The 108,197-nt window shown below is 68.2% G+C and carries 94 protein-coding genes; 66 read left to right on the plus strand and 28 right to left on the minus strand.

The genetic code is table 11. The features are described from left to right. The first annotated feature begins 184 nt into the window (after positions 1–184). From OPU70_RS14020 to glmM, 5 genes are all read left to right on the plus strand, one after another. Positions 185–1,078 carry a hypothetical protein gene (locus OPU70_RS14020; protein WP_498558059.1) on the plus strand — a complete coding sequence of 298 codons (894 nt, stop codon included), beginning with the start codon at positions 185–187 and terminating at the stop codon, positions 1,076–1,078. Between the two features lie 77 nt (positions 1,079–1,155). Next, entirely contained in the window at positions 1,156–1,824 is a 669-nt protein-coding gene (locus OPU70_RS14025; RefSeq protein WP_498558060.1) for an endonuclease/exonuclease/phosphatase family protein, read from the plus strand. Positions 1,825–2,002: 178 nt separating this feature from the next. Next, positions 2,003–2,449 (plus strand): 50S ribosomal protein L13, encoded by a 447-nt coding sequence (gene rplM, locus OPU70_RS14030; RefSeq protein WP_042539156.1) that lies wholly within the window; start codon positions 2,003–2,005, stop codon positions 2,447–2,449. Between the two features lie 27 nt (positions 2,450–2,476). Further along, positions 2,477–2,962, plus strand: a complete 486-nt coding sequence (rpsI, locus tag OPU70_RS14035) for a 30S ribosomal protein S9 (protein WP_042539158.1) — start codon at positions 2,477–2,479, stop codon at positions 2,960–2,962. Positions 2,963–2,976: 14 nt separating this feature from the next. Beyond that, positions 2,977–4,335 (plus strand): phosphoglucosamine mutase, encoded by a 1,359-nt coding sequence (glmM, locus tag OPU70_RS14040; RefSeq protein ID WP_042539160.1) that lies wholly within the window; start codon positions 2,977–2,979, stop codon positions 4,333–4,335. Positions 4,336–4,369: 34 nt separating this feature from the next. On the opposite strand, the gene OPU70_RS14045 is transcribed toward glmM, so the two are convergent. Beyond that, a complete protein-coding gene (locus OPU70_RS14045; protein WP_498558061.1) occupies positions 4,370–5,314 on the minus strand; it encodes a Ppx/GppA phosphatase family protein in 945 nt (314 codons plus the stop codon). Between the two features lie 36 nt (positions 5,315–5,350). Here OPU70_RS14045 and coaA point away from each other — a divergent pair, with 36 nt between their 5' ends. From coaA to OPU70_RS14100, 11 genes are all read left to right on the plus strand, one after another. Further along, positions 5,351–6,295 (plus strand): type I pantothenate kinase, encoded by a 945-nt coding sequence (gene coaA, locus OPU70_RS14050; protein ID WP_042539164.1) that lies wholly within the window; start codon positions 5,351–5,353, stop codon positions 6,293–6,295. 57 nt (positions 6,296–6,352) lie between these two features. Beyond that, the gene (gene glmS / locus OPU70_RS14055; RefSeq protein WP_498558062.1) at positions 6,353–8,200 is read left to right on the plus strand and encodes a glutamine--fructose-6-phosphate transaminase (isomerizing); all 1,848 of its coding nucleotides are present in this window, start codon (positions 6,353–6,355) and stop codon (positions 8,198–8,200) included. A 67-nt stretch (positions 8,201–8,267) separates the two neighbouring features. Next, positions 8,268–8,627: a holo-ACP synthase gene (locus OPU70_RS14060; RefSeq protein WP_042539168.1), complete on the plus strand. Its 360-nt coding sequence runs from the start codon at positions 8,268–8,270 to the stop codon at positions 8,625–8,627. Beyond that, positions 8,624–9,730, plus strand: coding sequence for an alanine racemase (gene alr, locus OPU70_RS14065; RefSeq protein WP_042539170.1), 1,107 nt, complete (start codon positions 8,624–8,626; stop codon positions 9,728–9,730). Before OPU70_RS14060 ends, alr begins: the two co-directional genes overlap by 4 nt. Then, positions 9,727–10,224, plus strand: coding sequence for a tRNA (adenosine(37)-N6)-threonylcarbamoyltransferase complex ATPase subunit type 1 TsaE (tsaE, locus tag OPU70_RS14070; RefSeq protein WP_498558063.1), 498 nt, complete (start codon positions 9,727–9,729; stop codon positions 10,222–10,224). The genes alr and tsaE overlap by 4 nt, the downstream gene beginning before the upstream one ends. A 20-nt stretch (positions 10,225–10,244) precedes the next feature. Next, on the plus strand, positions 10,245–10,868 hold the full coding sequence (tsaB, locus tag OPU70_RS14075; protein ID WP_498558064.1) for a tRNA (adenosine(37)-N6)-threonylcarbamoyltransferase complex dimerization subunit type 1 TsaB: 624 nt from the start codon (positions 10,245–10,247) through the stop codon (positions 10,866–10,868). Next, on the plus strand, positions 10,865–11,371 hold the full coding sequence (gene rimI, locus OPU70_RS14080) for a ribosomal protein S18-alanine N-acetyltransferase (protein WP_042539176.1): 507 nt from the start codon (positions 10,865–10,867) through the stop codon (positions 11,369–11,371). The genes tsaB and rimI overlap by 4 nt, the downstream gene beginning before the upstream one ends. Continuing rightward, the gene (gene tsaD / locus OPU70_RS14085) at positions 11,368–12,438 is read left to right on the plus strand and encodes a tRNA (adenosine(37)-N6)-threonylcarbamoyltransferase complex transferase subunit TsaD (RefSeq protein ID WP_498558065.1); all 1,071 of its coding nucleotides are present in this window, start codon (positions 11,368–11,370) and stop codon (positions 12,436–12,438) included. Before rimI ends, tsaD begins: the two co-directional genes overlap by 4 nt. Continuing rightward, positions 12,438–12,944 (plus strand): hypothetical protein, encoded by a 507-nt coding sequence (locus OPU70_RS14090; protein ID WP_052492897.1) that lies wholly within the window; start codon positions 12,438–12,440, stop codon positions 12,942–12,944. The genes tsaD and OPU70_RS14090 overlap by 1 nt, the downstream gene beginning before the upstream one ends. A gap of 3 nt (positions 12,945–12,947) precedes the next feature. Continuing rightward, the gene (locus OPU70_RS14095) at positions 12,948–14,030 is read left to right on the plus strand and encodes a hypothetical protein (protein ID WP_498558066.1); all 1,083 of its coding nucleotides are present in this window, start codon (positions 12,948–12,950) and stop codon (positions 14,028–14,030) included. Beyond that, positions 14,014–15,222 carry a hypothetical protein gene (locus OPU70_RS14100; RefSeq protein ID WP_498558067.1) on the plus strand — a complete coding sequence of 403 codons (1,209 nt, stop codon included), beginning with the start codon at positions 14,014–14,016 and terminating at the stop codon, positions 15,220–15,222. Before OPU70_RS14095 ends, OPU70_RS14100 begins: the two co-directional genes overlap by 17 nt. Before the next feature lie 17 nt (positions 15,223–15,239). Here the strand turns inward: OPU70_RS14100 and OPU70_RS14105 are convergent, their stop codons facing one another. Next, positions 15,240–16,448 (minus strand): class I SAM-dependent methyltransferase, encoded by a 1,209-nt coding sequence (locus OPU70_RS14105; protein WP_079112373.1) that lies wholly within the window; start codon positions 16,446–16,448, stop codon positions 15,240–15,242. Positions 16,449–16,591: 143 nt separating this feature from the next. Here OPU70_RS14105 and groES point away from each other — a divergent pair, with 143 nt between their 5' ends. Continuing rightward, positions 16,592–16,888 carry a co-chaperone GroES gene (gene groES / locus OPU70_RS14110; RefSeq protein WP_039394204.1) on the plus strand — a complete coding sequence of 99 codons (297 nt, stop codon included), beginning with the start codon at positions 16,592–16,594 and terminating at the stop codon, positions 16,886–16,888. An 84-nt stretch (positions 16,889–16,972) separates the two neighbouring features. Here the strand turns inward: groES and OPU70_RS14115 are convergent, their stop codons facing one another. Beyond that, on the minus strand, positions 16,973–17,848 hold the full coding sequence (locus OPU70_RS14115) for a helix-turn-helix transcriptional regulator (RefSeq protein ID WP_498558068.1): 876 nt from the start codon (positions 17,846–17,848) through the stop codon (positions 16,973–16,975). 102 nt (positions 17,849–17,950) lie between these two features. On the opposite strand from OPU70_RS14115, the gene OPU70_RS14120 reads away from it, so the two are divergent. From OPU70_RS14120 to OPU70_RS14130, 3 genes are all read left to right on the plus strand, one after another. Beyond that, positions 17,951–19,366 carry an MFS transporter gene (locus tag OPU70_RS14120; protein ID WP_498558069.1) on the plus strand — a complete coding sequence of 472 codons (1,416 nt, stop codon included), beginning with the start codon at positions 17,951–17,953 and terminating at the stop codon, positions 19,364–19,366. 100 nt (positions 19,367–19,466) lie between these two features. Next, the gene (gene rarD, locus OPU70_RS14125) at positions 19,467–20,405 is read left to right on the plus strand and encodes an EamA family transporter RarD (RefSeq protein ID WP_056375809.1); all 939 of its coding nucleotides are present in this window, start codon (positions 19,467–19,469) and stop codon (positions 20,403–20,405) included. 143 nt (positions 20,406–20,548) lie between these two features. Continuing rightward, positions 20,549–21,823: an ABC transporter substrate-binding protein gene (locus OPU70_RS14130; protein WP_042539188.1), complete on the plus strand. Its 1,275-nt coding sequence runs from the start codon at positions 20,549–20,551 to the stop codon at positions 21,821–21,823. A gap of 190 nt (positions 21,824–22,013) precedes the next feature. On the opposite strand, the gene OPU70_RS14135 is transcribed toward OPU70_RS14130, so the two are convergent. From OPU70_RS14135 to OPU70_RS14150, 4 genes are read right to left on the minus strand one after another with little or no spacing between them, the layout of a single operon-like run. Then, entirely contained in the window at positions 22,014–22,781 is a 768-nt protein-coding gene (locus OPU70_RS14135) for an ABC transporter ATP-binding protein (protein ID WP_042539190.1), read from the minus strand. Next, entirely contained in the window at positions 22,778–23,743 is a 966-nt protein-coding gene (locus OPU70_RS14140) for an ABC transporter ATP-binding protein (protein WP_042539447.1), read from the minus strand. The genes OPU70_RS14135 and OPU70_RS14140 overlap by 4 nt, the downstream gene beginning before the upstream one ends. A gap of 46 nt (positions 23,744–23,789) precedes the next feature. After that, positions 23,790–24,767: a branched-chain amino acid ABC transporter permease gene (locus OPU70_RS14145; RefSeq protein WP_042539192.1), complete on the minus strand. Its 978-nt coding sequence runs from the start codon at positions 24,765–24,767 to the stop codon at positions 23,790–23,792. Between the two features lie 5 nt (positions 24,768–24,772). Then, entirely contained in the window at positions 24,773–26,089 is a 1,317-nt protein-coding gene (locus tag OPU70_RS14150; protein WP_042539449.1) for a branched-chain amino acid ABC transporter permease, read from the minus strand. Positions 26,090–26,388: 299 nt separating this feature from the next. Here OPU70_RS14150 and guaB point away from each other — a divergent pair, with 299 nt between their 5' ends. The 9 genes from guaB to OPU70_RS14195 all read left to right on the plus strand — a co-directional run bounded on the left by guaB (position 26,389) and on the right by OPU70_RS14195 (position 36,337). Further along, positions 26,389–27,891: an IMP dehydrogenase gene (guaB, locus tag OPU70_RS14155; RefSeq protein WP_056375811.1), complete on the plus strand. Its 1,503-nt coding sequence runs from the start codon at positions 26,389–26,391 to the stop codon at positions 27,889–27,891. 178 nt (positions 27,892–28,069) lie between these two features. Further along, positions 28,070–29,128: a response regulator gene (locus tag OPU70_RS14160; RefSeq protein WP_228385657.1), complete on the plus strand. Its 1,059-nt coding sequence runs from the start codon at positions 28,070–28,072 to the stop codon at positions 29,126–29,128. Next, positions 29,128–30,117, plus strand: a complete 990-nt coding sequence (locus OPU70_RS14165; protein ID WP_498558070.1) for an ATP-grasp domain-containing protein — start codon at positions 29,128–29,130, stop codon at positions 30,115–30,117. Before OPU70_RS14160 ends, OPU70_RS14165 begins: the two co-directional genes overlap by 1 nt. Next, on the plus strand, positions 30,114–30,827 hold the full coding sequence (locus tag OPU70_RS14170) for a PHP domain-containing protein (RefSeq protein ID WP_498558071.1): 714 nt from the start codon (positions 30,114–30,116) through the stop codon (positions 30,825–30,827). Before OPU70_RS14165 ends, OPU70_RS14170 begins: the two co-directional genes overlap by 4 nt. Beyond that, positions 30,812–32,314, plus strand: a complete 1,503-nt coding sequence (locus tag OPU70_RS14175) for a glycosyltransferase family 2 protein (protein ID WP_498558072.1) — start codon at positions 30,812–30,814, stop codon at positions 32,312–32,314. The genes OPU70_RS14170 and OPU70_RS14175 overlap by 16 nt, the downstream gene beginning before the upstream one ends. Then, positions 32,311–32,454, plus strand: a complete 144-nt coding sequence (locus OPU70_RS14180; protein WP_164481683.1) for a hypothetical protein — start codon at positions 32,311–32,313, stop codon at positions 32,452–32,454. The genes OPU70_RS14175 and OPU70_RS14180 overlap by 4 nt, the downstream gene beginning before the upstream one ends. Continuing rightward, positions 32,451–32,798 carry a response regulator gene (locus OPU70_RS14185; RefSeq protein WP_498558073.1) on the plus strand — a complete coding sequence of 116 codons (348 nt, stop codon included), beginning with the start codon at positions 32,451–32,453 and terminating at the stop codon, positions 32,796–32,798. Before OPU70_RS14180 ends, OPU70_RS14185 begins: the two co-directional genes overlap by 4 nt. After that, the gene (locus OPU70_RS14190) at positions 32,795–34,579 is read left to right on the plus strand and encodes a PAS domain-containing sensor histidine kinase (protein ID WP_498558074.1); all 1,785 of its coding nucleotides are present in this window, start codon (positions 32,795–32,797) and stop codon (positions 34,577–34,579) included. The genes OPU70_RS14185 and OPU70_RS14190 overlap by 4 nt, the downstream gene beginning before the upstream one ends. 69 nt (positions 34,580–34,648) lie before the next feature. Continuing rightward, entirely contained in the window at positions 34,649–36,337 is a 1,689-nt protein-coding gene (locus tag OPU70_RS14195; RefSeq protein ID WP_498558075.1) for an ABC-F family ATP-binding cassette domain-containing protein, read from the plus strand. A 1-nt stretch (position 36,338) separates the two neighbouring features. Here OPU70_RS14195 and OPU70_RS14200 read toward each other — a convergent pair whose 3' ends face one another. After that, the gene (locus OPU70_RS14200; RefSeq protein ID WP_079112378.1) at positions 36,339–37,418 is read right to left on the minus strand and encodes an FAD-dependent oxidoreductase; all 1,080 of its coding nucleotides are present in this window, start codon (positions 37,416–37,418) and stop codon (positions 36,339–36,341) included. A 76-nt stretch (positions 37,419–37,494) separates the two neighbouring features. On the opposite strand from OPU70_RS14200, the gene OPU70_RS14205 reads away from it, so the two are divergent. From OPU70_RS14205 to OPU70_RS14215, 3 genes are all read left to right on the plus strand, one after another. After that, on the plus strand, positions 37,495–38,610 hold the full coding sequence (locus tag OPU70_RS14205; RefSeq protein ID WP_042539210.1) for a GuaB3 family IMP dehydrogenase-related protein: 1,116 nt from the start codon (positions 37,495–37,497) through the stop codon (positions 38,608–38,610). A gap of 57 nt (positions 38,611–38,667) precedes the next feature. Then, the gene (locus OPU70_RS14210; RefSeq protein WP_042539212.1) at positions 38,668–39,426 is read left to right on the plus strand and encodes an SURF1 family protein; all 759 of its coding nucleotides are present in this window, start codon (positions 38,668–38,670) and stop codon (positions 39,424–39,426) included. Between the two features lie 236 nt (positions 39,427–39,662). Continuing rightward, positions 39,663–44,291, plus strand: coding sequence for an ExeM/NucH family extracellular endonuclease (locus OPU70_RS14215; RefSeq protein WP_498558076.1), 4,629 nt, complete (start codon positions 39,663–39,665; stop codon positions 44,289–44,291). A gap of 89 nt (positions 44,292–44,380) precedes the next feature. Here OPU70_RS14215 and OPU70_RS14220 read toward each other — a convergent pair whose 3' ends face one another. Further along, entirely contained in the window at positions 44,381–45,184 is an 804-nt protein-coding gene (locus OPU70_RS14220) for a DeoR/GlpR family DNA-binding transcription regulator (RefSeq protein ID WP_042539216.1), read from the minus strand. A gap of 249 nt (positions 45,185–45,433) precedes the next feature. Between OPU70_RS14220 and OPU70_RS14225 the strand changes: the two genes are divergently transcribed. The 11 genes from OPU70_RS14225 to OPU70_RS14275 all read left to right on the plus strand — a co-directional run bounded on the left by OPU70_RS14225 (position 45,434) and on the right by OPU70_RS14275 (position 56,643). After that, entirely contained in the window at positions 45,434–46,729 is a 1,296-nt protein-coding gene (locus OPU70_RS14225) for an ABC transporter substrate-binding protein (protein WP_309686536.1), read from the plus strand. Positions 46,730–46,812: 83 nt separating this feature from the next. After that, positions 46,813–47,736, plus strand: coding sequence for a carbohydrate ABC transporter permease (locus OPU70_RS14230; RefSeq protein WP_042539221.1), 924 nt, complete (start codon positions 46,813–46,815; stop codon positions 47,734–47,736). 2 nt (positions 47,737–47,738) lie between these two features. Beyond that, entirely contained in the window at positions 47,739–48,584 is an 846-nt protein-coding gene (locus tag OPU70_RS14235; RefSeq protein ID WP_042539223.1) for a carbohydrate ABC transporter permease, read from the plus strand. Between the two features lie 46 nt (positions 48,585–48,630). Then, positions 48,631–49,494 (plus strand): ketose-bisphosphate aldolase, encoded by an 864-nt coding sequence (locus OPU70_RS14240; RefSeq protein ID WP_042539225.1) that lies wholly within the window; start codon positions 48,631–48,633, stop codon positions 49,492–49,494. Positions 49,495–49,524: 30 nt separating this feature from the next. Then, positions 49,525–50,721, plus strand: a complete 1,197-nt coding sequence (locus OPU70_RS14245; protein ID WP_153302144.1) for an ADP-dependent glucokinase/phosphofructokinase — start codon at positions 49,525–49,527, stop codon at positions 50,719–50,721. Further along, positions 50,718–51,695 (plus strand): class I mannose-6-phosphate isomerase, encoded by a 978-nt coding sequence (locus tag OPU70_RS14250; protein WP_498558077.1) that lies wholly within the window; start codon positions 50,718–50,720, stop codon positions 51,693–51,695. The genes OPU70_RS14245 and OPU70_RS14250 overlap by 4 nt, the downstream gene beginning before the upstream one ends. Positions 51,696–51,736: 41 nt before the next feature. Continuing rightward, positions 51,737–52,207 carry a DUF3817 domain-containing protein gene (locus OPU70_RS14255; protein WP_042539231.1) on the plus strand — a complete coding sequence of 157 codons (471 nt, stop codon included), beginning with the start codon at positions 51,737–51,739 and terminating at the stop codon, positions 52,205–52,207. Continuing rightward, positions 52,204–53,790, plus strand: a complete 1,587-nt coding sequence (guaA, locus tag OPU70_RS14260) for a glutamine-hydrolyzing GMP synthase (protein WP_056375825.1) — start codon at positions 52,204–52,206, stop codon at positions 53,788–53,790. Before OPU70_RS14255 ends, guaA begins: the two co-directional genes overlap by 4 nt. An 81-nt stretch (positions 53,791–53,871) precedes the next feature. Continuing rightward, on the plus strand, positions 53,872–54,810 hold the full coding sequence (locus OPU70_RS14265) for an L-lactate dehydrogenase (protein ID WP_498558078.1): 939 nt from the start codon (positions 53,872–53,874) through the stop codon (positions 54,808–54,810). A gap of 113 nt (positions 54,811–54,923) precedes the next feature. Continuing rightward, positions 54,924–55,352, plus strand: coding sequence for a YciI family protein (locus OPU70_RS14270; protein WP_498558079.1), 429 nt, complete (start codon positions 54,924–54,926; stop codon positions 55,350–55,352). Between the two features lies 1 nt (position 55,353). Further along, a complete protein-coding gene (locus tag OPU70_RS14275) occupies positions 55,354–56,643 on the plus strand; it encodes an RNA polymerase sigma factor (protein WP_498558080.1) in 1,290 nt (429 codons plus the stop codon). Positions 56,644–56,721: 78 nt separating this feature from the next. Here OPU70_RS14275 and OPU70_RS14280 read toward each other — a convergent pair whose 3' ends face one another. Continuing rightward, on the minus strand, positions 56,722–56,994 hold the full coding sequence (locus tag OPU70_RS14280) for a GlsB/YeaQ/YmgE family stress response membrane protein (protein WP_042539239.1): 273 nt from the start codon (positions 56,992–56,994) through the stop codon (positions 56,722–56,724). 161 nt (positions 56,995–57,155) lie between these two features. Then, positions 57,156–58,082 (minus strand): Bax inhibitor-1/YccA family protein, encoded by a 927-nt coding sequence (locus tag OPU70_RS14285; protein ID WP_042539242.1) that lies wholly within the window; start codon positions 58,080–58,082, stop codon positions 57,156–57,158. An 87-nt stretch (positions 58,083–58,169) separates the two neighbouring features. On the opposite strand from OPU70_RS14285, the gene OPU70_RS14290 reads away from it, so the two are divergent. Then, positions 58,170–59,156 carry a glycerophosphodiester phosphodiesterase family protein gene (locus OPU70_RS14290; protein ID WP_079113916.1) on the plus strand — a complete coding sequence of 329 codons (987 nt, stop codon included), beginning with the start codon at positions 58,170–58,172 and terminating at the stop codon, positions 59,154–59,156. Positions 59,157–59,165: 9 nt separating this feature from the next. Here the strand turns inward: OPU70_RS14290 and OPU70_RS14295 are convergent, their stop codons facing one another. Both OPU70_RS14295 and OPU70_RS14300 read right to left on the minus strand, forming a co-directional pair. Beyond that, on the minus strand, positions 59,166–59,627 hold the full coding sequence (locus OPU70_RS14295; RefSeq protein ID WP_153302145.1) for a hemerythrin domain-containing protein: 462 nt from the start codon (positions 59,625–59,627) through the stop codon (positions 59,166–59,168). Positions 59,628–59,659: 32 nt separating this feature from the next. Next, complete coding sequence (locus OPU70_RS14300) at positions 59,660–60,055, minus strand: YccF domain-containing protein (RefSeq protein ID WP_042539456.1); 396 nt, start codon at positions 60,053–60,055, stop codon at positions 59,660–59,662. A gap of 98 nt (positions 60,056–60,153) precedes the next feature. Here OPU70_RS14300 and OPU70_RS14305 point away from each other — a divergent pair, with 98 nt between their 5' ends. The 6 genes from OPU70_RS14305 (at position 60,154) to ligD (ending at position 70,018) form a co-directional block, all read left to right on the plus strand. Beyond that, positions 60,154–61,164: an ABC transporter ATP-binding protein gene (locus OPU70_RS14305; RefSeq protein WP_498558081.1), complete on the plus strand. Its 1,011-nt coding sequence runs from the start codon at positions 60,154–60,156 to the stop codon at positions 61,162–61,164. Next, the gene (locus OPU70_RS14310; RefSeq protein ID WP_498558082.1) at positions 61,161–62,180 is read left to right on the plus strand and encodes an ABC transporter permease; all 1,020 of its coding nucleotides are present in this window, start codon (positions 61,161–61,163) and stop codon (positions 62,178–62,180) included. The genes OPU70_RS14305 and OPU70_RS14310 overlap by 4 nt, the downstream gene beginning before the upstream one ends. A gap of 127 nt (positions 62,181–62,307) precedes the next feature. Next, positions 62,308–65,163, plus strand: coding sequence for a lamin tail domain-containing protein (locus OPU70_RS14315; RefSeq protein WP_498558083.1), 2,856 nt, complete (start codon positions 62,308–62,310; stop codon positions 65,161–65,163). Positions 65,164–65,320: 157 nt separating this feature from the next. Beyond that, positions 65,321–67,774 carry an ATP-dependent helicase gene (locus OPU70_RS14320; protein ID WP_498558084.1) on the plus strand — a complete coding sequence of 818 codons (2,454 nt, stop codon included), beginning with the start codon at positions 65,321–65,323 and terminating at the stop codon, positions 67,772–67,774. A gap of 26 nt (positions 67,775–67,800) precedes the next feature. After that, the gene (locus OPU70_RS14325; protein WP_079112386.1) at positions 67,801–68,925 is read left to right on the plus strand and encodes an SseB family protein; all 1,125 of its coding nucleotides are present in this window, start codon (positions 67,801–67,803) and stop codon (positions 68,923–68,925) included. 40 nt (positions 68,926–68,965) lie between these two features. Next, entirely contained in the window at positions 68,966–70,018 is a 1,053-nt protein-coding gene (gene ligD / locus OPU70_RS14330) for a non-homologous end-joining DNA ligase (RefSeq protein WP_475435450.1), read from the plus strand. A gap of 3 nt (positions 70,019–70,021) precedes the next feature. Here the strand turns inward: ligD and OPU70_RS14335 are convergent, their stop codons facing one another. Both OPU70_RS14335 and OPU70_RS14340 read right to left on the minus strand, forming a co-directional pair. Beyond that, complete coding sequence (locus tag OPU70_RS14335) at positions 70,022–71,065, minus strand: ATP-dependent DNA ligase (RefSeq protein ID WP_498558085.1); 1,044 nt, start codon at positions 71,063–71,065, stop codon at positions 70,022–70,024. 52 nt (positions 71,066–71,117) lie between these two features. Beyond that, positions 71,118–72,569 carry a phytoene desaturase family protein gene (locus OPU70_RS14340; RefSeq protein ID WP_042539258.1) on the minus strand — a complete coding sequence of 484 codons (1,452 nt, stop codon included), beginning with the start codon at positions 72,567–72,569 and terminating at the stop codon, positions 71,118–71,120. A 41-nt stretch (positions 72,570–72,610) separates the two neighbouring features. On the opposite strand from OPU70_RS14340, the gene OPU70_RS14345 reads away from it, so the two are divergent. Then, positions 72,611–73,096, plus strand: a complete 486-nt coding sequence (locus OPU70_RS14345) for a hypothetical protein (protein WP_042539260.1) — start codon at positions 72,611–72,613, stop codon at positions 73,094–73,096. A 9-nt stretch (positions 73,097–73,105) separates the two neighbouring features. Here OPU70_RS14345 and OPU70_RS14350 read toward each other — a convergent pair whose 3' ends face one another. After that, entirely contained in the window at positions 73,106–74,050 is a 945-nt protein-coding gene (locus tag OPU70_RS14350; protein WP_042539262.1) for an SDR family oxidoreductase, read from the minus strand. A 123-nt stretch (positions 74,051–74,173) separates the two neighbouring features. Between OPU70_RS14350 and OPU70_RS14355 the strand changes: the two genes are divergently transcribed. Continuing rightward, positions 74,174–75,058, plus strand: coding sequence for a helix-turn-helix transcriptional regulator (locus OPU70_RS14355; RefSeq protein ID WP_079112391.1), 885 nt, complete (start codon positions 74,174–74,176; stop codon positions 75,056–75,058). Between the two features lie 27 nt (positions 75,059–75,085). Here OPU70_RS14355 and OPU70_RS14360 read toward each other — a convergent pair whose 3' ends face one another. Both OPU70_RS14360 and OPU70_RS14365 read right to left on the minus strand, forming a co-directional pair. Next, positions 75,086–76,321: an acyl-CoA dehydrogenase family protein gene (locus OPU70_RS14360; RefSeq protein WP_311879639.1), complete on the minus strand. Its 1,236-nt coding sequence runs from the start codon at positions 76,319–76,321 to the stop codon at positions 75,086–75,088. Positions 76,322–76,399: 78 nt separating this feature from the next. Continuing rightward, positions 76,400–77,062, minus strand: coding sequence for a TetR/AcrR family transcriptional regulator (locus tag OPU70_RS14365; protein ID WP_311879638.1), 663 nt, complete (start codon positions 77,060–77,062; stop codon positions 76,400–76,402). 147 nt (positions 77,063–77,209) lie between these two features. Here OPU70_RS14365 and OPU70_RS14370 point away from each other — a divergent pair, with 147 nt between their 5' ends. The 5 genes from OPU70_RS14370 (at position 77,210) to sucD (ending at position 82,515) form a co-directional block, all read left to right on the plus strand. Further along, entirely contained in the window at positions 77,210–77,632 is a 423-nt protein-coding gene (locus OPU70_RS14370; RefSeq protein ID WP_498558086.1) for a hypothetical protein, read from the plus strand. After that, positions 77,632–78,846 carry a S8 family peptidase gene (locus tag OPU70_RS14375; protein WP_311879637.1) on the plus strand — a complete coding sequence of 405 codons (1,215 nt, stop codon included), beginning with the start codon at positions 77,632–77,634 and terminating at the stop codon, positions 78,844–78,846. Before OPU70_RS14370 ends, OPU70_RS14375 begins: the two co-directional genes overlap by 1 nt. Continuing rightward, positions 78,839–80,278 (plus strand): hypothetical protein, encoded by a 1,440-nt coding sequence (locus OPU70_RS14380; protein ID WP_153302146.1) that lies wholly within the window; start codon positions 78,839–78,841, stop codon positions 80,276–80,278. The genes OPU70_RS14375 and OPU70_RS14380 overlap by 8 nt, the downstream gene beginning before the upstream one ends. Positions 80,279–80,418: 140 nt before the next feature. Further along, positions 80,419–81,585: an ADP-forming succinate--CoA ligase subunit beta gene (gene sucC / locus OPU70_RS14385; protein WP_042539275.1), complete on the plus strand. Its 1,167-nt coding sequence runs from the start codon at positions 80,419–80,421 to the stop codon at positions 81,583–81,585. Positions 81,586–81,612: 27 nt separating this feature from the next. Next, positions 81,613–82,515 (plus strand): succinate--CoA ligase subunit alpha, encoded by a 903-nt coding sequence (gene sucD / locus OPU70_RS14390; protein ID WP_042539277.1) that lies wholly within the window; start codon positions 81,613–81,615, stop codon positions 82,513–82,515. Positions 82,516–82,563: 48 nt separating this feature from the next. Here the strand turns inward: sucD and OPU70_RS14395 are convergent, their stop codons facing one another. Continuing rightward, positions 82,564–83,493: a homocysteine S-methyltransferase family protein gene (locus OPU70_RS14395; RefSeq protein WP_498558087.1), complete on the minus strand. Its 930-nt coding sequence runs from the start codon at positions 83,491–83,493 to the stop codon at positions 82,564–82,566. A gap of 120 nt (positions 83,494–83,613) precedes the next feature. Beyond that, a complete protein-coding gene (locus OPU70_RS14400) occupies positions 83,614–85,071 on the minus strand; it encodes an NCS2 family permease (protein WP_042539281.1) in 1,458 nt (485 codons plus the stop codon). Positions 85,072–85,162: 91 nt separating this feature from the next. On the opposite strand from OPU70_RS14400, the gene OPU70_RS14405 reads away from it, so the two are divergent. The 8 genes from OPU70_RS14405 to OPU70_RS14440 all read left to right on the plus strand — a co-directional run bounded on the left by OPU70_RS14405 (position 85,163) and on the right by OPU70_RS14440 (position 96,000). Next, a complete protein-coding gene (locus OPU70_RS14405; protein WP_498558088.1) occupies positions 85,163–86,548 on the plus strand; it encodes a cell division protein PerM in 1,386 nt (461 codons plus the stop codon). A gap of 44 nt (positions 86,549–86,592) precedes the next feature. After that, positions 86,593–87,180: a phosphoribosylglycinamide formyltransferase gene (gene purN, locus OPU70_RS14410; protein WP_079112399.1), complete on the plus strand. Its 588-nt coding sequence runs from the start codon at positions 86,593–86,595 to the stop codon at positions 87,178–87,180. Positions 87,181–87,220: 40 nt separating this feature from the next. Continuing rightward, entirely contained in the window at positions 87,221–88,828 is a 1,608-nt protein-coding gene (purH, locus tag OPU70_RS14415) for a bifunctional phosphoribosylaminoimidazolecarboxamide formyltransferase/IMP cyclohydrolase (RefSeq protein ID WP_079112400.1), read from the plus strand. Positions 88,829–88,982: 154 nt separating this feature from the next. After that, a complete protein-coding gene (locus OPU70_RS14420; protein ID WP_498558089.1) occupies positions 88,983–90,482 on the plus strand; it encodes a DNA-3-methyladenine glycosylase 2 family protein in 1,500 nt (499 codons plus the stop codon). Continuing rightward, entirely contained in the window at positions 90,479–90,976 is a 498-nt protein-coding gene (locus OPU70_RS14425; protein ID WP_455904407.1) for a methylated-DNA--[protein]-cysteine S-methyltransferase, read from the plus strand. The genes OPU70_RS14420 and OPU70_RS14425 overlap by 4 nt, the downstream gene beginning before the upstream one ends. A 366-nt stretch (positions 90,977–91,342) precedes the next feature. Beyond that, complete coding sequence (locus OPU70_RS14430) at positions 91,343–93,274, plus strand: ABC transporter ATP-binding protein (RefSeq protein ID WP_056375851.1); 1,932 nt, start codon at positions 91,343–91,345, stop codon at positions 93,272–93,274. Next, entirely contained in the window at positions 93,271–95,085 is a 1,815-nt protein-coding gene (locus OPU70_RS14435; RefSeq protein WP_079112402.1) for an ABC transporter ATP-binding protein, read from the plus strand. The genes OPU70_RS14430 and OPU70_RS14435 overlap by 4 nt, the downstream gene beginning before the upstream one ends. A gap of 111 nt (positions 95,086–95,196) precedes the next feature. Continuing rightward, positions 95,197–96,000, plus strand: a complete 804-nt coding sequence (locus tag OPU70_RS14440) for a hypothetical protein (RefSeq protein ID WP_498558090.1) — start codon at positions 95,197–95,199, stop codon at positions 95,998–96,000. A 51-nt stretch (positions 96,001–96,051) separates the two neighbouring features. Here the strand turns inward: OPU70_RS14440 and OPU70_RS14445 are convergent, their stop codons facing one another. The 7 genes from OPU70_RS14445 to OPU70_RS14475 all read right to left on the minus strand — a co-directional run bounded on the left by OPU70_RS14445 (position 96,052) and on the right by OPU70_RS14475 (position 104,741). Further along, a complete protein-coding gene (locus tag OPU70_RS14445) occupies positions 96,052–97,485 on the minus strand; it encodes a GH1 family beta-glucosidase (protein ID WP_498558091.1) in 1,434 nt (477 codons plus the stop codon). Beyond that, a complete protein-coding gene (yicI, locus tag OPU70_RS14450; RefSeq protein ID WP_498558092.1) occupies positions 97,482–99,716 on the minus strand; it encodes an alpha-xylosidase in 2,235 nt (744 codons plus the stop codon). Before yicI ends, OPU70_RS14445 begins: the two co-directional genes overlap by 4 nt. Next, on the minus strand, positions 99,716–100,603 hold the full coding sequence (locus OPU70_RS14455) for a carbohydrate ABC transporter permease (protein WP_079112406.1): 888 nt from the start codon (positions 100,601–100,603) through the stop codon (positions 99,716–99,718). Before OPU70_RS14455 ends, yicI begins: the two co-directional genes overlap by 1 nt. Further along, on the minus strand, positions 100,603–101,568 hold the full coding sequence (locus tag OPU70_RS14460) for a carbohydrate ABC transporter permease (RefSeq protein ID WP_153302285.1): 966 nt from the start codon (positions 101,566–101,568) through the stop codon (positions 100,603–100,605). Before OPU70_RS14460 ends, OPU70_RS14455 begins: the two co-directional genes overlap by 1 nt. A 58-nt stretch (positions 101,569–101,626) precedes the next feature. Continuing rightward, on the minus strand, positions 101,627–102,934 hold the full coding sequence (locus tag OPU70_RS14465) for an ABC transporter substrate-binding protein (protein ID WP_309686637.1): 1,308 nt from the start codon (positions 102,932–102,934) through the stop codon (positions 101,627–101,629). A 124-nt stretch (positions 102,935–103,058) separates the two neighbouring features. Beyond that, entirely contained in the window at positions 103,059–104,072 is a 1,014-nt protein-coding gene (locus tag OPU70_RS14470; RefSeq protein WP_498558093.1) for a LacI family DNA-binding transcriptional regulator, read from the minus strand. A 210-nt stretch (positions 104,073–104,282) separates the two neighbouring features. After that, complete coding sequence (locus tag OPU70_RS14475; RefSeq protein ID WP_309686644.1) at positions 104,283–104,741, minus strand: GNAT family N-acetyltransferase; 459 nt, start codon at positions 104,739–104,741, stop codon at positions 104,283–104,285. 180 nt (positions 104,742–104,921) lie between these two features. On the opposite strand from OPU70_RS14475, the gene OPU70_RS14480 reads away from it, so the two are divergent. Then, positions 104,922–107,141 (plus strand): NADP-dependent isocitrate dehydrogenase, encoded by a 2,220-nt coding sequence (locus OPU70_RS14480; RefSeq protein ID WP_042539464.1) that lies wholly within the window; start codon positions 104,922–104,924, stop codon positions 107,139–107,141. Positions 107,142–107,296: 155 nt separating this feature from the next. On the opposite strand, the gene OPU70_RS14485 is transcribed toward OPU70_RS14480, so the two are convergent. Then, a complete protein-coding gene (locus OPU70_RS14485) occupies positions 107,297–108,022 on the minus strand; it encodes a L,D-transpeptidase family protein (RefSeq protein WP_498558094.1) in 726 nt (241 codons plus the stop codon). Positions 108,023–108,197 lie beyond the last annotated feature (175 nt).

A 108,197-nucleotide genomic window follows, 5' to 3' on the forward strand; every position in this document is an offset into this window, starting at 1 on the left:
CCCCCCCCCCCCCCCCCCCCCCCCCCCCCCCCCCCCCCCCCCCCCCCCCGCGGCAGCACCGCCGCGGACGGCGGGTCCCCAGGCCGGGCGCGGCGGTGACGACTCCTGCAGGCCGGAGGGGTGTGACACTGCTGAACCGTATGCTGATCGTACGAAGGGCATCTTCACACTGCGGCGGGGGACTGTGACGGATCGGCTGGAGGATCAGGGCGGCGCATTCGCCGCTGCGCTCCGTGCGGCGATCTCCGACCGGGGAATCACCCTCGCGCGGCTGCGGAGCCAGCTGATCGACGACGGCAACCCGGTATCCATGGCGACCCTGAGCTACTGGCGCTCCGGTGATCGGCAGCCCGAAGGCCCGCAATCGCTGAGCGTCGTCGACGGCATAGAGGATCGCCTCGGTCTGCATCGAGGACACCTCGGGAGCCTGCTGATCCCGACCACTCGTCTGGGGCCGATCGCACCTCCGCGTCTGCCGTTCGACGAGGAGCGCGAGCAGCGCGAGACGGAGGAGACCTTGCGAGAGCTGCGTGCCGCGCCGCAGGACGCGCTGCGCGACCTCTCGACCCACATGACGGTGTTCGTCGGTGCCGACGGCGCGGTCGAGAAGACGATCATGCGCTCGCTCGTGCAGGCGACGAGAGGCACGCTCACCGAGGTGCCCCTCATCGACGTGGCGCCGATCGAGACCGATGTCATGTCGGCGATCTCCGACGTCGTCGGTGGGAGGATCGATCGGGAATACCTGCAGCGGGGCCGGCTCGTGTCTGGCGTGGTCATCGCGCTCGACGAGCCGATCACCACCGGCGGAACGACGCTGTTCGAGTTCACCGAGACCTTCCCGCCCGGATATCCGCCGCGGCAGTCGGCCTGGCATGCGACGTCGAGATCGGCTCGCGAGAGCCTCATCTGGGTGCGCTTCCATCCCGACGCCCTCCCCAGCTGGTGCGAGGAGTACATCGAGACCGAGGGGGAGTACATCTCGGTGATGCGCTCGACGAACGGGGGCTCGGTCCATCTCGCTCGGCACGGGTTCGGCCCAGGGATCCTGGGGCTCCGATGGGGATACGACGAGTGATGCCGAACGGGTGAACTCCACCGATCGAACGGCGATTTCCACCGGAATCCAAGACTGAGCCACTAGCGTGAGGTGCGATGAAGGTCCTCTCATACAACCTGCAGAAGCACCGCGCCGCAGGAGAACTGGCGGCGCTGGTCTCGGTGCACGATCCTGACATCCTGTGCCTCCAGGAGTGCGATGTCGCGGATCTGCCCGAGGCGATCGGCGACCTCACCATCGCCGACGCGACGCAGGGGAATCGGCTGGGACTCGCGATGTTCTATCGGGCCAGCGAGTTCCATCTTCAGGAGGTCAAGACGATCGAGCTGAAGAAGTCGCTGCACGACCGGATCGCGAAGCCCGCGCATGAGCGGGTTCTGGGTGCGCGGCTGAGAGACATCGACGCGGGGCGCGAGTTCATCGCCGCGTCGTTCCACGCGGCGCCGCTGACAGCGCTGAACTCCCTGCGTCGGCACCAGATCCGGGCGGCCCTCACCGAGCTGGCGACTCTCGGCGAAGAGCTGCCGCAGCTGATGGTCGGGGACTACAACTACCCGGTGTTCAAGGAGAACCTCGGTCAGACGATCCGCGAGCACGGGTACGCGCTGACGCTGAGCGACGACCACACCTACACCCGGTACCGCGTGTTCCGCGGACACTACGACTTCGCGACGTCCGTCGGCTTCGAGATCCAGCGGGTCACCACGCTTCCGCAGGGGATGAGCGACCATCGTCCGATCCTGGTGACGACCCGGTTCGACTGATCGCCGACCGGCTCGGTTTGGGAGAACGCCCGGAATGACGTAAGCTGTCACTTTGGTACTCGACTGCCGAGCACTAACGAACGTGAGCCCTCCACTGGCGTGTTCATCCCTGTAGGGAAGAACCACCCCGGAGTGGGATTCACGAACTTCTCCGTTCGAACAAGAAAGCAGCACTATCGTGACGCGCACTTACTCCCCGAAGGCCGGCGAGGTCCAGCGTGACTGGGTCGTCATCGACGCCACTGACGTCGTTCTCGGCCGCCTGGCCTCGCACGCCGCTACGCTCCTGCGTGGCAAGCACAAGCCCACCTTCGCCAACCACATCGACTCGGGTGACTTCGTCATCATCGTGAACGCCGACAAGGTCGCGCTCACCGGTCAGAAGCTCCAGAAGAAGCTGGCCTACCGCCACTCGGGTTACCCGGGCGGACTGAAGTCGGTCACCTACGCCGAGCTCCTCGAGAAGAACCCGATCCGCGCTGTCGAGAAGGCCATCCGTGGCATGCTCCCCAAGAACAGCCTGGGCCGTCAGCAGCTGTCGAAGCTCAAGGTGTACGTCGGTGCCGAGCACCCGCACGCCGCGCAGCAGCCGCAGACGTACACCCTCGACCAGGTCGCCCAGTAAGCGCCGTAAAGACTTAAGGACATACTCGTGGCTGACATCCAGGACACCACCGAAAACCCCCAGAACTTCTCGACCTCGACTCCCGAGACCGACGCAGTCGAGGCGGCCCCCCGCCCCGTGCTCAGCGTCCCGGGTGCCGCTGTCGGCCGTCGCAAGCAGGCCATCGCCCGCGTGCGTCTCGTCCCCGGCTCGGGAACGATCACGGTCAACGGCCGCACGCTCGAGGACTACTTCCCGAACAAGCTGCACCAGCAGCTGATCAACGACCCGTTCACGATCCTCAACCTCGCCGGCGGCTACGACGTCATCGCGCGCATCTCCGGTGGTGGCCCCTCGGGTCAGGCCGGCGCGCTGCGTCTCGGCATCGCCCGTTCGCTCAACGGCATCGACGAGGAGAACAACCGTCCGACGCTGAAGAAGGCCGGCTTCCTGTCGCGCGACGCTCGCGTCAAGGAGCGCAAGAAGGCTGGACTCAAGAAGGCCCGTAAGGCGCCTCAGTACTCGAAGCGTTAAGGTCAACCGCTCCGATGCCGATCTTTGGCACGGACGGTGTGCGAGGACTCGCCAATGGCATCCTCACCGCCGACCTCGCGCTCACCCTGGCCCAGGCAACTGCTGTCGTCCTGGGCCAGGGCCGTACTGCGGAGGCCCGCAAAGCCGAAGGCAAGCGACTCACCGCAGTGGTGGCCCGTGACCCCCGTGTCTCCGGTCACTTCCTCACGGCGGCGGTCGCCGCAGGACTCGCCTCCTCCGGCGTCGACGTGCTCGAGGCCGGTGTCATTCCGACTCCTGCGCTCGCGTTCCTCGTCGCCGACCGTGACGCCGATTTCGGTGTGATGATCTCCGCCTCGCACAACGCGGCACCCGACAACGGGATCAAGATCTTCGCCCGCGGCGGTGTGAAGCTGCCCGACGTCGTGGAGCAGCGCATCGAAGAGGCGATGGCGGGCGAGAAGCTGCGCCCCACCGGTGCGGGCGTGGGCAGGATCGATCGATTCTCCGACGCCGAAGACCGCTACGTCGTGCACCTGCTCGGCTCGCTGCCGAACCGGCTGAACGGCATCAAGGTCGTGCTCGACTGCGCCCACGGCGCCGCATCGGGGGTGTCTCCCGAGACCTTCCGCGATGCGGGTGCCGATGTCACCGTGATCGGTGCTGACCCCGACGGCTTGAACATCAACGACGGCGTCGGGTCGACCCACCTCGACCAGCTCGCCGAGGCCGTCGTGCGGCTCGGGGCCGACATCGGGATCGCCCACGACGGCGATGCCGATCGGTGCCTGGCTGTCGATGCGCAGGGCAACGTCATCGACGGCGACCAGATCATGGCCATCCTCGCGGTGTCGATGAAGCAGCGCGGTCACCTGACCGATGACACGCTCGTCGCCACGGTGATGAGCAACCTCGGCCTGCACGTCGCCATGCGCGAGCACGGCATCACCGTGCGCCAGACCGCGGTCGGCGACCGCTATGTCCTCGAGGACATGGACCGTGGCGGCTACGCCCTCGGAGGCGAGCAGTCGGGCCACGTCATCATGAGCGAGTTCGCCACGACGGGCGACGGCCTGCTCACGGGGCTGCACCTGGTTGCCGAGATGGCACGTCAGAACAAGACGATCGCCGAACTCGCGAGCGTGATGACCGTGTACCCGCAGGTGCTCGTCAACGTGCGCGATGTCGACAAGGACGCGCTCGAGTCCGACGCCGTCGTGCAGGCGGCAGTGCGCGAGGTCGCAGCCGAACTCGGCGAGACCGGTCGCGTGCTGCTCCGCAAGTCCGGAACCGAGGCCCTCGTCAGGGTCATGGTCGAGGCGGCGGATGCCGAATCCGCTCAGGCGTACGCCGACCGGCTGGTCGCCGTCGTGCGGGAGCGACTCTCCCTCTGAACCGTCGAGCGCGCCGCGCGGCACTGACCACAGGTCAGCCGCGCGGCGCGCTCCAGTTCAGCTGCTCGATGTATCGCAGCAGCACCCCCTCGCGCAGCGCCCACGGCGACACCTCGAGCTCGTCGACATCGAGCGCGGTCATCGCGGTGTGCAGCGATACCGCCGCGGCGACGATCTGGAACGTGCGATCCGCGGTGATGCCGGGGAGCTCCTGTCGCGCGGACGCGGGCAGACGGGCTAGCCGCGGGATCCACGATCCCAGCGACGCCCGCGGGAGCACCATGCGCTGGATTCCCGACCACCCCGGCACCGGGTAGCCCGCGAGTCTGGCGAGCGAGCGGATCGCCTTCGACGAGCCCACGACGTGATCGGGGCGAGGCAGCGCGGCGAACTGGGGGAGCACTTCGGCGAGCGTCGCGGTCGCGTGCTCCCGAAGACGCTCGACGTCGTCTTCACCCGGCGGATCATGCGGGAAGAACTGCACTGTCATCCGGCCGGCTCCGAGGGGGACGGATGCCGCGGCATCCGGCAGCTCATCCCCGCCCGCCGCGACCTCGAGCGATCCTCCGCCGATGTCGAGGAGCAGCAGCTGTCCTGCCGACCAGCCGAACCAGCGCCGCACGGCGAGGAAGGTGAGCTGGGCCTCGGTCTCTCCGTCGAGCACCTGCAACGGCTGGCCGAGGGCAGCCTCGATGCGGGCGATCACGTCGGCCCCGTTCCGGGCGTCGCGCACTGCGCTCGTCGCGGTGGCGAGCAGCTCGTCGACCCGCTCGGCCTCCGCGACCTCTCGCGCCCGAACCACAGCCGCCTCGAGTGCTCGTACGCCTTCTTCGGAGATCGCACCGTCGTCTGTGAGGTACTGCATCAGCCGCAGGACGGTGCGATCGCTGGTCGTCGCCAGAGGCCGACCCCCGGGGCGAACATCGGCGGCGAGCATGTGGACGGTGTTGGAACCGATGTCGAGGACTCCGAGGCGCACGGATAGAGACTACTCGTGCGCCGTTACGATGTATCCGTGACCACCGCCGACCCCACGCTGCCTCTGTCTCCGTATCGCGAGATCGGACGCGACGAATGGGCGCGATTGGCGGCGGGCCTCGATCAGCCGCTCACCGAGACCGAGGTCGTCGAGCTCCGCGGCATCGGAGACCGCCTGGACCTCGCCGAGGTGCGCGAGGTCTATCTGCCCTTGAGCCGGCTGCTCAGCCTCTACGCGACGGCCACGAAGCGCCTGGGGGCCGCGACGAGCTCGTTCCTGCAGGAGGATGATTCGACGACCCCGTTCGTGGTGGGAGTCGCAGGCTCCGTCGCGGTCGGCAAGTCGACCATCGCTCGTCTGCTGCGTGAGCTGATGAGTCGGTGGCCGGGCACCCCGCGCGTCGAGCTCGTCACGACGGATGGGTTCCTGCACTCGAACGCCGAGCTCGAGCGCCGAGGTCTGATGGACCGCAAGGGGTTCCCCGAGTCCTACGACCGGCGGGCGCTGCTCGAATTCCTCACCGAGGTGAAGAGCGGGGCCGCAGAGGTGCGGGCGCCGTTCTACTCGCACATGCGCTACGACATCGTCCCCGATGCGCACGTGGTCGTCCGGCGTCCTGACGTCGTGATCGTCGAGGGGTTGAACGTCCTGCAGCCGCCGCCGGCACCGAACGATGTGGCCGTCAGCGATCTCTTCGACTTCTCGATCTTCGTCGATGCCGACACCTCGCACATCGAGAAGTGGTACGTCGACCGTTTCCTCGCCCTGCGCCAGGGAGCCTTCTCGAATCCGTCGTCGTACTTCAACGTCTTCGCGCACCTCACCGACGAGGAGGCGATCACGACCGCGCTCGGCTACTGGAACGAGATCAACATGCCGAACCTGGTCGAGAACGTGATGCCGACCAAGCACCGAGCGCGTCTCGTGCTCAACAAGGGCGTCGATCACAGCGTCGAGAGCGTGCTTCTCCGCAAGCTCTGAGCAGGCACGAGGTTTCGTTCGGAACCTTCGCAAAAGTTCCGCCTTACTCTTGACCACATGTGTGGAATCGTCGGATACGTGGGCCCGCGCCCCAGCCAGGACATCCTGCTCGCAGGGCTCGCCCGTCTCGAGTACCGGGGCTATGACTCCGCAGGCGTCGCGGTCATCGACGGCGAGGGCTCGCTCGGCATGCGCAAGAAGGCGGGAAAGCTCGCGATGCTGCGCGACTCGCTGAAGGATGCGGCCCTCGCCGACGGCAACACGGGCATCGGGCACACCCGCTGGGCCACCCACGGCGGCCCCACCGACGAGAACGCGCACCCGCACCTCGCAGATGACGACAAGCTCGCCGTGATCCACAACGGCATCATCGAGAACTTCGCCTCGCTGCGTGACGAGCTGCTCGCCGACGGCGTGGCGTTCCGCAGCGAGACCGACACCGAGGTCGCAGCAGCGCTGCTCGGTCGTGAGTACCGCACCAACGGCGGCGACCTGCAGGGTGCGTTCCGCGCCGTGGTCAACCGCCTCGAGGGTGCGTTCACCCTGCTCGCGATGCACCAGGACCACCCCGGACTCGTCGTCGGCGCGCGACGCAACTCGCCGCTCGTGATCGGCCTCGGCGAGGGCGAGAACTTCCTCGGCTCCGACGTCGCCGCATTCATCGAGCACACGCGCAAGGCGCTCGCCATCGGGCAGGACCAGATCGTCTCGATCACGCCGGATGCCGTCACGGTCACCGACTTCGCCGGCACGCCGGTCGAGGCCGAGCCGTTCGACGTCTCCTGGGACGCCGCCGCCGCGGAGAAGGGCGGATGGTCCAGCTTCATGGCCAAGGAGGTCGCCGAGCAGCCCGAGGCGGTCGCCAACACGATCCGCGGTCGCATCAGAGGAGATCAGGTCGTCATCCCCGAGCTCGACGGCCTCGACGAGCTGTTCATCGGCATCAATCGCATCATCATCACCGCGTGCGGCACGGCCGCGTACTCGGCGCTCGTCGGCAAGTACGCGATCGAGCAGTGGGCGCGGATCCCCGTCGATGTCGAGCTGGCGCACGAGTTCCGCTACCGCGACCCGGTGATCGGCGATGACACGCTCGTCATCTCGATCAGCCAGTCCGGCGAGACCATGGACACGCTGATGGCCGTCAAGTACGCGAGAGAGCGCGGAGCGCGCACCCTGTCGATCTGCAACACCCAGGGTGCGACCATCCCGCGAGAGTCCGATGCCGTGGTCTACACGCATGCGGGCCCAGAGGTCGCGGTCGCGTCGACCAAGGCGTTCTCGGCGCAGATCACCGCTCTGCTGCTTCTCGGTCTGCACATGGGGCGCGTGCGCGGATCGGTGCAGGACGCATCCGTCGACGTCGCAGAGCTCACTGCCCTCCCCGAGAAGATCGCCAAGGTCCTCGAGAGCGAGCAGGAGCACGTCACGCAGCTCGCCGGCTGGATGGCCGACACCCGCTCCGTGCTGTTCCTCGGTCGACACGTCGGCTTCCCGATCGCGCTCGAGGGTGCGCTCAAGCTCAAGGAGATCTCGTACATCCATGCCGAGGGCTTCGCCGCCGGAGAGCTCAAGCACGGTCCGATCGCCCTGATCGAACCGGGGCAGCCGGTCTTCGTCCTGGTGCCGTCTCCGCGCCACTCGGCAGTGGTCCACTCCAAGGTCGTCTCGAACATCCAGGAGATCCGTGCTCGCGGAGCGCGCGTGATCGTGGTCGCTGAAGAAGGCGACGCGGCGGTCCTGCCGTTCGCCGACGAGGTCATCCGGATTCCGCTCGCCGGAGCGATGTTCGAGCCGCTGCTCGCTGTCGTCCCGCTGCAGATCTTCGCCATGGCCCTCGCCACGGCCAAGGGCCTCGACGTCGACCAGCCGCGCAACCTCGCCAAGTCCGTCACCGTCGAGTAGACCCCGTCTCGGGTGTCGGGGCGGGGCAGGAGCCGAACGAAGCGGATGCCGCGACTAGGCTGAACGGGTGATCATCGGGACCGGCATCGACCTCGTGGACATCCCGCGGTTCGAGCGCACGATGGAGCGCACGCCGCGGCTGCTGGAGCGGCTGTTCGCGCCGGGGGAGCGGGCACTGCGCCTTCCGTCCCTGGCAGCGAGGTATGCCGCCAAGGAGGCCCTGATCAAGACCCTGGGCGGCTCTGACGGGGTGCACTGGATCGAGATCGAGATCGCCTCCGAGGCATCGGGCCGCCCGCACTTCGTGCTGTCTGGATCCACCGCCGACGTCGTCGCCGAGCGCGGAATCACCCGACTGCATCTGACCCTCACCCATGACGCAGGACTCGCCGCCGCGTTCGTCGTCGCCGAAGGAGAGCCCCTGTGACCGTTCCGTTCCGCGAGGCACGCATCGAGCTCGATGCCATCAGCGACAACGTCCGCCACTTCCGCCGTCTCACCGGCGTGCAGGTCATCGCGGTCGTCAAGGCGAACGCCTACGGTCACGGCGCCGCGGCCGTAGCCGTCGCGGCCCTCGCCGGCGGCGCGACCCGTCTCGGTGTCGCCGAGATCCCCGAGGCTCTCGAGCTCCGCCGCCAGGGCATCACGGCCCCGATCGTCGCGTGGCTGCACGCTCCGGGCGAGCGGTTCGATCAGGCGGCAGCTCATGACGTCGAGGTGGGCATCTCGTCGTTCGACCAGCTCGAGGCTGCCGGTGCCGTCGCGTCGGTCGATCGTCCGGTCGGCGTGCACCTGAAGTTCGAGACGGGGCTCTCGCGCAACGGCATCGCACCGGCCGACTGGCGGCGCGTACTCGCCGAGGCCGCGCGTCTCGAGCGCATCGGACGGCTGCGCATCATCGGGCTCTTCAGTCACCTCTCGAACACCTCGCCTCAGGACGACCGCGAGGCCCTGGCGAAGTTCGAGGAGGCGGTCGCCGCGGCGGCCTCGTTCGGCATCCACCCCGAGATCCGGCACATCGCGGCGACCGCGGCCGCGATCGACCTGCCGGAGATGCGACTGGATGCGGTGCGCATCGGCATCGGCATCTATGGCCTCTCGCCCTTCGAGGACCGCTCGTCGGCCGAGCTGGGGCTTCGTCCTGCGATGACCCTGCGAGGCGCGATCGCCGCTGTGCGCCGCGTGCCCGCCGGCGCAGGGGTGTCGTACGGATACGACCACCGCGCCCCGCACGACACGACGTTGGTGCTCGTGCCGCTCGGCTACGCCGACGGGGTGCCGCGCCACGCCTCCGGACGCCTGCCGGTGTCGATCGGCGGTCGTCGGTTCACCAACGTCGGCCGGGTCGCCATGGACCAGTTCGTCGTCGACGTCGGCGATTCCCCGGTGTCGATCGGAGACGAGGTCGTGCTGTTCGGCGACCCGACCCTCGGGGTTCCCTCCGCAGCCGAGTGGGCCAACGCCGCGTCGACCATCGACTACGAGATCGTCACGCGCATCGGCCCGCGCGTGCCCCGGCGGTCGGCATGAGCGTCGACCCGGCCCTCCTCGGGCGCATCGAGATCGAGACATCGGATGCCATGGAGCAGCTCGGCTTCCGCATCGGCGAGCAGCTCGAAGCCGGAGATCTGCTGATCCTCACCGGTCCCCTCGGGGCCGGGAAGACGACGTTCACTCGTGGGCTCGCGGAAGGACTCGGAGTGCGGGGTCCGGTGCAGAGCCCCACGTTCGTGATCGCACGCACGCACCCCTCGCTCGTCGGACGGGCCCCCCTGGTGCATGTGGATGCCTACCGCCTCGGCTCGGGCGCCGAGCTCGACGACCTCGACCTCGACCTCGCACGATCGGTGGTCGTGGTCGAGTGGGGACGCGGTATGGCTGAGGACCTGGCCGAGACCTGGTGGGACATCGAGTTCGAGCGCCCGGTCGGCGGCGACGACGATCTCGACCCCTCCGAGCTCGACGCGGATGCCCCGCGGCACGTGACGATCGCGCGCGCAGGGCGCTCAGCGATCACCGGCTGAACGGCGACTACCCTGGAGAGGTGATCCTCGCCGTCGACACCTCCCTGGGCACCGCCGTCGCCCTCATCGACGACGACGGCACCCGTCTGTCCGACGCCTCGGCCGCCGACCCTCTCGGTCACGCGGAGGTCATCGGCGAGCTGCTCGTGCGAGCTCTCGGCGAGACCGGAAGCGGATCGATCGACCACGTGGTGGCGGGCATGGGCCCTGGCCCCTTCACCGGACTCCGCATCGGCATCGCGACCGCCCGCACGTTCGCGATGGGCCGCGGCATCCCGGTCGTTCCCGTGCCGAGCCACTTCGCCGCGGCGCTCACCGCGATCGATCGAGACGACGTGACCGGCCCGTTCGCCATCGTCACGGACGCCCGCCGGCGGGAGGTGGCCGTCACCGTGTTCGAGGGGACGGATGCCGACGGCATCCCGAACATGGTCGCCGACACGGTGCTGGTCGCGCGGGTCGATGCGGACGAGCACCTCGGTGGCATCCGTCGCATCGATGTCGAGACGCTGTCGGCTGTCGACCTCGCCCGCGTGGGCGCCCGAGCGGTGGCGGCGGGGCGCACGCTCGCGGGGGCCGAGCCGCTGTATCTGCGACAGCCCGATGTCACCGTGCCCGGAGCGCCGAAGAAGGTGGGGCGATGACTCTGCGTGCAGCGACGCCCGACGACCTCGACGCCATCATGGCGATAGAGCATCGCTCGTTCCCGACCGACGCGTGGAGCTCCCAGGCCATGGCGCTGGAGCTCGCCAGCCCGCACGGCCTGTATCTGGTCGACGAGCACGACGGCGTCATCATCGGCTACGGCGGAGTCCGCGCGCTGCACGGGTCGAGTGATGCCGACATCCAGACCATCGCCTTCGACGCCGAGCACCGTGGCGCCGGTCGCGGGCGCGCGCTGCTGCGCTCGCTTCTCGACGCCGCAGCCGAACGCGGAGCCCGAGAGGTCTTTCTCGAGGTGCGCGCCGACAATCCCGGCGCCGAGGGCCTCTACCTCTCCGAGGGGTTCGAGGAGATCGGCCGCCGCCCTCGCTATTACCAGCCCGATGACGTCGATGCGATCGTGATGCGCCTCGTGCTGCAGCATCCGCGTTCGGCGCATCGTGACGAGCCTGCCGAGGATGCCGCGAAGGAGGCCACCGCATGACCGAGCCGCTGGTGCTGGGCATCGAGACGAGCTGCGACGAGACGGGCATCGGCATCGTCCGCGGACGCACGCTGCTGTCGAACACGATCGCGTCCAGCATGGACGAGCACGCCCGCTACGGCGGCGTCGTGCCCGAGGTCGCCGCCCGAGCCCACCTCGAAGCCCTGCAGCCGTCGATCGACGCCGCGTTGGCGGAGGCCGGGGTGCGGCTCGACGACCTCGATGCGGTCGCCGTGACCAGCGGGCCGGGCCTCGCAGGGGCGCTCATGGTCGGCGTCGGCGCCGCGAAGGGCCTCGCCGTCTCGCTCGACAGGCCGCTGTATGCGGTCAATCACCTGGTGGGCCACATCGCCGCCGACATCCTCACCCCCGACTCCGAGCCTCTCGAGTACCCGACGATCGCGCTGCTCGTGTCGGGTGGGCACACGTCGCTGCTGCACGTGCGCGACCTCACGACCGACGTCGAGATGCTGGGCGAGACCATGGACGACGCTGCGGGGGAGGCGTTCGACAAGGTCGCCCGACTTCTGTCGCTGCCGTACCCGGGTGGCCCCGAGATCGACCGAGCGGCACTCGACGGAGACCCCGAAGCGATCCGGTTCCCTCGGGGTCTGTCTCGCGCATCCGACCTGGCGAAGCACCGCTACGACTTCTCGTTCTCCGGGCTCAAGACGGCCGTCGCACGCTGGGTCGAACGCTGCGAGGCCGACGGCGTGCCTGTGCCGGTGGCCGACGTCGCCGCGAGCTTCCGCGAGGCGGTCGTCGACGTGCTCGTGACGAAGGCGCTCGCCGCGTGCGCAGACCTCGGCGTGCCGCGCCTGCTTCTGGGCGGCGGGGTCATCGCCAACCGACGACTCCGCGAGGTCGCGCTCGCGAGGGCCGAGAAGGCGGGCGTGACCGTGCGCATCCCGCCGCTGTCGCTCTGCACCGACAACGGGGCGATGATCGCGGCTCTCGCTGCGGAGCTGATCTCGTCGGGCCGACGCCCGTCGACGCTCGCGTTCGGAGCCGACTCCACTCTTCCGGTCACCGAGATCCAGGTCGACGAGCGCGTCGCGGTGATGTGATGAGCGACGCGCCACGCACGCCCGATCCCGTGGGCGCAGAACCAGGGTCCGATGCCGTGCTGCCTCCGACCAGGATCGAGCGCCCCAGCGGCGAGGTCGAGCATCCGTCCGGTTCGGCGCGGATACCGGGGTCCCGCCGCGAGGGATACACGAAGCTGCCGACGGGACCGGTCGGAGTCGAACCGGTGGTCGTCAGCGGGCCCGTGGCAGACGACATCGGGCGCGGCACCGACTGGGCGCCGTCGACCGACGCGTCCGTCGTCGACGACACCCGCCTCGCGCCCTGGGCTCTGATGGCCGCCATCGTGGCCCTGGTCTCGTCCTTCTTCGTCGGCTGGGGCATACCGATAGCCATCGTCGCCGTGATCGCGTCGATCATGTCGCTGCGCCGACCGGTCGAGAGCCGCGCCATCGCACGCTGGGCGCTCGTGCTCGGTCTGTGCGCGACCGTCTACAGCCTCGGCTGGCTCGTCTGGGCCGGGATGCAGTTCGAGAGACTCGGATAGCGGATGCTCGACGCGGATGAATCCGTCGAGCTGAGGGCTCTCCAGGCGCGGGCCTACGGTCGAGCCGGTGCGCTGAATGAGGTCGAGGCCGCGCGGCTGCGCGAACTCGAGGCCGGCAAGCTCCGCCGGACGGAGCCGCCCGCACCGAGAGAACCGGAGCCGGCTGCGCCTGCACCCCCACACATCGAGCCCGCACACATCGAGCCCGCCGCGTCGACCGTCGTCGAGGGAGCCGGGACCGCGGTGTCTGAGGACCGCACCACCGGGGCGCCCCACGGCGACTCCGCCCTCGCCGCGCTGCGACGGCACTGGCGTCTTGCCGTCGCGATCACCGCAGCCTTCATCGTGGTGGGCCTCGTGCTCGGCTGGCTGATCTTCGCCGATCGTGGTCCTGCCCCGATGCAGCTCAGTGCGCAGCAGGAGGGGTGGCAGAGCGCGATCGTCGCGTCGGGCGACTTCGACCCGGGTTCCGTGCGAGCCGTCGCCGAGGAGGAGGGCGTCGTGATCTGGTTCGCGACGAAGAACGAGAGCGCGGACGTGTGCCTCGTGCTCGGCCACGAGGACGCGACGGCTCCCGCGTGCACGACGCGGGAGCAGGCGACGATCCAGGGTGTGAACGCGACGCTCGCTAAGCCCGTGAGCGAGGCCCAGACCTACGACATCCAGGCGCAGATGTTCCTCACGCAGGATGGCGAGCCCGCGGTCATCACCCGCAGCTACATCACGTCGTCGCAGTCGACGTCGATGTTCGCCAGCGAGGCGGAGGCGGAAGCCGCGACGACGCTCGCCGCGCAGACCGGATTGGATCGCCGCACGATCCTCGTCGTCGGCTATGACGACGAGGTGCCGATCTGGACCGGGATCGACACCTCCACCCAGCGATACTGTCTCGTCTATGACGGGTCCATGCCCGACCCTCCGATGGTGTGCGACGACAGCCTGATGCTCGCGGATGCGGACCGGACGCTCGTGCTCGACGTCGCAGACGACGGCGAGACGACCCGCTATGAGTACCAGTTCGGCTACGGTCAGCAGTACCTCACCGTGACGAGGGGCTGGGAGAGCGACGATGCTGCAGGAGAGTGAGTCTGCCGAGCTGCGCGCCCTGCAGGGCAAGGCCTATGGTCGCGACGGCGGCCTGACCGAGGTCGAAGCGGCCAGGCTGCGCGAACTCGAGTCCATGCGCGTCGAACCGGACGCGACGGTCCTCGCCGCAGCTGCGGCCGGCCCGGGCGCCGACGCGGTCGACGCCCCGCGTCGAGCAGAGGATGCTCCGCTCCCGCATGCCGAGCCGCCCGTCTCCGGCCCACCGAGCGGGAGCCCCGCCGATGAGGAAGCCGGCCGGCAGCAGCCTCGCGAGGCCGGCGGACTTCGCACAGCGATCCGACAGCACTGGAAGGCCGCTGTCGCCGCATCCGCCGCGATGCTCGTGATCGGTCTCGGCGTCGGATGGGCGGTCTTCGGGCACACCGGTGACGCCGTGGCGCTGACCTCCGAGCAGCAGCAGCGTCGCGCCGAGCTGCAGGCGGAGGGCGGGTTCGATCCCGGCAGCCTGCGCGCGATCGGACGGGACGAGGACGCCCTCGTCTGGTACGCCACCAAGGAAGACGGCGAGACGATCTGCATCACGCTCGACGCGGCAGGCAAGTCGGCGGATCAGTGTCAGCCGGCTGCGGATCTCGACAACGGGAACGGCATCGGCATCAGCGCGAGTGTCACCGCACCCGGCGAGGGCGAGGAGAGTCCGGAGGAGATCTGGGCATCCGCCGCGCGGGCGATGAACGGCGAGGTCGTCGGGATCATCCAGCGCTGGCGCTCGGACCAGAACTCCTGGCTGTCGCAGTTCCAAGGGGACGAGCGGGAACGGGCCGAGCAGCTGATCGAGGAGGGCTTCGAGGAGTACTCGTTCTCGGTCGTCGGCTACTTCCGCGATGCCCCTGTCTGGCGTGCACAGCGCCTCGAGAGCGACGACATCCAGGACTGTCTGATCATCGACGCCGTCGAGAGCGTCGAATGCCGCGTGTCGGGCGACCAGCAGTTCTCCGGCGACGGCATCGAGACCCGAGGGGTCACCGTCGACGAGACGGGGACCGTCGCCGCGGAGTGGAGCGTGCGCCTGGCCTACACGCCGAGCGGTACGCCATACCTCGTCGTCTCCGGCGACAGCGCAGCAGTAGCCGCCGAGCAGACGGTGGAGCCGGGGGAGACGCTCGAGCTCGGCGGCGAGAAGCAGGATCCGATCCAGGTCGAGATCCCGTCCGACGACTCCGAGGGCTAGGGCGGCCTCGCCTGGCGCTATTCGGCGGCAGGCACCCGATCGGCGAGGATCGCGCGGCGCTGATCGCCGATGCGGGTGAGGATCAGCGTCGCCGCCTGATCGCCCCGCAGCGTCAGCTTCTTGCGGAAGGCGGCGGGGTCGATGTCCATACCGCGCTTCTTGATCTCGAGAGACCCGACATCGTTCGCCTTGAGGACGGCGCTGATCGCCTTGGGATTGGCAGGCATCGTCTCACGCACCCGGAACGACTGCACGAACGGACTCGTGAGCGCCGTGTCGGAGGTGAGGTACGCGATGCGCTCATCGAGCATCCCCGCGTCGAGACTGCGCGCGACGTCGCCGATCAGGCGCGCACGGATCACCGCGCCGTCCGGCTCGTGGAGGAAGGCGCCGAGCTCACGCACGGGCTCATCCTCCGCATCTGCTCCTGCGGTGAGCTCGTGCGAGCGCTCGCCGCGGATCACGAGAGCGGACCGGCGGATGCCGTCGCGAGCGAGCGCTCTCGTCCACAGCACCAGCTCGACGACGCTGCCCTCTGCGCTCACCCACTGCGCCTCGGCGTCGACGGGGAGCGAGTCCCGGTCGTGGCCGGGCCCGAGCTTGATGCCGGTCGAGGTGCGGGAGGCCACGTCGAATGCCCAGTCGAGCGGGGGAGAGTAGTCATCGGACGACACCCGCCGCGTCTCGCTGTGACCCGCGGTGCGGCGGGCCGGGTCCATCCAGATCGCCTGAGTCTCGTCGCCGTCGGCGGGCACGTGGGCCTCGGCGGTGCCGTGCGTCACGACCGCGCTGTCTCCGAAGGGCGCCAGGTTGTAGGCGGCGATCGCTGCGGTCACCTCGTCGGCATCCACGGCGATCACGTCGAGTCCGGCGCCCGCGAACGCGAGGGCGTCTCCGCCGATGCCGCAGCCCAGATCGGCGACACGGGTGATGCCGACCCGCCGCAGCCGCTGCGCGTGCCGTGCGGCGACGTTCAGCCGGGTGGCCTGCTCGAGCCCGGCGCGGGTGAACAGCATCCGCGCCGCGAAGTCGCCGAACTTGCCCCTCGCCTTGGCGCGGAGACGTGCCTGCCCCACCACGGCGGAGACCAGCTCGGGGGAGTGCCCTGCGGCGCGCAGCCGAGACACGATCCGAGCGACGTCGGCGATCTCATCGACGGGGCCGAGCTCGTCCAGCGCCTTCAGGCCTTCGGGGGTGAGCAGGGCGCGCAGCTCGGAGATCTCCACGCCTCCAGCTTAGGCGGCGGCCAGTTCGTCCGATTGGCACTCGCATTGCGTGAGTGCCAGCGGAGCGCCTAGACTGAATTAGCACTCTCGGGTTGAGAGTGCGAAAAGTCTTCCTGTCAGCGTCAAGAAAGAAGAGGTAGACCGTGTCGGTTTCCATCAAGCCGCTCGAGGATCGCATCGTCATCAAGCAGGTCGAGGCAGAGCAGACCACCGCGAGTGGCCTGGTCATCCCCGACACCGCCAAGGAGAAGCCCCAGGAGGGCGAGGTCGTGGCCGTGGGCCCCGGCCGCATCGATGACAACGGCAACCGCGTTCCGCTCGACGTCGCCGTGGGCGACCGTGTTCTCTACAGCAAGTACGGCGGCACCGAGGTGAAGTTCGGCGCAGACGAGTACCTCGTCCTGTCGGCTCGCGACGTGCTCGCAGTCGTCGTCCGCTGAGACAACGTCTTCGGAAGGCCCGGATGCATCACGCATCCGGGCCTTCCTGCGTGTCCGGACCGTGTCAGACGACCGCGGCCGGATTCAGCGCGACTGGAGCAGATCGACGGCCGCCGCGGCAGCGCTGCCGGGAGCCGCACTGTATGCGAGGATCCGCTGGCCGTCTCCCTCGGGCAGGTGAAGGACCTCGTAGCCGAGCGTGAGTTCGCCGACGACAGGATGGCGGAAGCGCTTGCTGCCGCTCGTGCAGAGCTTGACCATGTGCCCGGCCCAGAGCTTCGCGAAGTCGGGACTGCTCAGGCTGAGCTCGCCGATGAGTTCGGCGAGCTGTCGGTCGTCGACGAATCGTGCGGCGACGTAGCGCAGCGATGCCACGGCCAACGCGGCCTCTTCGTTCCAGTCGGCGTACAGGTCTCGTGTGTGCGGATCGAGGAACAGCATCCGGAGGTGGTTGGGGCGCCCGGCCGGTCGAGACGGCGCATCGACCTCGATGTGGCCCGCCATCAAGAGGTGGCCGGCGCTGTTCCAGTCGAGGATGTCGTTGAATCGGCCCAGCAGCACAGCAGGAACTCCCATGGCGTGCAGCAGTTGCGAGGCGCCTCGATGCGGCTGCTCGGTCTTTCGGGGACGGCGGGGAGCGGCTGATCGCGGGCGTGCGAGCGCTCGGAGATGCGTATGCTCGTCGGCATCGAGCTGGAGCGCGCGGGCGAGACTGTCGATGACCGCGTCGGATGCGTTCTGCGACTGGCCCTGCTCCAAGCGGGTCAGGTAGGTGACCGAGACCCCGGCGAGTCGTGCGAGCTCTTCGCGACGGAGGCCCGGAACCCTGCGACGGCCGAAGCTGGCAACCCCGACGTCGTCGGGGGTGACGCGATCCCGCCGGGAGCGCAGGAACTCGCCGAGCTCGGTCGCCGGCCGTTCTGAGGCGATCAGCCTGGTGAACGCGGGGTGCGGATCCATGGAGCCATTCTCCACGACCGCCGCACGCGCAGCCTGTCCCTGGCGGTGCTAGTCACGAGAGGGGACTGGTTGCCCCGTGCCCCCGGGCGGAGTCTGAGCAGCGTGACTCATTCCGACTCGACTCTCCCCGCCACGGCGCCGCCGGCGACCGATCGCTTCACCCCGTCGCAGGCGCTCGCCATGGGCGTCCTTCTGACGGCGAACTTCACTCTCGCCGTCGACTTCTCGATCCTCAACGTCGCGCTGCCTCCGATCGGGCGGGAACTGGGGTTCGACACCGCGTCGCTCCAGTGGATCGTGACCGCGTTCGCGGTGTGCGCCGCGTCGTTCACCCTGTTCTTCGGGCGGGTGGCCGATCTGCTCGGGCGCAAACGACTGTTCATCGCCGGGCTCGCGCTGCTCGGTGCGGCGTCGGTCGTCGGCGGACTCGCGACCACACCGGGTGTTCTCCTGGCCGCTCGCGTCGGCCAGGGCGTCGCGACGGCGATGGTCACTCCGGCGGCTCTCGCGCTGATGACCACGATGTTCCCCGAGGGGCGGGCGCGCTCGCGGGCGCTCGGGCTCAACGGCGCGCTCATGGCGGCGGGCTTCACGGCGGGAGCGGTGCTCGGCGGGCTGCTCACCGGAGGCGTCTCGTGGCGCTGGGCGTTCTTCATCAACGTCGCGGTGGCCGCTGCAGCCCTGCTCGTCGGGGCGTTCGTCCTTCACGAGCCGCGTCGCGTCGCACGGGCTCGGCTCGATGTCGTCGGCGCGATCACCGTGACAGCCGCTCTGGTGGCACTCGTCTTCGGCATCGACTCCGCGGGGCGCGTCGGCTGGGGCGAACCGGGCACGTGGATGCCGCTCGGGGTCTCCGCGGTGTTCTTCGTGTTGTTCGCGCTCGCCGAGAAGAGAGCGATCGAACCGCTCATCGCACCTTCGCTGCTGAGGAGAAGCGAGATCGCCTGGGGCAACCTCGCCGGTCTCCTCGCCTTCGCCACTGAGACGTCACTCGTCTTCCTGCTGACCATCTATCTGCAGGAGATCCTCGGGTACACCCCGATCGCTGCCGGACTCATGCTCGGAGTGCTCGGTATCGGCACCGTGCTCGGAGGCCTTCTCGCGCCCCGCGTCATCGGAAGGGTCGGATCGTCGCGCGCGATCGTCGTCGGGCTGATCGTGCAGGCCGGCGCCACGTTCCCGCTCGCCTTCGCATCGGACGAGCATGCCTGGGCGATTCCGCTCCTCGTTCTGACGTTCCTCGGTGGCGTGGCGAATCTCGTCGCCATCGTCGGCTACGTCGTGACCGCGACGGGGTCGGTTCCCTCTGAGCAGCAGGGCCTGGCGACCGGTCTCGTCACGATGAGCCAGCAGGTGGGCATCGCGCTGGGCACGCCGGTGATGGCGGCTGTGGTCGCGGCGTTCGCCGGCGCGGGTCTTCTCGCCGGGCTGCTGATGGCGATCGGACTCAATGCGGCGATGGCGCTCTCGACCGCCCTCCTCGTCGCGGTCGTGCTCAGGGGTCGGCGAGGCCGCTGAACGGCCGGGGAGGCGCCACCGTTGCATCGATTCCTGCCAATGTCCGGTCGGCGACGGCTTCGGGTGCGATGCCGCTCACCGACGGGCATAGGGTTGTGCGGTGACCCCGACGAACGCCGCCTCCCGAGCCACTCAGACGGCGGGAGTCGCGTACGCAGGGGGTGCGTATCTGCTCTGGGGCGTGCTGCCCCTCTACTTCCTTCTGCTCGCACCCACGGGGCCGTGGGAGGTCGTCGCGTGGCGGGTGCTGCTGTCGCTCGTCTTCTGTCTTCTGCTTCTCACCGTGATGCGCGGCTGGGCGGCGTTCGGCGCGATCATCCGGCAGCCGAGGCTGCTGGCATGGACTGCTCTCGCCGGCGTCCTGATCTACGTCAACTGGCAGGTGTTCCTCATCGGCACCCTCTCGGAGAACATCGTCGAGACGAGCCTCGGGTATTTCATCAACCCGATCACGACGGTGCTCCTCGGGGTGTTCGTGCTCAAGGAGCGCATCCGCAGGCTGCAGTGGGCCGCGATCGGCATCGCCGCCGTCGCGGTGATCGTGATCGTCCTCTTCTACGGCGAGTTCCCGTGGATCGCCCTCTCGCTGACGGCCTCGTTCGGGGTCTACGGACTCATCAAGAAGAAGATCGGCCCCGCTGTCGACGCGGTCAGCGGACTCACCCTCGAGTCGTTCTGGCTGATCCCGATCGCCGTCGTGCAGCTGATCCTCGTCGCCGCCACCCCCGACGGGATCACGATGGGCTCCCACGGCGTCTGGCACGCGGTGCTCCTCGCCTTCGCGGGAGTGGCGACGGCGGTGCCGCTGCTGCTGTTCGCCGCCGGCACCCGACGCATCAACCTGACCGTCATCGGGATGATCCAGTTCATCACGCCGATCATGCAGTTCATCATCGGCGCGGTCGTGCTCGGCGAACCGATGCCTCCCGAGCGGTGGGCGGGGTTCATCATCGTCTGGGTCGCCATCCTGGTGTTCGTGATCGACCTGCTGCTCGCCGCGCGGCGAGGGCGTCGGATCGCTCAGCCGGCACTGGTCTGAACTCCCGGTTCACGCCTGCGGAACTCGGTGTCGGATCGTTAACGCACCGAAACATCGGCGACCCCTACGCGAAGCCTTTCAGTCCTAGTGTTAGAGCACCCGACCGTGGTCACAATCCACGGCCAGTCACGCAAGGGAGCATCATGACCGCATTCACGCGCTCGCGCAGCGCCAAGATTCTCGCAGGAGTCGCGCTGCTGAGCGCCTCGGCGATCGTCGTCGCAGGCTGCAGCAGCACGCCCTCCGAGGAGCCGTCCGACGGCGGAGGCGGCGGATCGACGGCCGACCTCACGCTCGAGCTCGGCTCGCTGCTGCCGCAGACCGGTTCGCTGTCGTTCCTCGGCCCGCCCATGGAATCCGGCGTCGGCCTCGCCGTCAAGGAGGTCAACGACGCTGCTGCAGGTATCACGATCAACCTGACGGCTGAAGACGAGGGCGACACCGACACCAAGGCCTACGAGACGTCGATCAGCAAGCTGCAGAGCGCAGGCGTCACGGCCATCGTCGGTGCCGCGGCGTCCGGCGTCTCGCGTCTGATCCTCGACGGCAACGTCAGCGCAGGCATCCTCCAGATCTCGGCCTCGAACACCGGCCCCGACTTCACGGACTGGGACGACAACGGACTCTACTTCCGCACCGCTCCCAGCGACCTGCTGCAGGGCGAGGTGCTCGGCAACCTGATCGCCGAAGACGGGCACAAGACCCTCGGCGTGATCTACCAGAACGACGCCTACGGCACCGGTCTCTTCGAGAACATCAAGTCGACGTTCGAGAACGCGGGTGGCGAGGTCGTGGCCGACGCGTCGTACAACGTCGGTGACGGTCAGTTCGACGCACAGGTCGAGACCATCAAGGCGCAGAACCCCGACGCCGTCGCGATCGTGTCGTTCGACCAGTTCAAGACGATCGCTCCGCTGCTCGTGAACGCGGGCATCTCGCCGGACAAGTTCTACCTCGTCGACGGAAACCTGTCGGACTACGGCTCTTCGCCCGACACGAACTTCCCGTTCTCGCTCGAGGGCGCACAGGGCACCAAGCCCGGCCCGGCACTCGAGGATGACTTCACCGACCGTCTGCAGGCGTACTGGACCGGCGAGGGCAACCCCGAGGTCAACGACTTCACCTACGCGGCTGAGGCGTACGACGCCGTCGTGCTCGTCTCGCTCGCGTCGCTCGCGGCCGGCTCGACCGAGGGCGCGGACATCGCAGCGAAGATGGCTGAGGTCTCGGGTGGCACCGGCGACGGAGAGAAGTGCACCAGCTTCGCCGACTGCGCCGAGATCATCAACGGAGGCGGCACGGCCGACTACGACGGATACTCGGGCGAGATCACGTTCGACGAGAACGGCGACCCGCAGGGCGCCTCGATCGGCACGTACGTGTACGACGCCGAGAACCTGATCTCCCGCACCAACTGATCACGAGCGAAGGCCCCGGACTCAGCATCCGGGGCCTTCGTCGTGTCCCGAGCACCTGCGAAGGGCACGGGGGCCACCGAGCGTGGCCGACCCCCCCGTCCCGCAGGCCCGGACTGAGACCCGGACAGAGCCGCAGACAGAGAGAAGGGGCGGATGCCGCAGCATCCGCCCCTTCTCTCTGTCTGCCGCCTCAGGCGGCGTCGGTGCCGAGCGTGCCGAGGTAGAGGCCGATGACCTTCGGATCGTTCAGCAGGTCGCGCCCTGTGCCCTCGTACGCGTCCTTGCCCTGGTCGAGCACGTAGCCGCGGTCGCAGATCTGCAGGCAGCGACGTGCGTTCTGCTCGACCATGATCGTGGTCACTCCCGCCTTGTTGATGTCGGAGACGCGGATGAACGCGTCGTCCTGGCGCACGGGGGAGAGGCCGGCGGAGGGCTCGTCGAGCAGCAGCACCGACGGGTCCATCATGAGCGCCCGCGACATCGCCACCATCTGGCGCTCACCGCCCGAGAGCGAGCCCGCGCGCTGCTTGAGGCGCTTGCCGAGCTCGGCGAAGATGCCGGTGACGAACTCGAGGCGCTCTGCGTAGATCTTGGGGTTCTGGTAGAGCCCCATCTGCAGGTTCTCCTCGATCGAGAGCGAGGGGAAGACGTTGTTCGTCTGCGGCACGAAGGCGACGCCGCGTTTGACGAGCTTGTCTGCCTTCAACCCGACGATGCTGTCCCCGTTCAGGGTGACGTCGCCGCCGCGGATGTTGACCATGCCGAAGATCGCCTTCAGCAGGGTCGACTTGCCCGCGCCGTTGGGGCCGATGATGCCGATCAGCTCTCCTTGACGTGCGACCAGGTTCGCGCCGTTGAGGATGTTCACTCCGGGGAGGTATCCGGCGTGCACGTCCTTGAGCTCGACGACGATGTCGTCGGGTGACGGCGACGACGCTGCGGGGGTGGCGGCGCTCATGCGGTGCCCTTCTGGTCGGAATCGCGGGTGCTCGTCGCTTCGAGCTCCGCCTCGGCTTCTGCTTCGATCTGCTCGCGGAGCTTGGCGGCTGCGGCATTCTCGATCACGGGGATGCGACCGGTGACGGCACCGAGATCGAGATCCTGGTGCGCGCCGAGGTAGGCGTCGACCACCGCGGGGTCTTCCATGACCTCGTCCGGGGGTCCCTCGGCGACGATGCGACCCTCCGCCATGACCACGACCCAGTCCGCGATGTGGCGGACCATGTGCATGTCGTGCTCGACGAACAGCACGGTCATCCCGAGGCCCTTGAGATCGAGGATGTGGTCGAGCAGCGACTGCGTGAGGGCCGGGTTGACACCGGCCATCGGCTCGTCGAGCATCACCAGGGTCGGGTCGCTCATCAGAGCGCGGGCCATCTCGAGGAGCTTGCGCTGCCCGCCCGAGAGCGATGCGGCGAAGTCCTTCTCCTTGGCATCGAGCTTGAAGCGGGCGAGCAGCTCGCGCGCCTTGCCCTCGATCTCCTGGTCCTGCTTGCGCCACAGGAACGGGAAGAGGCTCGACCAGAAGCCCTCGCCGCGCTGGCCCGGAGCCCCGAGCTTCATGTTCTCGAGCACCGTGAGGAGCGACAGCGACTTGGTCAGCTGGAACGTGCGCACCTGTCCCATGCGCGCCACCTTGAACGAGGGGACGCCCGAGAGGCTCACCCCGTCGAACGACCAGGTGCCGGCGTTGGGTTTGTCGAACCCGCACAGCAGGTTGAACAGCGTCGTCTTGCCCGCGCCGTTCGGACCGATCAGCGCGGTGATCGCGCCGCGCGGGATCTCGACGTGATCGACGTCGACGGCGGTCAGGCCGCCGAAGCGTCGCTGCACGGCGTCTGCCACGAGGATCGGATCGACCTTCGGCACGCCGGGGGCGGCGGGGCCCTTCGCGAGACCGGTGGTCTTGGGGCGTCGGATGCTCCCGGTTGCGGGCGCCGTCTCGGCGCTCTCGTCGGGGGTCAGTTCATTTGACAAAGGTCATCTCCCTCTTGTCTCCGAGGATGCCCTGAGGTCGGAAGATCACGAGCAGCATCAGGGCGATGCCGACGAAGATGAACACCAGGGTCGAGGCCTGGCTGTCGGACATCGGCAGGATTCCCGCCTTCGCCATGGACGGCAGCAGGTTGGCCATGAACGCGAACACGACCCAGAAGAGGATCGCGCCCAGCGTCGGGCCGAACACCGTGGCTGCTCCACCGAGCAGCAGGGCGGTCCACAGGAAGAACGTGAGCGAGGTCGTGTAGCTGCCGGGGACCACAGCCGACGGGAGGACGAACACGATCCCTCCGGCCGCGCCGATCACACCACCGACCACGAGCGCCTGCATCTTGTAGGCGAAGACGTTCTTGCCGAGCGAGCGCACGGCGTCCTCGTCCTCACGGATGCCCTTGAGCACGCGCCCCCACGGGCTGCGCATGAGCGACCAGACCAGCAGGATCGCGACGAGCAGCACGAGGAGTCCGAACACGCGGTTCCACAGGTCGTTCGCGCTGTAGGTCCACGGCCCGAACCCGTAGGTGCCCGGTGGGAAGGGGTTGGCATCGCGGAACCCGCCGTTGAACTGCGCGAGACCGTCGGCCGAGTTGGTGTACTCGTCGAAGATCTGGGTGGTGAAGAGCAGCCGCACGATCTCACCGGCCGCGATCGTCGCGATGGCGAGGTAGTCGGCTCGCAGCCGCAGCGTCGGGATGCCGAGGAGGACGGCGAACAGCGCGCCGCCGAGCAGGCCGATCAGCATGCCGATCCACCAGGGGAGACCGAAGGTCAGCACCGAGATGGCGTAGCCGTAACCGCCGATGGCCATGAAGGCGGCCATACCGAAGTTGAGGAGTCCCGCGTATCCGAAGTGCACGGCCAGACCGGTCGCCGCCAGAGCGTACGCCAGGGTGACGGGGCTGAACAGATAAGCGGCTGTGTTCGAGAAGATGCTTCCGAAATCCATGGCGATCAGCCCAACCTTTCCCTGCGTCCCAGCAGGCCCTGCGGTCTGACGAGGAGGATCACGATGAGCACGACCAGGGCGCTCGCATACTTCAGATCCGAGGGGATCCAGAGGGTGGAGACCTCGACCGCGATGCCGACGATGAGGGAGCCGACGAGCGCGCCGAACGCGGTGCCGAGGCCGCCGAGGGTGATGGCGGCGAAGATGAGCAGCAGCATCTGCATGCCCATGTCCCACTTCACACCGGGGCGGAAGTACGCCCAGAGGATGCCGGAGATCGCCGCGAGGGTGCCGGACAGGATCCAGACGTAGCGAACGACCTTGTCGACGTCGATGCCCGACGCGGCCGCGAGCTGCGGGTTGTCGGAGATCGCCCTGGTGGCCTTGCCGATGCGGGTGCGTGTGAGGAAGAACGCGACCCCGACGATCACGACGATGCTGACGACGATTCCGATCAGGTCGATGTACGACAGCGAGATCGGACCGAACCGGAAGGGCTCGGGGCTGGCACCGGGAAGCTGACGGGTGCCGCCGCCGATCATGTACTGGAAGGCGTAGCGCAGGGCGAGGGACAGGCCGATGCTGACGATCATCAGCTGCACGACCCCGAGCCCTCGTCTTCGCAGGGGACGCCAGATGCCGGCGTCCAGTGCCCAGCCGAAGAGGCCGCCGCCGATGACAGCCGCGATGATCCCGAGCCACAGCGGCAGATGCCAGAAGCTCGTCGTCACGAGGGCGACCAGGCCGCCCCAGGTGACCATCTCGGCGTGCGCGAAGTTCGACAGCCGGGTGGTGCCGTAGATGAGCGCGGCGCCCATCGAGGCGAGTGCGAGCAGCAGACCGAAGTTCAGACCGCCCACGAGACGCGAGAGGAGCTGATCGATGAAGGACGTCGTCATCCTCTCGCCCTCGCCGAGGAAGAGGTTGAGGATCTTGGTGCCGGTCAGACCGAACTCGACCTCGAACGACGCCGTCGTGCCGGCGATGGGCTGAGTGCCCTCCGGCAGCTGCGCCGCGTCGACGATCACACCGTCGGGGAGCGTCTCCTCGTCGACGGTGAGCGTGTAGGTGTCCTTCTCGGGCACGTACAGGCGCCACTTGCCCTCTGCGTCGGTCTCGGTCTCGCCCTCGAAGCCGCCGCCCTCGATCGTCATGACGACGCCTTCGACCGGGTCGTCGTCGAAGGTGATGACGCCGGCGAAGTAGAAGTCGGTGATCTCCTGCCCGTCGTCCGTCTCTTCGGCGGAGGCCGCTGCAGGAGGCTGCAACCACAGGAAAGCGATGGCGAGGAGCGACGCGAGCAGGATGATGACCCACCGCATTCCGCTTCGATTCGCCGAGATCGTCGGACGCACAGAACCTCCAGCCCAGTACACAGGCCATGACGGAGTTGTGCATCGGCCCTGATGTACGACGGTATGAGCGTAATGTGTCGGCTCTGTTTCAACCAAGGCACGATCTGCTCACGGTGAGAACGATCCCATCACGAAGTTGCGAATCCGGAGCGTCTCCGCGTGTCGTGCTGCGCGGGAGCGCGCGACGGCCGGGAATTTCCTCAGGGTCCCGACGCTTAGAATTGGTACACCCTCGCCCCCAGATCGCGCCCGCAGGAGGACAATCCATGGACCAGCACGACCCCTTCGGCTTCGTCGGACTCACGTACGACGACGTGCTGCTCCTCCCGGGGCACACCGACGTCATCCCCAGCGAGGCCGACACCTCGTCGCGGATCACCCGCCGGATCTCGGTCGCGACACCGCTGCTGTCCAGCGCGATGGACACCGTCACCGAGTCTCGGATGGCCATCGCGATGGCACGAGAGGGCGGCATCGGCATCCTGCACCGCAACCTCTCGATCGCCGATCAGGCCGCGCACGTGGACCGCGTCAAGCGCAGCGAGTCGGGCATGATCACCGACCCGATCACGACGTCGCCGGATGCGACCGTCGAAGAGGTCGACGCGCTCTGCGCCAAGTACCGCATCTCGGGCCTTCCTGTCGTCGACCCCGACGGCCGTCTCGTCGGCATCATCACCAACCGCGACATGCGGTTCGTGTCGGGTTTCGAGCGTCAGACCACCTTCGTGAAGGACGTCATGACGTCGGAGGGACTCGTCACCGCACCGGTGGGCGTGGCCGCGGGCGAGGTCATCGCGCTCTTCGCGCACCACCGCGTCGAGAAGCTGCCGCTCATCGACGACGACGGCAGGCTCGCCGGCCTCATCACCATCAAGGACTTCGACAAGAGCGAGAAGTACCCGCTGGCGACGAAGGACGACCAGGGTCGCCTGCGCGTCGGCGCGGCCATCGGGTTCTTCGGAGACGCCTGGGAGCGCGCGGAGGCGCTGCGCGATGCCGGCGTCGACGTTCTCGTGGTCGACACGGCCAACGGCCAGTCTCAGGGCGTGATCGACCTCGTCAAGCGGCTCAAGGCCGACGAGAGCTTCGCGCACATCGATGTGATCGGCGGAAACGTCGCGACCCGCGAGGGCGCTCAGGCGCTCGTCGACGCGGGCGTCGACGCCGTCAAGGTCGGCGTCGGACCCGGCTCCATCTGCACCACGCGTGTCGTCGCGGGCGTCGGCGTGCCCCAGGTCACCGCCGTGTACGAGGCATCGCTCGCGGCACGCCCCGCCGGTGTGCCCGTGATCGCCGACGGCGGACTGCAGTACTCGGGCGACATCGCCAAGGCCCTCGTCGCCGGTGCTGACGCCGTGATGCTCGGCTCGCTGCTCGCCGGCACCGACGAGTCGCCGGGCGAGATCGTGTTCCAGTCGGGCAAGCAGTTCAAGCAGTACCGCGGAATGGGCTCGCTCGGAGCGATGCAGACACGCGGCAAGCAGACCTCGTATTCCAAGGACCGCTACTTCCAGGCCGACGTGCCGAGCGACGACAAGCTCATCCCCGAGGGCATCGAGGGTCAGGTGCCGTATCGCGGTCCTGTCGGGGCCGTCGCCTACCAGCTCGTCGGCGGACTGCGCCAGTCGATGTTCTACGTCGGTGCGCGCACCATCGAAGAGCTCAAGCAGCGCGGCAAGTTCGTGCGCATCACCGCGGCAGGGCTCAAGGAGTCGCACCCGCACGACGTGCAGATCGTGGTCGAGGCGCCGAACTACAAGCGCTGAGACAGAAGAGACAGAGGGCCGGATGCGACAGCATCCGGCCCTCTGTCGTGCTGCGCGGTCGTTGCGGTCTATTGATATGCCAGTATTTAGAGACACCCGCTCGACTTCCCCTCGAGCTCTCGGCGCGAAGGGCGCAGGGAGTGACATGCCGGACGCTGATCGGCAGGGGACTTCCCCAATGAGAGCCGCAGATATGCCCCAGGATGCTCCCCGCGTCCTCGTCGTCGATGACGACCCTGACGTCGCCCTGCTCGTGAAGACCGTGCTCGAGAGGCGGGCCGGCTGTGAGGTCGCGGTCGCGCACGACGGGCAGTCTGCCGTCGAGCGACTCGAGACCTTCACCCCTGACGTCGTCGTCACCGACATCGAGATGCCCGGTCTCGACGGGCTCGAGCTGCTGGCAGAGCTGCGTCGCAATGATCCCCTGCTGCCTGTGATCGTGATGACCGCGCACGTCTCGGTCGAGTACGCGGTGTCGGCCCTGCGCGCGCAGGCCGACGAGTTCCTCACGAAGCCGCTCGACAATCTGAAGCTCGTCGAGGCCGTGCAGCGGCTGGCGACCGAGGGCCGCGCGCGACGTGAAGCCGGCCGCACCAAAGAGGTCGTGCTCGCCATCGGCGCGCACCCCGACGATGTCGAGATCGGCGTGGGCGGGATCCTCGCGGCGCACGCCCAGGCCGGCGACTCGATCACCATCCTCACCCTCTCGCGCGGTGCGCGCGGTGGAGACGCCGACAGTCGGCAGCACGAGTCGCTCGCCTCGGCCGAGATCCTCGACGCGCGCCTGTTCGTGAAAGACCTCGTGGACACCGAGATCTCCGGCGGCGGTGCCACCGTGCGGTTGATCGAGGAGGTCGTTCAGGAGGTGCAGCCGACGATCGTCTACACCCACTCGTCCAACGACCGTCACCAGGATCACCGCGCCGTGAGCGAGGCGACGATCGCCGCGACCCGCAGGGTCGGCACCGTCGCCTGCTACCAGAGCCCCTCGGCCACCATCGACTTCCGTCCGACGCGCTTCGTGCGGATCGATCAGTACATCGCTCAGAAGCTGCGCCTGCTCGAGTGCTTCGGCTCGCAGACGGCGACGCGCGACTACCTGGACCCCGACTTCGTGACGGCCACCGCTCGATACTGGTCGCGTTTCGGCGGCGGAGCGGCCGTGGAGCCGCTCGAGGTCGTGCGCGAGACCGCCGAGTTCATCGGCGCCCACGAGCTCACTCGAAGGGAGAGCTGATGACCGCGCGCGTGCTGGTGACCGGTGCAGGAGGCCCTGCCGGCGTGGCCGTGATCCGCTCGCTCCTGCGCCGATCCGACCTCGAGGTCTTCGCGGCCGACATGGACGGCTGGGCCAGCGGGATCTACCTCGTCCCGCCGACGCACCGGCGTCTCGTGCCACCGGGGCGCGACGAGGAATTCGTCTCGACGATCGCCCGCATGGTCGAGGAGGACCGACTCGACCTCGTGATCTCCACGGTGGATGTCGAGCTCGCGGCACTCGCCGGCCGACGCGACGAGCTGGCCCCGGCCGTGCTCGCCGCGCCCTCGCAGGACACGCTCTCGGTGGCGCTCGACAAGCTGCTGCTCGCCGAGCGCTGCGAGGCGACGGGGCTCACCCCGCGCACCGTGCTCGCGGGTCCCGACGCCCGGGCGGTCGACTGGGAGTTCCCGGCCTTCGCCAAGCCTCGCCAGGGTGCGGGCAGCCGTGGCGTGCGAGTCGTCCCCGACCGCGCGGCGCTCGACGCGCTGCCCGAGGATGAGGGACTCATCGTGCAGGACTTCCTCCCCGGCGAGGAGTACTCGGTGGATGTGATCGCAGACGCCTCGGGTGCGGTGGTGGCGGCTGTGCCGCGCACCCGCGCCAGGGTCGACTCGGGTGTCGCGATCGCCGGACGCACGGTGCACGACGAAGAGCTCGAGAGCGCCGCGGCGTCGATCGCGCGTGCCATCGGACTCGTGGGCGTCGCCAACGTGCAGCTCCGGCGGGACCGCGCAGGCCGTGCCGTGCTGCTCGAGGTCAATCCGCGGTTCCCGGGGGCTCTTCCGCTCACGATCGCCGCAGGCGTCGACATCCCCTCGCTCGTCGCCGATCTGTTCCTGGGGCGTGAGATCCCGTCGACGATCCCTTTCCGCGAGGTCGCCTCGGTGCGGTTCCTCGAGGACGTGATCCTCGACGTCGACGAGGTCCTCGTCTCCGCGCACGCGGGGCATCAGGAGGAGCTGTGACTCACGCGCTGCTCCGAGGCGATCATCACGTGCATTCGACGTTCTCGGACGACGCGGTCTCGACTCTCGCCGAGAACGTCGCGGCGGCATCCGCGGCGGGGCTCGCCACCGTGCGCCTGGTCGACCATGTGCGCCGATCCACACCCTGGGTGCCCGACTATCTCGCGGCCGTGCGGTCGCTGCAGGTGCCCGACGGTCTCACCGTGCTGACCGGGGTGGAGGCGAAGATCCTCGATGCCTCGGGTGACCTCGACATCCCCGAGCTGCCCACCGGGATCGACCGCATCCTGATCGCCGATCATCAGTTCCCCGGCGTCGACGGACCGCTCGGTCCGAGCGTCGTCCGAGAGCGGATCGAGGGCGGCTGGGCTCTGGAGGACGCGCTCGATCAGCTGGTCTCCGCGCTGATCTCGGCCATGCGCCGCCACCCGGGGAACCAGCTGGCGCACTGCTTCTCGATCCTGCCCAAGATCGGTCTCTCCGAGAACGACCTCGGTGCCGATCGCATCGCGGCCTGGGCGAAGACGGCGGCCGAGACCGACACGATCGTCGAGGTGAACGAGAAGTGGGGGTGCCCCGGTATCCCGCTTCTCGACGCGCTGCACGGCGCCGGCGCCGAGATCGTCGCGTCGACCGACAGCCATGTGGCCTCCGATGTCGGACGCTATTCGCGCGTGGTGGAGATCCTCGACGGATGGAGGGCTCGCTGATGCCCGAGCTGAACTGGGTCGAGACCGTCGTCGTCGTGTTCCTGCTCCTCTGCGTGCTGGTCGGAACGCTGCCTGTCATCAACACGGGCCTGCAGTTCCTCGTGCTCCCGATCCATGCCTTCCGCAACCACTACGGCAAGGCAGCTCCGCACCACCCCCGCATCGCCGTGCTGATCCCCGCCTGGAACGAGGGGCTCGTGCTCGGGCAGGCGATCGAACGCCTCACGCAGCTGGAGTACCCGGCCGACCGGCTGCGGATCTTCGTCATCGACGATGCGTCGACCGATGACACCCCGGAGGTGGTCGCGGCGAAGGCTGCGGCGTACCCCGGACGCGTCGTGCACCTGCGTCGCGACAAGGGCGGCGAGGGCAAGGCGCACACGCTGAATCACGGGCTCGACATCGTGCTCGCGGACGAGTGGACCGAAGCGGTCCTGATCATGGACGCCGACGTGATCTTCGCGCGGGACTCGCTGCGGAAGATGAGCCGGCACCTGGCCGACGAGAAGGTCGGGGCCGTCACGGCCTACATCGCCGAGGGCAGCCGCGACCGCAACTACCTCACCCGGTTCATCGCGATCGAGTATGTCATCGGACAGCTCTCGGCCCGGCGCACCCAGAACGTCGGGGGAGCGATCGCGTGCCTGGCCGGCGGCGCGCAGCTGCATTCGCGGGCGAACCTCGAAGCCATCGGCGGTCGGATCCCGACCGGCACGCTCGCCGAAGACACGATGACGACGTTCGAGGGTCAGCTGGCGGGGCGCCGTATGGTCTTCGAGCCCCACGCGGTCGTGCTCGCCGAGGAGCCCCGCACCATCGACAGCCTCTGGAAGCAGCGCCTGCGGTGGGCGAGAGGCAACGTGCAGCTGACCTCGATCTACCGCCATCTCTGGTTCCGACCCAGCCGCGTGCACAACCTGGGCAGCTTCGCGTTCGGTCTCGCGTGGTTCACCATCCTGCTGCTGCCGGCGTTCATGATCCTCGCCGCCACGGCGCTGCTCGTGCTGCTCGTCCTGCACAGCGACGTCGCCGAGTTCGTCTTCCGGTTCATGTGGATCTCCGCAGCCTGCATCTATCTGTACTCGATGCTCTACGCGGTGCAGCTCGACGGGCGGATCGGCCGTCAATCGTGGCGCGAGGCGCTGATGTTCCCCGGACTCGGGGCTCTCATCCTGATGGCGATCGCGCTGTTCCCCTGGCTGTTCGAGGCGGGGCTGAGCGACCTCGGAATCGCCGTTACGGATGAGACCCGGTTCACCTGGGCGGTCATCTTCTATCTCTGGGGGCCGATCTCGATGCTCGGCATCTGGCTCGCACGCGCGGTGGAGCGACTGCCGGGCGGCCGCTTCTTCGCCGGCCTCCTGCTCCACGTCTGCGGGTATGGGTCGCTTCTGTGCGCCATCACCGTGGATTCGTATATCAAAGAGTGGCGCCACGCCGACGCCGCATGGATCAAGACCGAGAAGATCGGACGGGTCGACTCATGACCGAAGCACCTTCGAGAAGCGCCGAGGAGGAGGAGATCGCCGCCGACGCCCGCCGCGAGAAGCTCCTGATCCCGCAGGCGCTCCTCGCCATGGGCATCGTCGTCGTCATCGTGATCGTGCGAGAGCTGTTCCTGCGATGACCGCGCGGCCGCTGGCCCTCGTGGTCGAGGACAGCGCAGACCAGACGGCGCTGCTGAAGCGCTACCTCGACCGCGAGGGGTTCGACGTGTTCGCAGCGGCGGATGCCGAGACGGCGATCGCTGCGTTCGCGACGATCTCTCCGGCCGTCACGGTGCTCGACCTGCTGCTCCCCGGCATCAGCGGGACGGAGCTGGCGCGTCTCATCAAGACCCGCTTCCCCGAATGCTTCCTCATCGTGAGCTCGGTGCTCGACGTCGCGGACTACCCCGACGCCGATGCCGCGCTTCCCAAGCCGATCATCGGTGCGGATCTGCGAGCGCTCCTGCGAGAAGCGACACGATGACTCCGACCAGCACCGTGCAGCAGTCGATGGAGCGCAGCTGGCGCCGCTACTTCGACAACCCGACGCCGCTGATGAAGCAGGGGCCGACGGCGATCGCGGTCGCCATCGCGGCCGTGCTCATGTGGACCGTCCCGGGGATCCCGGTGACGGACACGGCGGTCGCGATCTTCGGGCTCGTCACCATCGCCGCCGTCACAGCGCTTGCGGCCGTGCTCTCGGTGCGAGGTGTGTACGAAGGCTGGATCGTGATGCTCATCCCGATGATCGACATCGTCGCACTGGGAGCCATCCGGACCGGCACCGGAGGGCCGGCATCGCTCTTCTCCTCGTTCGTCCTCCTCCCCGTGGTCTGGATCGCCGCCGCTCCCGGTCGCAGGCAGGTCGTCATCGTGGGGGTCCTCTCGTCGATCGCCCTGGTCATGCCGAACCTCATCGACCCGCCGGAGGCCCCGGCCGATTGGCTGCGCGGTGTGATCGGTCCGCTGGTCTTCGCGACGGTGGGGGCCATCGTCAACGAGCTGTCGCGCCAGCAGCGTCTTCGCACCACCCAGGCCGAGGCCCACGTCGTCGAGCGCACGGCGGCCCTGGCGGCCAACGAGGAGATCCTCGAGCAGCTGAAGTCGAGCGAGCAGCAGTACCGCGCGCTCTCCGAGTCCTTCACGAGCCTGTGGAACTCGATCACCGGACAGGCCGTCATCGCCACCGACAACCACGGAACCATCACGGCCTGGAATCCGGGCGCTGTGCGGCTGCTCGGCATGGAGGTGCCCGATGCGCTCGCCGCGGTGCAGGTCGACCGGTTCTTCCCCTCGCACGCGCTCGCCCCGTTCGTCCCCGAGCATGGGTCGACGCCGGGCGATGAGCTCCACCCCGGGCTGCGCGCACTCTTCGACGACGCTGACGCCGGGCTGCCGGTGGATTCGCACATCGACGTGGCGAGGGAGGGCGGGTCGACGGTCCCCGCCCGTGTCACCGTCACCCCCTACCAGGACTCCGACGGTTCGCGACATGGCTATCTGCTGGTGATCACGGACGAGACCCGGGCGGTCGAGGTCGCACGCATGAAGGACGAGTTCGTCGGGATGATCTCGCACGAGCTGCGCACACCGCTGAGCGCGATCATCGGATTCCTCGACCTCCTGCAGAACGATCCGGCCCAGCCGCTCACGTCGGATCAGCAGGAGTTCGTCGACATCATCGAGCGCAACGCGCAGCGGCTGCTGAATCTCGTCGGCGACCTGCTCTTCACCGCCCAGGTCGAGTCCGGTCGCTTCCCGCTCGAACGCCGAGAAGCCGACGTCGCCGAGCTGGTGCGCAGCGCCGTCGCGTCTTCGGGGCCGCACGCGCAGCGGCAGGGCATCGAGATCCTCGCCGAGGTCCCGACGAGTCCGGTGCTGATGACCGTGGATTCGGGACGCATCGGGCAGGCCCTCGACAATCTGCTGTCGAACGCGATCAAGTTCACCGCGGCGGGAGGGCGGGTGACCGCGAGCCTGCGCGAGGTCGACGGAGCCGTCGAGCTCGCGGTGCGCGACACCGGCGTGGGGATCCCCGAAGACGAGCAGGGCATGCTGTTCACCCGGTTCTTCCGCGCGTCGACCGCGACCCGGAACGCGGTGCCCGGCGTCGGGCTGGGGCTCACGATCACTCGGGCGATCGTGCTCGCCCACGGCGGCTCGATGGATGTGACGAGCAGGGAGGGCGTCGGCACCGAGTTCCGGATGCTTCTCCCGGTGGCGCCCCGCACCGAGGCGATCCAGGTGGTCGGCCGTCGCTCCTGACCCGCCGTCGGCTCCGGCAGCTGATAGCCTGGTCGGCTCGCCATGCGGGCGGAAGGACGGCCACGCACGGTGGGATACATAGATGTTGCAGGGGTCTCGCTGACCCTTCCTGACGGCAGACCGCTGTTGGACGAGACGGCGTTCCGCGTCGGAGCCGGTTCGACGAGCGCGCTCATCGGACCCAACGGGGCAGGCAAGACGACGCTGCTCCGCATCATCCGAGGCGATCAGGCCGCAGACGCCGGGGTCGTGACGATCGACGGCGGGCTCGGTGTGATGGATCAGTTCGTCGGCCACGGCGAGGCCGGCCAGACCGTTCACGAGCTGCTCGTGAGGGTGGCGCCTCGGCGCATCCGTCAGGCGGCGGTGGCTCTCGAGGCGGCGGAGGACGCGCTGATCGAACGGGATGAGCACGACACCCAGATGGCCTACGCGACGGCGATCGCGGAGTACGCGGACGCCGGCGGGTACGAGCACGAGACCGTGTGGGATCAGTGCACGGTCGCCGCTCTCGGCGTGCCCTACGAGCGTGCGCGGTTCCGCGACCTCACGACGCTGTCGGGCGGCGAGCAGAAGCGGCTCGCTCTGGAGGCGCTGCTGCGCGGACCGGACGAGGTGCTGCTGCTCGACGAGCCCGACAACTACCTCGACGTGCCCACGAAGCGCTGGCTCGAGGAGCAGCTGAGACAGACGCCGAAGACCGTGCTGCTCGTCTCGCACGATCGGGAGCTGCTGGCGCGGGCGGTCGACCGCCTGATCACTCTCGAACCCGGCGGTGCCGGTGCTTCGGCATGGGTGCACGGTGGCGGGTTCGCAACCTACCACCAGGCGCGCAGCGACCGCATGGACAGGCTCGACGAGCTCCGCCGTCGGTGGGACGAGCAGCATGAGAAGCTGCGCACCCTCGTCGCGAACCTCAAGGTCAAGGCATCGGCGAACGACGGGTTCGCGTCGCGGTATCAGGCGGCGCAGACCCGTCTGCGCAAGTTCGAGGAGGCGGGCCCGCCGGAGGAGCGGCCGCCGGCTCAGGACTTCGACATGCGACTGCGCGGAGCACGCACCGGCAAACGCGCGGTGGTCGCGCAGCGGCTCGAGCTCAGCGGCCTGATGCGGCCGTTCGATGCCGAGGTCTGGTACGGCGATCGGGTGGCGGTGCTCGGGTCGAACGGCTCGGGCAAGTCGCACTTCCTCCGCCTGCTCGCGCGCGGAGGCAGCGACCCGGATCCGTCGCTGGGCCACGTGACATCCACGGGGGAGCAGCTGGCTCCCGTCGATCACAGCGGGCGGGCCACGCTCGGCGCGCGCGTCGTGCCGGGGCTGTTCGCCCAGACGCATGCGCATCCGGAATTCGTCGGCCGCACTCTGCTCGAGATCCTGCACAGAGGCGACGAGCGGCGAGCGGGGATGCCGAGGGACGCAGCCAGCTCGGCGCTCGACCGGTACGGACTCGTCCGCCAGGCGCAGCAGGCCTTCGAATCGCTCTCCGGCGGGCAGCAGGCGCGGTTCCAGGTGCTGCTGCTCGAGCTCTCCGGCGCGACGCTGCTGCTGCTCGACGAGCCGACGGACAACCTCGACATCGAGTCGGCGGAGGCCCTTGAAGACGCCCTGCAGCGCTTCGAGGGAACCGTGCTCGCGGTCACCCACGATCGCTGGTTCGCGCGCTCGTTCGACCGGTTCCTCGTGTTCGGGTCAGACGGAGAGGTGTACGAGTCCGACGCTCCGGTGTGGGATGAGCGTCGGGTGGCGCGGGCGCGCTGAGTCAGGACAGGCGGAAGGGCGCAGCCGCGAGTGCCGTCGGGTCCAGCGCCAGGTCTGCGAGCGTCGCGCCGACCCCCGGTGCGAACTTGAACCCGTGACCCGAGAAGCCTGCACCCACCACGATCCGTCCGCGCCGATCGAGCACGAAGGCGCTGTCATCCGTCGAGGTGTAGGTGCAGCTGACGGGAACGGCGGATGCCGGGTCGAGACCCGGCATCCACTCGCGCACGTAGTCCGCGAGAGCCCCCGCGTGCGTGACCGCGTGCGGACGGGCATCGGGGTCGACGACGTCGCCCACGCGGTGGAAGCCGACCTTGACGCCCTCGCCGGGCGTCGGCATGCCGTAGACCGTCGCCGGGTGGAGGTCGGGGTCGACGTAGTGATTGAACGACGGCCACACGTCGTCCCCTCTGGGGCGGAAGTGCGCGGGGAACTCCTCGGTGACCTCCAGCCGAGGCAGGCGGATGCCGGGCAGCATCCGCTCTGTCCAGGCGCCGACCGTGACGACGGCGACGTCTGCCCGCATCCGCTCTTCGGACAGCATGATGTCGACGCCCTCGTCGGTCTCCTCGATGCGCGCCACCGGGGTCTCCCAGCGCACCTCGCCTCCCGCGGCCACGATGCGTCGTTCGAGTTCACCCAGCGCGGCGGATGCACGGGCGACACCGGCATCGCGGGAGAACAGCACATCATCGCCGAAGCGCATGCCCGACCAGCGAGACGATGCCTCGCCGGCCGTCAGCGTCTCGGCGTGGATGCCGCGATCGATCAGACGCCGCTCGATCACGGCGACGTCGACATCGCCGTGGGTCACGAGGCCATGGAGGCGCAGCAGCGGCTCGCCGTCGACCTGCCCCAGGGCATTCCACCCCTCACGCGCGCGCACGAGCAGGTCGAGGTAGTGCTCTTCGTCGTAGGCGTTGTTGAAGTTGCGTGTCGCGCCGTGCGAGGCCCCCTGGTGGTGTCCGCGGGCGAAACGGTCGAACACGACAGGCTTCAGCCCTCGCCGGGCGAGCTCCCACGCGGTCGCGAGGCCCATCACGCCGCCGCCGATGACGGCGACCTCCATCGAATCCGACATATTGCCTCCCGAGCTCCTTCTCAGTCTCCCAGCCGTCGGTGTCATCGCGTGCGCCCGGTAGTCTGGAGTGGTGACCATGGAGATCGAGCTCGGCCGAGGCAAGCGTGCGCGTCGCGCGTACACGTTCGACGACATCGCGGTGGTGCCCTCGAGGCGCACCCGCAACCCGGAGGACGTGTCGACGGCCTGGACCATCGACGCCTTCGGATTCGGCATCCCGGTGCTCGGCGCCCCGATGGACTCCGTCGTGAGCCCGCAGACGGCGATCATGCTCGGGCAGCTCGGCGGACTCGGCGTCCTCGACCTCGAGGGCCTGTGGACCCGCTACGAGAACCCCGAGCCGCTTCTCGCCGAGATCGCCGCCCTCGACGAGGGCGAGGCGACCGCCCGCATGCAGCAGCTCTACTCCGAGCCGATCAAGCCGGCGCTCATCACGCAGCGCCTCGCCGAGATCCGCGAGGCCGGCGTGACCGTCGCCGGATCCCTGACCCCGCAGCGCACGCAGGAGTTCTACGACACCGTCGCTGCGGCCGGCGTCGACCTGTTCGTCATCCGCGGCACCACGGTGTCGGCCGAGCACGTCTCGAGCGTCGACGAACCGCTGAACCTCAAGAAGTTCATCTACGACCTCGACGTGCCCGTCATCGTCGGCGGAGCCGCCACCTACACCGCGGCACTGCACCTCATGCGCACGGGCGCGGCCGGCGTCCTCGTCGGATTCGGCGGGGGAGCGGCATCGACCACCCGGGCCACGCTCGGCATCCATGCCCCGATGGCCACGGCCGTCTCGGACGTCGCCGCGGCCCGTCGCGACTACCTCGACGAGTCCGGCGGACGCTACGTGCACGTGATCGCAGACGGCGGCGTCGGCACCTCCGGCGACATCGTCAAGGCGCTCGCGATGGGCGCCGACGCGGTCATGCTCGGCGTCGCGCTCGCCCGCGCCACGGACGCACCGGGTCGCGGCTTCCACTGGGGTCCCGAAGCGCACCACCCCAAGCTCCCGCGCGGCCGCCGCGTCGAGGTCGGCGGCATCGGCACGCTCGAGGAGATCCTCTACGGTCCTGCCCCCGTCGCCGACGGCACGTCGAACCTGATCGGGGCGCTGCGCAAGTCGATGGCCACCACCGGATACTCCGACCTCAAGGAGTTCCAGCGGGTCGAGGTCGTCCTCGCGCCCTACGAGGCCTGAGGCACGCACGACGCTGTGACTTCTCCTGCTCTGTTCCCGCCGACCCTCCGAGAGGTCATGCTCCGGGGACGCTGGATCGGGATGCTCGTGCTGTGCCTGGTCGTCGCCGGCGTGTTCGCGTGGCTCGGCCAATGGCAGCTCGAACGCGCCATCGAGACCGATCCGCCGCCCGCCGGAGCGACCGAGCAGGTGCGGCCGCTGACCGATGTCGTCGAGCCGGGGCAGTATCTGCCGGAGCCGCTCGTCGGGCAGAAGGTCGAGACGACCGGAACGTGGATCCCCGATGACTTCCTCATCGTGTCGAGCCGATTCAACGACGATGTCGAAGGCTATTGGGTGACCGGTCAGCTGCGAGTCGCGGAGCGCACGTCGATAGCGGTCGCGATCGGCTGGACCGCCGACCGCGCGGTCGCCGATGCGGCCGTGGCGGAGCTGAACGAGGGCGACGCAGAAGCATCGATCGTCGGACGCGTCATCTCGGACGAGGGCCCCTCCCTGCCGCCGAAGGACGATCCGCAGCGCATGGACCGGATGTCGACCGCGGCGCTCCTCAGCCACTGGCACGACGTCGACGACCTGGATGTCTATCGGCCGTACTTGGCCTCCGTCACGGCGACGGCGGGTCTCACCGACATCTCGTCACCGGCGCCCGACGAGCAGTCGCCGGTGAACTGGCTGAACATCTTCTACGCGGCGGAATGGGCGATCTTCGCCGGGTTCGCGTTCTACCTCTGGTACCGACTCGCGAAGGACCAGTGGGAGCGCGAGGTCGAGGAGTTCGAGGACGCAGCCGCCGGCACCGGCGGGACGGCCTGAGTCACCGCGCATTCGCGCGATCGGCCGCGCGCATCTGAGCGCTTCTCCACGCGATATTCCACCTTCGTCAGGGGCCCCTCGGGACGTTCGGTGAGGGCTTGGTTACCAATCGGAAAACTCCGTTGAGGATGTCCGAAGGCGTCCGTATGCTCGCTCACATGTGCGTCGGCTGAGAGCTCGCACAGACGCGGTTTCACGAGAGCCGTCGCCAGACCATACCCGAGGAGACAACACAGATGATGTCCGCTCCCGACGCCGCGAACCAGCAGGTTCCCGGGTCAGATCGCAGAAGTCGGGGGCGTCTCGGCGTCCTCGCCGCCACCTGCGTCGCAGCTCTCGGCGCCAGCGCCCTGATCGCCGCGCCAGCCTCCGCAGACGTCTCAGGGACGGGGGTGGTGATCAACGAGGCGTACCTCTCCGGAGGCAGCGCCGGTGCGACGTTCACGAACAAGTTCATCGAGCTCTACAACCCCACGGCCGCGCCCGTCACCCTCGACGGGCTCTCGCTGCAGTACCGATCTGCGACGGGAACGGGAGGCTCCAACGGCGTCGCACCGCTGACCGGCGTCATCCCCGCCGGCGGCCACTATCTCGTGCAGGCAGGCAGCAACGGAGCCAACGGCGCCGCCCTCCCCGCGGCCGATGCCGTGAGCACCCTCAACCCGAGCGGCACCAACGGCACGCTCGCACTGGTCGAGGGCACGGCGGCGGTCACGCTGACCCCCGGCTCGGTCACCGGGGTCGACGGCGTCATCGACGTGCTCGGCTACGGCACCTCGAACACCTTCGAGACCGCAGCGGCGACGCCGCCCACGGGCAACACCGACGTGAAGTCGCTCAACCGCACCGGAGGCAAGGACACCGACGACAACAAGGCCGACTTCAGCCTGTTGCCGACCATCACGCCGCAGAACGCCGGCACGGTTCCCGATCCCGACCCCGAGCCCGAACCCGAGCCCACCGAGGTGTCCATCGCCGACGTGCAGGGCACGACCGACGTCTCGCCGCTGAACGGCCAGACCGTCACGGTCGAGGGCGTCGTCACGGCCGACTACCGGACCGGCGGCTACAAGGGCATCGTCATCCAGACCGAGGGATCCGGCGGAGCGACCGACGCCACGCCGGGAGCATCGGACGGCGTCTTCGTCTTCCTCAACGCGCTCGCGCCCACGCTCGCGATCGGCGACCTCGTCTCGATCACCGGCTCGGTCAGCGAGTACTTCGGCCAGACCCAGATCAACCCGGCTGCGCTGTCAGGCATCTCGGTGGTGCAGGCAGCGGCCGGTGTTCCCGAGGCCACACCTCTGCCAGACATCACGGTCGGCACCGATCGCGAGCAGTACGAGAACATGTACGTGGCGCCCGCGGGCACCTACCGCCTCGCGTCCAGCCACCAGCTCTACAACTTCGGCACGCTCTGGCTGAACGCCGGAGCCGACCTGAACGTCAAGAGCACCGAGACCGTGCGTCCCGGCGCCGAGGCTTCCGCGATCGCGGCGGCGAATCGGGCCAACCGCATCCTGCTCGACGACGGATGGTCGATCCAGGTCTCGAACAGCGGGCACCCGAACGACCAGCCGTACTTCACGAAGGACGTCGTCGTCCGCAACGGCGACACCGTCGACTTCAGCGACAGCGGATATGTGCTCCAGTACGGTTTCGACGACTGGCGTCTGCAGCCGGTCGTGCCGATCGACAGCACGTCGTCGGCCGACCTGAAGGCGGGCTTCGAGGCGACGAACCCCCGCACCGACACGGCACCGACCGTGGGCGGCGACGTGCAGGTCGCGTCGTTCAACGTGTTCAACTACTTCACGACGCTCAAGAGCGAGAACTCGAACGCTCGGGGCGCGGCGAACGCGGCCCAGTTCGACATCCAGAAGTCCAAGATCGTCGCGGCCATCAACGGGCTGGACGCAGAGATCGTCTCTCTCATGGAGATCGAGAACTCGATCAAGCTCGGCGGCTCGCTCGACGAGGCGCTCGCCGATCTGGTCGACGGACTCAACGATGCTCTGGGCAGCGAGGAGTGGGATTACGTCCGCACCCCCGACGAGCTGAACGACTCGGCGACCACGGACTTCATCACCAGCGCGATCATCTACAAGAAGGACGACGTCAGCACCGTGGGTGAGAGCCTCACTGTCACGGACGAGACGGTGTGGGGCAACGCCCGCGAGCCGATCGCGCAGGCCTTCGACATCGACGGCCGTGTGGTCACCGTGGTCGCGAACCACTTCAAGTCGAAGTCGGCGCCCGAGGGCGGGGGCGCAGAGCCCGCAGACGGACAGGGCTTCTTCAACGCCGACCGCGTGAAGCAGGCGAACTCGCTCAAGGGGTTCACCGCGGAGATCGAGGAGACCACAGGAAGCAGCGACATCCTGCTCATCGGCGACTTCAACGCCTACGCGAAGGAAGACCCGATCGAGGTCTTCACGAGCGAGGGCTGGAGCGATGTCGCGCGCGAGAAGGCACCAGACGAGCACACCTACTCGTTCGACGGTGAGCTCGGCTCGCTCGACCACGTGCTCGCATCGCCGTCGCTGGCAGCGTCGATCACGGGCGCGGGGGTGTGGAGCATCAACTCTCCGGAGTGGAGCGATCGCGGCTACGCGTTCGGTGCCACCGAGGCGGGCACGCCGTTCCGCTCCAGCGACCACGACCCGATCATCGTCGGCGTCTCCTCGGAGATCCCGCCGGTGAGCATCGACGTCGTCACGATCAACGACTTCCACGGTCGGATCGAAGCCGACGGTGCTGCCGCCGGTGCCGCGGTGGTCGCGGGCGCCGTCAAGCAGTTCCGTGAGGAGAACCCGAACACGATCTTCGCCGGAGCCGGCGACCTGATCGGCGCGTCGACGTTCACCTCGTTCATCAACGACGACAACCCGACGATCGACGCGCTCAACGCTGCAGGTCTCGACGTCAGCGCGGCGGGCAACCACGAGTTCGACCAGGGCTGGGAGGACCTGCGCGACCGTGTGCAGGACCGCGCGGACTGGGAGTACATCTCATCGAACGTGTTCGTGACGGAGACCGGCGAGCCCGCGCTCGCCCCGGCCTGGGTCAAGGAACTCGACGGCGTACGCGTCGGTTTCGTCGGGGCTGTCACGGAGGACCTCGACTCGCTCGTCTCCCCCGAGGGCATCGCCGATCTCGAGGTGCGCAGCATCGTCGACTCGGTGAACGCCGTGGCCGACGACCTGCGTGACGGGGATTCCTCCAACGGTGAGGCGGATGTCGTCATCCTCCTCGTCCACGAGGGCGCGTCCAGCGTCGAACTGTCGAGCATCACTCCGGATTCGCCTCTGGGCGAGATCGTCTACGGGGTCGATGAGGATGTCGACGCGATCGTGTCGGCGCACACCCACCTCGCGTACAACCACGTCATCGACGGTCGTCCCGTCGTCTCGGCCGGTCAGTACGGCGAGAACCTGGGGCTCATGAACCTCCAGGTCGACCCGAAGACGAAGGACCTGATCTCGATCACGAACGAGATCAAGCCCCTCACCGCAGCCGGCCAGCCGCTCTACCCAGCGGTTCCGGAGGTCGCCGACATCGTGGCGAAGGCGAAGGCCGAGGCGGATGTGCTCGGTGCGGTGAAGGTCGGAGACATCACGGCCGACTTCAACCGGGCTCGCCAGACGAACGGCTCGGAGAACCGCGGTGGCGAGTCCACCATCGGCAACTTCGTCGCCGACGTGCAGAAGTGGTCCACCGGTGCGGACATCGCGCTGATGAACCCGGGTGGCATCCGTGCGAACCTGACTTACGCGTCGTCGAATGCGAGCGACCCGAATGGCAACGTCACCTACCGCGAGGCGGCGACGGTGCAGCCGTTCGCCAACACGCTGGTGACGTTGACGCTCACCGGTGTGCAGCTGAAGGGCGTCCTCGAGGAGCAATGGCAGCCCGCAGGGTCGGCCCGTCCGTTCCTCAAGCTCGGCGTCTCGGAGGGGCTCGTCTACACGTACGACCCGGCCGCGGCCCAGGGCTCGCGCGTCACGTCGATCACCCTCAACGGAACCGCGATCGACCCGGCGGCGAACTACACGGTCGCAGCCAACTCGTTCCTCGCCGCGGGTGGAGACAACTTCTTCACCTTCAAGGAGGGGACGGGCAAGCGCGACACCGGGAAGATCGACCTGCAGTCGATGGTCGACTGGTTCGACGCGAACAAGACGGCGACGCCCGATCTCGCGCAGCGTGCGGTGGGTGTCTCGGTCAGCGCGCCGGATGCCGACGGCTACAGCGCCGGCGACCAGGTGACCGTCGCACTCTCGTCGCTGGCGTTCAGCGCGGGGGAGCAGGCGCCGGGTGAGGTGACTCTGTCGCTCGGCGGCACTCAGCTCGCCTCGGGTGCAGTCGACCCGACCATCGTCGACACGACCGACGAGGTGGGGCGCGCGTCGCTCAGCTTCGCGGTTCCCTCGGGCGTCTTCGGAGAGCAGCTGCTCACCGTGGCCGTCGCAGGTACGGGGACGACCGTGCAGGTGCCGTTCACGATCGCGGGTGAGGAGCCGGTCGAGTTCGCCGGCTCCATCGACCTCGGATCCTCGAAGGTGGCCGCCGGCAAGAAGCTGAAGATCACCGGTGAGGGCTACGAGCCCGGCGAGACCGTGACCGTCGAGCTGCGACCGAAGAAGGGCTCGGCCGTCGAGGTCGGCACCGTCCAGGTCAGGGCCGATGGCACCTTCTCCACGTCCGTGACAGTGCCGAAGAGCACTCAGCCCGGCAAGTACACGGTCGCCGTGTCGCAGGCGGACGGCGACGAGGCGACAGCCACGGTCACCGTCAACCGTGCGGGCGGCATCATCGGTGGCATCATCGACTGGCTGTGGGATCTCATCAACGGCTGGTTCTGACCTCGACAGGCGGTATGCCCGCCTGACACACAAGAAGGCCGTCGGGAGCGATCCCGGCGGCCTTCGTCGTACGTGGGCGCGGTCGCCGTTCAGGCGGAGATGACCTCGACCTCGGCCTGAGCGAGGGCGGTCGCGAACGCCGATTCCGGGGGAGTGTCCGTCACCAGGTAATCCGCGCGGTCCAGAGTCGTCACCTGGGCGAACAGTCGCCGCCCGAACTTCGACGAGTCCGCGAGGATCGCGGTGCGATCGGCGCGCTGGATCATCTCGGCCATCATGTTCGCGTCGCCCATGTTCGACGTCGAGAAGCCGGCCTCGTCGATGGCGCCGACGGCGATCAGTGCCAGATCGCAACGGATGTCCACCTCGGGTCCCCCCGGGGTCATCATGAACGTGACGGGTCCGGTGGTGGCCTGGGTGATCGCTCGCACAGCGCCGCCGAACACGTAGAGGTCGCGGAAGGCGGAAGGGGAGATCTCGGCAGGGATCCGCAGGTTGTTCGTCGCGATCGTGAGATCCCGATGGTTGCGGAGCGCCCGGGCGAGGGCCAGGGTGGTCGTGCCGGCGTTGAGCATCACGACTGCTCCATCGTCGATGAGTCCCGCGGCGAGGCGCGCGATCGTCTCCTTCTCCTCGGTCTGCATCCGCAGGCGGACGTCGAGCGCCCGGTCTTTCAGCTGCCCCTCCGCGCTGACAGCTCCTCCGTGTGTGCGGATGACGACGCCTTCACGGTCGAGCTGGTCGAGATCGCGGCGAATCGTGTCGATGGAGACGTGGAAATGTTCGGCGAGGCCGCCGACGGTCACCTCTCCCACCTGCTCGACATACGAGGCGAGATCCGCCTTCCGACCCGCCGGGAGGCGGCGCTTGGGCGACGGTGCGGTTGCTTCCATGCACCCATCTCTAGCACATACGAGCGAGAAATTCGGCAGAGTTCAGCAGAAAACTGCAGATTCGTTGCGGCGCGGATCGTGTCCGCAGCCCGCACCGTGACGGCGATTCGGGAACGAATCTGTGATTACATCCACCGAATAGTGCAAAGAAGTGCTTGACGTTCCGGCAAATGAACGCATAACATTGCTCAAAACCGCATGAACAAGCATCGAAGCGCGTGTGCGGCACGATCTCGAAGAGGAGAAGTGATGATCACAGTGGGACGAGGGCGACGCATTCTCAAGCTCGCCGGCGCCGCGACAGCAGCCGTGACAGTCCTGGCCGTGGCTGGGTGCGCGGCAGGCGACAGCGGAACCGACGGCGGGGATGGCGGAGACGTCACGATCGAATTCGCGCAGTGGTGGGAGCCGGAGCTCCCCGACGGCGAGTTCCGAGCGCTCATCGACGAGTTCGAAGACGCGAACCCCGGCATCACGGTCGAACTCGTGAGCGGACCGTACGCATCGACCAAGGAGCAGCTCTTCGCCGGCGCGGCATCCGGCACCATGCCCGACGTCGTCGGCCTCGACGGCGCATGGGTCAACGACTTCGCGTCGCAGGGCGTCATCGCCGACCTGACCGCCCTCATGGAGGAGAACGACTACGACGACAGCGAGCTGGCGAGTCAGATCCAGGTCGACGGCAGCACCTACATGATCCCCGTCGTGAACTTCGTCTACCCGATGTTCACGAACGACACCCTGCTCGCCGACGCGGGCGTCACTGCTCCACCCACCACCCGTACGGAGTTCGCGGACGCAGCCTCGAAGGTCTCGGCCCTCGGTGGCGACGTCTCGGGTTGGGTCCTCCCGCTCTCGTTGGAGGCTCCGAACGGCGTGCAGAACGACGTCATGTCGTGGGTCTGGGCCTCTGGCGGCTCGATGCTCAAGGACGGCCAGCCCGATCTGACGAACGACGACGTGACCTCGGCGGTCGATTTCATCGGCGGCATGTGGGACGACGGCTCGATCGCCTCGGGCTCCTTCACGATGAAGGAGCAGGACAAGGTCGAGGAGTTCACGAACGGCCGCGTCGGAATGATGATCGACTCGCTGGCGCACATCAACCTGATCCGCGAGACCAACCCCGATCTGCAGTTCTCGATCTCGGCGCTTCCGGCTGAAGACGGATACGACGGCGAGCGGGGCATCCCGTACGCATCCTGGGGCATCGGCGTGGCCGAGAACTCGGAGCACAAGGACGCCGCGTTCAAGCTGGTCGAGTTCCTCATGAGCGAGCAGACCAACTCCGAGCTCTCGACGATGGCCAAGGCCTTCCCCGGCAACTCGAAGTCGGTCCCCGACTTCGTGAACGACGACGAGCTGTTCAAGCAGGCGTTCGACATCTACCAGGCGGGCTACCCGGCGAACGAGTTCACCGGACTCCCCGTCGCCGAAGAGCTGATGCGTCTGCTCGGTGAGCAGCTGCAGTCGGCCTTCGACGGGCAGCAGTCGATCGACGACGCGCTCAAGACCGCGCAAGGGGCCTGGGAAGCGGAGTTCTGATCCTCCGCCTCCCCACCTGAACGGGGTGCCGCATCGCGACGAGTCCGGTGCGGCACCCGACCAACCAAGGAGCACCGGTTCCCATGAGCCTGAAGATGTCAGACGACACCGAGGTGATCGTCACAGGGGTCGCGCTGTCGCGGCGACGCCGACAGCTGCGCAAGACCACGGAGTCGTACGGATTCCTCTCGCCGACGATCATCCTGCTGTTCGTGCTGATGATCATCCCGATCGTGATGGTGATCGGGTACTCGTTCCAGGACAACGTGATCCTGAACAAGTCGCCGGAGTTCGTCGGAATCCAGAACTATGTCGAGATCCTCTCGGATCCCGGTTTCTGGAAGGCGACGGGCAACACCATCCTCTTCACGGTGGCAAGCGTCGCAGCGCACCTCGTGCTGGGTCTCGCGTTCGCGATGATGCTCAACAGCCCCCTGCTCGGTCGGTTCTCGCGTTCGCTCTTCCGGGCTCTCTATGTCTTGCCGTGGCTCTTCACCGTCGCGGTGATCGCCGTGCTCTGGCGCATGCTCCTCGCCCCGAACGGCGTGGTCAACTTCCTGCTCAACACCGACATCGAGTGGCTCGCCTCTCCGCAGCTCGCGCTGGGCACCATCATCTTCATCAACATCTGGGCCGGCTACCCGTTCTTCATGGTGAGCCTGCTCGCGGGCCTCCAGGGAGTTCCGGCCGAACTGCACGAGGCTGCGACCGTCGACGGCGCGAACAGCGTGCAGCGGTTCTGGAACGTCACCATCCCGCAGCTGCGTCCCATCATCATCAGCCTGGTGCTGCTCGACCTGATCTGGACCTCGCAGCAGTTCGCCCTCATCTGGATGACCACGGGTGGCGGACCGATCGATGTCACAGAGGTGCTCAGCACCTTCACCTACAAGCTCGCCTTCGCCAAATACGACTTCTCGCTCGCGGCGACCTCCGCGGTCCTGGTCCTGCTGATGTCGATGGTGCTCGCCGTGTTCTACGTCCGTCACCAGAAAGCGAGGGACTGATCATGGCTCTCACCGCCCTCGCCCAGCGCCGTGTCGCCAAGACGGGCCTGACCATCGGTCTCATCATCGGCGCGGTCTTCGCCGCCGGTCCCGTGCTGTGGATGCTGTCGAGCTCGTTCAAGTCGAACACGCAGATCTTCGAGCTTCCCCCGCGGCTGATCACCGACACGTTCTCGTTCGACGCCTACATCGCGATCTTCACGAACCCCGAGACCATGCGGTTCTTCCTGAACAGCTACATCGTGGCGGGGTCGGTTACGATCCTCACCCTGCTGGTGGCGATCCAGGCGGCCTACGCGTTCAGCCGGTTCGAGTTCCGAGGCAAGCGCATCCTGAACGTGGTGATCGTCAGCGTGCAGGCCGTGCCTCCGATCACGCTGTTGATCCCGTACTTCGGACTCATGGTTGCGCTCGGGCTGTACAACTCGTACCTCGGCCTGATCCTCACCTACATGGTGTTCACGCTGCCCTACGCGATCATCATGATGACCGGCTACTTCAACACCCTGCCGAAGGAGCTCGACGAGGCCGTCCGTGTCGACGGCGCCGGGTCCATGACCGCCCTCTGGCGGATCCTGGTGCCGATCTCGGTTCCCGGCATCGTCTCAGTCGGGATCTACACGTTCATGATCGCGTGGAACGAGTACCTGTTCGCGCTGACGCTGACCCGCACCATCGACATGCGCACGGTTCCCATCGGCATCCAGCTGCTCATGGGCCAGCACTCATACGAGTGGAACCAGATCATGGCGATGAGCGTGCTCGGGTCCATCCCCGTGCTGATCCTCTTCCTCATCTTCCAGCGGTACTTCATCAGCGGTCTCACGGCGGGGTCCGTGAAGAGCTGACGTCGCGCCGACGGACAACCGACCACCACGAAACAGGAGAAAACACGTGCTCTACACCGGCAAATCCATCCTCGATGTCGCCAACGAGAACAACTTCGCCATCCCGGCGTTCAACATCAGCGACTGGGCGATGTTCAACGGGGTCATGGACATCAGCGAGCAGAAGGCCGCCCCGGTCATCATCGCGATCCACCCCGACGAGGTGTCTCACATCACCACCGATCTGATCGCGGCGATGCACTCCCGTGCACACCGCTCGAGCGTGCCCGTCGCGATCCACTGGGACCACGGCGGCAGCTACGAGCAGATCATCACCGCGATCAAGGCCGGCTTCACCTCGGTCATGATCGACGCCTCGCTGCTGCCGTTCGACGAAAACGTGGCGCTGACCCGCAAGGTCGTCGATGCGGCTCATGCCGTGGGGATCCAGGTCGAAGGAGAGCTCGGCACGATCGGCGCCAACGACAGCTACGGCGAGTCGGGTGCCGCGGAGATCATCTACACGAACCCGGAAGACGCGGTGCGTTTCGTCGAGGAGACCGGCGTCGACAGCCTCGCCATCGCGATCGGCACCTCGCACGGCCTTTACCCGAGCGACAAGAACCCCGAGCTGCGTCACGATCTGCTCGAGGAGATCAAGGCCGCGGTCGGCATCCCCCTGGTGCTGCACGGCGGTTCCTCGAACCCGGATGCCGAGCTCCGCCGCGCCGTCGAGCTGGGCGTCAACAAGATCAACATCTCGAGCGACATCAAGGTCTCGTACCACAACCGCATGCGCGAGATCCTCGGCACCGATCAGCGTCTGCGCGAACCCAACGCGATCCAGCCGGCGGCCCTCGAGGCCATGAAGGCCACGGCTGCTGAGAAGATCGACCTGTTCGGCGCAGACGGCAAGGCGTCGCTGTACTGAACCTCGGACCTCGGAAGGATGATCGGCGACGTGGACAGAACGCTCGTACTCGGACTCGGCGGGACAGTCGACTACGAGCTCACCTGGGATTCGTCGGTGTTCGACAGGCTGGCGCACGCGCACGGTGTGCGCCGGCATGAACTGACGACCACGGCGCCGATCATCGACGAACGCTCGCTGCTGGTGGCGGTGCTCGCGTTCGTCGCCTCGGGAACCGGGGCGGAGCGGTTCGTCGCCTCGTCCGAGGTGATCGAGGCGTTCGTGTCGCACTTCGCGCACACGATCACGCTCGGAGGCACCGGGGTGCGAGCCGGTCTCGTGCTCGATGCCCTCGGCATCCCGAGCGTGCAGCACCTGGTGAGCATCGACGACAACGTGCGCCGGCTGCTTCCGGAGTCGATGTCGTACATCTGCTCGGCGACGGAGGACACCCTCGATCCGCACCTCATCGTGCAGTACCCGGTCGGCGCGCATGTGCGGCTCACAGACGGCGACGTCCTGTCGCCCGCACCCAACCGCCTGATTTTCGCGAATGACCCGCCGAATCGGCGCATGCTGCTGGCGCCCGACCTCGCCGACGCCCTCGCGGGTGCGGGGGTGTTCCTCGTCTCGGGGTTCAACACGATGCAGGATCATGATCTGCTCGAGCTCCGGCTCGCCGAGGTGCGAACGGCGATGCAGAGCCTGCCCGATGACTCTCTCGTCTACTACGAAGACGCGGGCTTCTACACGCGGAGCTTCGCCGAGACGGTCCGGGCTCGCCTGCTGCCGCAGATCGACGTCTACGGCATGAACGAAGACGAGCTGCAGGAGTACGTCGGCCGGTCGGTGAATCTGCTCGACCAGTCCGACGTCATCCGAGCCCTCCACGAAGCGCAGATGATCATCCCCGCGCGCGCCCTGGTCGTGCACACGCGCTACTGGGCGATCGCGACAGGGCCGGATGCCGGTCGGCACCGTGCCGCGCTCGACAGCGCCGTGCGTGTCGCCGCCACCCGTTACCGCATCGGCGACCGGCTGACCGAGCGCGACGTCGAGGAGACCTCAGACCTGCCCCGCCACGGGGGAGGGCAGGCGCTCGTCGCCGCCGTCGAGGATGCGCTGCCCGATGCCGTGGGCGTCGCGGCGTTCTCGCTCGATGTCGCATCGCCGACCACGGTCGGCCTCGGAGACACGTTCGTCGGGGGATTCCTCGCCGGAGCCGTGCGATCGAGGGAGACCGAGTGAATCCGATCCTGCTGCCGTCGAACCGACCGGCCGAGCGCTTCTACCGCGGGGGAGCGCGCATCAGCGGCTTCCGGGGAGAGCGGGCCTCCGCACCCCGCGAACCCGAGGACTGGATCGCGTCGACGACCACGGTCAACGGCGAGGCGCTCGTCGGACTCACCAGACTCCCCGACGGACGGCTGCTGCGTGAGGCGGTCGCCGACGACCCGATCGCGTGGCTGGGTGAGCGCCACGTCGCACGATGGGGCGCCGACACGCGCCTGCTGGTCAAGCTCCTCGACGCGGGGCAACGCCTGCCGGTTCACGCGCACCCGCACGACGACTTCGCGGCGACGCACCTCGGCACCGCATACGGCAAGGCGGAGGCCTGGTACATCCTGCAGGGCGGCACGGTGCACGTCGGACTGCGAGACGACGTCGCGGCCGACGTGCTGGCGGACCTCGTCGATCGGCAGGACTCGGCGGCGCTGCTCGACCTGCTGCACGCGGTGGACGTCCACCCCGGCGACGTCGTCTGGGTGCCCCCGGGTGAGCTGCACGCCATCGGCGCCGGCATCCTGCTGCTCGAACTGCAGCAGCCCGAGGATCTCTCGATCCTCCTCGAGTGGCACGACTACGCGATCGACGGAGCCGCGGTCGGTCACCTCGGACTCGGTTTCGAGGTCGCGCTCGCCGCGGTGAACCGCAGGGGGCGGTCGCGCAGCGACCTCGGAGAGCTCATCGGCCCCGCTCCGGCATCCGACTCGGTCTTCCCTCACCCCGCCGACGAGTACTTCCGTCTCGAGCGTGTCCCCGTCGACGGCCCGACCGTCATCGACCAGGGCTTCTCGGTACTGATAGTCAGCGCGGGCGACGTCGTGATCGGAGGCGTCGAGCACCATACGGGGGCCACTCTCGTCGTTCCGCACGCGGCCGGAGCACTCGACGCGACCGGAGTCGGCGAGCTGCTCGTGGCGCGCCCACCGACGCCCTGAGGCCGGAATCGACGCGGATTCCGCCCGGGTAGACTGGAGTCATGCCCGAACCGAAAGTCGCCAGCTTTCCGGCGATCCGTGGTGCGCTGAAGTTCTACCAGATCGCGTCGATCATCACCGGAGTCATGCTGCTCCTGCTGGTCGCCGAGATGGTGCTGAAGTACACGCCGATCCGACTCGAGCTCTTCGCAGGGGGATCCGGCGGTCTGCTGTGGTTCGCACCCGTGGTCGAGGGGCCCGAGGGCCTCGAATCGACCGGCGACGGACTCAACATCTCCCTCTCGATCCTCGTCGCGCACGGCTGGTTCTACGTCGTCTACCTCTTCGCGTGCTTCCGGATGTGGAGCCTCATGCGCTGGCCGTTCCTGCGCTTCATCCTGCTCGCGCTCGGCGGCGTGATCCCGCTGCTGTCGTTCTTCATGGAGGCCATCGTCGCTCGCGACGTCAAGGCCTACCTCGCTTCTAGGGAGGCCGCCTCGGCCCCCGCCCCTGCCACGGAAGGTGTCCGGTGACCGAACAGTCCGAGACCCAGCAGCGCCCCACGCTCGTCGTCGACTTCGGCGCGCAGTACGCTCAGCTGATCGCCCGTCGGGTGCGTGAGGCCGGCGTCTACAGCGAGATCGTGCCGCACACCGCCACGGCCGCCGAGATCGCTGAGAAGAACCCGGTCGCGATCATCCTCTCGGGTGGTCCGTCGTCGGTCTACGAGGAGGGCGCTCCGCGCCTCGACCCCGCGGTCTTCGAGCTCGGCGTGCCCACGCTCGGCATCTGCTACGGCTTCCAGTACATGGCGCAGACCCTCGGCGGCGAGGTCGCGAACACCGGCCTCCGCGAGTACGGCGCGACGGATGCCGTCGTCTCGGGTGACGGCGGCACGCTGCTCGGCGGCCAGCCTGCCGAGCAGAACGTGTGGATGAGCCACGGCGACCAGGTCGCCAAGGCACCGGAGGGCTTCGACGTGCTCGCCACGACCGATGCGACCAAGGTCGCGGCGTTCGCGAACGAGGAGCGTGGCTTCTACGGCGTGCAGTGGCACCCCGAGGTCAAGCACTCCGACCACGGCCAGCGCGTGATCGAGAACTTCCTGCACAAGGGCGCGGGTCTCGCATCCGACTGGAACAGCGGCAACGTGATCGCCGAGCAGGTCGAGCGCATCCGCGAGCAGGTGGGCGACGCCCGAGTCATCTCAGCGCTCTCCGGCGGCGTCGACTCGGCGGTCTCGACCGCCCTCGTGCACAAGGCGATCGGCGACCAGCTGACCGCGGTCTTCGTCGACCACGGCCTCCTGCGCAAGGGCGAGCGCGAGCAGGTCGAGAAGGACTACGTCGAGTCCACTGGCGTGCGTCTGATCACGGTCGATGCGGCAGATGTCTTCCTCGGTCACCTCGCGGGCGTCACCGACCCCGAGGAGAAGCGCAAGATCATCGGTCGCGAGTTCATCCGCGCCTTCGAGAAGGTGCAGCTCGACCTCGTCGCCGAGGCGAAGGCCTCGGGCGGCGCCCCGGTCAAGTTCCTCGTGCAGGGCACGCTGTACCCCGACGTCGTCGAGTCGGGTGGCGGTGCGGGCACGGCCAACATCAAGTCGCACCACAACGTCGGCGGGCTCCCCGACGACCTCGACTTCGAGCTCATCGAGCCGCTGCGGGCCCTGTTCAAGGACGAGGTGCGCGCGATCGGCCGCGAGCTCGGCATCCCCGAGGCGATCGTCGGCCGTCAGCCGTTCCCCGGACCCGGCCTGGGCATCCGCATCATCGGCGAGGTCACACAGGACCGCCTCGAGATCCTTCGCGAAGCCGACGCGATCGCGCGTGAGGAGCTCACCAAGGCCGGCCTCGACCAGGACATCTGGCAGTGCCCCGTCGTGCTGCTCGCCGATGTGCGCTCGGTGGGCGTGCAGGGAGACGGCCGCACCTACGGCCATCCGATCGTGCTGCGCCCGGTGTCGAGCGAAGACGCCATGACGGCCGACTGGACGCGTCTGCCCTACGACGTGCTGTCGAAGATCTCGAACCGCATCACCAACGGCGTCCGCGACGTCAACCGCGTCGTGCTCGACGTGACGTCGAAGCCGCCGGGAACCATCGAGTGGGAGTGAGCTCGTTGCTCGCATGACCATGAACGGGCACGGACCATCGCGGTCCGTGCCCGTTCGCGGTACTTCGGGCAGGATGAGCGTATGACCAAGGCACGGACGAAGATCACGGTTATCGGTGCAGGCAGCGTGGGGGTGAGCGTGGCCTATGCCGCGTTGATCCGGGGGAGTGCGGCCGAAGTCGCGCTCTACGACATCGCGACGGACAAGGTCGACGCCGAGGTGCTCGACCTGGCCCACGGCACGCAGTTCACGTCGGCGGCGGTGAGCGGCGGTTCTGATCTCGCCGTCGTCGAGGGCAGCGACGTGATCGTGGTGACGGCGGGGGCGAAGCAGCAGCCCGGGCAGACCCGCATGGAGCTCTCGGGCATCAATGCGCGACTGCTCGAGACGCTGATGCCGCAGCTGGTCGAGCGCGCTCCGGACGCGGTGTTCATCATCGTCACGAACCCCGCCGACGTGATGACGGTCGTGGCGCAGCGCGTCTCGGGGCTCGAGCCCCACCGGGTGTTCGGCTCGGGCACGGTGCTCGACACCTCGCGTCTGCGCTGGCGTCTCGCGCATCGCGCGAACGTGAGCACCGCGAGCGTGCACGCCGACATCGTGGGGGAGCACGGCGACACCGAGTTCCCGCTGTGGTCGAACGCGACGATCGGGTCGGTGCCGATCCTGGACTGGCCTGCCGACGACCCGTTCACCACCGAGGAGCTCGACCGCATCGCGATCGAGGTGCGCGACGCGGCGTATGCCGTCATCCGCGGCAAGGGGGCGACGAACCTCGCGATCGGCGTCAGCTGCGCCCGGATCGCCGAGGCCGTGCTGCACGACGAGCGTGCCGTTCTTCCGGTCGCGACGGTGCTCGACGGCGAGTACGGCATCCACGGAGTGGCTCTGTCGGTGCCGTCGGTCGTGGGCGCGGCTGGCGCTGTTCCGCTCGCGGAGACACCGATGAGCGACCACGAGGAAGCCCTTCTGCAGGCCTCGGCCGACGCGATCCGCGTGGCGGTCGAGGAACTCGGCTGATCGGCCTCGGGAGACTCTCGAAGTTTTTTCGGCACCATGTCGATCTGAGGCCTCCCCGTTCGACGTCTTCAATGAGAGGGTCGACAGGCGGCCCCACCACCAAGGAGAACACCATGAAGTACATGCTGATCATGCGCTCGAACGACGATGCGGTCGAGGCGTACAAGGAGATGCCGTTCGAGCAGGTCATCGAGGCGATGGGCAAGTACAACGAGTCGATGATCAAGGCCGGCGTGCTGGCTGCAGGCGAGGGCCTGAGCGACGCCGCTGAGGGATTCGTCGTCGACTTCAGCGCCGAGACGCCGCTGATCACCGACGGGCCCTACGGAGAGACGAAGGAGCTGTTCAACGGCTTCTGGATCCTCGAGGTCTCGAGCCGTGAAGAGGCGGCGGAGTGGGCGAGCAGGGCGCCGCTCGGACCCGGGTCGTTCCTCGAGGTGCGACGCGTGACCGATGAGTCGGACTTCCCGGCCGACAACGAGTGGATCGAGAAGGAGAAGGGCTGGCGCGAAGAGGAAGAGGCGCGTCGCGCACAGCAGTGAGATGACCGACACACCGCACCGCGAGACGGCTCGCTCCGCACCTGATGAGGGTGCGCGGCGAGCCGTCGCCGCCGTGTGGCGCATCGAATCGGCGAAGATCGTCGCGACGCTCACGCGCGTGGTGGGCGACTTCGGCCTTGCAGAGGACCTCGCGCAGGAAGCCCTGCTGGATGCTCTGCAGCAGTGGCCCGTCGACGGTGTGCCTCGCAACGGGGCGGCCTGGCTCACGGCGGTCGCGAAGCGCAAGGCGATCGATGGCTGGCGCCGCCGCGAACGGCTGGACGACCGCATGGCCGTGCTCGCCCACGACCTCGAGCGGGAGCAGGCCGAGGCGGCGGACGCGCCCCCTTGGGACCCGGATGCCGTCGACGACGACGTGCTCCGGCTGATCTTCATCTCGTGCCACCCGGTGCTCTCGCGCGAAGCCCAGGTGGCGTTGACCCTGCGCGTCGTGGGCGGTCTGTCGAGCGAGGAGATCGCCCGGGCCTTCCTCGTGCCGACGGCGACCGTGCAGCAGCGCATCGTGCGGGCCAAGAAGACCCTCGCGGCGGCGAACGTCCCTTTCGAGATGCCGCCTCGCGAAGAGCACACGGCACGACTGGGAGCGATCCTGGGCGTGCTGTATCTGATCTTCAACGAGGGTCATGCGGCCAGCAGCGGGCCCGACTGGATGCGCCCTGAGCTGAGTCTGGAGGCGATCCGACTCGCACGCGTGCTGGCGGCGCTGATGCCGCGGGAGCGGGACGCGCACAGCCTCGTCGCCCTCATGGAGCTGACCGCCGCACGCTTTCCCGCACGGGTGGACGCGCACGGCGATCCCGTTCTTCTCGCCGATCAGGACCGTCGTCGATGGGATCGCGGCCGCATCGCCCGCGGGCGTGCAGCCCTGGGGGCAGCGGACGCCCTCGGCGCGGGTCGTGGCCCGTACGGACTTCAGGCCGCCATCGCCGAATGCCATGCGGTCGCCGCATCGTTGGACGAGACCGACTGGGATCGCATCGTGGTGCTGTATGAGGCGCTCGGCCGCATCGCTCCGTCGCCCGTGGTCGAACTCAATCGTGCGGCGGCCGTCGCGATGGCGACGGGGCCGGCGTCCGCCCTGCAGATCATCGACCGTCTCGCATCTTCGGGCGCGCTCGCGGGGTACCACCTTCTTCCCGCCACGCGGGCCGAGCTGCTGCTGCGGCTCGGGCGCGACGACGAGGCTCGCAGCGAATTCGCGGTGGCAGCGTCGCTCGCGGGCAATGATCGAGAGCGCGCACTGCTGCGGGCCAAGGCCGAAGGGCGCTGAGCACAGCCCCCATACGCAGAGAACCGCCCCCTTCGCCAGCGACGCTGGAGAGGAGGGCGGTTCCGGTACTGCGGTGTGTCAGCTGCGGGCCTTGCTGCCGCGGTTGACGACCAGGCCGTAGATCAGCAGCACGATGATCGAGCCGCCGATGGCGAGGAGCCAGGTGCCGAGGTCCCAGAACTCGGTCAGAGGACGGTTCAGGATCAGGCTTCCGAGCCAGCCGCCGAGGAAGGCGCCGACGACGCCGAGCAGCAGCGTGATGAGCCATCCGCCGCCCTGCTTTCCGGGCAGGATCAGCTTTGCGATTGCTCCGGCGATGAGGCCGAGAAGAAGGAATCCGAGAAAGCTCATGTTCAGCTCCTTTATTTCGTGAGCCCCGGGGTGCCAGGGCTCGTGTTACCCATAGTGCCCTCCCAGCTGATTATCAGCCAACCCCTTGCGCTGCGGCCCCCGGATATGCAATAAGGCCCGCCTCCCAGGGGGAGACGGGCCTCACGGCGAAGCGATTCGCGTCAGTTGCTGCCGCGGACGATCGCGATCATGCGCAGGATCTCGACGTAGAGCCAGACGACCGTGACCATGATGCCGAAGGCGCCGAGCCAGCCGTACTTGCGGGGAGCGCCGTTGCGCACGCCCTGCTGGATCTGGTCGAAGTCGAGCACCAGCGAGTAGGCGGCCATGATGACGACCAGGACGCCGATGATCAGGCCGAGCGGGATGCCCATGATCTCAGCGCTGTAGAGACCGAAGGCCTGGCCCTGGGGCAGCACGCCCGTCCACATCAGGACGAGGTTGAGCAGCGAGAAGACCAGGTAGCCGACCATGGCGATCATGAAGATCTTGGTGGCCTTCTTCGACGCGCGGATCTTGCCGCTCGCGAAGAGCGCCAGCGTCACGCCGACGACCGAGACGGTGGCGAGCGTCGCCTGGACGACGATGCCGGGCCAGATGACCTCGAAGAACGCCGAGATGCCACCGATGAAGAGGCCCTCGAACGCCGCGTAGGCGAAGATCAGCGCGGGGCGGACCTTCTTGCGGGACGTGAACGAGATCACCATGGCGAGGACGAAGCCGCCGAGCGCGCCGACGATCCAGGGCAGCATGTTCGGCTGGAACTGGTCGTAGGGGTTCTGCTCAGGAGCGACGACGCCGCCGAGCGTCACGAACCAGCCGACGGCCGCGGTGACGAGCAGGATGGCGAAGAGTCCGGCGGTCTTCCAGACGGTGTCCTCGACGGACATGCGGTCGGTCTCGATCGCGCCAGCGGGGGGAGCGGCGTACATGCCCTCCAGCTGCGCGTTGGCGGCGGCATCCATCGCTCCGTGCTGGAGCGACGCGGCCTGCGCACCCTGAGCGCCCTGCGGCGCACCCGGGTAGGTCGCGACGTTGCGCGGATCCTGCTGCTGGAACGCCGGGTTGTTGAAGGCGAAGTTGCTCATGTGGGCCTCACTCCAAAGTGGGTTGTAGGTCGCTTTCCTCCACGATACCCGGAATGCCGGGTCATCAGGGTGTCCTACGCTGAGAGCGTGCCCAGGAAATCGCCTCTCGTGATCGGGCACCGCGGTGCGCCCGGCTACCGTCCGGAACACAGTCGCTCCTCCTACGAGCTCGCCCTCGCGATGGGGGTGGATGCGGTCGAACCCGACGTCGTCGCCACCAAGGACGGCGTGCTCGTGGTGCGGCATGAGAACGAGATCTCGGGGACCACCGACATCGCGGAGCGCCCCGAGTTCGCCGACCGCAAGACGACCAAGCGCGTCGACGGTCAGGCGTTGACCGGCTGGTTCACCGAGGACTTCACATGGGAGGAGCTCTCGACGCTGCGCAGCCGCGAACGACTGCCAGAGGTGCGGCTGTCGAGCGCGACCTTCAACGGCTCGCAGGCCATTCTGCGGCTCACCGATGTGCTCGACATCGTGCGCGCCGGGTCGGTCGAGCACGGGCGCGAGATCGGCGTCGTGCTCGAGGTCAAGCACGCCACGTACTTCGCGGGGATCGGCCTCGACCTCGCGCCGCTGATCGAGCGCGACCTGCGTGCTGCCGGATGGGCGAGCGACGAGCTTCCTCTGATCATCGAGTGCTTCGAGTCGACGATTCTCGGCGACCTCAGAGCGCGGGGCATCGCCGCCTCGTACATCTACCTGATCGAGGCCTCCGGGCGCCCCTACGACCTTCTGGTCGCGCAGGGCAAGCACGCGCTGACCTACAAGGCCACGGTCACCCCGAAGGGGCTCGACGGACTGGTCGGTCAGGTCGACGGCATCAGCGTGAACAAGCGGATGCTGCTCGCCGCCGGCAACTCGATCGTCGCCGATGCCCATGCCCGAGGGCTCACGGTCTTCACGTGGACGTGCCGCCCCGAGAACGCGTTCCTCTCGGCGGAGTACCGCGGTGCCGGAGGCAAGAGCGCCTACGGCGACTACGAGGCGGAGTGGGGCGCGATCGCGCGCACCGGCGTCGATGGGGTGTTCGTCGACCACCCCGATCTCGGTGTCGGGTTCTTCCGAGACTGAGCGGCGTGCTCAGAGCGGGCCGAGCACGTCCGGCACCGCGCGATCGAGATGCAGTGCGCGCAGCGGGGCCAGTATCTCGCGCTCCTCGAATCGGAAGTGCGACTCCATGATCGCGGCGACACCGCCGAGGTGTCGTTCGATCGTCTCGGCCCTCTCGCCGTCCTCGACGGCGGTTCGCAGTGCGCCGAGCAGGTGCGCGAGCATCGAGTGATCCTGCATGAGCTTGTCGATCACGTCGCCGAGTTCGGGGTGCTCCGCACGCAGGGCCGGGAACAGGGCGCGGTCCTCGCTCAGATGGTGGCCGTCGAGCGCGGAGCAGAAGCCGATGCAGAAGAGGGCGAGATCGGAGGCGGCATCCGGGCGGTCGTCGCCCTCGTCGAGAGCCGCTCGCGTCGCCTCCAGGGCCGCTCGGAGTCGGGTGTGGGCCCGGCGCAGTTCCTCGTCCCAGGCGATCAGGCGGTCGGCATCCATTCCGGCCAGTCTAGGTCGGACGGTGCGATCCGTCAGAGGGTGCGGTCGAATGCGCCCTTGCGAGACACGATCTCCTTGCCGAGCGGCATCAGCGAGACGGGCACCATCTTGAAGTCGGCGATGCCCATCGGGATGCCGATGATCGTGACGCAGAGCAGCAGACCCGAGACGATGTGGCCGATCGCCAGCCACCAGCCCGCGAGGATCACCCACAGCACGTTTCCGAGGAACGAGCCGACTCCCGAGGTCGGCTTGCTGACGATCTCGCGTCCGAACGGCCAGATCGCGTAGCGGGCGATGCGGAAGGAGGCGATGGCCCAGGGGATCGTCACGATCGGGATGCACAGCAGGATGCCCGCCAGCATGTAGCCGAGGAAGAGACCGAATCCGGCGAAGATCAGCCAGATGATGTTGAGGATCGTTCGCACGTCTCGATCCTCGCACCGCAGCCTGAACATCTGCCGATTCGCTGTGTATCCGTTTCGGCCTCCCGTGATCCGGCGAGAACAGATGCGAGACTGCCCCGATGACCGGAATCATCGTCGACAGTGTCAGCAGATCGTTCGGGAGCGTGCAGGCGGTGCGCTCCGCGACATTGCGCGCCGAGCCAGGGCGGGTGACCGGACTCGTCGGCCCCAACGGTGCGGGCAAGACCACGCTGCTGCTGATGCTCGCGTCGCTCCTGGCTCCGGACGCGGGGACGATTCGCATCGCCGGAGTCGACCCGTCGGAGGACGCGCTCGCGGCGAGACGGCTGCTCGGGTGGATGCCGGACGCCCTCGGCGCGTGGCCGTCGCTGACCGCTCGCGAGACGATCACGACGACGGCACGGCTGTACGGCATCCCGGTGCCGGACGCAGCCGCCCGGGCGGCGCAGCTGCTCGAGCTCGTCGGTCTGCGAGATCTCGCCGATTCTCCGGCCAAAGTGCTGTCGCGCGGCCAGAAGCAGAAGCTCGGCCTCGCCCGCGCGCTCGTGCACGATCCGCAGGTGCTGCTGCTCGACGAGCCCGCATCGGGTCTCGATCCGGAGGCGCGCATCCAGCTGAGGACGCTGTTGCGGAGCTTCGCGGCCGAGGGACGCACGGTGCTGATCTCGAGTCACATCCTGTCGGAGCTCGAGGAGGTCGTCGACGACGCCGTGTTCCTCGTCGCGGGCTCGGTGGTCGATGCCGCGCCGGGGCAGTCGACGGGGCGTGCCTGGCGCGTCCGGCTGCTGGGGGCCGATGCCGCACGTCAGAACGCGGACTCCTGGCAGGTGGCTCAGACCCTCGGGCTGCCGATCGAATCGCTCGGTGCCGATCGCGGGGGAGTGCTCGTCGGCTTCGACTCCGAGGAGGCGGCCGCACTGGGCCTGCGCTCCCTGGTGCGGGCGGGTCTCCAGATCTCGGAATTCGCCCCCGCGCAGAGCGCGCTCGAGCACACCTTCCTCACCCTGAACGACCCGGCTGCGGCCGCAGCGCGATCTGCGGCGCAGGCTCCTCCGACGGCGCCGCCCTCCCCGCCCGCAGCGACCGACAACGGGGAGGCAGGCGCATGAGCATCTCGAACATCCGCATCATCGCCCGTCTCGAACTGACGCAGAGACTCCGCAGCGTCGGCTGGTACGTGCTCCTCGGAATCTTCGGGGTGCTCCTTCTCGGCGTCACCGTGCTCGCATTCGCGGTCTACTCCTGGGCCGATTTCGTCGGCGCAGGCGTCTTCTCGATCGTCGTGAACATGGTGCTCCTGCTCGTCGTGCTCGTGTCGCCCACGCTCAGCGGCAACGCCATCAACGGGGATCGCGACGCCGCGACCCTGGCGGCCGTCCAGGTGACGGCCGCCTCAACCGGCGACATCATGCTCGGCAAGCTCGCCGCCGCGGTCGCGACGGGATTCGCGTTCCTGATCGTCGCGATTCCCTTCCTGGCGATCTCGCTGCTGGGCGGCGGAGCGAATGCCGTGGTGCTGCTCGTCTCGCTGCTGGTGCTCGTGGTGGAGATCATCGTCGTCGCGGCGATCGGTGTGGGGCTGAGCGGCGTGATCGCCCGCCCGCTCTTCTCCGTCGCGACGACGTACCTCGTCGTCGCCGGCCTCACGATCGGCACTCTGGTCGTGTTCGCGCTCGGCGGCCTGGCGGTGCGGACCGACGTCGAGCAGCAGAGCCGTCCGTACGACGCGAACGGCATCGTGGACTGCGATTCCTGGGAGACCTACACGCAGGAGGTTCCGCGCTTCGACTACGTCTGGTGGGTTCTCGCCGCGAACCCGTTCGTGGTCCTCGCCGACGCCACACCGACCGAGTTCAACGCCGACGGCTACCCCGTCGACATGTTCGGGCAGATCAAGCTCGGGGTCCGCACGGCCCAGCAGCCGCCGGTCGAGCAGAGCTGGGACGAGTGCTCCAACGAGGTGTTCGAGTATCCGACCCCCGAGAGGATCATCGCCAGCACGGTCCCGAGCTGGTTCGTGGGCCTCGGCGTGCAGATCCTCATCGCCGGTGGGCTCTTCGCCGGAGCGTGGTCGCGCACCCGGACGCCGGCCAAGCGGCTGCCTCCGGGAACGCGCATCGCCTGACCGGCGACCCGCTGCTCGGATGTGAACCGCCACCGCTCGTTCACCATCCGTGCACCTGCGGGTCGTCGGGCGGCCATGCGGCATCGCTGATGTGGAGTCATACCCGTCTGATTCCCCCAGGAGCCCCATGTCCCGCTTGAAATCCGCGGCTGCGGTCACGACGGTCTGCGCGCTCAGCGCTGCCGCTCTGCTCGCCGTGCCCCTCGCCGCCACCGGAGCCGAACTCGGCATCCGGATCAACGAAGTCGAATCCAGCGGGGGCGTTCCCGGAGACTGGATCGAGTTCGTCAACACCTCCGACGCCGTCGTCGATCTGAGCGGGTTCGTCGTGAAGGACGACGGCGACGACGAGTCGTACGTGTTCCCCGACGGTTCCCTCGTCGAACCCGGCGCCCACCTCGTGCTCGATGAGGCAGCGGACGGCGTCGGCGGTTTCGCCTTCGGTCTCGGAAAGGACGACCAGGTCCGCCTGTTCGACCAGAGCGCGACCCTCGTCGACGAGACCGCCTGGACCGCTCACGCCGCTGTCACCTGGGGTGGCCGCGAGGTCGCGGGCACGGTCGAGTGGGCCGAGACCACCGAGTCCACGAAGGGCGCGGCCAACGTGTTCGCCCCGGACGCCCCTGTCGGCGGTTCGATCGTCATCAACGAGGTCGATTCGCAACCCGCGGACTGGGTCGAGTTCCACAACTCCGGAGACGCCGCGCTCGACATCTCCGGCTATGAGATCCGCGACAACTCGGACGACCACCGCTGGCAGTTCCTGCCGGGGACGCAGATCGCCGCCGGCGGATTCCTCGTGGTCGAGGAGGGCACGATCGGCCTCGTCGACGGCGCCGAGACCGCGTTCCGCGACCCGATCGGGATCGGCAGCGCAGACCGCATCCGACTGTTCGACGCCGTCGGCGCGCAGATCGACGACACTCTTCCGTGGGAGGGCCACGCGGCGATCGACGGCGACGCCGCTGCCGCGACTCTCGCACGCTGCCCTGACGGCGAGGGCGCCTTCGTGCTGGCCCACCCGACCATGGGCGGCGCGAACTCGTGCGTGATGCCCGATGTGGTCATCAACGAGATCGAGTCCAACGGCGACGCGACCGACTGGGTCGAGGTCGTGAACTCCGGCAGCACGGCGGTCGACCTCTCCGGCTGGACGCTCATGGACGGCGATCCGGTCGGCCACGCCGCGGAGACGACTCCGCTGCCCGTGGGAACCGTTCTCGAACCGGGCGCGTACTTCGTCTTCGACCAGCCCACGGACTTCGTCTTCGGCCTCGGCAACGGCGACGCGGTCACCGTGCGCGACGCGAACCTCAACGTCGTCGACGAGCACGTGTACGACGCGCACGCGGCAGGCGTCCTCGCCCGCTGCGCAGACGGCAGCGGCGACTTCGTCGACATCGCGGTCTCGACCAAGGGGCAGCGCAACGCGTGCGGCAACGCGGTGCGCATCAACGAGGTCGAGTCCGACGGCGGCTCGCCGGGTGACTGGGTCGAGCTCGTCAACCCGACGGCATCCGACCTCGATGTCTCCGGCATCGTCGTGAAGGACGACGACGACACGCACTCCTACGCGATCCCGGCCGGCACCACCATCAGCGCCGGCGGACACCTCGTCATCGAGGGTGCCGACCTCGGCTTCGGTCTGGGCGACGGAGACACCGTGCGCCTGTTCGACGGCGGTCTTCTCGTCGACTCGACCACCTGGGGTGCGGGGCACGCCGCGACCACCTGGGGCCGCTGCCCCGATGCGACCGGCGCATTCGCCGTCACCGCGGAGAGCACCAAGGGCCAGGCCAACACCTGTGCAGGAGAGATCGAGGTCTCTCCCTGGCCCGGCTCTGCCGAGGTCCGGGTGCTCGACACCGCGCCGACCTTCCTCGAGGACAGCTCGGGGCTCGACGTGCAGGAGACCGCCGACGGATCGTTCCTCTGGGCCGTCGACAACGGCGACGGACGCATCTGGAAGCTTGAGGCCCATGCCGACGGCTCGTTCTCGCAGATCCCCGGCTGGGAATCTGGCAAGCGCGTGCGGTTCCAGAAGGATGCCTCGGACCCGGGCGCCGCAGGCCCCGACACCGAGGGCATCACCGTCGACGGCGACGGGGCGGTCTACGTCGCCTCGGAGCGCGACAACAGTGCCAAGGGCGTGAACCAGAACACCCTCCTCAAGGTCGATCCCGACGCCTCTGCCGGCGATCTCGTCGCCGAGCAGGAGTGGGATCTGACCGCGCTGCTTCCTGCCGTGGGAGCGAACCTCGGCATGGAGGCGGTGCAGTGGGTGCCTGACAGCGCGCTCGAGGGCGCGCTCTTCGATGCCAACAGCGGCTCGGCCTACGACCCGGCGGACTACGCCGGCCACGGTGACGGTCTGTTCTTCGTAGCGGTGGAGGACAACGGCCACGTCTACGCGTTCGCGCTCGGCGCTGACGGCCAGGCGACCCTCGTCTCGGAGATCGCACCGGGACTCGCCGGGGTCATGGCGCTCGACTACGACAGCGTGCTCGACGTGCTGTGGGCGGTCTGTGATGACGGCTGCCAGGGGCAGTCGGCGCAGATCACGCTGAACGGCACGGCCCAGCCCGGACTCGCGCACTTCGCCCGCCCCGCCGGCATGCCGGACATCAACAACGAGGGCTTCGCGACGGCTCCGGCCTCGCTGTCGGTCGACGGTCAGCGCCCGGTCTGGTGGTTCGCCGACGGCTTCGCCTCGGAGGCGCTGCGCGTCGGCACCCTCCCCGGGGTCACCGGTGAGAACCCTGGCGAGAACCCCGGCGAGAACCCGGGAGAGGACCCGGGAGCGAACCCCGGCGAGAACCCGGGAGAGGACCCAGGTGAGAACTCCGGTGACGACAACCACGTCACCGACCCGAGCGGGCTCGCCGCAACCGGCGTCGAAGTGCCCGTGGCGATGATCTCGCTGGCGCTGATGCTCGTCGTCGTCGGCGCGCTGGTCGCCCGCCGACGTCGTCGTTCGGCCTGATTCGACGCCTCCGCACGACGGACGGCCTGGTGCACGATGACTCGTGCGCCAGGCCGTCTTCGCGCGCACCGTCGGAGAGGGCGTTCCGCGCCTCGTCGTCCCTGCGGGACTTCCACCCGACGGCAGTGTCGGTGGCGCGGCCTAGACTCATAGAGCCATGACCGAAGCCCCCCTCATCGTTCCCGGATCCGTCGGCCCCCGCTCCACGGGAGCGCAGGGACAGGACGACCTCCTCGCCGGCCTCAACCCGCAGCAGCTCGAGGCGGTGACCTATCGCGGACCCGCGCTGCTGATCGTCGCGGGAGCCGGTTCGGGCAAGACCAGCGTTCTCACCCGCCGCATCGCCTCGCTGCTGAGGGCGCGAGAGGCCTGGCCCAGCCAGATCCTCGCGATCACCTTCACCAACAAGGCGGCCGGTGAGATGCGCGAGCGCGTCGAGGCGATCGTCGGCGACGCCGCTCGGGGCATGTGGATCTCGACCTTCCACTCCGCCTGTGTGCGCATCCTCCGCCGAGAGGCCCAGCAGTTCGGGTTCACCAAGTCGTTCACGATCTACGACTCGGGCGACTCGCGCGCCCTCATCAAGCGTCTGGTCAAGCAGCACGAGGCCGACGCATACGGACTCACCCCCGGAGCCGTGCAGTCGCGCATCTCGAAGCTCAAGAACGAGCTGTCGGACGCCGACGCCTATGCGCGTCAGGCGAACCTGAGCGACCCGGCCGAGCGGATCTTCGTCGAGCTGTTCGCCGATTACCAGCGGCAGCTGCAGAAGGCCAACGCGTTCGACTTCGACGACCTGATCGGGCAGACCGTCCACCTGTTCCGTGCGTTCCCGCAGGTCGCCGACACCTACCGCCGTCGTTTCCGTCACGTGCTCGTCGACGAGTATCAGGACACGAACCACGCCCAGTACGCGCTCATCCACGAGCTTACGCGGCCCGTGACGGGCGAGAGCCCAGACCCGTATGCCTCCAACGGCATGATGATCTTCGAGCCTGAGACCACTCCCGAGCTCGAGGGCGCCTCGCTCACCGTGGTGGGCGACTCCGACCAGTCGATCTACGCCTTCCGCGGTGCCGACATCCGCAACATCAGCGAGTTCGAGCGCGATTTCCCGGGCGCCCGTGTCGTGCTGCTCGAGCAGAACTACCGCTCCACGCAGAACATCCTCTCCGCGGCGAATGCCGTGATCGGCAACAACTTCGACCGCAAGGACAAGAAGCTCTGGAGCGACAAGGGCGACGGTGACATGATCGTCGGCTTCACCGGGTATTCGCAGCACGATGAGGCGCAGTTCGTGGCCGACGAGGTCGAGGTGCTGCACCGGGCCGGAATGCCGTACTCCGAGATGGCGGTCTTCTATCGCACGAACTCGCAGTCGCGCGCCCTGGAAGAGATCTTCATCCGCTCGGCCGTGCCCTACAAGATCATGGGCGGCACGAAGTTCTACGAGCGCGCCGAGATCAAGGACGCACTCGCCTATCTCGTCGCGGTCGCGAACCCCGCCGACGAGATGGCGGTGCGACGCATCCTCAACAAGCCGCGCCGGGGCATCGGCGACGTCACCGAGACGGCGATCGCCCGCTTCGCCGAAGAGCATGACATCACCTTCCGCCAAGCGCTCTCGGTGCCGGATCAGCTGGGCTTCGGCCCGAAGATCCAGGCCGGCATCGCCCAGCTCGATGCCGTGCTGGCCGAAGCGACCGAGATCATGCTCCCCGCTTCCGGTGAGGTCCCCGCGCCCACCGCCGTCGCCGACGGGCTCAGCGTGCTGCTGTCGAAGAGCGGCTACCTCGACGCGCTGCGTGCGAGCCGCGACCCTCAGGACGAGGCGCGCGTCGAGAACCTCGACGAGTTCGTCGCCGTCGCACGAGACTTCGCCCGCAACAACCCCGACGGGACGATCGTCGACTTCCTCACGGAGGTCGCCCTCGTCTCCGACGCCGACGACCTCGACGACGAGTCGGGCTCGGTGTCCCTGATGACGATGCACACCGCGAAGGGGCTCGAGTACGACGCGGTGTTCGTGACCGGCGTCGAAGAGGACCTCATCCCGCACCGCATCTCGGCCGGTGAGCCGGGCGGCCCGCAGGAGGAACGTCGACTCTTCTACGTCGGCATCACCCGCGCTCGCAAGCGTCTGCACCTGTCGCTGGCGATGACCAGGGCTCAGTTCGGAGAGGTCTCGGTCGCGATGCCCAGCCGATTCCTGCAGGAGATCCCCGCCGGGCTCATCGACTGGCGCCAGTCGCCGGGCGACGTCAACTCCCGCGGGGGCATGCAGTCCCGCGCGCTCAACGCACGCAGGGGAGGCGGATTCGGGGGCTCCGGTTCGGGCGACCGTTTCGGGGTGAAGCAGCTGCCAGGACGCGACTCGCTCAAGCCGCTGTCCACGGCGATGGACAAGTTCCCCAACAGGGTGACGGCGAAGATGCGCGACAACGGCGACCTCGAACTCGCCGCCGGTGACCGCATCCGCCACTCGGACTTCGGCGAGGGGCGAGTCGACGCGGTGACGGGCGAGGGGGCGAAGCGCATCGCTCACGTGCGTTTCGATTCCGCCGGCCAGAAGAAGCTGCTGATCAAGGTCGCGCCGATCGAGAAGATCTAGCCCTGTAGCGGGTTAGGCTGGCTGATATGGCCCTGTTCTCTCGCCGCAAGAAGTCCGCTGACGATGTCGTCGCCGACCACACCGAGACCGAGGAGTCTGTCGTCGACGCTCCGGAGGTCGCGGAGACACCCTCCGAAGCCGCCGAGGTCGCGCCCACCATCGGGATCTCCGTGCAGGCGTTCCGCGGTGTCGGCGCGCAGGCCGGACCCGAGGTCGAGCTGCCCGATCCCGACGCGGCTCCCGCGGCATCCGCACCGACTGCGGCGCCTGCTCCCGCGGCGCCCGCTCCTGCGCCCGTGGCCGAGCCCGAGCGCAAGCTCCCGCTGGCACCTGCGCTGCCGCCCGAGCAGACCGAGACCGTCGCGGGCATGAAGGACAACGTCCTGCTGCGCGAATCGCTCAAGGAGGTCGAGCAGGGCGCGACGAACGAGCAGCTTCTCGGAGTTCTCCGCCAGGCGCTGCAGGGCCACATGTACATCCGGGTGAACGGCGATGCTCGGGCACAGATCAGTGAGGGCAAGCCCCTCGCGGTCGCCGTCGTGCGCGATGGTGAGCGCCAGTTCATGCTGGCGTTCAGCTCGGCTGCCGCCGTGCGAGACTCCGTGCAGCTCGAGAAGGACCCGACGGCGACATCGGCCGTCGCACAGCCGGTCACCTCGGTACTGCAGCAGGTGGTGTCCGGAGATTTCGCCGGCCTCATCGTCGACAACGCCTCGGCACCGCACCGCGTGGTGTTCCCGACCGAGCTGTTGCAGAAGGCTCTCGAGCAGGCGGATGTCGACATGACCGTCAAGTCGCTCATCGCCGCACCGCGCGAGCAGGACTCTGCCTCCAAGGTCGGCGAGGCGCTCGCGACGAAGCGCATGTGGGTGGCCGTCAACGAGGGCAACCCCGGCGGGCAGGTCGGCATCGCCGAGGCGCAGACGCCTGACGGCAAGCGGTTCCTCCAGCTGTTCTCGCACCCGCTCGAGGTGCTCGCGCTCGGACGCGGCGATCGACCGCTGCCCTTCGAGCCGCTGCAGCTGGCGAAGATCCTGTCCAGCCACGTCGATATGGCCGGTGTCATCATCGACCCGGCCGGGCCCAGCATCGTGGTCGAGCGCGAGGCGCTCACCTCCGTGCTGATCCTGGCGATCGATATCGACGACTGACGGGCTTCCGCGCGTCGCACCTGCCCCCTAGGGTCGGAGCATGGCCTCAGAACGCGTGCCCCTGACCGTCATCGATCCTGATGGGGAGCGCGAGGTCGTGCTCTCCAGCCCGAACAGGGTGGTGTGGCCGAAGGACGGCATCACGAAGGCCGAGCTCGCGGAGTACTTCCAGCTCGTGAGTGCTCCGTTCCTCGAGGCGAACGGCAACCGTCCCGTCTCGCTCGAGCGCTTCCGCGACGGGCTCGGCAGCGACGGCTTCTTCTCGAAGAACCCGCCCAAGGGCACGCCCGACTATGTCGACGCTGTCACGGTGACCTACAACAGCGGGCGACGGCATCCGCAGATCGTGCTCAATCGACCGAGCGCCATCGTCTGGGCGGCGCAGATGAACACGATCGTGTTCCACCCGTGGGCGTCGCTCGCCTCCGACCCCGACAACCCGGTCGAGCTGCGGATCGACCTCGATCCGCAGCCGGGAACCGGGTTCGCCGATGCCGTTCCCGCCGCACACGCGCTGAGAGAGGTGCTCAGCGAGGTCGGTCTCGACGCGTTCGTGAAGACCAGCGGCAACCGCGGGCTGCATGTGTTCGCCCCGATCGAGCCGACGCACGAGTTCCTCGACGTGCGGCACGCCGTGATCGCGGCCGGGCGAGAGCTGGAGCGACGGATGCCCGAGCAGGTGACGATGAGCTGGTGGAAGGAGGAACGAGGGGAACGCGTCTTCATCGACTTCAACCAGGCCAACCGAGACCGCACGATGGCCGGTGCCTACAGCCCTCGCGCTCTTCCCGGAGCCACGGTCTCGACGCCGGTGCACTGGGATGAGCTCGACGGCCTCGACCCCGCCGCGTTCACCGTGCGCAGCATCCCGAAACGACTCGATGAGATCGGTGACCCGTGGGCGGGCAAGCAGAGCAGCCCGGGCCGCATCGACACCCTGCTGGAGTGGTGGGAGCGCGACCTGGAGGCGGGGCTGGGCGAGCTGTCGTTCCCGCCCGAGTTCCCGAAGATGCCGGGGGAGCCGCCGCGTGTGCAGCCCAGCAAGAAGGTCGAGGCGAACTGGGATGCGAACGGCGACCCGATCGACGAATGAGGCTCAGCCGATGACCTCGGCCAGGTCGTATCCCGCCACGGTCTCGAGCTGATCGTAGGTGCACGAACGGGCATCTCGATCGGGGCGCCAGCGCTCGAACTGCACGGTGTGCCGGAACCGCGAGCCCTCGAGCTGGTCGTAGCGGACTTCGAGCACGAGCTCGGGTCGCAGTCGAACGAACGACACGTCCTTCGAGCCGCTGAAGCGCGAGCGCTCTCCTTCTCCGGTGACGGCATCGCCTGCATCGTCGCGCTCCACCAGCGGGGCGAGCTCCTCGACTAGTTCCCTCCGGCGCACATCGCTCCATGCCGCCACGCCGCCGACCTGGCGCAGCGTGCCGTCGGAATCGTAGAGGCCCACGAGCAGCGACCCGACCCCCGATCCGGATCTGTGCACACGATATCCGAGCGCGACCACGTCGGCCGTACGGGCGTGTTTGACCTTGACCAGGGTGCGCTTGCCCGGCGCGTACGGCTGATCGAGCGGCTTGGCGACCACTCCGTCGAGGCCTGCGCCTTCGAACTCCGCGAGCCAGCGCACGGCCGCATCACGATCGCGGGTGGTGCGGGTGATGTGCAACGGATGCTCGACCCCGGCCATCAGCGTCTCCAGGCGCTCGCGCCGCTCGGCGAACGGGGTGCTCGACAGGTCTTCATCGTCGACGGCCAGCAGGTCGAACGCGATGAACATCGCGGGCGTCTCTGCGGCCAGCCTGGCGACTCGCGAGGCCGCGGGATGGATGCGCTGGCTCAGCGCTTCCCAGTCGAGTCGCTGCGCGCCCTCAGTCCCCGTGGCGACGACGATCTCGCCGTCGAGCAGGCACGGGCCAGGGAGAAGCCGGGGGATCGCTTCGACGAGCTCGGGGAAGTACCTGGTCAGAGGCTTCGCTCCGCGGGAGCCGATCTCGACGGTCTCGCCGTCCCAGGCGATCAGCCCACGGAATCCGTCCCACTTGGGCTCGAACAGCAGTCCGCCGGTGGTCTTCGCGGGGTCCGGGACGGAGGCCGCCGCCTTCGCCAGCATCGGAGAGGGGATCTCGTAGCGCATGGGTCCATCCTGGCGTCGCCGACGCTGTCGCAGAAGGGGGACTTCGGGGATGTCAGCCGAAGAGGTCGCCGAGCGAGACGCGGGCGCCCGCATCCTTCAGCGCCGTTCGGGCAGCGTGCCACCCGGCCATGCCGTTGACCCCTGGACCAGGCGGGGTCGATGCCGAAGCGAGATACACGCCGCGCATCGGTGTGCGCCAGGGCGCTGTGCCGAGCACGGGTCTGCGCAGCGCCTGCGGGATGGTGAAGGCGCCGCCCAGGATGTCTCCGCCGATCTCCGACGGGTTGATCGCCTCGCGCGACGACGCGGGCACCGAGTGGTGGGCGAGGACGAGGTCGCGGAAGCCGGGCGCGAACCGTTCGACCTGACGGGTGACGAGCTCGGTGGCGTCGAGGTCGGAGCCCTGCGGCACATGGATGTACGCCCACAGCACCGCCTTGCCCTCGGGCGCCCGACTCGGATCGAAGACCGACGGCTGCACGGACAGCACGTAGGGGCGATCGCTGATGCGACCACGGGCTACGGCGTTCTCGCTCTCCCAGATCTCCGCGGCCGATCCTCCGATGTGCACGGTGGGCGACTGCCCGACCTCTGCGTTGGCCCACGGGATGGGACCGTCGAGAGCGAAGTCGACCTTCGCCGCAGCCGGTCCGTAGCGATAGCTGCGGATCGCTCGCGCGTACGACGCGGGGATGTCGGGATGGGTGAGGGTGAGCCGGGGCGACGTGTTCAGCATCAGCAGATCGCCGCGGGCGGGCTCGCCCCAGTCGAGGGATGCCAGGTCGGTGATGTGGGCGCCTGTCTCGACGGATCCGCCATGGGCCTCGATGTCGGCGACCATGCTGTCGGCGATGTTCTGCGCACCGCCTCGCGGGTACATCCATCCCCCCGCGTGCGCCTGCGCGGCCAGCAGCAGTCCGGCGGCTGCGCCGGCGAGGGAGGGGAGGGGAGTGTTCGCATGCGCCAGGACGCCCGCCATCAGGCCGGCGGCCTCTTCGGTGCGGAAGGTGCGGCGGGCCAGGGGCGTGCCCTGATCGAGCATCCGCAGTGCGAACCGGAGAGCCGTGATCGGCTCGTGAGGAACTCGCAGCATCTGATTGCCGGTGAAGTCGACGACACCCTCGACATGTGTGCTGAGCGGGCGCAGAAGCGACAGCCAGGCGCGCTCGTCGGCACCGAGCGCCGCGGCGGTGCGCTCTATGTCGCGCCAGGCGATGCCGGCTCTGCCGCCGTCGAGCGGGTGCGCGTAGGAGATGTCGGGAAGAATCCATTCGACCCGTTCGGCGAGGCCGAACGCCTGGAAGAACGTCGACGACAGCGCGGCCGGATGAACCGCGGCGCAGACGTCGTGGCGGAAGCCGGAGAGGGTCGACTCGGCCGTGCGGACGCCGCCGCCGATGGTGTGCGCCGCCTCGAGGACGCGCACCTCGTACCCCGCGCGGGCGAGGGTCACGGCCGCCGCCAGGCCGTTCGGTCCGGAGCCGATGATCGTCGCTCGTGCCATTCGGCCAGTCTTCCATGCCCGGGCGTGAGATCCTTGAGGAAATGAATGAAGTTCAGGGCCCGACCCCCACAGGCAACTCCCGTCCGTACCGAACCCTCGCGGAGGCGCTCCGAGCGCACCGCATCGCCGAAGAGAACCACGAGTTCATCGCGGCGATCACGGATGCCGTCGGCATCTCGTCCTACATCGACCGAGGCCGCTACATCGAGGCGATCCGCCGCGGCGAGGGCGCCTCGCTGCACATCGGCAAGACCTACACCAATGGCTTCGCCGAAGACGAGGTCGTCGTCGTCGGCTCCACGCCCCTGCGTCTGCGGCCGAGCGAAGGCCGTGCTCCGTACTTCTTCGTGACGCACCCGAGCGAGTTCCGTCCCATCGCTCCGGTCAAGGCGAAGCGCAGCACGACTCCTCGAGTCGCGGCGGCGCCGAAGTCCGAGCGTGCGACGAAGACGAGCGAGCGCGACTACGGCGTGTGCGACGTCTGCTTCATGGTGAAGACGCCGGCCGGCGGTTGCGGCTGCGACTGACGCCCGCGATCACGGTGCCTCGAAGGGCACGCCGGTGAGCTTCTGCGACACGTCCCAGATCCTCCGGGCCGACTCATCGTCCCGCAGACGCGAATAGAGCTTCTGAGGTGCGGGCGGGCCGCCGAGGTGACCGATCCCCGACGGCCCGTAGAACCCTCCGCCGACGGCATCCGCTGAGGTCGCCGCGTAGACCGCAGGAAGTCCCGCGGACTCGGCCGTGCCGACGATCAGGCCTCGGCGCGAGAGCGCGTCGATGATGCGGCGCCCTGACGTCTGCGTCGCACGGCCGAGATCCGGCTGCGCGGCCAGCAGGTTCGTCGGTGCGACCCCCGGATGCGAGAGCATGCTGGCGATGCCCCATCCCTCGGCCTCGCTGCGTCGCTGGAGCTCGAGCGCGAACATCCCGAACGCGATCTTGGACTGGCTGTACGCGCGCATCCCGTTGTACGAGCGCTCCCACTGCAGGTCGTCCCAGTTGATGCCTCCGCTGTCGGCCGCGATGCTGATCTGCGACACGACCCTGGCCGCGCCGGCCATGAGCAGGGGGAGCAGCCGTCCGACGAGCGCGAAGTGCCCCAGATGGTTGGCGCCGAACTGCAGCTCGAAGCCGTCCGCCGTGGTTCTGCGGTCAGGGGGCGTCATCACTCCGGCATTGTTGATGAGGATGCTGATCGGCTCTCCCTCATCTCGCAACGTGGCGGCGAGCGCGGCGACCGAGCCGAGCGACGAGAGATCGAGATCCCGCAGCGAGATGCGCGCGTTCGGAGCCGTCTCGCGGATCCGTGCGATCGCCACGTCGCCCTTGGCCCGGTTGCGGACGGGCATCACGACCTCCGCGCCTGCGGCGGCGAGACGGGTGGCGATTCCCATCCCGATTCCGTCGCTTGCTCCGGTGATCACTGCGCGCGCGCCGTGCAACGGCGGGATGGTCGGCTCTGCGTTCTTGCGTGGCATGTTCTCTCTTCTTCCTCGTCGGCTCCGATGCTCTCCCGTGTCCGCCGTGCGAACCAGGGATCGTCGATCCGTGGATCGCAAAGGGGCCGGCTGGTAGAACGGAGTCGACGGCGGGAGAAGCGCATGGCGGTGGACCGACGGGGGCTCGCGGAGTTCCTGAGAACGAGGCGCGAGGCGCTGCAACCCGAGGATGTCGGGCTCGCCCGCGGAGAGCGGCGACGCACCGGCGGCCTGCGACGGGAGGAAGCCGCTTCGCTGTGCCACATGTCGACCGATTACTACGCACGGCTCGAACAGGAACGCGGACCTCAGCCCTCCGACCAGATGGTGGCGGCGATCGCCCAGGGACTGCACCTCTCACTGGCAGAGCGAGACCATCTCTTCGCCCTCGCCGGTCACACGCCGCCGGCGCGAGGGGCCGAGAGCGACCATGTGAGCCCGGGGATGCTGCGGATCTTCGATCGACTGCACGACACTCCCGCCGAGGTGGTCACGGAACTCGGTGAGACTCTGCGTCAGAGCCCGTTGGGCAGCGCCCTGGTGGGGGATCTCGTCGGACTCCGCGGACCTTCGCGCAGCATCGGATATCGATGGTTCACCGACCCCTCCGCGCGGTCGATCTACGACCCGGAGGATCACCCGTTCCTCTCTCGGCTGTGGGTGTCGGGGCTGCGCGAGATCGCCGCTCGTCGGGGCCCGGGATCTCGAGCGGCGCGTTATGTGGACCTTCTGACCGATCGGAGCGAGGAGTTCCGACGAATCTGGAAGAAGCACGAGGTGGGTCTCCGCCCCGGCGCCACCAAGCGCTTCATGCACCCCGAGCTCGGGCGGCTGGAGCTCACCTGCCAGACGCTCGTCGATCCGGAGCAGTCGCACTCCCTGCTCGTCTACACCGCGGCGCCGGGCAGCGAGAGCCACGAGAAGCTGCGGCTCCTCTCGGTGATCGGTGGTCAGAGATTCGTCGGCGATCCTTCACCGACCACCTCAGGCGGGAAGTCCGAAGGCTGACTCCCGACAGGCGAGCACCGCGCCGGGTCAGGCGAAAGCGCTCATGCCGGTGATGTCACGGCCGAGCAGCAGCGCCTGCACGCTCTCGGTGCCCTCGTAGGTGTGGATCGCCTCGATGTCGGCCATGTGCTGCATCACGCCGTTCTCGAGCAGGATGCCGTTGCCGCCGAGCAGATCGCGGGCGATCGCGGCCACGCGCCGTGCTGCGCGCGTGTTGTGGAACTTCGCCAGTGACGCCTGCGTGGGCCGCAGCTCGCCGGCGGTCTCGAGGTCTGCGAGGCGACGGCAGTAGAGCTGCATCGCGGTGAGATCCTCGAGCATGTGGGTGAGGCGTTCCTGCACCATCTGGAACTTGGCCAGCGGCTTGCCGAACTGGATGCGCTGGGTCGAGTACGCGAGCGCGGCCTCGTAGCAGGCGGTCGCGTGACCGAGAGCCGACCAGGCGACGCCCGAACGGGTCGCGTAGAGCACGACCGACGCGTCTTTGAAGCTCTTCGTCCCCGGCAGCACGGAGTCGAGCGACACGCGCACGTCGTCGAGCTCTATGTGCGCCTGGTGGATGGCTCGGAGCGATGCCTTGCCGCGGATCGGCGTCCCGGTGTATCCGGGGGTGTCCTGTTCGACGAGGAAGCACCGGACGGCGCCGTGCTCGGCCGCCGTCTCGTCATCGACGCGGGCCCACACGAACGTGATGCCGCCCGAGGCGCCGTTGCCGATCCACTTCTTCGCACCGCGGATGACCCATTCGTCGCCATCGCGGCGTGCGACGGTCTCGAGCGAGACGGAGTCCGACCCATGGTCGGGCTCGGTGAGTGCGAAGGAGCCGAAGACCGAGCCGTCGGCGAGGGCCGTCAGCCACTTCTGCTGCTGATCGGGTGAGCCGAAGAGCGCGAGAGTGCGCAGCGCGAGCCCGCCCTGCACCGCGAGCACGGTGCCGAGCGACCCGTCGCCGCGGGAGATCTCCATGTTCACGAGCCCGGCGGCGAGCGGGGAGAGGCGGGTGAGCGAAGGATGCTCGATGCCGTCGACGACCAGGTCCATCTCGCCCATGCGGCGAGCGGCGTCGAGCGGGTACTCGGCGCGGTCCCAGGCCTCCGCCATCTGCGGTCCGACCTCGTCGATGTACGCCTTGGCGCGATCCCAGGCCCGGCGATCGGCGTCGGGGATGTCGGCGAAGACGGCGTAGTAGTCGCTGTCCTGGCGTCCGGTGATGTCGTACGACGAGACGCGCTCGCCGGGGAGAGGGGAGGCTGCGGTGCTCATGGTGACTCCTTCGTGACACCAAGTATCGTACTCCTCGATACTCGGTTCCACGACTCCCTCGACGGGAGTCAGGCGGGGTCAGTCGAGCTGCGTGCGCAGGCGCCGGGTGACCTCGGCGATGGGCATCGAACGGGGGAACACGGCGACGACGACATCGTCCGGCGCTTCGGTGACCGCCTCCGATGGCACACCGTAACGGCGGCGGACGTCGGCGAGCGCCGTCTGCAACGTCGAGAGCGGCACCTTCTTCTTGCCGCGCAGCAGCTGCCGGAGCACATGGTTGTGCACCGCGGTGACGAGGGCGGAGAATCCGACGGCATCCAGAGGGTCGATGCCGGGAAGCGAGCTGCGCAGGTAGTCGTCGAACAGTCGCTCGTAGCGGAACACCGTGATGATCTCGCGTTCACGGAGCACCGGCACCTGACGCACGATCTGATAGCGCCGACGCGCGAGCTCCGGGTCGTGCGCGAAGTGGGCGAAGACCGATTCGGATGCTGCGCACACTGCGCCCCAGGGGTCGTCATGCCCCTCGGAGAGGAAGGTCCGCAGCTGATCGAGCAGAACCTCGTGGTCGGCGAAGACGACGTCCTCCTTGCCGCCGAACTGGCGGAAGAACGTCGACCGTGAGACCCCTGCGGCCTTCGCGATCTGCTCGACGGAGGTCTGATCGAACCCCTGTGTTGCGAACAGCTCGAGCGCAGCGGCCACGACGCCGGTGCGCAGTTCTGCGGATTCATGCATGGGACGAGCCTAGACCTCGGCTTCACGCGGTGCAGACGCCGTAATACACCGACCGCGGCGACGCGCTCTGTGCACTGTCGATAGCGTCGACTAACATGGGTCGCCGGAGGGTGGGGCGCGCTCGCGTCCCTGACGGAGGGGAAGATCATGGCAGCGCAGATCGGTGCTGACTTCGAGCAGATGCTCGAGAACATCCATACGCTCGTCAAGAGCATCGAAGCGGCCGGAGTGGGGTCGCGCGCAACGCAGATCGAAGGCCTGCGCACCAACACGACCGCGCCCTACCTCGATTCCGCGTCCGACTATGCCGCCGGCCTCGAAGCGATGATCGCCGAGCTCAGCGTCAACACCGCCGCCTTCCGGGATGCGCTCAAAGCCGTCGTGGACCAGAAGCAGGAGTCAGAGCAGAACCTCTCCGCGTCTCTCGCTCAGATCGCGCAGGTCGTCGACGACCCGGCACTCACGCCGACCGCTCACCTGACCAGCACCGGTTCCGCTCCGGCGGAATCGGGTCCAGAGGCATCCTCGGGCACGACGGAGGACGACGGCACCGAGTCGGTCACATACTGATGAGTGTTCGTCGATGGGGTGCCGTCGCGATGGCACTCGCGATCGCAGCGGCAGCGGCGACAGCACCGAGCGCGGCTGCGGCGCAGGACTTCTCGGCCGACGGACCGCTCTGGTATCTGGACGCGATGAAGATCCAGGCGATCCACGACGCGGGGATCACCGGTGACGGCGTGACCGTCGCCGTTTTCGACGCCGCCCTCGACCCGGAGGTCTCCACGCTCGAGGGTGCGGACATCGAGGTGAGGCAAGCCGAGGGCTGTCCCGATCCGCTCTCGGGGAATCGCGACGACTTCGAGGGGCTGAAGCATGGGACGTCGGTGACGTCGCTGATCGTCGGAAACGGCACATCGGACTCGGGTGCGGGTCCGGTCGGGATCGCTCCCGGCGTGCGGATCCTCTATTACGGCATCCTGCAGGACTCGTGCGAGGGAGACACGTTCCCTGCTGCCCTCGACGATGCCGTCGCCCAGGGCGCGGACATCGTCACCATGTCGGGTGGGTTGAATCGACTCGCAGATGAGCTTTCGCAGGATTCCGTCGACAGCGTCGCCGCCGCACTGCGCGAGGGCGTGCTCGTCGTAGCCGGACTGCCGAACCGCGACACCGTCTGGGAGTTCGTGACGACCACCATCAACGGCGTCGTGAACGTCGCGTCCGTCGATGCGTCGGCGCAGGCGGCGACGCAGCTCGACGGTTCCGCAATGGTCAACGAGGACGTGGACATCGTCGCGCCGGGTATCGACGTCGCAGGCCTCGGCTTCGATCAGACGTGGGGGATGTCGGCGTGGTCAGGCAACTCGGCAGCCACTCCGATCGTCGCGAGCCTTCTTGCACTGGCGAAGCAGAAGTGGCCGGATGCCAGCGGGTCGCAGCTGCTGCAGTCGATGATCCGCAACACAGGCTCGACCCCGCATGAGCTGCAGTGGTCGGACACCTTCGGGCACGGGATCATCAATGCGACCCGTCTCGTGCAGGAGGATCCCACGCAGTATCCCGATGAGAACCCTCTCTTCAAGGACGACCAGTCGCCCTCGTTCGAGGAGGTGTTCTCGGCGACCGGCACCGAGCCGACCGGAGAGCCGAGTGCCGAAGACGGCTCGGGTCCCGGTGCGCTTCCGTGGATGCTGGGCGGCGGAGCGGTCATCGTGATCGCCGTCGCGGCGACTGCAATACTGATCGGCCGCAAGAAGAGTGGAGGACGCGCAGATGTATGACCCCAATGTGTGCACACCGACGATGTTCGAGGATGAGCTCCGGGCGCTGTCATCGATGAGCTCGTTCACGGACCCTGAGATGGAGTCCCGCCTGCAGGCGGTGGCGGAGCTGCGGAGAGCGATCCAGGCCGTGCGGGAGATCCCCGGTTGGACCGGCGACTCGGTGGGCGAGGCGCAGGTTCTCCTGGAGCGTATGGAGAAGAACGCGACCGCCATCGAGACGGCGTTGACGGACATGCGCTCGGGCCTCCGCAGGGCCGCGGACAGTGCGGCGGGCGCCGCATCCGCTGCGCTGCGGCGCCTGCCGTCAGCATCTGCGGACGGATTCATCGCCGATGCCCAACGCAATCTCGCCGGGATCACCGACGGATGGGGCGCCTTCGACACCGGCGAGGCTGTGGCGCGTGAAGAGGCGCGGCTCGCCGCAGAGCGGGAGGCCGCGGCGATCGAGGAGCTCAAGGCCATCCGCGGCTCGCTCACCGGAGAGGCGCGACAGAACTTCCAGGACCCCGGCACAGTGACGGTCAACACCTCCTCTGTCCCCCTTCCCGTGATCGACGTGGACGGGATCGACTCCCGTGTTCCCCCGGTCGGCAGCAATGGGCCGTCGGCAGGTGGCGGCTCGCCGCAGGGCGGCACCGGCGGCGGCAGCTGGACGGCGCAGCCTGGCGGAGGGTGGGTGCCCGGAGGCGACGGCGGCTCGGGCGTCGGCAATGGCGGCTCAGGCGGTGGCAACGGCGGCTCAGGCGGTGGCAACGGCGGATCGGTGGGTGACACCGACTTCGGCAACGGTGACTCAGGCGGTGGCAACGGCGGGGGCGGCGTCGGCACCGGCGGCGACGACGGCTGGGGCACCGTCGACCCAGGCGGATCCGGAAGCGGCGGCGCAGGTGACCCCAGCGTGGACTCGCCGATCGGCGGCACCCTGCCCGGGTACCCCGGCGGTGGCGGTGCCAGTGGCGGCGGCGGTGGCGGAGGTCTGCTCACCGGCGGATCCGGTGGTTCGGGCACGCTCGGCGCAGCGGTCGTGGGTGGTGCGGGAGCCGCGGCCCTCCTGGGCACGCGCTCGGCGTCTCTCGGCGGCACGGGCGGCGCGAGCCTCTTCGGCGCGGGTGGGAGCGGCGCAGGAGCCGGTGCTGGTGCGGCCACTGCCGGACGTGGACTGCTCGGCATGAGTGGTGCGACCGGCCCCGGAGGCATCGGGGCGGCAGGATCCGCATCCGGTTCGGCATCCGGCTCTGCCGGCGGTTCGGCCGCCGGCGCGGGTGGTCGTTCGATGGCTCCCGGCATGATGGGCGGAGCAGGCGACGACGAGAAGCGGCGCGAACGCTCGGGTCTCGGCGGCCCGATCGCCCCCAAGCTCGAAGACGATGAGGAGACAGGGCCCCGCTCGCGTTCGGCCCAGGCGGGCAGTCGCGACACGCTCCGCTGAACCCGATCTCCATACCGGTATGCGCTCCCGGCGGCCTCTTAGCCGCCGGGAGCGTTCAGTTCGAGGTAGTAGGCTGGGCGACTGGTCGATGTCTCGACATCGAGAGAATTACCAGACAGCAGCCCAGTGAAGGAACCACAGTGGATCTGTACGAGTACCAGGCACGAGACGTTTTCGAGAAGTACGGAGTGCCGGTTCTCGCCGGCATCGTCGCCGACACCCCTGAGGAGGTGAAGGCAGCCGCTGAGAAGATCGGCGGAGTCGTCGTCGTCAAGGCCCAGGTGAAGACCGGTGGTCGCGGCAAGGCCGGCGGCGTCAAGGTCGCAAAGACCCCCGAAGAGGCATACGAGGCGGCCAAGGCCATCCTCGGACTCGACATCAAGGGCCACGTCGTCAAGCGCGTCATGGTCGCGCAGGGTGCGCGTATCGCCGAGGAGTTCTACTTCTCCGTGCTGCTCGACCGTGCCAACCGCTCCTACCTGAGCCTCTGCTCGGTCGAGGGCGGCATGGAGATCGAGGAGCTCGCGGTCGAGCGCCCCGAGGCGCTCGCACGCGTCGAGGTCAACCCGCTGACCGGCATCGACAAGGCGAAGGCCGTCGAGATCGCCCGTGCAGCCAACTTCCCCGAAGACCTCATCGAGAAGGTCTCCGATGTCTTCGTCAAGCTCTTCGACGTCTACAAGGGCGAAGACGCGACTCTCGTCGAGGTCAACCCGCTGGTCCGCACCGAAGAGGGCGACATCATCGCTCTCGACGGCAAGGTCACACTCGATGACAACGCCTCCGAGATCCGTCACCCCGAGCACGAAGCGCTCGAAGACAAGGACGCAGCCGACCCGCTCGAGGCCAAGGCCAAGAAGAGCGGTCTGAACTACGTGAAGCTCGACGGCGAGGTCGGAATCATCGGCAACGGTGCAGGACTCGTCATGTCGACGCTCGACGTCGTCGCCTACGCCGGTGAGAACCACAACGGCGTCAAGCCCGCCAACTTCCTCGACATCGGCGGTGGCGCCTCGGCTGAGGTCATGGCCGCAGGCCTCGACGTCATCCTCGGCGACCCGCAGGTCAAGAGCGTGTTCGTGAACGTCTTCGGCGGCATCACGGCGTGCGACGCCGTCGCCAACGGCATCAAGGGCGCTCTCGAGACCCTCGGCAGCGCAGCCTCCAAGCCGCTCGTCGTGCGCCTCGACGGCAACCGCGTCGACGAGGGTCGCGCGATCCTCGCCGAGTACGCGCACCCGCTTGTCACGCTCGCTAGCACCATGGACGAGGGCGCCGACAAGGCCGCCGAACTCGCCAACGCCTGATCGCAGAGAGACACAAGGACTAAAGAAATGTCGATCTACCTCAACAAGGATTCCAAGGTCATCGTCCAGGGCATCACCGGAGGCGAGGGCACCAAGCACACGGCGCTCATGCTGAAGGCCGGCACCCAGGTCGTCGGTGGCGTGAACGCGCGCAAGGCCGGCACCACGGTCTCGCACACCGACAAGGACGGCAACGCCGTCGAGCTCCCCGTCTTCGCCTCCGTGGCCGAGGCCATGAAGGAGACCGGCGCCGACGTGTCGATCGCCTTCGTCCCCGGTGCCTTCACCAAGGACGCGATGATCGAGGCCATCGACGCCGAGATCCCGCTGCTCGTCGTGATCACCGAGGGCGTCCCCGTCGGGGACTCGGCCGAGGCCTGGGCCTACGCGCAGAGCAAGGGCAACACGACCCGCATCATCGGACCGAACTGCCCCGGCATCATCACCCCCGGTGAGGCGCTCGTCGGCATCACGCCCGCGAACATCACCGGCAAGGGCCCGATCGGCCTCGTGTCGAAGTCGGGCACCCTGACCTACCAGATGATGTTCGAGCTGCGCGACCTGGGCTTCTCGACCGCCATCGGCATCGGCGGCGACCCGGTCATCGGCACGACGCACATCGACGCGCTGGCCGCGTTCGAAGCAGACCCCGAGACCAAGGCGATCGTGATGATCGGCGAGATCGGCGGCGACGCTGAAGAGCGTGCGGCCGAGTACATCAAGGCGCACGTCACCAAGCCCGTCGTCGGCTACGTCGCGGGCTTCACGGCCCCCGAGGGCAAGACCATGGGCCACGCAGGCGCCATCGTCTCGGGCTCGGCAGGCACCGCTCAGGCGAAGAAGGAGGCCCTCGAGGCCGCCGGGGTCAAGGTCGGCAAGACGCCGTCCGAGACCGCCGCTCTCATGCGTGAGATCGTTGAGTCGCTCTAAGAGCTATAATCGAGGAGAAGGCCCTGGACTCCACTCCGGGGCCTTCTTCTATGCCCGGACGAAGTCTCTGCCGAGCCGCTCCCAGATCGCCGCGACGTGCCGTGAATCGGTGCCGCAGCATCCTCCGATGACGCGCACCGACGGCATCCGCTCAAGGAGCTGAGCCATGCGGTCGGCCAGTTCGACGGGGTCGCCGTCGTCGAGGATCTCCGACTCGTCGAGCTCGGCGTGCGAGAGGCGTGAGGCGTTGGGGCGGATGCCGACGATACGTGGCGCGGTGTCGGCATCCAGAGCACGCTCGAAGTGATCCGGGTGCGCGCAGTTGAGGGCGTAACCGTCGGGCGGATCCGACGCCTCCACCTCGGCGATCGTCTCCGCGAGTGTGCGGCCTGACGCCAGCAGTCCGTCGGTCTCGACGGTGAACGAGATCTCGACGGCGATGCCTGCCTCGCGGGCGGCGCGGACGATGCCCTGCGCCTCCGCCGCGTCGTTGAGCGTGTACGCGGCGATCACGTCTGCCCCCGCCTCGACGAGGGCGCGCACCTGGTCGCGGTGATAGCGATAGGCGTCATCCGGTCCGGTCACGGGATCCCACGCCCCCGGTCGGTAGCCGTCTCCTCGGGGGCCGAGCATGCCGACGATCTGCACCACAGGCAGGCCGGACTCGGCAGCGATCTGCTGCAGCAGCCGCACCGCATCGACGTTGACCCGATGCATCGCGTCGGCGTCGTATCCGAGCCGGGCGCCCCAGTCCGAGCTCGCACGCCAGGTGGGGGTCTCGAGCCGCAGCGGGGCGCCGTGTGCTCGGGCGATCTCGACGTAGCCGCGGTAGTACTCGCCCAGGAGCCGGCGGCCGTCATCATCGTCGAGGAGGACGAAGGCGGCGAAGTCCGGCAGATCGACGCCGTGGTGGAAGATCAGATCAGTCTCCAGGCCGCCGTCTGTGACGTGACGGACCGGTACGACGGGTGCGGACATCGGTGCCTGCTCTCCTCGGGTACTTCCGTTGTAGCACTGCGCACAGGGTGGCGCCACGGGGGCTGCACACGACAGAGGGGCGGATGCCGCAGCATCCGCCCCTCGTTGTTCCTGAGTCGCTCAGGCGACGCCGAACAGCGCCTCGATGGGTCCGCGGGCGAAGAACACGACGAAACCGGCGGCGACCACCCAGAGCAGTGGGCTGATCTTCCTGGCCTTTCCGGAGAACGCCTGCACGAGGACCCAGCTGACGAAGCCCGCGCCGATGCCGTTGGCGATCGAGTAGGTCAGCGGCATCACCGTGACCGTCAGGAACACCGGGAGCAGCACGCTGAACTCGGTCAGATCGATGTATTTGATCTGGGCCATCATCATGGCTCCGACGATCACCAGCGCTGCGGCGGCGATCTCGGTCGGCACGATCGACGTGAGCGGTGTGAGGAACATCGCCAGCAGGAACATGCCACCGGTGATCAGGTTCGCGAAGCCGGTGCGCGCACCCTCTCCGATGCCCGCTCCGGACTCGATGAACACGGTGCTCGACGACGACGACGTGCCACCACCGACGATCGCGCCGACACCTTCGACGACCAGCGCCGACTTGATGCGGGGGAAGTCGCCGTTCTCGTTCGCGAGACCGGCTTCCTTGGCGAGACCGGTCATGGTGCCCATGGCATCGAAGAAGTTCGAGAAGACCAGGGTGAAGACGATCATCACGATCGCGACGAGGCTGACCTTGCTGAAGTCGAAGCCGAAGTCGACCGCGCCGACCAGGCTCAGGTCGGGCAGGCCGAACGGCGAGCCGCTGAGGGTGGGGACCGTGAGGCCCCAGCCTCCGGCGTTGCCGTCTGCCGCGGCGCCGAGGTGCCAGATCGCCTCGACGATCACCGCGAGCACCGTGCCCGAGACGAGGCCGATGAGCAGCCCGCCCTTGACCTTGCGGGCGACCAGGATGCCGGTGACGATGAGCGTGACGATGAAGAGGACGGTCGGGACGGTCGCGACGGAGCCGCCGACTCCCAGACCGACCGGCGGGGACGCGCTGCCGGTGGCGGTCACGAAGCCCGAGTTGACGAAGCCGATGAAGGCGATGAACAGGCCGATTCCGACCGTGATCGCGATCTTGAGCTGGAACGGCACAGCGTCGAAGATCATCTTCCGAAGGCCCGTGGCAGCGAGGAGCACGATCACGAGACCGTTGATCATGACGAGCGCCATGGCCTCGGGCCAGGTGACCTGGCCGACGACCGAGAATGCGACGAAGGCGTTGATGCCGAGGCCGGCAGCGAAGCCGAAGGGCAGGCGGGTGATGAGACCGAACAGGATCGTCATCACGCCGGCGGTCAGTGCGGTCGCGGCGCCGACGGCGCTGAAGTCGAGGGTGTTGCCTGCGACATCGGCCGAGCCGGACAGGATGATCGGGTTGAGGATCACGATGTAGGCCATCGTGACGAAGGTCACCAGACCCCCTCGGATCTCGGTGCCGATCGTGGATCCGCGCTTGCTGATCTCGAAGAAGCGGTCCAGGGCGTTCGTGGGTTCGGCGGTTGAGCGGGTGGGGGACGGGGCAGTTGTCATCGGGAAACCTCCGCAGGAGACGATATCGTGTCGCGCGAGTCGCGCGCGCCCCCAGGTGACGACAGGGTTCTCGTCGTAGTCTCGATTCGATATGCAACGCCTCCTCGTCGCGCTCCTCGCCGCCTTCGATGCCGCTATCGCTGCGGCGGTCGGTCTCGTGGTTCTGCTGGCGCCGCTCACCCTGCTCTGGACGCTCTCGTTCGGAGTGACAGCCGACTGGGGAGCGCTCTGGCCGCTCACCGGCTCACTGTGGCAGTTCGGCCACGGTGTGCCGCTGAGCATCGACGTCTCGACCGAGGTGCTGCGCACCACGGGCATCGCGCCCGACGCTGCCGCTTTCACGCTCTCGGTGACTCCGCTCGCGTTTCTCGTCTTCACTCTGCTGTTCGCGGCTCGCTCCGGCGCCCGTGCCGCCCGCGCGGGTGCGTGGCTGCTCGGCACGCTCGCCGGTTCCCTCGCGTTCGCGGCGATCGCGACCGGAGTCGCGCTGACCTCGCATCTCGCCGCAGTCGAGACACCCGTCGCAGAGGGCATCCTGCTTCCGACCACGGTCTATCTCATGGGCGCCGCGTGCGGGGCCGTGCGCATCGCCTGGGAAGACGGCGACGGCGGCGTCCTCGACCGCATCCACGACGTCGTCGACTCCTGGGGCGATTGGGGACCGGTGCCGAGCGCAGCGGTCCGCGGGGCGGCGTTCGCCGTGGTGGGGGTCACCGCTGTCTCGGCGGTCGCCGTCGCCGTTCTCGTCGCGGCACGGGGCGGGGAGATGGTCGCGTTGTTCCAGGCAGCTCGCGTCGACGCGCTCGGCGCCGGAGTCATCACGCTCGGGCACCTCGCCTATCTGCCGACGATCATCGTCTGGGCGGCCTCCTGGCTCGCCGGCCCCGGATTCGCGGTGGGCGTCGGCACTGCGGTGTCTCCCGCGGGCACCCAGCTCGGGGTGGTCCCGGGGATCCCCGTGCTCGGTCTTCTTCCCGAGAGCACGTCGATCTGGATGCTCATCGTGATCATCCTCCCGATCGGAGCGGGAGCCTTCGCAGGATGGGCCGTCCGCTCGCGACTCGTGTGGGAGGGAACCCCTCTCGGAATGGCTCCTCGTGCGGTGATCGCCGCGGGCATCGGTGTGCTGACCGCCGCGGTCGCCGGGGTCGCCGCCCTGCTCGCAGGAGGATCGATGGGACCGGGGCGGCTCGCCGAAGCCGGACCGGCGGCGCTGCCCTTCGCCCTCGCTCTGGGCGGCGAGGTCCTGCTCGGTGCGGCGATCCTGCTCCTGTCGCCTCGGAACCGGGACGAGCTCGCGGAGGAGCGCACCGACCGGTGGGTCGCCGAGATGACGGCATCCGATTCCGCCTCGAGTGAGCCCGGCGACGGGATGGTTCGCTGGCCCGATGCAGCGTCCGACTACGACACCGCGCCGCTGGATGGCGCGGGGGGATTCCGGCTGCCCCAGCGCGACCCCGGGGATCCCGTCGGCTGACACGCGGGGTCAGGCCCCGGCGCCGGCCCCGATAGACTGGGCGCGTGCTCACGGTCGCCGTTCTCATCTCGGGCACCGGCTCGAACCTTCGCGCCCTCCTCGAGGCTGCTCGCCACCCCGATTTTCCTGCGCGGGTGGTGGTCGTCGGCGCCGACCGCGAAGCCGATGGCCTCGCCCACGCCGAGGAGTTCGGCATCCCGAGCTTCACGGTTCCCTGGCACGAGCACGAGTCTCGTGAGGCGTGGGGTGAGGAACTCGGCCGACAGCTCGCGGTCTGGAATGCAGACCTCGTCGTGCTCAGCGGCCTGATGCGCCTGCTTCCCGCTGCGCTCGTCGCGGACCTCGCGCCGCGGCTCATCAACACGCATCCCGCCTACCTGCCTGAGTTTCCCGGTGCACACGGAGTGCGCGATGCGCTCGCCGCGGGCGTCTCGGAGACCGGCGCGAGCGTGATCGTGGTCGACGACGGCGTCGACACCGGGCCGATCCTCGCCCAGGAGAGGGTGCCGGTCGTCGCAGGCGACACCGAGCACAGCCTGCACGAGCGCATCAAGCCCGTCGAACGCCGACTGCTCATCGACGTGGTGCGCCGCATCGCGACCGGCGAGCTCTCGCTGACCTCCGCATCCTGACCCGATCCACGCACGCCCCCCTCGCACGAAGGAGCCCCTCATGGCCGGACCCCGCCACGATCATTCGCTGTACCGCGACCGCGACACCGTTGCGGTGCGCCGGGCGCTCGTCTCGGTGAGCGACAAGACCGATCTGCTCGTGCTCGCGGCGGCGCTCGCCGATGCGGGTGTGCAGATCGTCTCGACCGGCTCGACCGCCTCCACCATCCGCGAGGCCGGATTCGAGGTGACCGATGTCGCCGCCGTCACCGGCGTCGCCGAGATGCTCGACGGGCGCGTGAAGACGCTGCATCCCAAGATCCACGGCGGCCTGCTCGCGGACCTCCGCCTCGAGGATCACGAGCGTCAGCTCGCCGACCTCGACATCGCGCCGTTCGAGCTCGTCGTCGTGAACCTCTACCCCTTCGTCGAGACTGTCGCCTCGGGCGCCGAGGGCGACGACGTCGTCGAGCAGATCGACATCGGCGGGCCTGCCATGGTCCGCGCCGCGGCCAAGAACCACGCGAACGTCGCGATCGTCGTCTCACCGCAGTCGTACCCCGGCATCATCAGCGCCATCGAGAACGGCGGCACCACGCTGACGCAGCGCCGCGAGCTCGCGGCCCGCGCCTTCGCGCACACCGCCGCGTACGACACGGCGGTCGCCTCCTGGTTCGCCGAGGGCACGCTCGGTGAGGGCGAGGACCTGCCCACTCACCTCACCATCCAGGCCGAGCTTCTCAACACCCTGCGCTACGGCGAGAACTCGCACCAGCGCGGCGCGATCTACACGCGCGTCGGCGGCCACGGCATCGCGCAGGCGACGCAGCTGCAGGGCAAGGAGATGTCGTACAACAACTACGTCGATGCGGATGCCGCGCTGCGCGCCGCGTACGACATGGTGAAGCCGGCCGTCGCGATCATCAAGCACGCGAACCCGTGCGGCATCGCGACCACCGCGCCCAACGCCCTCGACCCGATCGCGAGCGCACACATCCGTGCGCACGAGTGCGACCCCGTGTCGGCGTACGGCGGTGTGATCGCCGCGAACGGCACCGTGACGCTCAAGATGGCCGAGAACCTCAAGGACATCTTCACCGAGGTCATCGTCGCTCCGTCGTTCGAGCCCGCAGCGCTCGAGGTGTTCAAGGCGAAGAAGAACCTGCGTCTGCTGCAGCTTCCGCAGGACTGGCAGCAGGAGCGCATGGACGTGCGCCTGGTCTCGGGAGGGCTTCTGCTGCAGGACGCCGACCGCTTCCCCGACGACATCGTGTCGGTCGCGAAGAACTGGGAGCTCGTCTCGGGCGAGCGCCCCAGCGACGAGGAGATGGAGAACCTGATCTTCGCGTGGAAGGCGTGCCGCGCCGTGAAGTCGAACGCCATCGTCCTCGCGAAGGACAACGCCACGGTCGGCGTCGGCATGGGCCAGGTCAATCGTGTCGACTCGTGCCGGCTCGCCGTCGAGCGTGCCGGTGACCGGGCAGCGGGCTCGGTCGCCGCATCCGATGCGTTCTTCCCCTTCGCCGATGGCGCACAGGTGCTCATCGATGCGGGCGTCACGGCGATCGTGCAGCCCGGTGGCTCGGTGCGCGACGAAGAGGTCGTCGACGCCGCACGCAAGGCCGGAGTCACGATGTTCTTCACCGGAGAGCGTCACTTCTTCCACTGAGGAGTCCGGCCCCAGGGCCGCAGCACCTCCGAGACCCCTCGCGTCGACGTCGGCGCGAGGGGTCTCGCGCTGTCTGCAGGGGGGTGAGACCGATGTCCACAGTGATGTCCGATTTCCGCCAGTCGGTGTCGGGCGAGCATGACAGAGTGGAGCCATGAGCTTCCCCGTGACCGACTTCGACGAGCGATATCGCGCGATCAGCGCACGTGACACGCGCTTCGACGGTCAGTTCGTGACCGCCGTGAGCTCCACCGGCATCTACTGCCGGCCGAGCTGCCCCGCGCGCACACCCAAGCCGCAGAACGTCACCTTCTACCCGACCAGCGCGGCGGCTCACGAGGCGGGCTTCCGGGCGTGCAAACGATGCCTCCCTGAGGCGGCCCCCGGCTCGCCCGCGTGGGATCTGCGCAGTGACGTCGCGGCTCGGGCGATGCGTCTCATCGCCTCGGGCGTGGTCGAGCGCGAGGGGGTCTCCGGGCTCGCCGTGCGTCTCGGATACTCGACCCGGCACCTCACCCGGCTGCTCTCGACCGAGCTCGGTGCGGGTCCTCTCGCCCTCGCGCGGGCGCATCGGGCGCACACGGCGCGGATGCTGCTCGTCGGCACGGACATGCAGATCTCCGACGTCGCGTTCTCCGCGGGCTTCGCGAGCATCCGGCAGTGCAACGACACGATCCGCGAGGTGTTCGGCCTGACGCCGGGTGAGCTCAGGGCCCGTCGGAAGACGCCGGCGTCGGCTGCTCCCGGCGCGATCGACCTCGTCCTCCCGTATCGCGGTCCTCTCGATGCGGCCGGCGTCTTCCACTGGATGGCGGCCCGTGCGGTGTCGGGGGTCGAAGAGGCCACGGCCACGTCGTTCTCGCGTCATCTGCGCATGGCGGGCGGGCCCGCATGGTTCGAGGTGAGGCAGGATGCGACGGAGCGACTGCACCTGCGTGCCCGTGTCGCGCAGCTCGGCGACCTCGCTCCGCTGGTGTCGACCGTGCGACGGATCTTCGATCTCGACGCCGACCCTCTTGCCATCGACGAGGCGCTGAGCGCGCATCCGCAGCTCGCTCCGCTCGTCGCGCGCACTCCCGGCATCCGTGTGCCCGGTTCGGCGGATCCGCATGAGATGCTGATCCGCGCGATGATCGGTCAGCAGATCACGGTCGTCGCCGCTCGCACTGCCCTGACGGCCCTGACCGAGGCGCTGGGGGAGCGCACGGAGCAGGGGCTTCTGTTCCCCACGATGTCGGCGATCGCCGAGCGAGGGGCCGAGGTGCTGCGCGGGCCGGGGGCTCGTATCAGGGCGATCGTCGGTGCTGCGGCAGCTCTCGCCGACGGCTCGCTCCCGCTCACGGTCGGAGACGACGGCGTCGAGCAGCGAGCCGCCCTGCTCGCGATGCCGGGCATCGGTCCCTGGACCGCCGACTACGTGCGGATGCGCGTGCTCGGCGACCCCGACGTGCTCCTCCCCGGCGATGTCGCACTGCGCGCAGGGGCCGCCGCGTCCGGGCTTCCGGGCGATCCGCGGCCGCTCGTCGCGTGGGCGGAGCGCACTGCCCCGTGGCGCAGCTATCTCAGCGCACATCTCTGGCGCGCAGCACCGGCCCGCCCTGTGCGACGGACGCGCGCGTCCCAGACCACCACCCTTGTGAAGGAGACCCCATGAACGCCATCATCCAGACCATCGAGACCACGGACGGGCCGTTCACCATCCTCGCCGACGAGCATCAGCGGGTGCTTTCCTCGGGATGGACTGCCGATCAGGCGACGATCGTCGCCCGCCTCTCGGCCCAGGGTCGACCGACTCAAGTGCGCGAGCGCGACACGGATGCGGCAGCCGCGGCGCTCGCGTTCTACGACGGAGACCTCTCGGCGATCGACGCGGTCGCGGTGAAGCAGACGGGCACGACGCTACAGCTGGCCGGATGGTCGGCGCTGCGTGAGATCGAGCCGGGGGAGCCGCTGACCTACACCTCGTTCGCGGCGCGGCTCGGCAACCCTCGGGCGGTGCGGGCCGCTGCCTCGATCTGCGCGCGCAACGCTCCGGCGCTGTTCGTCCCGTGCCATCGCGTGCTGCGCTCCGACGGCACGCTCGGCGGGTTCGCGTGGGGACTCGACGTCAAGGCGAGTCTGTTGGAGAGGGAAGCCTCGCGGGGATGAGTCGCAGAATCGTCGGCCGGCGCTGAGCGCTATCGCCCGACACCGAGACGGGCATCCCGGCATGCGATGTCGCCAGAGGAAGACGACGTCGAGGAATCGGGAATCTCTCTTGCGCTCAGCTTGTTCACAGGAATAGGCTGGTGGGCTGTCGCACCGACCGGGACGACATCGCCGAGCCTGAGGAGGACACCATGACATCGATCGCCGCTGTGCAGATCGCCGCTCTCGGCTCGACCCCGGTGCGCCCGCTCCGCTAGAGCCACTTTCCGACACGCACGACCTCACCGGATGCCGGACTCCGAGAGTCCGTTGCTGCGTCCGCCCCCTTCAGCAACCGCTTCCCCATACGAAACTCGTCTGAGAGACATGTCTTCCTCGCCTTCATCGCAGAACGCTTCTTCCTCCTCGTCCCTCTCCACGCCGGCAGCCCTGTGGCGCCTGAAGCCCTTCGTGAAGCCCGTCATCTGGCGGCTCGCCGGAGGTGCCGCCAGCGCCCTCGTGGCCGCGATCATCGCGCTGATGATTCCGATCGTGCTGGAGCAGATCATGCGCGGACCGGTGCAGACCGGCGCGCTCGACGCCATCGCCTGGGGTGCGCTCGCGGTCTTCGGTCTCGCCCTCGGTGAGGCGCTGATGGTGTGGCTGCGCCGCCAGTTCGTGCTCAACCCGGCGACGCAGGTCGAGTACAAGATGCGCACCGAGCTCTACTCGCGACTCCAGACGCTGCCGGTGTCGTTCCACGACCGCTGGCAGTCGGGGCAGCTGCTGAGCCGCATGATGCAGGACATCGGCCTGATCCGCCGGTGGCTGGCGTTCGGTCTCGTGCTGCTCGTGGTCAACGTGCTGACGATCATCATCGGCTCGGTGCTGCTGTTCCGCTGGCACTGGCTGCTGGGCGTCATCTTCATCGTCACCGCCATTCCGCTGTGGATCCGCGGCTATCTCTTCGAGAAGCGCTACGGCGCGCTCACGCGCCGCAGCCAGGACCAGGCCGGCGACCTCGCGACCAGCGTCGAGGAGAGCGTGCACGGCATCCGCGTGCTCAAGGCCTTCGGTCGCGGCAAGCACGCCCTCGGTCGCTTCAGTCGTCAGGCCGAGACGCTTCGCGAGACCGAGATGAGCAAGGCCGGCGCGATCGCGTCGATCTGGTTCTGGCTCGACCTCATGCCGCAGATCGCCTTCGGCCTCAGCCTGATGTCTGGCATCTGGCTCATCTCGCAGGGCGAGATCGATCAGGCGCAGCTGTTCGCGTTCTTCGCCATGGCCGTGGTGCTCCGCTGGCCCATCGAGTCTATCGGCTTCCTGTTCTCGTTCATGCTCGATGCGCGCACGGCGACCGACCGCGTGTTCGACATCTACTCCGAGACGAACTCCATCACCGACCCCGAGAACCCGGTGCACATCGCGGAACCCCGCGGCGAGCTGGCTTTCGAGGCGGCGCACTTCCGGTACCAGGACGCGGGAGAGCACGAACGCGACCTGCTCGACGGCATCGATCTCGTGCTGCGGCCGGGCGAGACCATGGCGCTCGTCGGACTGACCGGAAGCGGCAAGACCACGCTGACCACGCTGCCGACGCGTCTCTATGACGTCACCGGCGGGCGGGTCACGCTCGACGGCGTCGACGTGCGGGATCTGCCGCTCGCCGAGCTGCGCCAGCACATCGCGATGGCCTTCGAAGACGCCACGCTGTTCTCGGCGACCGTTCGTGAGAACGTGCTGCTGGGGCGCGCCGACCTCGACGTGCACAGCGAGGAGGGCGAGCGTGTGCTGCGCGAGGCTCTCGAGGTCGCCCAGGCGGCCTTCGTGGACTCGTTGCCCGAGGGCGTCGAGACCGTCATCGGCGAGGAGGGGCTGAGCCTCTCCGGTGGGCAGCGTCAGCGTCTGGCACTCGCCAGGGCCGTCGCCGCGAACCCGAAGGTGCTCGTGCTCGACGACCCGCTGTCCGCGCTCGACGTCGACACCGAGGCTCTCGTCGAAGAGGCGCTGCGGCACGTGCTGGCAGACACCACGGCGATGATCGTGGCGCACCGCCCCTCGACCGTGGCCCTCGCCGACCGCGTGGCGCTGCTCGAGGCCGGCCGCGTCACCGCCGTCGGAACCCACAGCGAACTGCTGAGGACGAGCCGTCACTACCGGCACGTCATCTCGAGCCTCGAGGCCGAGGAAGCGGCGCGTACGGGCGCCATCCCGATCATCCGCGACGAGCAGGCTGAGATCGACGCCACAGTTCAGGCCGGGATCCGCGAGCATGCCGCCGACCAAGACATCATCACCGAGAAGGAGGTGCAGCGATGAGCACCGCGATCACCGGAACCCAGGACGAAGACCGCTCCAGCTACACCAAGGAGGAGAGCCGGGCCATCCGGCGTCGCTCGCTCCGACTGCTGGGCTCGCTCGTGCGTCCCCTCAAGGCGCAGATCGCGCTCGCCGCGATCGTGCTCGTGATCTCGACGGCGCTCCAGGTCGCCGGCCCGATCCTGATCAGCATCGGGCTCGACCGGGCCCTGCCCGCCGTGCTCGAGCGCGCGGACTGGATGCCGACCTTCATGATCGGCGGGATCTACCTCCTCGCCGGGGCGGTCGCGGCGGCGATGATCGCCTGGTACGTCATCATCGCGGCCAAGCTCACGCAGGCGGTGCTGCTGGACCTCCGCAAGCGGATCTTCCTGCACACTCAGCGCCTCAGCCTGGAGTTCCACGAGTCGTACACGTCCGGTCGCATCATCTCGCGCCAGACGAGCGATCTCGACTCGATCAAGGAGCTTCTCGACGGCGGACTGAACGAGCTCGTCTCCGGCGTGCTGTTCGGCCTGTTCACGTTCATCGCGCTGTGCGTGTGGGACTGGCAGTCCGGGCTCATCCTCGCGATCGGCGGCGTGCCGCTGTTCTTCCTGATGCGCTGGTTCTACTCGCGCTCTCAGCTCGTCTACCGCGAGTCGCGCGTGATCAGCGCGAAGGTGATCGTGCAGTTCGTCGAGACGATGACGGGCATCCGAGCGGTGAAGGCGTTCCGCAAGGAACCCCGCAACGATGTGGCGTTCCAGAAGATCGCGGGCGACTATCGGGACGTCAACCGACGCTCGATGCTGCTGTTCGGCACGTTCGAGCCCGGTCTGATGGGCGTCGCGGCTCTGGTGCTCGGCATCGTCGTGCTCTGGGGTGGCATCCGAGTGTCCGAGGGGGCACTCACCGTCGGCGTGCTGCTGTCGGCTGTGCTGTACGTGCGCAACTTCTTCGCTCCGATGCAGGAGATCGCGATGTTCCTCAACTCCTACCAGTCCGCCACGGCGGCGCTGGAGAAGGTGTCCGGCGTGCTCGAGGAGGTGCCGACCGTTCCGGATCCCGAGAAGCCGGTCGACCTCTGGGAGTCGCGAGGACACATCGAGTTCGATGAGGTGACGTTCGGCTACAACGGTGAGAAGACGATCCTGCCGAACTTCTCGCTCGACATCCCCGCTGGGCAGACCATCGCTCTGGTGGGCACCACCGGAGCGGGGAAGTCCACGCTCGCGAAGCTGATCTCCCGGTTCTACGACCCGTCGATCGGAAAGGTGACGCTCGACGGAGTCGACCTGCGCAACCTGCACCCGAAGGATCTCCGCCGGGCCATCGTCATGGTGACGCAGGAGGCTTATCTCTTCAGCGGAACGGTCGCCGACAACATCGCTCTCGGAAAGCCCGACGCCTCGCTCGACGAGGTCCGCGCGGCTGCCCGCGCGGTCGGGGCGGACGAGTTCATCTCGTCGCTGCCCGACGGGTACCGCACCGACGTCAACAAGCGCGGTGGTCGTGTGTCGGCAGGTCAGCGTCAGCTGATCTCGTTCGCCCGAGCGTTCCTCGCCGACCCCGCGGTGCTGATCCTCGACGAGGCCACCGCGTCGCTCGACATCCCCTCGGAGCGTCTGATTCAGGACGCGCTGCAGACGCTGCTCAAGGACCGCACGGCGATCATCATCGCGCACCGTCTCTCGACGGTCGCGATCGCCGACCGGGTGCTGGTGATGGAGCACGGGAAGATCATCGAGGATGACACGCCCGAGGCACTCATCAGCGGCACGGGCAAGTTCGCGCAGCTGCACGCCGCCTGGCAGGAGACCCTGGTGTGAACGAGCCCGATTCCTGAACACCGGGGCCACGACCGATCATCGGTCGTGGCCTCGGTCGTACGCCGGGGAGACGGCGGAGCGGTGAGGCGTCGGCCTGGGTAGCATCGAAGTATGGATCCGTTGCTTCTCGCCGTCGAGTTGTGGTGGATCGCGCCCGTCGCGGCCGGCGGAGTCGCGGCCGGGGCAGTCGGGTTGCGTCGTCGCAGCACGAAGAGCGGCCGCCGGCTCGAGTACGACGCGGCCCGGCACGATCTCAAGGCCGCGCAGCAGACGGCGGTCGAACGACGGATGGCCGTGAAGTTGGCCAGGGCCGACGTCGCGCGCATCTCGGCCGAGCGCAGCGCGCGCCGAGCGACTCCCGAGCAGGTGGCCGGTGCCAAGCGGATGCTGCGCGCCAAGGAGAACGATGCCAAGGCTGCCGCCGCAGACGTGCGCGCCAAGCAGGTTCGGCTCAACGCCGCGCGCGCGGCGATCCCCGCAGCATCCGCCCCTCGCCCCCTGGAGCGTCTCCAGGCGCAGCATGAGGCGATCGTCGTGCGATGGATGAACTATGAGACCGATGCGGGCCTGCAGATCGCGTACCCGGCGATGACCGACGTCAAGCAGCCCGCGACAGCGGCGTATCTCCGGGCGGCAGCGCATGCGGTCGAGATGCGCCGCGCCGCCACCGGACGGGTCAGCGCTGAGGACTTCGCCGCCTACCGTGACGCCGTCGCCGACCTCGAGCGCGCCTTCGAGGCCGCGGAGCATTCGGCGAGGGTTCAGGTGGGCGAGGCACCCCAGCCGTCGTCGGCCTGGCAGGACGCCGCGCAGGACATGATCAGCCGCTCCGCCGACGCGATCGATCGCGCAGCCGGCGCCGCGGCATCGGCACTCGCGGCCTGGAACGAGCGCAAGCGGCCAGGCAAGCAGTGACCGCCGCCTCCGATGAGGAAAGGCGGCGGTCGGTGGTGCTCATCCGAAGGGTCAGGCCCCGATCGTGCGTGAGGCGATGAGCTCGCGATACCAGCGCCCCGAATCTTTGACGGTGCGTTCGAGCGAGTCGAAGTCCACGCGCACGATGCCGAACCTCTTGGCGTAGCCGTACCCCCACTCGAAGTTGTCGAGCAGCGACCACACGAAGTAGCCCCGCAGGTCGACACCCCGCTCGATCGCGCGGTGAGCGGCGGTGAAGTGACGTCGCAGGTAGTCCGTGCGCTCGGGATCGGGCACTGAGCCGTCGGCAGCGACCTCGTCGTCGAACGCGGCGCCGTTCTCGGTGACCATCAGCGGCTGGGTGGGGAACTGCTCCGACAGGGAGACGAGCAGCTCTTCGAGTCCCTCCGGCGCGATGTTCCACCCCATCGCCGTGTAGGGCCCCGGCTGCTCGACGAACTCGACCAGCTGATCGCTGCCCGGCCACGCGGTGCCTCCGGCCGTGCCCTTGTGTCCGTCGTTCTGCTGCTTCTCCGAGACGCCGTCCCAGAGCCGCACCGTCGCGGTGGAGTAGTAGTTCACTCCGAGCACATCGATCGGCTGGTTGACGGTGGCGAGGTCGCCGTCGTGCACGAACGACCAGTCCGTGACCGAGGCCGTGTCCTCGAGGAGATCCGGGGGATACTCGCCGCGCAGCATCGGATGCGTGAACGCGCGGTTCGCCAGAGCGTCGATCCGGCGCATGGCCTCGTCTGCGCCGTCGCCCACGCCGCGCAGCACATGGAAGTTCAGTGTCACCGAGTAGTCGGGGTCGCCGGTCGACGTGGCGCGGAGCGCCTGGATCGCGCGCCCGTGCGCGAGGTTCAGGTGGTGCACGGCCGCCAGGGCGGAGGCCGGCTCGTGGCGGCCGGGCGCGTGACCACCCTGCCCGTATCCCAGATAGGCCGAGCACCAGGGCTCGTTGAGCGTCGTCCAGGTGTGCACCCGGTCGCCGAGCGCCGCGCCCATGATCGACGCGTATCGCTCGAAGGCGTCGGTCGTCGACCGGGAGGTCCACCCGCCTGCGTCTTCGAGGTACTGGGGGAGGTCCCAGTGATAGAGGGTCGCCACCGGCTTGATGCCCCGCTCGAGCAGTCCGTCGACAAGACGAGAGTAGAAATCGATCCCCGCCTGGTTCACTGCGCCGTCCGCCGCGGGAACGATCCGCGGCCAGGCGATCGAGAATCGGTACGCCTGCAGTCCGAGATCCGACATCAGATCGAGGTCCTCATCGACGCGGTGGTAGTGGTCGCAGGCCACATCGCCGGTGTCGCCGTTCCACACCTTCCCCGGCGTCTTGCTGAACGTGTCCCAGATCGACGGCGTGCGCCCGTCTTCGGCGGCCGCCCCCTCGATCTGGTAGGAGGCGGTAGCCGATCCGAACGTGAAGCCCTCGGGCAGCACGAGTCCGGATCCGCGGTAGTCATCGGCAGGAGAGAGAGTCACCGGGTCACCTCAGTCAGGTCGGTTTCGTAGATCTTCTCACGGCCGTCCGGGCTCGTGACGGTCACGGACGCCGAGCCCGATCCGCCAGGGAACACCCGCAGTCGCAGGCCGTCGTGATAGTCGTAGTCGGGTCTGTCGGTGCGGGCACCCCAGGGGAGTGCCGTGCCTGGTCGCACGTACAGCGGAAGCGAGTCGAAGGAGTGGGTCTCTCGGCGCCAGCCCCCGCCCGAGACGGTCTCGCCGCTCAGCAGCGAGGTCCACTCGCCCTCCGGCAGATAGAACTCGACCGATCCGTCCCCGGAGAAGACGGGCGCCACGAGCAGGTCGGTGCCGAGCATGTACTGCCGGTCGAGGTAGCCGACGGCCGGGTCATCGGGGAACTCCAGCTGCATCGGCCGCATCACGGGCAGGCCCGTCCTCGATGCGATGATGCCCTGCTGATACAGGTAGGGCATCAGCTGCATCTTGAGGTGCGTGAATCGCCTCGTCACGTCGACGGCCTCCTCGTCGAATGCCCACGGCACCCGGTAGGAGCTCGATCCGTGGAAGCGCGAGTGCGAGCCGAGCAGACCGAAGGCCGTCCAGCGTTTGAACACACCGGCATCCGGAGTGCCCTCGAATCCGCCGATGTCGTGGCTCCAGAAGGCGAAGCCGCTCAGTGCGAGCGAGAGCCCGCCGCGCAGGGTCTCGGCCATCGACGCGTAGGTCGACGTCGAGTCGCCGCCCCAGTGCACCGGCATGCTCTGCCCGCCGGCGGTCGCCGAGCGCGCGAACAGCACGGCGTCGTCTGCGCCTCGCGCTTCGACGAGCACATCGTGCACGGCCCGGTTGTAGAGATCGGTGTACAGGTTGTGCATGCGCTCGGGGTCGGAGCCGTCGGCCCAGACCACCTCGGTGGGGATGCGTTCGCCGAAGTCGGTCTTGAAGCAGTCCACGCCCTGTGCGATGAGCTCGCGGAGCTTCGCCTGGTACCAGGCGGTCGCATCCGGATTGGTGAAGTCGACGAGCCCCATTCCCGCCTGCCAGAGATCCCACTGCCAGACCGACCCGTCGGGGCGCATCACGAGGTAGCCCTGATCAGCCGCCTCACGGAAGAGAGGGGAGCGCTGCGCGATGTACGGGTTGATCCAGACGCAGACGCGCAGGTCCTTATCGTGCAGTCGTGACAGCATGCCCTCGGGGTCGGGGAACACCCGGGAATCCCAGACGAAGTCGGTCCAGTTGAACTCGCGCATCCAGAAGCAGTCGAAGTGGAACACCGACACCGGCAGCTCACGCGCCGCCATCTCATCTATGAAGGAGTTGACGGTCTTCTCGTCGTAGTCGGTCGTGAAGCTCGTCGACAGCCAGAGCCCGTACGACCAGGCCGGCACCACGGGCGGTCGTCCGGTGAGAGCGGTGTAGCGTCCCAGGACATCCTTCGGCGTCGGACCAGCGATGACGAAGTACTCGAGCACCTCGCCGGAGACGGAGAACTGCACGCGCTCGACCGACTCCGATCCGATCTCGTACGACACGTGGCCCGGGTCGTTCACGAGCACGCCGTAGCCGCGATTCGAGAGATGGAACGGGATGCTCTTGTAGGCCTGCTCGCTGGAGGTGCCGCCGTCGGCGTTCCAGATGTCGACCGACTGGCCGTTCTTCACCAGTGGACCGAAGCGCTCGCCGAGACCGTAGATCAGCTCGCCGACTCCGAGGTCGAGCTGCTCGTGCACGAAGACGGATCCGTTCGGGGTCGAACCGCCCTGTCGTGCATTGTCGACGATGCCGGCGTCGACCTGCGCGTCCGGGGCGAGTCGCACGTATCCCTGGGCTTTGTGCGCGCTTCCGGTCACGCGTCTCCCGTCGACCTCGAATGCGAGGTCCCACGGCGCGCCCTTCGTGATCCGTGCGACGAGCGAACCGGCATCGAGAGCGCCACCCCCCTCGGTGAGGGACACGGATGCCGCTCCGGATCCTGCCCCGGGAAGACCGAAGCCGCCGTGCCAGCGGCCTCCTTCGTGGTGCGCGATGCGGACGCGCACCACCCCCTCGGCGGGCGATGAGAGCGTGGTCGTCAGCACCGGCCGGTTCAGGGTGTCGCCGCGCTTGGCGATCACCATGGTGGGTGCTGTGATGACGATGCCGGGTCCGTCGGGAGTGTCGTCGGTCTCGGCGATGTCGTAGGCCTCCTGCGCGTACAGCGCGGTGACCCCAGGACGCAGTTGCCAGAACCCGTCGGTGAACTTCATTACTTGACTGCTCCTGCCGTGATGCCGCGTGTGAGGGTGCGCTGGAAGATGAGGAAGAAGATGAGCGTGGGGATGATGCCGAGGAGGGCGGAGGCGCTCGTGGTCGTGACGTCCATGAGCCGGTCGCCCTGCAGCACGCTGATCGCCACGGGGACCGTCTGATTCGCATTCGATGCGAGGAAGGTCAGCGGGATCAGGAACTCGTTCCACGTCCAGATGAAGAAGAAGATGAGCAGCACCGACAGGGTCGGGCGGCTGATCGGGAAGACGATCCGCCAGAGGATCTGCCAGCGATTCGCACCGTCGATGGATGCCGCTTCGAGGATCTCCTTGGGGAACGTGCCGTAGACGGACGACAGCAGGTATGTGCCGAAAGCCGCCTGGATGACCGTGAAGACGATGATCACCGACCACACGTTGTCGTACAGGCCGACGGACTTGAACATGTAGTACAGCGGGTAGAGCAGCGCCTCCTGCGGCAGCAGGTTGGCGAGCAGGAAGAGCAGCACGATCCAGCTGCGCCCGCGGACGCGGCCGATGCCGATCGCGAAGGCGTTGAGCATCGAGATCACGACGGCGAGCACCGAGACGATGCCGGCGATGAAGATCGAGTTCCACACCTTCTCGGGGAAGTTCACCCGCTCCCAGAATTTGATGATCCCGCCGAAGTCCAGCGTCTCGGGGAAGGCGAGCGGACCCGATGTGGCGTAGTCGACAGGGGACTTGAACGAGTTGACCAGCACGAGGTAGAACGGCGCGATGATGAGCAGTGCGCCGATCACGACGAGCGCGAGCATGAGCCAGTCGACGGGGCGCTTCCTGGTCATCCCGCCGCGAGGGCGTTTCTGGGAGGGCTTGCCGGTGACGATGGCGGTGGTGGCGTGCATCAGAGACCCGCCCTTTCCTTGCGCTCGAGCGAGTTCTGCACGCGGATGAAGATGATCGACACGATCACCACGACGATGGTCAGCACGGTGGCGATGGTCGCGCCGTAGCCGACGTTCCGCTTGGTGAAGAACTCCTGGTAGGCGTAGTAGGCGGGCACCAGAGTGGCACCGGCGGGGCCGCCGCGCGTGATGATGTACACGGGGCCGAAGACTTTGAGGGCGGCGATCGTGCAGGTGAGCGTGACGACGAAGATCTCCGGGCGGATGATGCTCATCGTGATCGCGGTGAATCGCTGGAACCAGTTCGCGCCGTCGAGTTCGGCGGCTTCGTACAGCTCGGGATCGACGCGCTGGAGCGCCGCCATGAAGACGACGACGGGGTAGCCGAGCTGCACCCACACCATGACGACCATCAGCACGATGAGGGCTGACGGCATCTGGCCGAGCCAGTCGTAGGCGGGGATGCCGAACCAACCGAGGATCTGGTTGAGCGCGCCGTCGCCACCCGGCCGGACGATCCAGCCGATCACGATGCCGGCGACGGCGATGGGGAGGATCTGGGGGAGATAGTAGGTCGCGCGCAGGAAGCTGCCGACCTTGCCGCCGAACTTGCGTCCGACCACGTCGAAGAGCAGGGCTGCGACGATCAGGCCGACGATCGTCGGCACCACGACCATGGCGAGGATCATCCACACGGAGTTCGTGAACGAGGTCCAGAAGTCGCTGTCGGTGAGGATCTTCTGCCAGTTCTCGAGACCGATGAACTCGGGGGCGCGCACTCCCTTCCACTTGGTGAAGGTCAGGTAGACGTTCCAGATCAGCGGGACGATGACGACGACGAGCAGAAGCACGAAGCCGGGGAGCAGGTACAACCAGTAGGCCCCGGTCCCGCCGCTGCGCTGCGGGATCGACGGCTCTTCGGGCGGCAGCTTCGTGCGGCCCTCGCGTCGGGTGACGAGTGACATGTTCATCTCCAGGAGGATGCGGGGGCGACGCCGTGCGGTCGTCGCCCCCGCGGGCGGATCAACGGAATTCGGACGTGCCCTCGTCGTACTGCTCGCCGAGGTTCGTGTTGGTGGTCTCCGCATCCTGCGTGCCCGTGATCAGACCCTGGAGCTCCTGCACGATCACGTCGTAGAAGCCGGGAGCGGGCCAGTCCGGGTAGAACGAGAGCCCGTCGGCGTCGAGCACGCCGTTGAAGGTCTCGATGAGCGCCGCGCTCTTCTCGTCGGTGATGTCGGCGGTGTCGGCGGCGACCGGGAGGCCGCCGTTGTTGCCGATGATCGCCTGGATCTCGGGGCGCATCGTGATGTCGATGAACTCGTAGGCGAGCTCCTTGTTCGCAGCGTTCTCGGGGACGACCCAGAGGTTGCCGGACGAGCCGAGCGACAGGTCGGCGCCGGGGAACGCGGTCATCGTCCAGTCGAAGCCGGTCGCCTCCGACACGAAGCGACCGAACCACCAGGATCCCGACACGAAGATCGGCGAGGTGCCGTTGATGAACGAGACGCCGGCGTCCTCGGCCTTGACCGAGGAGACGTCCGAGGCGATGTAGCCCTTGTCGACGTAGTCCTTGAGCGTCTCGGACGCCGCCGTGACCTCCGGGCCCTGCCAGTCGACCTCGCCGTCGTACAGCTGGTAGGAGTCGACGAAGCCGCGATCGCCCTCGAGCAGCGCGAGCTGGTACCAGAGCTGTCCGAGGGGGTACTCGGCGCCGGCCTCGGCGAGCGGGGTGACGCCCTGCGCGACGAACGCGTCGAGGACGTCGACGAACTCCTCGTAGGTGGTGGGGATCTCGAGACCCGCCGCGGCGAAGGCATCCTGGTTGTAGTAGACGCCGACGAACTCGCCGTAGTTCGGGACGCCGAACCAGGTGTCGCCGCCCATGACGCCGTCTTCGGAGTACTTCGCGGTGGTCTGCAGCGAGGGAGCGAGCTTCTCATCCCATCCGTACTCCTCGACGGCGTCGGAGATGTCCGTGATCAGTCCGGTGGAGGCCAGGAATCCCGCCGTCGCATTGCCCTTGTTGAATTCCATGAGGTCGGGTGCCGCGTCGGTGTCGAGCACCTGGCTGGCCGTCTTCTGGATCTGCTCGAAGGACTTCTCCTCGAACTCGACGGTCGCTCCGGTCTCTTCTTCGAAGATCGCGATCGCCTCGGCCCAGGCCTTTCCCATGGCGCTGTCCGCACCCTCGTAATGCCAGAGCTTGAGGGTGTCTCCGTCGCCGCCCTCGTCTGCCGAACCGGCAGTGCAGCCGCTCAGTGCGATGCCTGTCGCGGTGAGCGCGGCGAGAGCCGCCAGCGTCTTCGTCCTGCGTGTGGTGCGTGCCATCGTCGGCACTCCTTTCTCAGTGGCCCTGGGGCCGGACACTTCAGTGGGTCGGGTGTTCAGTTGTGATGAGGCAGTCGTCGAAGCGTTTCGACAACAGCGATGCGGCTGCGTTCTCCGCGGGCGGTCACTCCCGGGCAGGGGCGACCGAGCCGGCGACGTGGTACTCGGGGGGGATGAGATGGATCTGGGCGGGCGGGCCCGGCTCTTCCAGGTGCCGCACGGCGAGATCGACGGCGAGCTCGCACGACTTCTGCGGCACGAGCGGGATCGTGTCGACGGGAACCGCGAGCGAGGACGTGTCGAACGATGCGGCGGCCGAGATCACCGACACGTCCTCGCCGACCGTCAGCCCGTGGGCTGCGATCGTCTCGAGGAGGATCTCGTGCACATCGCCGACGGCGTGCACGATGAACGCACGGACGCCGCGGCTCAATGCCATCTCGGCGGCGGCGCGCACAGCGGACGCGTCGGTCGTCGTGTCTCCGGTCGTCGCCCAGTCGAGGTCGACTCCCCGCTGGGCCGCTCGGTCCTGCACGCCGAGGAGCAGTCGTCGGGGGAAGTTCGACTTGCGGTACGAGACCTCGGTCTGTCCGAGCAGGGTGACGGAGGTGTGCCCGGCATCGGCCAGTCGGTCGACGGCGAGATGCCCTGTGCCTTCGAAGTCGAGGTCGACGCAGGTCAGACCGTCCGCGTCGTCCGGGATGCCGATGAAGACGGTCGGGGAACGCAGGGATCGGGCGATCTCCGCTCTCTCGTCGTCCGGCGCCACGTCGAGCACGAGGATGGCGTCGACGAGGTTGCTCGCGGCGACGCGGTTCATCCCCTCGGATGCCTGCTCGTCGGTCAGCAGCAGGATGTCGTAGCCACGGCGGCGGGCGGCGACTGCTGCAGCGAGCACGAAGGCCATGTGCGTGGGGGCGTGGGTGTCGGCACGGAGAGGCTCGGTGAGTCCGAAGATCTGCGTGCGGCGGCCAGCCAGCATCCGTGCTCCGGCATCGGGCTCGTAGCCGAGCGTCTGGACCGCGTCCTCGATGCGCCGACGCGTCTTCTCCGAGACCGGGCGCTTGCCGCTGAGCGCGTAGGAGACCGTGCTGATCGACACTCCGGCGGCCTGGGCCACCTCGTGAATCGTCGTCATCAGGACTCCATCGTCGCTATCGGTTCATCGTCGAAGCGTTTCGCTTGCGCTTCCGAAAGTGATGATAGGCAGAGTTCGACGCCGCGCGCAACACTTTTGTGGTCATCCGCAACAAATTCGTGCTCGAGGCTGCGGGAGCGGTCCCATCACGTCACCTGACAGGGCGACGGGGCCTCGATGGGGGAGGGGATTCGAGACCCCGCCGCCGGTCTACGAAGTGACGCGGATCTGGGCGATGACCTCTGAGTACTCGGTCTCGCCGACCGGAGTGAACCCGACACGCAGGAAGAACGCCTCCGGGCCGTCTTCTCCGGCCTCGTAGATGACGTTGACGTGGTCGAAGCCGCGGTTGCGGGCCTCCTCGAGCAGGCTCTCGACCGCGAAGCGGCCGACGCCCTTGCCCTGGCCTTCAGCGTCGACGTTGATGCGCCACAGCACCGAACGGAAATGCTCCTCCGGAGCCTCGGCGTCGAAGTTGGCGCTGACGAACCCGACGACCTGATCGTCTTCGAGGACGACCCGCTGCCAGGAGGTCTGCGGGTTGATGACCGTCGCCGCGATGCCGTAGGACACCGGAGCGAGGAACTGCTCCTGTCCGGGCTTCAGCGACAGGTTGTTCACGGCGACGATCGTCGCAGCTGAGAGTTCGACCATGCGCAGTTCGGACATAGTCACAGGCTAGCCCCTCGCGGGGGTGCCCGCGCAGAAACCTCGACTTTCGTCAGGGGTGCGCACGCGCAGAATGCCGGAAGTCGATGTCGGCGCCTCCTCGCGGCGAACGTGCGCCGGGAGCGCCTCAGGTATCTTGGTATCGAGACAAATATGCCCTCGCGAACGGAGAACCTCCTGGTGACCGACGACGCCATCATCTACACCTACACGGACGAGGCACCGGCTCTCGCCACAGCCTCCTTCCTGCCGATCATCAAGGCCTTCACGGGGCAGGCGGGCATCGAGGTCGAGACCCGCGACATCTCGCTCGGCGGACGCATCCTCGCCGCATTCCCGCAGAAGCTCGCTCCCGAGCAGCAGGTGGGCGACTCGCTCGCCGAGCTCGGCGGACTCGCGACGCTCCCCGAGGCGAACATCATCAAGCTCCCGAACATCTCGGCCTCGATCCCGCAGCTCAAGGGCGCGATCGCCGAGCTGCAGTCGCAGGGATACGACATCCCTGACTTCCCGGACGAGCCGACCTCCCTCGAGGAGAAGGACGTCCGCGCTCGCTACGACCGCATCAAGGGCTCCGCGGTCAACCCCGTGCTGCGCGAGGGCAACAGCGACCGCCGAGCGCCTCTGGCAGTCAAGAACTACGCCAAGAAGCACCCGCACCGCAACAAGCCGTTCGCGGAGGGCTCGAAGACCCGCGTCGCGACGCTCGGTCACGACGACTTCAAGCACAACGAACGCTCCTGGGTCGCCGCACACGACGACGTCCTGAGCTTCCGCCACACCGCCGCTGACGGCACCGTGACGATTCTGAAGGAGGGGCTGAAGGTCCTTCCGCGCGAGATCATCGACGCCACGTTCCTCTCGGCCGCGCACCTCGACGCCTTCCTCGCCGAGACGATGGAGACGGCGAAGAACGACGACATCCTCTACTCGGTGCACCTCAAGGCCACGATGATGAAGGTCAGCGACCCGATCATCTTCGGGCATGTCGTGAGGGTGTTCTTCAAGGACGTGTTCGCTCAGTACGGTGACAAGCTCGCTGAGGCGGGCCTCAACCCGAACGACGGTCTCGGGTCGATCCTCTCGGGTCTCGGCGGCATCGCCGGCGGCGAGGAGATCGCCGCAGCCTTCGACCGCGCGCTCGCCGAGGGCCCGCGCGTCTCGTACGTGAACTCCGACAAGGGCATCACGAACCTGCACGTGCCCAGCGACGTGATCGTCGACGCCTCCATGCCCGCGCTCGTCCGCAACGGCGGGAAGCTGTGGGGCGAGGATGGCGGCGAGGCCGACACCCTCGCGGTCATCCCGGACTCCTCGTACGCGAGCGTCTACCAGGCCGTCATCGACGATGTGATCGCGAACGGCCCGCTCGACCCCGCCACGATCGGCACCGTGCCGAACGTGGGGCTCATGGCCCAGGCGGCCGAGGAGTACGGCAGCCACGACAAGACCTTCGAGATCGCCGCTCCCGGCACCGTCCAGGTCCTCGACAGCGAGGGCACCGTGCTGATCGAGCACGAGGTCGGCGCCGGCGACATCTGGCGCGCGACGCAGACCAAGCACATTCCGGTCATGGACTGGGTCAAGCTCGCCGTCACGCGCGCTCGCGCCTCGGGAGCGCCCGCGGTGTTCTGGCTGGACGCCAACCGCTCGCACGACGCGCAGATCATCGCCAAGGTGCACCAGGGTCTCGCGACGCTCGACACCAAGGGGCTCACGATCACGATCCTCGCCCCCGAAGAGGCCACCCGCTACACGCTCGCGCGCATGCGTCACGGCCTCGACACCATCTCGGTGACGGGTAACGTGCTGCGTGACTACCTCACCGACCTGTTCCCGATCCTCGAGGTCGGCACCAGCGCCAAGATGCTGTCGATCGTCCCGCTGCTCGCGGGCGGCGGACTGTTCGAGACCGGTGCCGGTGGCTCTGCGCCCAAGCACGTGCAGCAGCTCGTCGAGGAGAACTACCTGCGCTGGGATTCCCTGGGCGAGTTCTTCGCGCTGGCCGCTTCGCTCGAGCACTTCGCAGACCGCACGGGCAACGAGAAGGCCCGCGTCCTCGCGGAGACGCTGGACGCTGCGACGGGAACCTTCCTCGAAGAGGACCGCTCTCCTGGTCGCGCTCTCGGCACGATCGACAACCGCGGAAGCCACTTCTACCTGGGGCTCTACTGGGCGCAGGAGCTCGCGGCGCAGACGAAGGACCCCGAGCTCGCGGCGTCGTTCGCGCCGATCGCCGCCACGCTCGCGGAGAACGAGGAGAAGATCGTCTCCGAGCTCAACGCCGTGCAGGGCAAGCCCGTCGAGATCGGCGGCTACTACCGCCCCGACGACGCACTGGTCGAGGCCGTCATGCGCCCGTCCACGACGCTCAACGGCATCGTCGACGCACTGAGCTGACACGGACAGACGAAGGAGGGGCCGGATGCACGCGCATCCTGCCCCTCCTTCGTCGTTCTTCCACCACACGCAAGGCTGCGGCCTTCAGAGCCGGGCGATACGCAAGGCCGCGGCCTTCAGGGCCGACTGGTCGCCAGCTCTGTCGCGAGCGAGGCTCAGTAGTGGACCGACACCTCGAGGCCGACCGGCGACCACTCGTAGACGTACTTGGCGACGTCGATCGGCATGTTCACGCAGCCGTGGCTGCGCGGGTTGCCGAAGTCGTTGTGCCAGTAGGTGCCGTGGAAGCCCTCGTCGCCGTTGAAGTACGTGACCCAGGGGACGTTCGGCGTCTCGGTGATCGACCCGTCCGGCTCGCGGCTCTTCATCGTCTGCTCGCGCACATGCGCGTAGACCCGGAAGTTGCCGGTGTCGGTGGGCGTCGCGCTCTTGCCCGACGAGATCGCCCACGAACGGACGACGGCGCCGTTCTCGATGAGAGTCGCCGTCTGAGAGCTCAGGTCCACGTCGATCTTGCGGACCAGGTTGACCGATTCGAACGGGGTCTCGGTCACCTCGATGGGGAAGACGCCCTCGCCGGCCTCCAGCTTCGCCACGACGTCGGATGCGAGGCTCGAGGTGTCGCCGATCGTGCGGCCGTTGGCGCCTTCGGCGACGGTGCGGAGGATCTCCCCCCCGGAGTCGACGATGTTCGTCGCGTTGACGGGTTCCCGGTTGACGGCTGCGGGAAGGGCGTCGATCGTCGCTTGGATCGCGGCTTCATCCGCGACGACGCTCAGCTCACCCTCTTCCTCGACGACCGAGATCCAGGTCGAGGCGGTCGCCGGGTCGACGGGGACCGTGCGCTCTTCGCCGATGTAGAAGCCGATCGAACCCAGCATCGTGTTCAGTGAGGTGGCAACGGTCGTGGCGTCCTCGTCGGTGACGGCGGGGGCAGCTTCGGCCGGATCGCCGGAGAACTCGAGGCTCTTCCCGCCGTGCGGGGGGGGGGGGGGGGGGGGGGGGGGGGGGGGGGGGGGGGGGGGGGGGGGGGGGGGGGGGGGGGGGGGGGGGGGG

The sequence above is a fragment of the Microbacterium sp. SWDP-B6 genome, from assembly GCF_059803615.1.

Coding starts and splice junctions, on each gene's coding strand:
- OPU70_RS14420 (WP_498558089.1), top strand. CDS start 88,983: ATGAGCTTCCCCGTGACCGACTTCGACGAGCGATATCGCGCGATCAGC.
- OPU70_RS14430 (WP_056375851.1), top strand. CDS start 91,343: ATGTCTTCCTCGCCTTCATCGCAGAACGCTTCTTCCTCCTCGTCCCTC.
- OPU70_RS14400 (WP_042539281.1), bottom strand. CDS start 85,071: ATGACAACTGCCCCGTCCCCCACCCGCTCAACCGCCGAACCCACGAAC.
- OPU70_RS14405 (WP_498558088.1), top strand. CDS start 85,163: ATGCAACGCCTCCTCGTCGCGCTCCTCGCCGCCTTCGATGCCGCTATC.
- guaB (WP_056375811.1), top strand. CDS start 26,389: ATGGACCAGCACGACCCCTTCGGCTTCGTCGGACTCACGTACGACGAC.
- OPU70_RS14315 (WP_498558083.1), top strand. CDS start 62,308: ATGTCCCGCTTGAAATCCGCGGCTGCGGTCACGACGGTCTGCGCGCTC.
- OPU70_RS14360 (WP_311879639.1), bottom strand. CDS start 76,321: ATGAGCACCGCAGCCTCCCCTCTCCCCGGCGAGCGCGTCTCGTCGTAC.
- OPU70_RS14325 (WP_079112386.1), top strand. CDS start 67,801: ATGGCCCTGTTCTCTCGCCGCAAGAAGTCCGCTGACGATGTCGTCGCC.
- OPU70_RS14465 (WP_309686637.1), bottom strand. CDS start 102,934: ATGGCACGCACCACACGCAGGACGAAGACGCTGGCGGCTCTCGCCGCG.
- OPU70_RS14305 (WP_498558081.1), top strand. CDS start 60,154: ATGACCGGAATCATCGTCGACAGTGTCAGCAGATCGTTCGGGAGCGTG.
- ligD (WP_475435450.1), top strand. CDS start 68,966: ATGGCCTCAGAACGCGTGCCCCTGACCGTCATCGATCCTGATGGGGAG.
- OPU70_RS14395 (WP_498558087.1), bottom strand. CDS start 83,493: ATGTCCGCACCCGTCGTACCGGTCCGTCACGTCACAGACGGCGGCCTG.
- OPU70_RS14175 (WP_498558072.1), top strand. CDS start 30,812: ATGGAGGGCTCGCTGATGCCCGAGCTGAACTGGGTCGAGACCGTCGTC.
- OPU70_RS14265 (WP_498558078.1), top strand. CDS start 53,872: ATGACCAAGGCACGGACGAAGATCACGGTTATCGGTGCAGGCAGCGTG.
- OPU70_RS14475 (WP_309686644.1), bottom strand. CDS start 104,741: ATGTCCGAACTGCGCATGGTCGAACTCTCAGCTGCGACGATCGTCGCC.
- tsaE (WP_498558063.1), top strand. CDS start 9,727: ATGAGCGTCGACCCGGCCCTCCTCGGGCGCATCGAGATCGAGACATCG.
- OPU70_RS14200 (WP_079112378.1), bottom strand. CDS start 37,418: ATGTCGGATTCGATGGAGGTCGCCGTCATCGGCGGCGGCGTGATGGGC.
- OPU70_RS14370 (WP_498558086.1), top strand. CDS start 77,210: ATGGCAGCGCAGATCGGTGCTGACTTCGAGCAGATGCTCGAGAACATC.
- OPU70_RS14345 (WP_042539260.1), top strand. CDS start 72,611: ATGAATGAAGTTCAGGGCCCGACCCCCACAGGCAACTCCCGTCCGTAC.
- OPU70_RS14190 (WP_498558074.1), top strand. CDS start 32,795: ATGACTCCGACCAGCACCGTGCAGCAGTCGATGGAGCGCAGCTGGCGC.
- OPU70_RS14210 (WP_042539212.1), top strand. CDS start 38,668: ATGCTCCGGGGACGCTGGATCGGGATGCTCGTGCTGTGCCTGGTCGTC.
- OPU70_RS14130 (WP_042539188.1), top strand. CDS start 20,549: ATGACCGCATTCACGCGCTCGCGCAGCGCCAAGATTCTCGCAGGAGTC.
- OPU70_RS14235 (WP_042539223.1), top strand. CDS start 47,739: ATGGCTCTCACCGCCCTCGCCCAGCGCCGTGTCGCCAAGACGGGCCTG.
- OPU70_RS14225 (WP_309686536.1), top strand. CDS start 45,434: ATGATCACAGTGGGACGAGGGCGACGCATTCTCAAGCTCGCCGGCGCC.
- sucD (WP_042539277.1), top strand. CDS start 81,613: ATGTCGATCTACCTCAACAAGGATTCCAAGGTCATCGTCCAGGGCATC.
- OPU70_RS14350 (WP_042539262.1), bottom strand. CDS start 74,050: ATGCCACGCAAGAACGCAGAGCCGACCATCCCGCCGTTGCACGGCGCG.
- OPU70_RS14320 (WP_498558084.1), top strand. CDS start 65,321: ATGACCGAAGCCCCCCTCATCGTTCCCGGATCCGTCGGCCCCCGCTCC.
- OPU70_RS14340 (WP_042539258.1), bottom strand. CDS start 72,569: ATGGCACGAGCGACGATCATCGGCTCCGGACCGAACGGCCTGGCGGCG.
- OPU70_RS14100 (WP_498558067.1), top strand. CDS start 14,014: ATGCTGCAGGAGAGTGAGTCTGCCGAGCTGCGCGCCCTGCAGGGCAAG.
- tsaD (WP_498558065.1), top strand. CDS start 11,368: ATGACCGAGCCGCTGGTGCTGGGCATCGAGACGAGCTGCGACGAGACG.
- OPU70_RS14375 (WP_311879637.1), top strand. CDS start 77,632: ATGAGTGTTCGTCGATGGGGTGCCGTCGCGATGGCACTCGCGATCGCA.
- OPU70_RS14145 (WP_042539192.1), bottom strand. CDS start 24,767: ATGGATTTCGGAAGCATCTTCTCGAACACAGCCGCTTATCTGTTCAGC.
- OPU70_RS14365 (WP_311879638.1), bottom strand. CDS start 77,062: ATGCATGAATCCGCAGAACTGCGCACCGGCGTCGTGGCCGCTGCGCTC.
- OPU70_RS14380 (WP_153302146.1), top strand. CDS start 78,839: ATGTATGACCCCAATGTGTGCACACCGACGATGTTCGAGGATGAGCTC.
- OPU70_RS14205 (WP_042539210.1), top strand. CDS start 37,495: ATGGAGATCGAGCTCGGCCGAGGCAAGCGTGCGCGTCGCGCGTACACG.
- OPU70_RS14115 (WP_498558068.1), bottom strand. CDS start 17,848: ATGGATCCGCACCCCGCGTTCACCAGGCTGATCGCCTCAGAACGGCCG.
- OPU70_RS14460 (WP_153302285.1), bottom strand. CDS start 101,568: ATGTCACTCGTCACCCGACGCGAGGGCCGCACGAAGCTGCCGCCCGAA.
- OPU70_RS14275 (WP_498558080.1), top strand. CDS start 55,354: ATGACCGACACACCGCACCGCGAGACGGCTCGCTCCGCACCTGATGAG.
- OPU70_RS14270 (WP_498558079.1), top strand. CDS start 54,924: ATGAAGTACATGCTGATCATGCGCTCGAACGACGATGCGGTCGAGGCG.
- OPU70_RS14185 (WP_498558073.1), top strand. CDS start 32,451: ATGACCGCGCGGCCGCTGGCCCTCGTGGTCGAGGACAGCGCAGACCAG.
- OPU70_RS14160 (WP_228385657.1), top strand. CDS start 28,070: ATGAGAGCCGCAGATATGCCCCAGGATGCTCCCCGCGTCCTCGTCGTC.
- OPU70_RS14025 (WP_498558060.1), top strand. CDS start 1,156: ATGAAGGTCCTCTCATACAACCTGCAGAAGCACCGCGCCGCAGGAGAA.
- OPU70_RS14285 (WP_042539242.1), bottom strand. CDS start 58,082: ATGAGCAACTTCGCCTTCAACAACCCGGCGTTCCAGCAGCAGGATCCG.
- OPU70_RS14135 (WP_042539190.1), bottom strand. CDS start 22,781: ATGAGCGCCGCCACCCCCGCAGCGTCGTCGCCGTCACCCGACGACATC.
- OPU70_RS14255 (WP_042539231.1), top strand. CDS start 51,737: ATGCCCGAACCGAAAGTCGCCAGCTTTCCGGCGATCCGTGGTGCGCTG.
- OPU70_RS14180 (WP_164481683.1), top strand. CDS start 32,311: ATGACCGAAGCACCTTCGAGAAGCGCCGAGGAGGAGGAGATCGCCGCC.
- glmS (WP_498558062.1), top strand. CDS start 6,353: ATGTGTGGAATCGTCGGATACGTGGGCCCGCGCCCCAGCCAGGACATC.
- OPU70_RS14220 (WP_042539216.1), bottom strand. CDS start 45,184: ATGGAAGCAACCGCACCGTCGCCCAAGCGCCGCCTCCCGGCGGGTCGG.
- OPU70_RS14150 (WP_042539449.1), bottom strand. CDS start 26,089: ATGCGGTGGGTCATCATCCTGCTCGCGTCGCTCCTCGCCATCGCTTTC.
- OPU70_RS14435 (WP_079112402.1), top strand. CDS start 93,271: ATGAGCACCGCGATCACCGGAACCCAGGACGAAGACCGCTCCAGCTAC.
- OPU70_RS14440 (WP_498558090.1), top strand. CDS start 95,197: ATGGATCCGTTGCTTCTCGCCGTCGAGTTGTGGTGGATCGCGCCCGTC.
- glmM (WP_042539160.1), top strand. CDS start 2,977: ATGCCGATCTTTGGCACGGACGGTGTGCGAGGACTCGCCAATGGCATC.
- OPU70_RS14425 (WP_455904407.1), top strand. CDS start 90,479: ATGAACGCCATCATCCAGACCATCGAGACCACGGACGGGCCGTTCACC.
- OPU70_RS14090 (WP_052492897.1), top strand. CDS start 12,438: ATGAGCGACGCGCCACGCACGCCCGATCCCGTGGGCGCAGAACCAGGG.
- OPU70_RS14335 (WP_498558085.1), bottom strand. CDS start 71,065: ATGCGCTACGAGATCCCCTCTCCGATGCTGGCGAAGGCGGCGGCCTCC.
- rimI (WP_042539176.1), top strand. CDS start 10,865: ATGACTCTGCGTGCAGCGACGCCCGACGACCTCGACGCCATCATGGCG.
- purH (WP_079112400.1), top strand. CDS start 87,221: ATGGCCGGACCCCGCCACGATCATTCGCTGTACCGCGACCGCGACACC.
- OPU70_RS14165 (WP_498558070.1), top strand. CDS start 29,128: ATGACCGCGCGCGTGCTGGTGACCGGTGCAGGAGGCCCTGCCGGCGTG.
- OPU70_RS14280 (WP_042539239.1), bottom strand. CDS start 56,994: ATGAGCTTTCTCGGATTCCTTCTTCTCGGCCTCATCGCCGGAGCAATC.
- OPU70_RS14355 (WP_079112391.1), top strand. CDS start 74,174: ATGGCGGTGGACCGACGGGGGCTCGCGGAGTTCCTGAGAACGAGGCGC.
- OPU70_RS14485 (WP_498558094.1), bottom strand. CDS start 108,022: ATGCTGGGTTCGATCGGCTTCTACATCGGCGAAGAGCGCACGGTCCCC.
- OPU70_RS14295 (WP_153302145.1), bottom strand. CDS start 59,627: ATGGATGCCGACCGCCTGATCGCCTGGGACGAGGAACTGCGCCGGGCC.
- OPU70_RS14215 (WP_498558076.1), top strand. CDS start 39,663: ATGATGTCCGCTCCCGACGCCGCGAACCAGCAGGTTCCCGGGTCAGAT.
- OPU70_RS14455 (WP_079112406.1), bottom strand. CDS start 100,603: ATGCACGCCACCACCGCCATCGTCACCGGCAAGCCCTCCCAGAAACGC.
- OPU70_RS14310 (WP_498558082.1), top strand. CDS start 61,161: ATGAGCATCTCGAACATCCGCATCATCGCCCGTCTCGAACTGACGCAG.
- OPU70_RS14230 (WP_042539221.1), top strand. CDS start 46,813: ATGAGCCTGAAGATGTCAGACGACACCGAGGTGATCGTCACAGGGGTC.
- OPU70_RS14470 (WP_498558093.1), bottom strand. CDS start 104,072: ATGACGACGATTCACGAGGTGGCCCAGGCCGCCGGAGTGTCGATCAGC.
- yicI (WP_498558092.1), bottom strand. CDS start 99,716: ATGAAGTTCACCGACGGGTTCTGGCAACTGCGTCCTGGGGTCACCGCG.
- OPU70_RS14095 (WP_498558066.1), top strand. CDS start 12,948: ATGCTCGACGCGGATGAATCCGTCGAGCTGAGGGCTCTCCAGGCGCGG.